Origin of the sequence: Gluconobacter sp. P5E10 (genome assembly GCF_018812145.1) — a bacterium.
Taxonomy (GTDB): domain Bacteria; phylum Pseudomonadota; class Alphaproteobacteria; order Acetobacterales; family Acetobacteraceae; genus Gluconobacter; species Gluconobacter cerinus.
Genome location: NZ_JACRVZ010000004.1, coordinates 230,685 through 346,027 on the forward strand (window position 1 = coordinate 230,685; position 115,343 = coordinate 346,027).

Annotated in this window: 94 protein-coding genes and 3 riboswitches (2 of these 97 cut by a window edge); of the genes, 44 read left to right on the plus strand and 50 right to left on the minus strand. The window is 55.6% G+C overall.

Going from position 1 to position 115,343, the window contains the following annotated elements; all coding sequences use genetic code 11:
- The 3 genes from KP707_RS09815 to KP707_RS09825 form a co-directional block, all read right to left on the minus strand.
- Positions 1–869: the beginning of a phosphocholine-specific phospholipase C gene (locus KP707_RS09815; protein WP_211503030.1), read on the minus strand. The gene continues 1,159 nt to the left of window position 1, outside the view; the window shows 869 of its 2,028 coding nt (coding positions 1–869); it begins with the start codon at positions 867–869; its stop codon lies off the left edge, out of view.
- Positions 870–881: 12 nt separating this feature from the next.
- Positions 882–3,251: a TonB-dependent receptor gene (locus KP707_RS09820; protein ID WP_211503029.1), complete on the minus strand. Its 2,370-nt coding sequence runs from the start codon at positions 3,249–3,251 to the stop codon at positions 882–884.
- A 190-nt stretch (positions 3,252–3,441) separates the two neighbouring features.
- The gene (locus tag KP707_RS09825; RefSeq protein WP_064274565.1) at positions 3,442–4,794 is read right to left on the minus strand and encodes an inorganic phosphate transporter; all 1,353 of its coding nucleotides are present in this window, start codon (positions 4,792–4,794) and stop codon (positions 3,442–3,444) included.
- Between the two features lie 204 nt (positions 4,795–4,998).
- Here KP707_RS09825 and KP707_RS09830 point away from each other — a divergent pair, with 204 nt between their 5' ends.
- The 3 genes from KP707_RS09830 to KP707_RS09840 all read left to right on the plus strand — a co-directional run bounded on the left by KP707_RS09830 (position 4,999) and on the right by KP707_RS09840 (position 8,165).
- Positions 4,999–5,166, plus strand: coding sequence for a hypothetical protein (locus tag KP707_RS09830; RefSeq protein WP_157091186.1), 168 nt, complete (start codon positions 4,999–5,001; stop codon positions 5,164–5,166).
- Between the two features lie 12 nt (positions 5,167–5,178).
- The gene (locus KP707_RS09835; protein ID WP_211503028.1) at positions 5,179–6,831 is read left to right on the plus strand and encodes a phospholipase C; all 1,653 of its coding nucleotides are present in this window, start codon (positions 5,179–5,181) and stop codon (positions 6,829–6,831) included.
- Between the two features lie 161 nt (positions 6,832–6,992).
- Positions 6,993–8,165, plus strand: a complete 1,173-nt coding sequence (locus tag KP707_RS09840; protein WP_211503177.1) for a cytochrome c peroxidase — start codon at positions 6,993–6,995, stop codon at positions 8,163–8,165.
- Positions 8,166–8,169: 4 nt separating this feature from the next.
- Here the strand turns inward: KP707_RS09840 and KP707_RS09845 are convergent, their stop codons facing one another.
- The 4 genes from KP707_RS09845 to KP707_RS09860 all read right to left on the minus strand — a co-directional run bounded on the left by KP707_RS09845 (position 8,170) and on the right by KP707_RS09860 (position 12,472).
- On the minus strand, positions 8,170–10,299 hold the full coding sequence (locus KP707_RS09845; RefSeq protein ID WP_211503027.1) for a M3 family metallopeptidase: 2,130 nt from the start codon (positions 10,297–10,299) through the stop codon (positions 8,170–8,172).
- A 74-nt stretch (positions 10,300–10,373) separates the two neighbouring features.
- Positions 10,374–10,931, minus strand: coding sequence for a DsbA family protein (locus KP707_RS09850; protein WP_211503026.1), 558 nt, complete (start codon positions 10,929–10,931; stop codon positions 10,374–10,376).
- 16 nt (positions 10,932–10,947) lie between these two features.
- Positions 10,948–11,370 (minus strand): alternative ribosome rescue aminoacyl-tRNA hydrolase ArfB, encoded by a 423-nt coding sequence (gene arfB, locus KP707_RS09855; RefSeq protein ID WP_211503025.1) that lies wholly within the window; start codon positions 11,368–11,370, stop codon positions 10,948–10,950.
- 43 nt (positions 11,371–11,413) lie between these two features.
- Entirely contained in the window at positions 11,414–12,472 is a 1,059-nt protein-coding gene (locus KP707_RS09860) for an AraC family transcriptional regulator (RefSeq protein ID WP_211503024.1), read from the minus strand.
- 184 nt (positions 12,473–12,656) lie between these two features.
- On the opposite strand from KP707_RS09860, the gene KP707_RS09865 reads away from it, so the two are divergent.
- The 6 genes from KP707_RS09865 (at position 12,657) to KP707_RS09890 (ending at position 19,778) form a co-directional block, all read left to right on the plus strand.
- Positions 12,657–14,039 carry an ethanolamine ammonia-lyase subunit EutB gene (locus KP707_RS09865; protein ID WP_211503023.1) on the plus strand — a complete coding sequence of 461 codons (1,383 nt, stop codon included), beginning with the start codon at positions 12,657–12,659 and terminating at the stop codon, positions 14,037–14,039.
- Between the two features lie 2 nt (positions 14,040–14,041).
- Entirely contained in the window at positions 14,042–14,839 is a 798-nt protein-coding gene (gene eutC, locus KP707_RS09870; RefSeq protein WP_211503022.1) for an ethanolamine ammonia-lyase subunit EutC, read from the plus strand.
- Positions 14,836–16,200, plus strand: coding sequence for an ethanolamine permease (eat, locus tag KP707_RS09875; RefSeq protein WP_046901892.1), 1,365 nt, complete (start codon positions 14,836–14,838; stop codon positions 16,198–16,200). Before eutC ends, eat begins: the two co-directional genes overlap by 4 nt.
- Before the next feature lie 67 nt (positions 16,201–16,267).
- Complete coding sequence (locus tag KP707_RS09880) at positions 16,268–17,695, plus strand: outer membrane beta-barrel protein (protein WP_249202941.1); 1,428 nt, start codon at positions 16,268–16,270, stop codon at positions 17,693–17,695.
- Positions 17,696–17,830: 135 nt separating this feature from the next.
- Positions 17,831–18,568, plus strand: coding sequence for a DeoR/GlpR family DNA-binding transcription regulator (locus KP707_RS09885; RefSeq protein WP_346343896.1), 738 nt, complete (start codon positions 17,831–17,833; stop codon positions 18,566–18,568).
- Positions 18,561–19,778 carry a Bcr/CflA family efflux MFS transporter gene (locus KP707_RS09890; RefSeq protein WP_211503020.1) on the plus strand — a complete coding sequence of 406 codons (1,218 nt, stop codon included), beginning with the start codon at positions 18,561–18,563 and terminating at the stop codon, positions 19,776–19,778. Before KP707_RS09885 ends, KP707_RS09890 begins: the two co-directional genes overlap by 8 nt.
- A 16-nt stretch (positions 19,779–19,794) precedes the next feature.
- Here the strand turns inward: KP707_RS09890 and KP707_RS09895 are convergent, their stop codons facing one another.
- Together KP707_RS09895 and KP707_RS16800 are read right to left on the minus strand one after the other, a co-directional pair.
- Entirely contained in the window at positions 19,795–21,390 is a 1,596-nt protein-coding gene (locus tag KP707_RS09895) for an alkaline phosphatase (RefSeq protein WP_211503019.1), read from the minus strand.
- 98 nt (positions 21,391–21,488) lie between these two features.
- On the minus strand, positions 21,489–21,656 hold the full coding sequence (locus KP707_RS16800; RefSeq protein ID WP_249202955.1) for a hypothetical protein: 168 nt from the start codon (positions 21,654–21,656) through the stop codon (positions 21,489–21,491).
- On the opposite strand from KP707_RS16800, the gene KP707_RS09900 reads away from it, so the two are divergent.
- The 3 genes from KP707_RS09900 to KP707_RS09910 all read left to right on the plus strand — a co-directional run bounded on the left by KP707_RS09900 (position 21,657) and on the right by KP707_RS09910 (position 25,781).
- Positions 21,657–22,052: an RNA polymerase sigma factor gene (locus KP707_RS09900; protein WP_249210232.1), complete on the plus strand. Its 396-nt coding sequence runs from the start codon at positions 21,657–21,659 to the stop codon at positions 22,050–22,052.
- Entirely contained in the window at positions 22,052–22,990 is a 939-nt protein-coding gene (locus KP707_RS09905; RefSeq protein ID WP_215751589.1) for a DUF4880 domain-containing protein, read from the plus strand. Before KP707_RS09900 ends, KP707_RS09905 begins: the two co-directional genes overlap by 1 nt.
- 100 nt (positions 22,991–23,090) lie before the next feature.
- On the plus strand, positions 23,091–25,781 hold the full coding sequence (locus KP707_RS09910) for a TonB-dependent receptor (protein ID WP_215751590.1): 2,691 nt from the start codon (positions 23,091–23,093) through the stop codon (positions 25,779–25,781).
- Between the two features lie 42 nt (positions 25,782–25,823).
- On the opposite strand, the gene KP707_RS09915 is transcribed toward KP707_RS09910, so the two are convergent.
- Complete coding sequence (locus KP707_RS09915) at positions 25,824–28,181, minus strand: TonB-dependent receptor (RefSeq protein ID WP_215751591.1); 2,358 nt, start codon at positions 28,179–28,181, stop codon at positions 25,824–25,826.
- 153 nt (positions 28,182–28,334) lie between these two features.
- Here KP707_RS09915 and KP707_RS09920 point away from each other — a divergent pair, with 153 nt between their 5' ends.
- Genes KP707_RS09920 through KP707_RS09960 form a run of 9 tightly spaced genes read left to right on the plus strand, consistent with a single transcriptional unit; the run spans position 28,335 to position 37,623 of the window.
- Positions 28,335–29,663: an LLM class flavin-dependent oxidoreductase gene (locus KP707_RS09920; protein WP_211503016.1), complete on the plus strand. Its 1,329-nt coding sequence runs from the start codon at positions 28,335–28,337 to the stop codon at positions 29,661–29,663.
- The gene (locus KP707_RS09925; RefSeq protein ID WP_211506726.1) at positions 29,660–31,138 is read left to right on the plus strand and encodes an ABC transporter substrate-binding protein; all 1,479 of its coding nucleotides are present in this window, start codon (positions 29,660–29,662) and stop codon (positions 31,136–31,138) included. Before KP707_RS09920 ends, KP707_RS09925 begins: the two co-directional genes overlap by 4 nt.
- The gene (locus KP707_RS09930) at positions 31,135–32,085 is read left to right on the plus strand and encodes an ABC transporter permease (RefSeq protein ID WP_249202907.1); all 951 of its coding nucleotides are present in this window, start codon (positions 31,135–31,137) and stop codon (positions 32,083–32,085) included. Before KP707_RS09925 ends, KP707_RS09930 begins: the two co-directional genes overlap by 4 nt.
- Positions 32,082–32,915, plus strand: a complete 834-nt coding sequence (locus KP707_RS09935; protein WP_211503014.1) for an ABC transporter permease — start codon at positions 32,082–32,084, stop codon at positions 32,913–32,915. Before KP707_RS09930 ends, KP707_RS09935 begins: the two co-directional genes overlap by 4 nt.
- Positions 32,912–33,745: an ABC transporter ATP-binding protein gene (locus KP707_RS09940; protein WP_211503013.1), complete on the plus strand. Its 834-nt coding sequence runs from the start codon at positions 32,912–32,914 to the stop codon at positions 33,743–33,745. Before KP707_RS09935 ends, KP707_RS09940 begins: the two co-directional genes overlap by 4 nt.
- Positions 33,742–34,518 carry an ATP-binding cassette domain-containing protein gene (locus tag KP707_RS09945; protein ID WP_215751592.1) on the plus strand — a complete coding sequence of 259 codons (777 nt, stop codon included), beginning with the start codon at positions 33,742–33,744 and terminating at the stop codon, positions 34,516–34,518. The genes KP707_RS09940 and KP707_RS09945 overlap by 4 nt, the downstream gene beginning before the upstream one ends.
- A 12-nt stretch (positions 34,519–34,530) precedes the next feature.
- Entirely contained in the window at positions 34,531–35,559 is a 1,029-nt protein-coding gene (locus KP707_RS09950) for a P1 family peptidase (RefSeq protein ID WP_211503011.1), read from the plus strand.
- Positions 35,552–36,415 (plus strand): alpha/beta fold hydrolase, encoded by an 864-nt coding sequence (locus KP707_RS09955; protein ID WP_215751593.1) that lies wholly within the window; start codon positions 35,552–35,554, stop codon positions 36,413–36,415. Before KP707_RS09950 ends, KP707_RS09955 begins: the two co-directional genes overlap by 8 nt.
- Positions 36,412–37,623 carry a tetratricopeptide repeat protein gene (locus KP707_RS09960; RefSeq protein ID WP_211503009.1) on the plus strand — a complete coding sequence of 404 codons (1,212 nt, stop codon included), beginning with the start codon at positions 36,412–36,414 and terminating at the stop codon, positions 37,621–37,623. The genes KP707_RS09955 and KP707_RS09960 overlap by 4 nt, the downstream gene beginning before the upstream one ends.
- Here KP707_RS09960 and KP707_RS09965 read toward each other — a convergent pair whose 3' ends face one another.
- Positions 37,624–38,622 (minus strand): LLM class flavin-dependent oxidoreductase, encoded by a 999-nt coding sequence (locus KP707_RS09965; RefSeq protein WP_211503008.1) that lies wholly within the window; start codon positions 38,620–38,622, stop codon positions 37,624–37,626.
- A 399-nt stretch (positions 38,623–39,021) separates the two neighbouring features.
- Between KP707_RS09965 and KP707_RS09970 the strand changes: the two genes are divergently transcribed.
- Both KP707_RS09970 and KP707_RS09975 read left to right on the plus strand, forming a co-directional pair.
- A complete protein-coding gene (locus KP707_RS09970) occupies positions 39,022–40,362 on the plus strand; it encodes a gluconate:H+ symporter (protein WP_046901908.1) in 1,341 nt (446 codons plus the stop codon).
- Between the two features lie 46 nt (positions 40,363–40,408).
- Positions 40,409–41,164: an SDR family oxidoreductase gene (locus KP707_RS09975; RefSeq protein WP_215751594.1), complete on the plus strand. Its 756-nt coding sequence runs from the start codon at positions 40,409–40,411 to the stop codon at positions 41,162–41,164.
- Positions 41,165–41,185: 21 nt separating this feature from the next.
- Here the strand turns inward: KP707_RS09975 and KP707_RS09980 are convergent, their stop codons facing one another.
- Genes KP707_RS09980 through KP707_RS09995 form a run of 4 tightly spaced genes read right to left on the minus strand, consistent with a single transcriptional unit; the run spans position 41,186 to position 46,114 of the window.
- Entirely contained in the window at positions 41,186–42,178 is a 993-nt protein-coding gene (locus KP707_RS09980) for an iron ABC transporter permease (protein ID WP_211503005.1), read from the minus strand.
- On the minus strand, positions 42,178–43,131 hold the full coding sequence (locus tag KP707_RS09985) for an ABC transporter substrate-binding protein (protein ID WP_211503004.1): 954 nt from the start codon (positions 43,129–43,131) through the stop codon (positions 42,178–42,180). The genes KP707_RS09980 and KP707_RS09985 overlap by 1 nt, the downstream gene beginning before the upstream one ends.
- Complete coding sequence (locus tag KP707_RS09990) at positions 43,128–43,886, minus strand: ABC transporter ATP-binding protein (RefSeq protein ID WP_211503003.1); 759 nt, start codon at positions 43,884–43,886, stop codon at positions 43,128–43,130. Before KP707_RS09990 ends, KP707_RS09985 begins: the two co-directional genes overlap by 4 nt.
- A 2-nt stretch (positions 43,887–43,888) precedes the next feature.
- The gene (locus KP707_RS09995) at positions 43,889–46,114 is read right to left on the minus strand and encodes a TonB-dependent siderophore receptor (protein ID WP_211503002.1); all 2,226 of its coding nucleotides are present in this window, start codon (positions 46,112–46,114) and stop codon (positions 43,889–43,891) included.
- A gap of 91 nt (positions 46,115–46,205) precedes the next feature.
- Positions 46,206–46,408: riboswitch (cobalamin riboswitch) on the minus strand.
- A gap of 153 nt (positions 46,409–46,561) precedes the next feature.
- Between KP707_RS09995 and KP707_RS10000 the strand changes: the two genes are divergently transcribed.
- Positions 46,562–47,407 carry a fumarylacetoacetate hydrolase family protein gene (locus KP707_RS10000; RefSeq protein ID WP_211503001.1) on the plus strand — a complete coding sequence of 282 codons (846 nt, stop codon included), beginning with the start codon at positions 46,562–46,564 and terminating at the stop codon, positions 47,405–47,407.
- A gap of 302 nt (positions 47,408–47,709) precedes the next feature.
- Positions 47,710–49,974, plus strand: coding sequence for a TonB-dependent siderophore receptor (locus tag KP707_RS10005; protein WP_249202906.1), 2,265 nt, complete (start codon positions 47,710–47,712; stop codon positions 49,972–49,974).
- 8 nt (positions 49,975–49,982) lie between these two features.
- Here the strand turns inward: KP707_RS10005 and KP707_RS10010 are convergent, their stop codons facing one another.
- Together KP707_RS10010 and KP707_RS10015 are read right to left on the minus strand one after the other, a co-directional pair.
- Complete coding sequence (locus tag KP707_RS10010; RefSeq protein ID WP_211502999.1) at positions 49,983–50,183, minus strand: hypothetical protein; 201 nt, start codon at positions 50,181–50,183, stop codon at positions 49,983–49,985.
- Between the two features lie 101 nt (positions 50,184–50,284).
- Positions 50,285–51,538 (minus strand): CHAD domain-containing protein, encoded by a 1,254-nt coding sequence (locus KP707_RS10015; protein WP_249202905.1) that lies wholly within the window; start codon positions 51,536–51,538, stop codon positions 50,285–50,287.
- 116 nt (positions 51,539–51,654) lie between these two features.
- On the opposite strand from KP707_RS10015, the gene KP707_RS16805 reads away from it, so the two are divergent.
- A complete protein-coding gene (locus tag KP707_RS16805) occupies positions 51,655–51,816 on the plus strand; it encodes a hypothetical protein (RefSeq protein ID WP_249202904.1) in 162 nt (53 codons plus the stop codon).
- Positions 51,817–51,834: 18 nt separating this feature from the next.
- On the opposite strand, the gene glgP is transcribed toward KP707_RS16805, so the two are convergent.
- On the minus strand, positions 51,835–54,342 hold the full coding sequence (gene glgP, locus KP707_RS10020) for an alpha-glucan family phosphorylase (protein ID WP_211502998.1): 2,508 nt from the start codon (positions 54,340–54,342) through the stop codon (positions 51,835–51,837).
- A gap of 273 nt (positions 54,343–54,615) precedes the next feature.
- Between glgP and KP707_RS10025 the strand changes: the two genes are divergently transcribed.
- On the plus strand, positions 54,616–55,731 hold the full coding sequence (locus KP707_RS10025; protein WP_211502997.1) for a sorbosone dehydrogenase family protein: 1,116 nt from the start codon (positions 54,616–54,618) through the stop codon (positions 55,729–55,731).
- Positions 55,732–56,061: 330 nt separating this feature from the next.
- Here the strand turns inward: KP707_RS10025 and KP707_RS10030 are convergent, their stop codons facing one another.
- Together KP707_RS10030 and cobD are read right to left on the minus strand one after the other, a co-directional pair.
- A complete protein-coding gene (locus tag KP707_RS10030; RefSeq protein WP_211502996.1) occupies positions 56,062–56,562 on the minus strand; it encodes a histidine phosphatase family protein in 501 nt (166 codons plus the stop codon).
- 77 nt (positions 56,563–56,639) lie between these two features.
- Entirely contained in the window at positions 56,640–57,677 is a 1,038-nt protein-coding gene (gene cobD, locus KP707_RS10035) for a threonine-phosphate decarboxylase CobD (protein WP_215751595.1), read from the minus strand.
- Positions 57,678–57,713: 36 nt separating this feature from the next.
- Between cobD and cbiB the strand changes: the two genes are divergently transcribed.
- Positions 57,714–58,706, plus strand: a complete 993-nt coding sequence (cbiB, locus tag KP707_RS10040) for an adenosylcobinamide-phosphate synthase CbiB (protein ID WP_211502994.1) — start codon at positions 57,714–57,716, stop codon at positions 58,704–58,706.
- A gap of 4 nt (positions 58,707–58,710) precedes the next feature.
- Here cbiB and KP707_RS10045 read toward each other — a convergent pair whose 3' ends face one another.
- The 3 genes from KP707_RS10045 to KP707_RS10055 are packed head-to-tail and all read right to left on the minus strand — an operon-like array spanning position 58,711 to position 62,110.
- The gene (locus KP707_RS10045) at positions 58,711–60,153 is read right to left on the minus strand and encodes a cobyric acid synthase (RefSeq protein WP_211503173.1); all 1,443 of its coding nucleotides are present in this window, start codon (positions 60,151–60,153) and stop codon (positions 58,711–58,713) included.
- 29 nt (positions 60,154–60,182) lie between these two features.
- Positions 60,183–60,791 carry a cob(I)yrinic acid a,c-diamide adenosyltransferase gene (gene cobO, locus KP707_RS10050; protein ID WP_211502993.1) on the minus strand — a complete coding sequence of 203 codons (609 nt, stop codon included), beginning with the start codon at positions 60,789–60,791 and terminating at the stop codon, positions 60,183–60,185.
- A gap of 2 nt (positions 60,792–60,793) precedes the next feature.
- Positions 60,794–62,110 (minus strand): cobyrinate a,c-diamide synthase, encoded by a 1,317-nt coding sequence (locus KP707_RS10055; RefSeq protein ID WP_211502992.1) that lies wholly within the window; start codon positions 62,108–62,110, stop codon positions 60,794–60,796.
- 62 nt (positions 62,111–62,172) lie between these two features.
- Between KP707_RS10055 and KP707_RS10060 the strand changes: the two genes are divergently transcribed.
- Positions 62,173–63,261, plus strand: a complete 1,089-nt coding sequence (locus tag KP707_RS10060) for a cobalt-precorrin-5B (C(1))-methyltransferase (RefSeq protein WP_211503172.1) — start codon at positions 62,173–62,175, stop codon at positions 63,259–63,261.
- On the opposite strand, the gene cobM is transcribed toward KP707_RS10060, so the two are convergent.
- Genes cobM through cbiE form a run of 3 tightly spaced genes read right to left on the minus strand, consistent with a single transcriptional unit; the run spans position 63,225 to position 65,591 of the window.
- Positions 63,225–63,992, minus strand: a complete 768-nt coding sequence (cobM, locus tag KP707_RS10065) for a precorrin-4 C(11)-methyltransferase (protein WP_211502991.1) — start codon at positions 63,990–63,992, stop codon at positions 63,225–63,227. The two genes, KP707_RS10060 and cobM, sit on opposite strands and share 37 nt — an antisense overlap.
- A gap of 13 nt (positions 63,993–64,005) precedes the next feature.
- Positions 64,006–64,374 (minus strand): cobalamin biosynthesis protein, encoded by a 369-nt coding sequence (locus KP707_RS10070; protein ID WP_202207937.1) that lies wholly within the window; start codon positions 64,372–64,374, stop codon positions 64,006–64,008.
- A complete protein-coding gene (gene cbiE, locus KP707_RS10075) occupies positions 64,371–65,591 on the minus strand; it encodes a precorrin-6y C5,15-methyltransferase (decarboxylating) subunit CbiE (RefSeq protein ID WP_211502990.1) in 1,221 nt (406 codons plus the stop codon). The genes KP707_RS10070 and cbiE overlap by 4 nt, the downstream gene beginning before the upstream one ends.
- 29 nt (positions 65,592–65,620) lie before the next feature.
- Here cbiE and KP707_RS10080 point away from each other — a divergent pair, with 29 nt between their 5' ends.
- Positions 65,621–66,382: a cobalt-precorrin-6A reductase gene (locus tag KP707_RS10080; RefSeq protein ID WP_211502989.1), complete on the plus strand. Its 762-nt coding sequence runs from the start codon at positions 65,621–65,623 to the stop codon at positions 66,380–66,382.
- Here the strand turns inward: KP707_RS10080 and cobJ are convergent.
- From cobJ to cobU, 8 genes are all read right to left on the minus strand, one after another.
- Positions 66,355–67,107: a precorrin-3B C(17)-methyltransferase gene (gene cobJ, locus KP707_RS10085; protein WP_211502988.1), complete on the minus strand. Its 753-nt coding sequence runs from the start codon at positions 67,105–67,107 to the stop codon at positions 66,355–66,357. The two genes, KP707_RS10080 and cobJ, sit on opposite strands and share 28 nt — an antisense overlap.
- Positions 67,104–67,829 carry a precorrin-2 C(20)-methyltransferase gene (locus KP707_RS10090; protein ID WP_211502987.1) on the minus strand — a complete coding sequence of 242 codons (726 nt, stop codon included), beginning with the start codon at positions 67,827–67,829 and terminating at the stop codon, positions 67,104–67,106. Before KP707_RS10090 ends, cobJ begins: the two co-directional genes overlap by 4 nt.
- Positions 67,826–68,467, minus strand: coding sequence for a precorrin-8X methylmutase (locus tag KP707_RS10095; protein WP_211502986.1), 642 nt, complete (start codon positions 68,465–68,467; stop codon positions 67,826–67,828). Before KP707_RS10095 ends, KP707_RS10090 begins: the two co-directional genes overlap by 4 nt.
- The gene (gene cobG, locus KP707_RS10100) at positions 68,464–69,648 is read right to left on the minus strand and encodes a precorrin-3B synthase (RefSeq protein ID WP_211502985.1); all 1,185 of its coding nucleotides are present in this window, start codon (positions 69,646–69,648) and stop codon (positions 68,464–68,466) included. The genes KP707_RS10095 and cobG overlap by 4 nt, the downstream gene beginning before the upstream one ends.
- Positions 69,645–73,013, minus strand: a complete 3,369-nt coding sequence (gene cobN / locus KP707_RS10105; protein WP_211502984.1) for a cobaltochelatase subunit CobN — start codon at positions 73,011–73,013, stop codon at positions 69,645–69,647. Before cobN ends, cobG begins: the two co-directional genes overlap by 4 nt.
- A 4-nt stretch (positions 73,014–73,017) precedes the next feature.
- Entirely contained in the window at positions 73,018–74,070 is a 1,053-nt protein-coding gene (gene cobW / locus KP707_RS10110) for a cobalamin biosynthesis protein CobW (protein WP_211502983.1), read from the minus strand.
- Positions 74,067–74,480 carry a DUF1636 domain-containing protein gene (locus KP707_RS10115; RefSeq protein ID WP_211502982.1) on the minus strand — a complete coding sequence of 138 codons (414 nt, stop codon included), beginning with the start codon at positions 74,478–74,480 and terminating at the stop codon, positions 74,067–74,069. Before KP707_RS10115 ends, cobW begins: the two co-directional genes overlap by 4 nt.
- A 120-nt stretch (positions 74,481–74,600) precedes the next feature.
- Positions 74,601–74,839, minus strand: a riboswitch (cobalamin riboswitch).
- Positions 74,840–74,876: 37 nt separating this feature from the next.
- Positions 74,877–75,437 carry a bifunctional adenosylcobinamide kinase/adenosylcobinamide-phosphate guanylyltransferase gene (gene cobU, locus KP707_RS10120; RefSeq protein ID WP_211502981.1) on the minus strand — a complete coding sequence of 187 codons (561 nt, stop codon included), beginning with the start codon at positions 75,435–75,437 and terminating at the stop codon, positions 74,877–74,879.
- Positions 75,438–75,482: 45 nt separating this feature from the next.
- Between cobU and cobT the strand changes: the two genes are divergently transcribed.
- The 5 genes from cobT (at position 75,483) to bluB (ending at position 79,076) form a co-directional block, all read left to right on the plus strand.
- The gene (gene cobT / locus KP707_RS10125) at positions 75,483–76,526 is read left to right on the plus strand and encodes a nicotinate-nucleotide--dimethylbenzimidazole phosphoribosyltransferase (RefSeq protein WP_211503171.1); all 1,044 of its coding nucleotides are present in this window, start codon (positions 75,483–75,485) and stop codon (positions 76,524–76,526) included.
- Complete coding sequence (gene cobS / locus KP707_RS10130; protein ID WP_215751596.1) at positions 76,523–77,290, plus strand: adenosylcobinamide-GDP ribazoletransferase; 768 nt, start codon at positions 76,523–76,525, stop codon at positions 77,288–77,290. The genes cobT and cobS overlap by 4 nt, the downstream gene beginning before the upstream one ends.
- Positions 77,287–77,428: riboswitch (cobalamin riboswitch) on the plus strand. Its footprint overlaps the gene before it by 4 nt.
- Before the next feature lie 28 nt (positions 77,429–77,456).
- Positions 77,457–77,681 (plus strand): CbtB-domain containing protein, encoded by a 225-nt coding sequence (locus tag KP707_RS10135; RefSeq protein ID WP_211502979.1) that lies wholly within the window; start codon positions 77,457–77,459, stop codon positions 77,679–77,681.
- Between the two features lie 15 nt (positions 77,682–77,696).
- Positions 77,697–78,434 (plus strand): CbtA family protein, encoded by a 738-nt coding sequence (locus KP707_RS10140; protein WP_211502978.1) that lies wholly within the window; start codon positions 77,697–77,699, stop codon positions 78,432–78,434.
- Positions 78,435–78,437: 3 nt separating this feature from the next.
- Positions 78,438–79,076 (plus strand): 5,6-dimethylbenzimidazole synthase, encoded by a 639-nt coding sequence (bluB, locus tag KP707_RS10145; protein WP_211502977.1) that lies wholly within the window; start codon positions 78,438–78,440, stop codon positions 79,074–79,076.
- Here bluB and KP707_RS10150 read toward each other — a convergent pair.
- Positions 79,066–79,617 (minus strand): histidine phosphatase family protein, encoded by a 552-nt coding sequence (locus tag KP707_RS10150; protein WP_211502976.1) that lies wholly within the window; start codon positions 79,615–79,617, stop codon positions 79,066–79,068. The two genes, bluB and KP707_RS10150, sit on opposite strands and share 11 nt — an antisense overlap.
- 139 nt (positions 79,618–79,756) lie before the next feature.
- Between KP707_RS10150 and KP707_RS10155 the strand changes: the two genes are divergently transcribed.
- Together KP707_RS10155 and KP707_RS10160 are read left to right on the plus strand one after the other, a co-directional pair.
- The gene (locus tag KP707_RS10155) at positions 79,757–81,475 is read left to right on the plus strand and encodes a M20/M25/M40 family metallo-hydrolase (RefSeq protein WP_211503170.1); all 1,719 of its coding nucleotides are present in this window, start codon (positions 79,757–79,759) and stop codon (positions 81,473–81,475) included.
- Between the two features lie 209 nt (positions 81,476–81,684).
- Entirely contained in the window at positions 81,685–82,590 is a 906-nt protein-coding gene (locus KP707_RS10160; RefSeq protein WP_211502975.1) for a LysR family transcriptional regulator, read from the plus strand.
- Here KP707_RS10160 and KP707_RS10165 read toward each other — a convergent pair.
- Both KP707_RS10165 and KP707_RS10170 read right to left on the minus strand, forming a co-directional pair.
- Positions 82,577–83,506 carry a bile acid:sodium symporter family protein gene (locus tag KP707_RS10165; protein ID WP_211502974.1) on the minus strand — a complete coding sequence of 310 codons (930 nt, stop codon included), beginning with the start codon at positions 83,504–83,506 and terminating at the stop codon, positions 82,577–82,579. The genes KP707_RS10160 and KP707_RS10165 overlap by 14 nt on opposite strands.
- A gap of 85 nt (positions 83,507–83,591) precedes the next feature.
- Positions 83,592–84,044 (minus strand): Lrp/AsnC ligand binding domain-containing protein, encoded by a 453-nt coding sequence (locus KP707_RS10170; protein WP_046901941.1) that lies wholly within the window; start codon positions 84,042–84,044, stop codon positions 83,592–83,594.
- Between the two features lie 136 nt (positions 84,045–84,180).
- On the opposite strand from KP707_RS10170, the gene putA reads away from it, so the two are divergent.
- Complete coding sequence (putA, locus tag KP707_RS10175) at positions 84,181–87,750, plus strand: bifunctional proline dehydrogenase/L-glutamate gamma-semialdehyde dehydrogenase PutA (protein ID WP_211506731.1); 3,570 nt, start codon at positions 84,181–84,183, stop codon at positions 87,748–87,750.
- A gap of 199 nt (positions 87,751–87,949) precedes the next feature.
- Positions 87,950–90,583 carry a M1 family metallopeptidase gene (locus KP707_RS10180; protein ID WP_211506732.1) on the plus strand — a complete coding sequence of 878 codons (2,634 nt, stop codon included), beginning with the start codon at positions 87,950–87,952 and terminating at the stop codon, positions 90,581–90,583.
- Between the two features lie 56 nt (positions 90,584–90,639).
- Here the strand turns inward: KP707_RS10180 and KP707_RS10185 are convergent, their stop codons facing one another.
- The 8 genes from KP707_RS10185 to KP707_RS10220 form a co-directional block, all read right to left on the minus strand.
- Positions 90,640–91,857, minus strand: a complete 1,218-nt coding sequence (locus tag KP707_RS10185; protein ID WP_211502971.1) for a cation:proton antiporter — start codon at positions 91,855–91,857, stop codon at positions 90,640–90,642.
- A gap of 111 nt (positions 91,858–91,968) precedes the next feature.
- Positions 91,969–92,904 carry an ABC transporter permease gene (locus KP707_RS10190; RefSeq protein WP_211496187.1) on the minus strand — a complete coding sequence of 312 codons (936 nt, stop codon included), beginning with the start codon at positions 92,902–92,904 and terminating at the stop codon, positions 91,969–91,971.
- Between the two features lie 2 nt (positions 92,905–92,906).
- On the minus strand, positions 92,907–93,953 hold the full coding sequence (locus KP707_RS10195; protein ID WP_211502970.1) for an ABC transporter permease: 1,047 nt from the start codon (positions 93,951–93,953) through the stop codon (positions 92,907–92,909).
- A complete protein-coding gene (locus KP707_RS10200) occupies positions 93,950–95,536 on the minus strand; it encodes an ABC transporter ATP-binding protein (protein WP_211502969.1) in 1,587 nt (528 codons plus the stop codon). Before KP707_RS10200 ends, KP707_RS10195 begins: the two co-directional genes overlap by 4 nt.
- Entirely contained in the window at positions 95,529–96,632 is a 1,104-nt protein-coding gene (locus tag KP707_RS10205; RefSeq protein WP_086634647.1) for a BMP family ABC transporter substrate-binding protein, read from the minus strand. Before KP707_RS10205 ends, KP707_RS10200 begins: the two co-directional genes overlap by 8 nt.
- On the minus strand, positions 96,623–97,174 hold the full coding sequence (locus tag KP707_RS10210) for a glutathione S-transferase family protein (protein WP_211502968.1): 552 nt from the start codon (positions 97,172–97,174) through the stop codon (positions 96,623–96,625). The genes KP707_RS10205 and KP707_RS10210 overlap by 10 nt, the downstream gene beginning before the upstream one ends.
- A complete protein-coding gene (locus KP707_RS10215) occupies positions 97,171–97,782 on the minus strand; it encodes a Rieske (2Fe-2S) protein (protein ID WP_211502967.1) in 612 nt (203 codons plus the stop codon). The genes KP707_RS10210 and KP707_RS10215 overlap by 4 nt, the downstream gene beginning before the upstream one ends.
- Complete coding sequence (locus KP707_RS10220; RefSeq protein WP_203548766.1) at positions 97,779–98,006, minus strand: hypothetical protein; 228 nt, start codon at positions 98,004–98,006, stop codon at positions 97,779–97,781. Before KP707_RS10220 ends, KP707_RS10215 begins: the two co-directional genes overlap by 4 nt.
- Positions 98,007–98,134: 128 nt before the next feature.
- Between KP707_RS10220 and KP707_RS10225 the strand changes: the two genes are divergently transcribed.
- The 5 genes from KP707_RS10225 to KP707_RS10245 all read left to right on the plus strand — a co-directional run bounded on the left by KP707_RS10225 (position 98,135) and on the right by KP707_RS10245 (position 104,190).
- A complete protein-coding gene (locus KP707_RS10225; protein WP_211502966.1) occupies positions 98,135–98,974 on the plus strand; it encodes an aromatic ring-hydroxylating dioxygenase subunit alpha in 840 nt (279 codons plus the stop codon).
- Positions 98,971–100,302 carry an amidohydrolase family protein gene (locus tag KP707_RS10230; RefSeq protein ID WP_211502965.1) on the plus strand — a complete coding sequence of 444 codons (1,332 nt, stop codon included), beginning with the start codon at positions 98,971–98,973 and terminating at the stop codon, positions 100,300–100,302. The genes KP707_RS10225 and KP707_RS10230 overlap by 4 nt, the downstream gene beginning before the upstream one ends.
- A 12-nt stretch (positions 100,303–100,314) precedes the next feature.
- The gene (locus KP707_RS10235; RefSeq protein WP_211502964.1) at positions 100,315–100,809 is read left to right on the plus strand and encodes a nucleoside deaminase; all 495 of its coding nucleotides are present in this window, start codon (positions 100,315–100,317) and stop codon (positions 100,807–100,809) included.
- A gap of 152 nt (positions 100,810–100,961) precedes the next feature.
- Positions 100,962–102,323, plus strand: coding sequence for an 8-oxoguanine deaminase (locus KP707_RS10240; RefSeq protein WP_211502963.1), 1,362 nt, complete (start codon positions 100,962–100,964; stop codon positions 102,321–102,323).
- 232 nt (positions 102,324–102,555) lie between these two features.
- Positions 102,556–104,190, plus strand: a complete 1,635-nt coding sequence (locus KP707_RS10245) for a S10 family peptidase (protein ID WP_211502962.1) — start codon at positions 102,556–102,558, stop codon at positions 104,188–104,190.
- 75 nt (positions 104,191–104,265) lie between these two features.
- Here the strand turns inward: KP707_RS10245 and KP707_RS10250 are convergent, their stop codons facing one another.
- The 5 genes from KP707_RS10250 to KP707_RS10270 all read right to left on the minus strand — a co-directional run.
- On the minus strand, positions 104,266–105,444 hold the full coding sequence (locus KP707_RS10250; protein ID WP_211506734.1) for a serine hydrolase: 1,179 nt from the start codon (positions 105,442–105,444) through the stop codon (positions 104,266–104,268).
- A 147-nt stretch (positions 105,445–105,591) separates the two neighbouring features.
- The gene (locus tag KP707_RS10255; RefSeq protein WP_215751597.1) at positions 105,592–106,938 is read right to left on the minus strand and encodes an autotransporter strand-loop-strand O-heptosyltransferase; all 1,347 of its coding nucleotides are present in this window, start codon (positions 106,936–106,938) and stop codon (positions 105,592–105,594) included.
- A complete protein-coding gene (locus KP707_RS10260; protein WP_211502959.1) occupies positions 106,935–108,119 on the minus strand; it encodes an autotransporter strand-loop-strand O-heptosyltransferase in 1,185 nt (394 codons plus the stop codon). Before KP707_RS10260 ends, KP707_RS10255 begins: the two co-directional genes overlap by 4 nt.
- Positions 108,120–108,121: 2 nt before the next feature.
- Positions 108,122–109,933, minus strand: a complete 1,812-nt coding sequence (locus tag KP707_RS10265) for a fatty acyl-AMP ligase (protein WP_215751598.1) — start codon at positions 109,931–109,933, stop codon at positions 108,122–108,124.
- On the minus strand, positions 109,930–115,343 hold the 3' portion of the coding sequence (locus KP707_RS10270) for a type I polyketide synthase (protein WP_215751599.1). It continues 940 nt past the right edge of the window; the window shows 5,414 of its 6,354 coding nt (coding positions 941–6,354); the start codon falls outside the window, past its right edge; the stop codon is at positions 109,930–109,932. The genes KP707_RS10265 and KP707_RS10270 overlap by 4 nt, the downstream gene beginning before the upstream one ends.

Sequence of the window (115,343 nt, forward strand, 5' to 3'; positions counted from 1 at the left end):
TCTACAAGGAATTGTCCTTCAGATGTCGCAGCATTCCCGGCTGTTGAGCCTTCAACAATCGCCCGACCTCGCTGATACTGCCATGAGGTCTCTGACAGCCCACGAAATGCGCTAAATCCAGCGAGGGCATTGTCACCGAAATTATCGTACTCTTGATATACTTTCCACGAGACGCCCGCCTTCTGCAGTTCTTCTGCATAAGTCGTCCATTGGAAGGCCTGAAACTTCGGATTGTCATGCCGCATATCAGCCGACGTGTTACCGTCATCGACATTTTCAATGGCCTGCCTGCCGTCATGCCCGACACTCAGACCATTCGTACCTGAGAACAAAAACAGGCGGTTGGGGTTGGTCGGACCGAAAATCGAACAGTGATAGGCATCGCAGATCGTAAATGCGTCCGCCAGAGCATAGTAGTAAGGGATGTCACGGCGGGTGAAATGCCCCATCGTCATAGCGGTTTTGTGAGGGACCCAGCAGTCCCACTCATTCCAGGTTTTCTGACTGCCTTTCCAGCTATGATCCAGACTGGCAATGCAGGCACTCGAGGTGTGAACTGTGTTCATGCGGAAGGGCATAACCGTAGCCTCATCCGCAGCTTTCTGTGCGAAAACTGACGTTCCATCCGGTTGATGCGGTGCACGCGGGTCTCCATACCCTCGAACACCCTGCAAGCAGCCGAAATAGTGATCGAAAGAGCGGTTTTCCTGCATCAGGATCACCACATGCTCGACGTCCTGAATTGTGCCGGTTTTCCGGTTGGCCGGAACCGCAAGGGCCTGTCGCAGATTACCTGGCAGTGACCCTGCAGCAGCAAAAGCTGCTCCCAGTTCAAGAAATCTGCGTCGGCTGGAAAGCGGTCCGGTCATGATGTCGTCCGATCAGTCGAAATGCTTGCGAATTGTAAAGAAGACCATACGCGGAGCACCAGCCTGTAGTGTCTGGAAGGTCCCCGACGGGTCGGAATTGACGAAGCCATTGCTTCCGACTGTTGCCACATAACGCTTGTTGAACAGATTGGTGACGTTGATCTGAGCATCCATGCCACGCAGGAACCAGTTCTGGCTCTGGAAACGATAGCCAACGTTCAAGTTAAAGATCGCATTTGCCGGCACAGAAGCATCGTTGGTGTAGGTATAGTAGCGCTTATCCTGAAACTGCATCAGAACATTGCCCCAGATCGCGCCATCATCATATCCGAGTTCCACATTGGCGAGATTGGACGGCATCCCGACTGTGTGCTTGCCCTTGATGCGCGCAGAGACCACGCCGTCTGCGTAAACGTTGTTATCATACAGGGAGTTGTTGAACGCGTAGGATGCAAAGAGCGACCAGTTCCGGGCAAATTTCCAGTTCGCGGCAACGTCCACGCCGCGCGCTGTTACACCACCAACATTGCTCAGAACCGACGCATTGCCCTGAATACCAACACCCTGCGTCACTGCCAGAAGCCGGTTTTGGAACTCGACATAGTAGCCGGTGACAGAAGCCTGGAATGTATGGTTATGGAAGCGATATCCCAACTCTTCAGTATTGGACATTTCCGGCTTCAGCTTCTTTTGAAGCACTTCGAAGCCAGCCGTCGTTGTAGAGAACGGACCTGATGTCTGCGCGCTATCGAAAGCTGCCATGTTGCGAGCAAAATCAGCAAAGATTTCGTTATGCTGGTTAATGCAGTAGTTCGCACCAATCTGTGGCAGAAAGCCATTCGAGGCACTCAGCGAGCCCGACGGATAGGTCGTGCCGGTTGGCGTACCCATCAGGTTGCCACTCAGGGCGCGAGCAGAGTTGTCCACGATCAGGGACTTGAACCCGTAAGTCAGCTTCAGCGCGGGCATGATCTGCCAAGTATCGCCCAGATGGACCTGATAAGTCTTGGTATTAAATGTGCTCTGCCACTGGGTGTAGAAGGAATTGCCCTGATACCAGTGGATGGATGATGGAGATCCGCTGTCCTGAAGCGGGTAGAAACGCCGCGCCTGCTCAAAATTGTTATTTTCAAACCAGAAGCCCCAGTCAATCGTGTGGTTAGCAATCTTGTAGCTCAGACCACCGATAAAGCCTGCACGATGAATGTCATATTCCGTAGTACGGGTCGTAAGCGGTGAGCCACCAAGAGCCGCGGGGGTGGCGAGATAAGGCGTGACCCATGCGCCCTCACCCGTATTGGTGTGGCCATATCCCGTCACGAAGCCTTTAAGGCGGCTCGTAATGTCAAAATCCAGACGGCCATATCCCATCGCATCTTCACGCAGGCCTGCTGCGTTGTAGTAGACAGTGTCCTGATCCTGAACGCTCGAGGGGAAAGCTGTGCCTGTCTGGTAAGCCGTAGCAATTTGCTTGGCGAGAGCATAATTCCCCGTAATATTGTCGAGATTATACCCATACTTGCTGATCTGAGCGAGGGAGAGATCCTGGTAATCGTTTTCCTTACGCTTGGACCAGTCTCCATAAACCGTAAGTTTTACATGCTCGCCAAGCGGCTGAATGTACTTGGCATTCGCCTGGTCCTGCACCTGAACGCCATCACCCTTCCACTTGTTGGCATCCTGATGGTTATAGGACACGTAGAAGCGGCCGCCGCCCTTCAGTTCTCCGCTATTAATGCGGGCAAATGTGCGCCAGGTCGAAGCAGAGCCAATCGTTCCCGCAACATCGACGCCAAATTTCTTTGTGGGATCAACAGACGTGAACTGAAGAGCACCACCCAGATCGTTGGATGCTGCCACACCAAGAGCACCAGCGCCCTGTGTCAGGGTTGATGGCCCGTTATTTTCAGTTTCAAGGGCCCGACCGATCGAAAGGCCGTTATCATTACCATAAGCAAGATTGCCGAGCGGAATACCGTCCATTGTGAAGCCAAGACGGCTCTGGTCAAAGCCTCGGATAACAATCTGCTGGGACCATTCGTAAGATCCCAAGGGATCAGACGACGTGAACATGACGCCCGGCAGTTTGGAGAGTGTCTTGAACGGGCTGGTTCCCGGCGTCATCTCCTGAATGGCACGGCGCGACACGGTCTGTGTTTCGCGAGCGGCACCAGCTCCGAGGACGACAACAGATTCCGACGTTGTTGCTTCTACAGGCTGTGCAACCGTCTTTTTTGCTGATGCTTTCTTAACCTGCACACCCGACGGAGCGGCCTTGCGGGCAGATTGTGACGGGCTCAGATCATCTGCAAAGGCAGACTGTACACCGGAGAAGACGAAAACGCCGCTCAGGCAAGTCGTCAGTGCAAGCATCAGCTTCATCAATGTATTCCTGCAAAGGGCACGGCACTGCCCGTGAATTCGCGGGAACGTTATGCAGACGGTTCATTTGTGTCTTGTGATCGTTTCAAGACATTGCCACACCACTTTAACAATTTGCAGTTCACCTACAAAAAAGGACCTGCCTCACGGCAGATCCTTCCTGAATACTGTCTTATTGTGAAATTGACGATCAGGCGAGAATATAGAAAAGGATCGCCGAGACAGTGATTGTCACGGGCAGTGTAAACAGCCAAGCCAGAGCAATCTTGGTCAACATGTGCATGTTGATCCCGGAGCCTGAGGCAACCATGGTTCCAGCCACACCTGATGTAATGATGTGCGTGGTGGAGACCGGAAGGCCAGTGTAGCCAGCCGTCATGATCAGGCCTGCCCCAACAACTTCGGAAGCAGCACCCTGTGCAGGCGTAAGGTGTGCCTTGCCAATGCCCTCACCCAGTGTCTGAACAATCCGGCGATAACCGATCATTGTTCCCACGCCCAGGCAAAGTGCACTCAGCAGTCGAACCCAGAAAGGCGCATATTCTACTGTCGGACGAAGCTTCTTGGCCAGAGATCCGGCTTCTTTCTTCTGCTCGTTGGATGCAGCAGGGTTGGACGCTACGGAACGCAGGCCAGACAGAACCTGATAGATGTCCCCGCGTGTTTCAGCCGGGCTGGCATGAATTTCCGCGCCCTTTTCCAGTCGATCAATGGATGCAAGGGCATCCGATTTGAACGAATAACGATCAAACTCAGCAACAAGCGGGCGAGCAGCCTGCACGTCCTGACGAATGATATCGTACTGCACCGGCACCTGAGGGTTCAGGGCAAACGTCGCTGGCATCAGACCGATGATCGTCAACATGATCAGGCCAATGCTCTTCTGCCCATCATTGTTACCATGCGAAAAGCTGACCAGCGTACAGGTGGTGACCAACAGAGCACGAACAACCGGGTTCGGCTTGTGATGCGGCTCAGGGCGCTGATAAAGGGCCGGAAGATGCACGAATTTCCGGATGATCAGGAACAGAATGCCTGCCCCAATAAAGCCGAGCGGCGGAGACACGGCCAGCGTCGTCAGGACCTTCCAGATCTGGTTCCAGTCCACGCTGTGCCCCAGGTCGCGGGCATGCAGGAAGGAATCACCAATGGCGATACCGACCAGGGAGCCAATCACACAGTGAGAGGAAGAGTTCGGAATACCGAACCACCATGTAAGAAGGTTCCAGGCGAGAGCTGTGCCAAACAGGGCGACCAGCATTGGAACTGCCGGATTTCCATTCGGCGGAGACAAAACATCCGGCGGCAGCAACTCTACGAGCGTGTAAGCAACGGCAATACCGCCGAGCAACACACCCAGAAGGTTCATCAGGCCGGACCAGACAACCGCAACCTTCGGTTTGAGGGAATTCGTGTAAATGACTGTCGCAACAGCATTTGCGGTATCATGGAAGCCATTGGCAAATTCAAATACGCAGACCAGCAGGAAGCAGATCCCAAGCGCAATGATTGACCATGTTGACTCTGGGGCGAAGTGCAGCATTCCGGATGCCATCTCCAAATAAAGGTATGTCTAATCTGGTAGCTGTTTCGGTAATTTTACTAAAGATCCCGGGAACTTCTTTCATGAAAGTTTCATCACACCCTGAAACTGGTTTTTATTTAACCGAACCATAATATTTCCCCGTTCATTCATCCGTTATGGTGCCATTGGCTCTGTCGCCTGCTTCACCCAGAAGGCTTTCCAATGAACCAGCCCACGAAAAAGCAGCCTCACGAACTCTGGCGGGAAACACTCATGACCGCCTGGAACGACCGGATCGGACAGGACAAAAGTTCTGGCCTCCACCTCCTGTTTGCCAGTACAGAACAGGCTGACAAACGCCGTACTTCCCAGTCTCACCAGAGAAGCTAGATTTCTGCCTGCATGACTTTACGTTCAGCTCTCCTCCTCACGACGTTCATTCCGTTCCTGCTTGCTCCGGCTCAAGCCGCGGAAACGCAGGCTCCGGAGCCTGCAACGCCAATTCGCCATCTTGTTGTGATCTATCAGGAGAACGTCTCCTTTGATCATTACTTCGGAACATATCCGTCCGCAGCGAACCCTGCCGGAGAGCCCGCTTTTCATGCGGCGGCAGAAACCCCAAAGGCCAATACGCTCATCGCGGCTGACCTTTTGTTGAAAAACCCCAATACGCGCGCCGAAAACGGCCGGGATGCGGCTCTGCCCTTCCGTCTGGACAGAACACAAGCCAGCACCGCCGATCAGAACCACGCCTATACTGCTGAGCAACAGGCTTATCATCATGGCCTAGCAGATCTGTTCCCTCTTCACACCGGTCGCGGCGCACCGGGTGGCGTCGGAGCATTTTCAACACGCGGCCAGGTGATGGGTTATTTTGACGGTAACACTGTCACAGCCCTATGGAATTACGCTCAGAATTTCTCCATGAGCGACGCCGCCTATACGGATACATACGGTCCTTCCACTCCGGGTGCTTTGGAAGTGGTTTCCGGACAAACCAACGGCATGAAGATCGTCAAAAGCGCTCAAGGCCGGTCAACCCTGACAGTCCAGTCTCCGTTCATTCCAGACGGACAAGGGGGCTGGACGATGGTCAACGATATCGACCCTGCTGGAGATGTCTGCTCCGTCCCGACCGAACAGGTCATGATGACCAGCAAAAACATCGGTGACCTGTTGAACGACAAGCACCTGACCTGGGGCGGCTTCATGGGCGGGTTCGATCTGACTGCTCGCAACCCTGACGGCACGACAGGCTGCAACCGTCAAACCTACTCCTCGGTCGTGGCCCAAAATGTGGTTGACTATATCCCTCACCACAACTGGTTTCAGTATTACGCCAGCACATCAAATCCGACACATGCGAGACCATCCTCTCTCGCCGTCATTGGCCGTACTTTTCAGCGGGACGGTATCCACCGGGACCCGGCCAACCATCAATATGACCTAAAAGACTTCTACAAAATTGTCGCTGCAGGAAACTTTCCTGCTGTTTCATTCCTGAAAATGCCAGCTTTTCAGGATGGTCATGCCGGTTACTCGGATCCACTGGACGAGCAGCATGGCGTGGTAGAGGCCATCAATCTTATTCAGCACAGCCCGCAATGGCACGATACAGCCATCATCATCGCCTATGATGATTCCGACGGCTGGTACGATCATGCCTATGTCACGCCGTCGCATGGCTCCTACGATAATCCGGCAGATCAGCTCAACGGCCCTGGCCGCTGCGGCACAGCCCCTGCTCCGAACGGAGTTTTGGGTCAGCCTGTAAACGGCCGTTGTGGCCCAGGAACAAGAACACCGCTGATCGTTCTATCTCCATGGGCCAAGCCTAACTACGTCAGCCATATCCAGATTACCCAGAGTTCCATCACGCGCTTTATCGAAGATAACTGGCTTCAGAGTCAGCGCCTTGGGCAGGGATCATTTGACGCAGATGCTACCGATCTGTCTGATCTGTTCGACTTCAAGCAAACCCCGCATCTTACACCCGTTTTCCTGAACCCTGAGACAGGCGAACCTGTTAAGCAGGCTCCTGCTACACCGCTTTGACCGTCTCACTCCGTTCTTTCACAGTCGTATTAGCTGGCGGCCTAATGTCCGCCATGTTGGCCAATCAAGCCGTCGCTTCGGATCAATGTTTGCCAACCCGGGACGGCAGCAATCCATGTCCGGTCGAATTACATCGGCCGGCTCATGCACCTCTTTCCGAGATGGCGAAGATCGGGCGTGAAATCTTTTACGACCCCTTGCTCTCAGGGTCAGGACGTCTGTCCTGTGCATCCTGTCATAGCCCAAGACATCATTACGGGCCTGCCGGTGCTGCTTCCGTGTTTCTGGGAGGCCCAACACTGGCAAGCCATGGCCGCAGAGCCATTCCGTCCCTGACATATCTGGAGCATGTGCCAAATTTCAGCATTGGCCCGGATAATCCAGAAAGTGAGACTGCTCCCGTTCTGGCTTCGGCAGCCCCCGATGCTACCCGCTCACCGAAGAATGCAGCCGCGTCCCCAACGATCAGTATGGTGCCTCAAGGAGGAATGTTCTGGGACGGTCGGGCCGATACGCTCCAGCAGCAGGCTTCCGGTCCCCTTTATGATCCGGCTGAAATGGCCTCTACCCCGGAGATTGCGCTTCATCGGCTTGAAAATGCCAAGTACATCCAACGGCTGAAGGCTCTAGGCGGTCCTGCGACTGACGCATCCCCTGACCTGCTGCTGTCTGAAGCCTTGTTTGCTCTAGCGCGCTACCAGATCGAAGATCCGTCTTTTCATGCCTATGACAGCAAGTTCGACGCCTGGCTTGAAGGGAAAGCCCGTTTCACACCGGAAGAGAGTACTGGATATCGGCTCTTCAACGATCCGACAAAAGGCAACTGCGCAGCCTGTCATCTGGATCGTCCGCTTCCCGGTAATCTCCCACCACTTTTCACGGATCGCCAGTACGAAGCACTGGGCGCCCCGCGCAATCAGGCTTTGATGGGGCCGTACGACACAGGGCATTTCGATCTGGGATTGTGTGAAGTCATGCCGGGAGGCGCCGAAACGTCATCGGCCTATTGCGGTATGTTCGCCACGCCAACTCTCCGCAATGTGGCAGAACGCAAGGTATTCTTCCACAATGGCGTGTTTCATGACCTTCATCAGGTTCTGGATTTCTACGTCCTGCGCGACATCCACCCAGAACGCTTCTACAGCCGTGACACACACGGCCATCTTCAGGTTCCGGACGATATCCCGCCCCAGTATCGCTCCAACCTTGATCGCACTGACGCACCGATGGATCGAAAACCAGATGACCTGCCTGCCCTGACGCCTCAGGAGCGCAGTCAAATTATCCAGTTTCTAAAGACACTTACGGACGGATGGTCTCCCACCCGTCCGTAACATCTTACTTCTGGCTATCAGCCGTCAGGCCACGATGCGCCAGCATCGGCTCAATGTCCGGGTCTTTCCCGTAAAATGCACTGAACATCGGGCCGTAATCCATCGTGTGCCCTTTGGACAGGATCATGTCGCGGAAACGCTGACCATTCTCACGCGTCAAGCCACCATGCTGCGTGAACCAGGCAAAGGCATCCTGATCCAGCATTTCGGTCCACAGATACGCATAATAGCCGGCAGAATAGCCATTGGACCAGATATGCAGGAAGTAGCTCGAACGGTAACGCGGTGGCACGTTGGCCACGTCCAGTCCCATGCTGTTCAGGGCGTCAGCTTCAAACTTGTCCACATCCTGACGTGGTGCTGAGGCCGGGAGAGCATGCCATTTCATGTCCAGCTCTGCTGCAGCGACGATCTCACCCAGGGCATAGCCCTGATTGAAACGGGCAGCCTTCTTGATCTTGGCGACCAGTTCCTGCGGCATCGGAGCGCCAGTCTTGTAGTGCCGAGCGTAATGGGAGAGCACTTTCGGATCGAGCGCCCAGTTCTCGTTGAACTGAGACGGGAACTCAACGAAATCCCGTGCGACACTGGTCCCTGAAATCGAAGGATATGTCTGGCTGGCAAAAAGTCCATGCAAGGCATGCCCAAACTCATGGAACATGGTTGTCACGTCGTCAGACGTGATGAGCTGCGGCTGACCTGGCGCGGCCTTTGTAAAATTGGCTACGTTGTAGATGACCGGCTTCGTGCCCAGCAGGGTGGACTGACCAACGAAGTTGGACATCCATGCGCCGCCGGATTTCGTATCACGCTTGAAGTAATCGAAATACATCAGGCCAAGCTGTGAACCATCCTTATCAAAAACCTCAAACACCATGACATCAGGGTTATAAACCGGGATGTCAGTGCGCTGTTTGAAGGTCACTCCGTAAAGCTGGTTGGCGGCAAAGAAAACACCGTCTGTCAGAACGGTCTTCAGTTCGAAATATGGCTTCACTTCATCCTGGTTGAGCGCATACTTCTCGTGACGTACCTGCTCCGCGTAACGGCTCCAGTCCCAGGGCTTTAGTGTGAAGTTCTCACCATCCCGATGGATGGCGTCCTGCAACACACCAGCTTCCCGCTTCTGTTCAGCTGCAACCGCAGGAACAAGCTGCTTCATGAAATTTTCGGCCGCTTCCGGCGTCTTGGCCATCTGATCATACAGCGTGTAGGCCGCAAAGCTCGGGTAACCGAACAGAGCCGCCTTCTGCGCGCGAAGCTGGGCGAGTTCTGCGATTGTGGATCGCGTATCGTTCTTGTCGCCCTTCTCCGCACGGTTCCAGCTCTGATCGAACAAGGCCTGACGCGTCTCGCGCTTGCTCAGGTTTTCCAGCGCTGGCTGCTGCGTTGTGTTTTGGAGCGGCAGAACCCACTTACCGGAAAGCTTGCGACTTTCAGCGTCTTTCTGCGCGGAGGCGATCGTCCCGTCATCCAGTCCTGCAAGCGCCTCCTTGCTATCAACGACCAGAGCGCCATTTTTTGCAGCGGCAATCAGCTTCTGCTGATAGGCAGATTCAAGATTAGCAAGTTTCGTGTTGATGGCCCTCAGCTTGACCTTGTCCGCTTTGGAAAGCTGGGCGCCCGCATGAACGAACTGCTGGTAATAAACATCCAGAAGCTGCGCCTGCTCTGCATTCAGATTGAGGCTTGCGCGAGCATCGTAGATTGCCTTTACGCGCGCAAACAGGCGCTCATTCAGATAGACTTCATCTTCATGCTGAGACAGACGCGGCGCTTCACGGCTTTCAACCTTGTCCAGTTCGGCATCACTGTTGGCTTGATAAACACCAAAGAACGTCTCCTGCACACGATCCAGCAGACGACCAGACTTCTCCATGACAACAATCGTGTTCTCGAATGTCGGAGCGGCCTTGTTGTTGGCAATCGCTGTAATCTCACGCAGATGATCTGCCATACCGCGCTCAAAAGCGGGCGCGTAATCACTGTCCTTGATCAGGTCAAAGCGGGGAGCCTGATAGGGGAGCGTGCTGGCGCTGAAGAACGGATTTTCTGCGGCAGCATGTGCTTCAGTGCCAACGAGCGCGGCAAACGAGAGTGCAAAAGCCGCTCTGGTCCAGAGGTTGGAAGTCATTGAAAAGTCCTGACTGCTAAACGTTATGGCGACTGTATTGAAGAAGCCGCATAACGTCCAATCTCTCTGTCTCGTCAGTCCTTTTCGGGAAACAGCTTGGCTCCCCACTCGTCCACACTGTCGCCACTACTGAAGGCTGGATCAATCAGACCATCCACCATGAAGGTTGGCGAGACATGAATGCCATTCTGGCGACCGTAACGAGCGTGCCATTTGACTGCTGCCGTCACATCGGGGCGAACAAAGGCCTCAGCAAGCGGGACGCCGCTATAAACCTCGATACGCCGTAGAATGTCTGCCGGTGTAGCGTCCATATTCGGTCCACGGCAGTGATCGGTAAATTCGAACTCTTCCCGATGATCTGCAACAGCCGTCATGACGGCTAACGCAGCGTCCCGGCCCTCATCCAGCGAAGACGCAGCCAGAATGGCCCGTACAATGACGCCGGAGAACATATGCCACGGTTGGGACTGAAGCCGCACGCGAACCGTCAGACGGTCTTGCCCCACAAGTTGAAGGAGATCTGGTATTTTGCGTAGGGTCTTGACGGAAAATGGGCAGGTCGGTTCCAGAAAGACTTCAAGAACCTTGGGTCCTGCGCCCCATTCCAGGGCAGAAAGCTGGAACGTCATGTGTCTGTTCTCCCTCTCAATCATCAAGCCGGATGCGACGATTGCGTTTGATCCCGGCCCTATGGGCTTTTCCATCCAGTCGACGCTGCCGCGCTCCTTTTCCGGGGCGTGTCGGCACCCGGTAGGCCTGTCGATGCGCGGCTTCACGGATCATTTCTGCCAAACGCTCGATAACATCTTCCCGATTGCGTAACTGCGTCCGAAACCGCCGCCCGGTCAAAACGATCTCCCCATCCCGGGTCGCACGACTTCCCGCAATTTCCAAAAGGCGGGTTCGTATCCGCTCTGAAAGAACAGCAGAACCGGAGACATCGAAACGCAACTGGGCGGCAGTTGCAACCTTGTTGACGTTCTGACCACCTGGGCCAGACGCCAGAATATAGGTAACTCTTAGATCCTCTTCCCGCAGGGACAGACCGGGCATGACTTCAACACTCATTCCTCTGCCATACCACACAGACGGCTAAACGTGCGACCATCAGTTAGATCGCTGGAACGCTGTTCTGCTGTCTCCAGACCCGCGGAGACACTCCGAACCATCGTCTGAATGCACGGCTGAAAGCACTGGTTTCAGTATATCCAAGGAGAGACGCAATCTCACTAACATCTTTGTTCGGCTCTGCCAGATATCGCAACGCATCGATCTGACGTGTCTCATCCAGAAGCCCGGAATATGAAAGGCCGAGTTGGGCAAGTCTGCGTTGAAGGGTCCAGGGCGAAAGGGACAGTTTTTCCGCCACGTCAGAGAATTCAGAGCCGCCCTGCCGCATCGACTTGCGAACCTGAACCATAACTTGTTCTTTGAGGCTTTGCCCTGAATCAGGCACCGTGTGCCCTGCCCCTCGTGCCAAAGTCACAAGTGAAGATTTCATCACCTGCAGCAGGGCAGCATCGGCGTCTGGCATCGGCTTTTTCAGCCCCTCTTTCCGGAACATTAAAGCATTCATCCCGGCGGAAAAGCGTATATCGGCCTGAAACGCTTCTCGATGTTCAGAAGCCTGTTCCGGTTGCTCGTGAGCAAAAAGAACGGCCTGCGGGCACCAGTCTGCACCAAGACCAGCCCTTAAAATATTGGCAAACATGCCCATCGTCAGCTCGGCATCATGACGTTTGTCCGGAATGGCCGTGTCTGCGATCATATATTCGAGCCGGACATGATCATCCGCTTCAACAAACCGTGTAATGGTCTGGGCCTGATGGTACCCGAAATAAGTCGCCAGATTCTGCGCCGCCTGCCCCACTGTTTCTGAACAAAGCGCGATGTAACCAATCAGCCCGAGTTGCCTCGGTCTGAACTGTTGCCCGAAATGCAGACCGATGTTTCCGTCGTGCGTATCTGTTTCGGCTTCGGAAAACAGACGGCAGTACGCACCCAGATTCAATGCATCTGTTGGCATAGCGAATTGATGCGTTGAAAGACCCGACCGCCCCGCGATCCGGTCCATGTCTCCGCCTTGCTCCGTAAGGAATTTTTCCACACCGGCAGCGGCGGCCGCCAGGACATAGACGTCTGATCCGGAAGACTTGGGAAAGGATGACATGGTGTCTTCCTGTTGCTGCTCACTTGACACGAGTGTTGGGCGCATTGTCGTCAAATGTCAAAACGTTGTTGTTTCGGGTCAAGTCAAACTCGGTCCGAAAGAGATATAATTGCGATAACGGACAAAACCTTGATTCGCCCAAAAATACGACTTTTGGGAAGAGCAAAGGCAGAGGACTCTGGCCATGGCTTACAGATGCACCCTGCGAGGGGAACAGTACACCTTTGATGATTTGAAAACGCTGCTGGCCAAAGCGTCTCCTGCCCGCTCTGGTGATGAACTCGCGGGCCTGTCTGCCTCTTCTGATGCTCAACGCGTGGCTGCCCGTTACGCTCTCGCAGACCTTCCCCTGGACACATTCCTGAAATCAGAACTCATCCCTTACGAAACGGATGACGTGACGCGCCTGATTTTGGATACACATGACCAGAACGCCTTCTCCCGGCTCTCATCGTTGACTGTTGCTGACTTCCGGGACTGGCTGCTGTCCGAAGACGCCACGACAGAAGCACTGGCAGCCGCAGCTCCAGGCATCACACCGGAAATGGCTGCTGCCGTCAGTAAGATCATGAGAAATCAGGATCTTATGACAGTGTCGCGCAAGATCCGCGTCCTCACAAAATTTCGCAATACCATCGGCCTCGAAGGTTGTCTGTCCACACGACTGCAACCCAACCATCCTACAGATGATCTGAGGGGTATTGCCGCTTCTACGCTTGATGGTCTTTTGCGCGGCATGGGCGATGCCGTCATTGGCATCAACCCGGCAACAGACAGCGTCTCCAATGGTCTTGCCCTGCTGGAGATGCTGGACCATGCCCGCCAGCGCTATGACATTCCCACACAGACATGCGTTCTGACGCACGTCACCAACACGCTCGAAATCATGAACCGTGGCGGCGCGGTTGATCTCGTGTTTCAGTCCATCGCAGGCACCCAGAAAGCCAATGAAGGTTTCGGAGTCAGCCTCTCAATTCTGAAGGAGGCCCATGAGGCCGCCCGAGCGCTGAACCGCGGTACGATTGGCAACAATGTCATGTATTTCGAGACGGGTCAGGGAGCTGCACTGTCCGCCGATGCCCATCACGGCGTTGATCAGCAGACTGTAGAAGCCCGAGCCTATGCTGTTGCCCGCGCCTATGACCCCCTTCTTGTCAATACCGTCGTCGGGTTCATCGGGCCGGAGTATCTGTATGATGGAAAGCAGATCATCCGTGCGGCGCTTGAGGATCATTTCTGTGCGAAATTGCTGGGCGTCCCGATGGGATGTGACGCCTGCTACACCAATCATGCTGAAGCGGATCAGGATGATATGGACAACCTGATGGTTCTTCTTGGAGCTGCCGGGATCACCTTTCTGATCGGGGTGCCAGGAGCTGATGACATCATGCTCAATTACCAGAGCCTGTCGTTCCACGACCTTCTGAGCCTTCGGAAGCTTCTCGGTCTCAAGCCTGCTCCAGAATTTGCAGGCTGGCTGGAAAAAATGGGCCTCTATGACCCGCATACGGAGCGCATGCTGGATATTCCACCCGGCCAGACCCTTCTTGGTGAAATGGCGCGCTGACCATGACGGATGATCGCAACGCGCCCTCCGTTCCACCGCACACAGCAGACCTCTGGCAGGATTTACGCCGTCTGACCCGTGCCCGGATCGGCCTGGGTCGCGCAGGAAACGCGTTGAAAACCGAGGATGTACTCGATTTTCAGGCATCTCACGCCCAGGCCCGCGACGCGGTTCACACACCTTTGGACGTTTCAGCCCTGACAGCGACTTTAGGGCCTGAGCCCTATCTGATCGTCCATAGCCGCGCATCAGACCGGTCCACTTATTTGCGTCGCCCCGATCTTGGCCGCCGGCTGGCCCCAGAAACGCTCGGCACTCTCACAAAAGGAGACTGGGACGTGGTGTTCGTCGCGGGCGATGGCCTGTCTTCTTTTGCCACCCAGCAAAACGCCATCCCGCTCTTTTGGGCCATGAAGAGCCGCCTTCCGGATTGGAAAATCGCCCCGCTGGTTATTGCGACACAGGCACGCGTCGCTCTGGGGGACGACATTGCCGTCACTCTCGGAGCGAGAATGGTTGTAATGATGATTGGCGAGCGACCCGGTCTTAGCGTCGCGGATAGTCTGGGCGTGTACCTGACATATGCGCCTTTTGTAGGCTGCCCGGATTCAGCACGGAACTGCCTCTCCAACATTCATGCTCATGGCATGACCATCCCAGCCGCTGCGACAAAGCTGGCTTGGCTCATGCGTGAAGCGCGCCATCTGAAACTCACTGGCGTCGGCCTCAAAGACGCGGCGCCAGATGCCCCTCTGATTGAAAACACCACTCCCACCCTGGAAAAGGACAATGACCAATGAGCAGTGCTCCGACGCATCTCAACAAGTCCCTTAGTGCGTTTCATCTTTGGGGAATTGCGGTTGGTCTCGTCATTTCGGGTGAATATTTTGGATGGAGCTACGGCTGGGCAACAGCGGGGACGTTAGGATTCCTGATTGCCACAGTCTTTGTCGCGCTCGTTTATACCAGTTTCATTTTCAGCTTTACGGAACTGACATGTGCCATCCCGCAGGCAGGCGGCCCGTTCGCTTACAGCCAGCGTGCGCTTGGCCGCTGGGGTGGTTTGATTGCCGGTCTGGCTACACTGGTTGAATTCATTTTCGCACCACCAGCCATCGCGCTTGCCATCGGAGCCTATCTGAACGTTCAGTTTCCTCATCTGAACCCAAAGGTGGCAGCACTGGGCGCCTATATCGTCTTCATGGCGCTCAATATCGTGGGGGTCCATATTGCCGCCACGTTCGAACTGTTCATAACAATCGCCGCAATCATTGAGCTACTGGTATTCATGGGCGTCGTTGCTCCCGCATTTTCATGGGACAATTTCCTGCACGACGGATGGGGCGTTGCACCTCATTTCGGACTGGAGGCCATGGGTGGCATCTTCGCGGCTATTCCTTTTGCCATCTGGTTCTTCCTGGCGATCGAAGGCGTCGCCATGGCGGCGGAAGAAGCCAGCAATCCCCGCCGATCCATCCCCATCGCTTACGTTGCGGGTGTTCTAACGCTGGTCGCACTGGCTTTCGGCGTCATGGTATTCGCTGGTGGTGCGGGAGATTGGCATGCTTTAGCCAACCTGAATGATCCCCTGCCTCAAGCGATGAAGCATGTTGTCGGCGCACATAGTGGCTGGTTGCATATGCTGGTCTGGCTGGGTCTGTTTGGACTTGTCGCATCTCTGCACGGAATCATCATGGGATATGCACGCCAGATTTTCGCAATGGCGCGGGCAGGCTTTCTGCCCGCTGTTCTCGGCAAGGTGCATCCACGCTTCCACACTCCCTACACCGCGACCATTGCCGGTGGCGTTATTGGCATTGCTGCCATTTTCTCAGATGACGTCATTTCGATCCACGGTCAGTCTTTGACGGCAACGCTTGTCACCATGGCCGTCTTCGGGTCCCTGACGATGTACATTCTCAGCATGGTAAGCCTGTTTCGCCTACGCCAGACGGAACCAGATCTTGCGCGCAGTTATCGTGCCCCGCTCTACCCCGTTCTTCCGGGCGTTGCCTTGGCAGGCGCTGTGATCCTTCTGGTCGCCGTCACGTATTACAACCCAGAAGTCTGCCTGATTTACGTGGCCTTCATGACGATACTGAGCCTCTTCTTCATGCGGAAATACCAGAACGGGCAGAAGCAGGCAGCGTCAGAAATCTGATCCGTTTTTCCTCACGACCCTTCCGAAACCTTCAGGAACGGAATTTCGCGTGTCAAAAAAACACGTCATGGCAGTCTTTTGTCTGCTGGCTGGAACCGCCCTGCCGTCTTTCGCCTATGCGCAGGCGGCGGCCTCTTCAAACACGACTATCACGCCAAACGGCACGCCCAATCCCAATCACCCTACACCACCGCCAACAGCATCCCATACGAACGATGCCGGAGATCCTGATCTTCCAGCGCTAAAAGCCGGAAATCTTTTCTCTCCCAAAGCAGGACGTCCCCTTACCTATTGGGATGGGCTGGTCGGACATCTCACGGTCGAAGCTGGTATTAGCGGGAACCCGTGGACGAGATCTGGACGCAATTTCGGGCAGTTTTATCTGGATCGCGCGAATACCGTGACCCTTAACCAGATCATGGGCTCTCTGTCGCATCCCGTCACCTCCATCGGAAACGGTTACGGGATCGGGTTTGTCGTAGAGATGATGTATGGATCTGACTCACGTTTCGACCCAACGATCGGAATGGGCGACGGCACGATTAGCGGCTTGTACCAGTGGGCACCCACACAGGCCCATATCGACATCCACACGCCATGGATTTTCCATCACGGCATCGATTTCCAGGCCGGTCAAATGTATGGCCTGATGGGCGCTGAAGGCACACCAGCCCTCGCCCGTCCGTTCTATTCTTTCAATTACGCCGCCGACTATATCGTTCCCTTCGAGACGGTCGGCGTCGTGGCCACGATGCATTTGAGCCATCACATGGACTGGATCCTTGGCATTGATGCAGGCAATTCTACAACCTTCGGAGGCGCTGGAAACAATAGTCGCCCCAAAGGCTACTTTGGCTTTGCCTGGAATAATCTGATGGGCGGCAAGCTGAATGTCCATGCCATTGGCCATTTCGGCCCGCAGGCAAATAATGGTCGCACGATCGTCTCACCCGCCGGGTGGAATAGTGCGGGCATCGGGCGATCCGCCAACGATCTCATGCAGTATAACGCGGACCTTCTCGCCACTTATCACGTGACAGATGCCCTGTCCGTCATGGCAGAAGCCCTCTATCTGCACGACGATGCGTCGCGCGACGATGCGTATGGCGTTTCTTCATATCTGTCGTGGGACATCCGGCCATCCCTCACACTTAACGTCCGAGGTGAAATTTTCCGAGACAACACTGGCGGCATCATCAACCAGTATTCCAGCGACATGTCCTACACAAACTCGCTGAGAAACCGCCCGTTCGAGTATTATAACGCCCTGCCGACCACATACGGAGACCTGACAGTTGGGGTGGCGTACCGGCCCAGCTTCATCAACCGACATCTGGGTCCAGCCAGCCTGACCGTCCGACCTGAAATCCGTCTGGACAAATCCCTGAATGGAACACACCCCTTCAATCAATCCGGCACAGTCTCTTCCAGAACGGTGAATAACGGGACGAACAATATGCTTTGGTTCAATCTGGATGCTGTCCTGAGTTTCTGATCTGCCACACCTTCCCTTTCAAAACAGAGGGACATGCAAAACTTCTTGACAGGTTATGCGCGTTTATGACGGTTTGCGCGTGTTTTAACCCGTTTCGGAGAAAGTCCCATTCTCAAGGACGAACGTCTCAGCCACATTCGCGCCCGTCTGCGAAGCCACGGCCGTGTTGTCGCAGCTGATCTGGCCACGGAATGGACCGTCCCGGTCGATATGATCCGGCGCGATTTGCGTGAGCTCTCTGAAGCAGGAGAATGTCGCCGCGTTTATGGCGGTGCACTGCGGCTACAGCCCAATGCGTCTCATATCCGGGCGAGAATGGGCGAAAAAGTTCCGCTGAAGAACGCTCTCGCACGGCGGGCCGCAACGCTTTTCAAGCCACGGCAGGTTGTCTTCATCGACACAGGTTCAACCAATATTGCTCTGGCTGGATCGCTCCCCCGCGATACACCTTTGACTGTGGTCACCTCCAGTCCCGCGGTTGCTGTTGCCCTGAGCGACGCAGACCAGATTGAAACCATTATGATTGGCGGGCGTCTGGAAGGAACAACGGGTGGCGTAACAGGTTCAGTCGCCGTCCAGTCTCTTCAGCACTACCGTTTTGATCTTTGCTCTCTGGGCGTCTGGGCTATTTCCGCCGAAGGACCAAGTGTCTGGGATCATGAAGAAGCCGCCTTCAAACGTGAGGTTCTGAGCCGGAGCGAAAGCGTGGTGATCATGGCCGAAGCAAGCAAGATCGGGTCCGGGGGGCGCTTCCCTGTTGCCCCTCTTGAAACTGTCCAGACCCTGATCGTTACCGATGATGCCCCAACAGACGAACTCACCCGCATGACTGCCTCTGGCGTCACCATTATCAAGGTTCCAGTCCATGACTGATCCCACTACCGAGACATCACGTCCCGCCCAACGGGATCTTATCCTCATCCTCGGACTGCTGACCTGTCTCGGTCCGCTTAACATCGACATGTACCTGCCGGGTTTCCCCAGTATCGGGCATGATTTCCACGCTGGAGAGACTGCGGTTCAGTTCAGCCTGACCAGCACCCTGGTCGGGCTGGCTCTGGGACAGCTCATGGTGGGACCGTTCAGCGATTCACGCGGCCGGAAAGGGCCGTTGCTGGCAGCGATGGCGCTTTTTGCGCTGTCATCCCTGTTCTGCGCCATTTCATCCAGCATCACAGCGTTCATCGTTGCCCGCTTTCTTCAAGGCCTCACAGCATCAGCCGGACTGGTTCTGTCCCGGGCGGTGGTGCGAGACGTGTTTAATGGACCGGAACTCGCCCGCTTCTTTTCCCGACTCATGATCATCAATGCTGTCGCCCCTATGGTGGCACCAATGATGGGTGGAGCCATTCTGGCGCTGCCATCAGCAACATGGCGCACCATGTTCTGGTTCCTGACAGGCTTTGGCGTCGTGGCGCTAGGTCTGGTTGGCGGCCGTCTGAATGAAACGCTTGAATTACACCGCCGCCTCCCCAATTCAGCACGCTCGACGCTAGAGACATTTCATAGTCTGCTGACCGACCGGGAATTCATTGGGCATGCGTTGACTGTGGGGCTGATCCATGGCGGCAGCTTTGCCTATGTGGCCGGCACGCCCTTTGTCTATCAGGACATCTACGGCGTCTCGCCCCAGACATTCAGTCTTCTGTTTGGAATCAATGGTCTGGCACTCGTCGGTGGGAGCTGGCTGATTGGCCGTGCGGGCAGCATGGCGCGCACCAATACAATGCTTCGGGCATCCGTGATCTGCATTACAACCGCAGCCGCACTGATCACGCTTATCGCGACACTGAAAGGACCGCTCTTTCTGTTGGTGGCAGCCATCTTCCTTTACATGACGTGCATCGGCATGATTTTGACGGCCACATTTGTTCTCGCCATTGCCAAGCAGGGCCACCGTGCAGGCAGTGCGAGTGCCATCCTCGGCTCTCTCAACCTCCTGGTTGGCGGCGTTGCTGCTCCTCTCGTCGGGCTGAGCAAAACCAGTGCCTTACCGATGGGACTAGTTCTGTTCTTTACCTCTCTCGCAGGCTTGCTGACCTGCTTTCGCATGACTTCAAACCATCAGGACGAAACGCCCTGATGGTCGACATATCCGCTCAGGCCTTTTGAAGGCCTGGGTTGCCACGCTCAACTGCAAAACTGGCGTAGGTTGAGAGCTGTCCGTCGTGATTGCTCACCTGATCCAGAGTTTTAAGATCTGCTCGCCAGACATCCCGGCCAACATCACACAACACATAGCCACGCTTATCTGTCGTCGCCTTGAGATGCGGGTTTTCACGCCGAACCGACTTGCTATGGGCATCATTATCCCCGACGCCATCACCGCCTGACGAAATGGACGTCGCCAGAAATTCCACCGACACTGGCTTCTGCTTGGCGGGATCAATCACGAGATTGCCCGCATAATGCCGATGTGCATCCCCCGTCACGTTGACCACGTTTCCGGGGCAGTGCTCTCCGATGAACTGAAGCAGTCGGTTACGGCTATGCATATAACCGGACCACTGATCCATACTGTAAAGCAGCTCCGAATGGGCTGACTTACGGTGGGCAAGATCCATAACCATGACCTGGTGCGCCAGCAGGTTCCACCGCGTGTCAGACTGTCCCAGCCCGTTGAAAAGCCAGGTCTCCTGCTGTTGTCCCATCATTGTGCGTTCGGGTGACCAGACATCCGGTCCCTGCGGAACGTCTTTATCACCATAAGCCTGATCGCTCCGGTACTGACGGGTATCCAAGACGAACGTATTCATCAGATCACCAAAGCGGAAGCTTCGGTACATCTGCATGTGACTGCCATCCGGAAGAGAGCTGATGCGAAGAGGCATATGTTCGTAATAGGCCTGCATGGCCGATGCCCGACGCAGACGGAAAATATCCGCCGGAGTACCGTCCTGATCGGTATCCCCTGCCCAGTTATTATCAACTTCATGATCATCAAAGCTGACCAGCCAGGGCGCAGCGGCATGAGCAGCCTGTAGATCCGGGTCAATTTTGTACTGCGCGTAACGGCGGCGATATTCGTCGAGGGAATAGATTTCTGGCCCGATGTGTCGACGCACCGCCGTAAATGGCTTTCCATAAACGGTGTGTACACCTGCGCCGATATCGGCTCCTTCGTAAATATAGTCCCCGTAGTGGAAAACAAAATCGACGTTCTCGTTCGCGATAGCCCGCCAGGCACTGTAATATCCAAATTCGTAGTGCTGACACCCTGCGGCGGCGAACCTTACACGCTGCACGCTTGCACCGGGCAACGGCAAAGTACGGGCACGACCTATCGGGCTTTCATGTCCGGCAATATGGAAACGATACCAGTAAGGCCGATCTGGTTGGAGCCCATCAACTTCAACATGAACGGAATGAGCGAGTTCTGGGTGAGCAATGGTCTGCCCTGACCGCAGGCGCGTTGAAAAACGCTCATCCTCGCTAATTTCCCAGTCCACCAGAACAGGCTTCAGGCGCTTCATTCCGCCCGCCTCTTCCAGCGGGTGTGGCGCAAGGCGTGTCCATATTACGAAACCGTCTGGTGCCGGATCTCCGGATGCTACACCCAACTGAAAGGGCGATGCATCAAACTCAGGAGTCTTGTCCAGATTATGCGGGGCGGCAGCAGACAACTGCTTCAGACGATAGGAAAACAGGAGCCCTGCTCCCAGACCTGTCAGTACCCGTCGGCGGTTTAAAAGCATGATGGAAAATCTTTCGCTGAAATCGAGCGGTCGCACTCTTTCCAAGACAGCGAATGAGAGCGTTTGCCCATGCCCTTCAGCCTCTTTTCATGAAACTGTCACAGACCCACCCCGCCAAAATCCGTAATGGAGCGCTTCAGGCAGTCCATCTTTAAAACAGGATGATAGAACCTTTGGCGGAAAACTGGTTTCCCTGTCAGCAGGAATGGCTGCGCCTTTGCCGCCGCATCAAAAGCCTGACACATCGCGACGATGCGGAAGATCATCTGCAGACTGCGCTGGCGAATTATTATGAACGCGCCAAAGACGACGTGACGCATCCGGAGGCATACATCACCAGAAGTGCGCTCAACCTGCATCTCAATGATTTGAAAAAAGCCTCATCGCGCCTACAATCTTTCAGCGATGATCGGGATATTACATTAGAAATAGAAGATCCTGGGCCATCCCAGGAAGACGTTTATGCGTCAGGCCAAAGAATGGATCGCTTCCACGAGGGTTGCAGGCAACTTCCCGAAAAGACAAGGCAGGCCTTTCTTCTCAATCGTGTTGAAAAAATGAAGTATCGGGAGATTGCTTTAACGCTGGGAATGAGCGAAAGCAGCGTGGAAAAGCATATTGCAAAAGCTCTTGTCTTCCTTGCTTCCTGGATGGACCATTAATGCCTTCCGAAAAGCAGTTCGCAGTTCGGGAACAGGCCGCCCTCTGGATTGCGCGCCTGCACGCTGATGATTGTAACGACACGGACCGTGCCCGCTTTGTACAGTGGATGCGTGAGGACACCTGTCACGCCAATACTTTTGAACTCCTGACGGATTACTGGGAGCTTGGCGGCGGGGTTCCAACACAAAGCATTCCTGCAACGCCCGCAAAACGCTTAGATACGCATGGTTTTTCGTTAGGGCGTAGAAGTGCACTGGCCCTTGCCTCAGCTGCGCTCATCGCACTTGTGCCGATGAACAAGACTGCCCGGGCATCGCGTGTTCTGCAGGCATCGACTGGGCATACTCTGCGCATTGCATTGCCTGATTACGGCACATGTCTTCTGGATTCAGGAAGCCGAATGACGCTGTCTGAAGATGGGCACCGCGCGAGACTGGAGCACGGACAAGTGCTGCTTTCCCCTGAAAGCCCGTCAGATTTTCACCTCTCAGTTCGAAACGTCACAGTTCGGCTCTCACGACAGACCTCAGCGAATGTCCGCATGGAACAGAACTGCACAGACATCACGGCGCTTCGGGGCAGGATATTGCTCCGAAGCGGAACAACTGCCGCGCGTGATATCTGGATCCGAACGGGGCAGCGCTTTCGCATTGCCCAGAATGGTGCGGTGAGCATCGATTATCCCAACATCGAAGCGCTTCTTTCCTGGCAGACCGGACGTCTGATTTTTCGCAATACGCCTCTGGAGGAGGCTGTTTCAGAAATCCGACGGTATAGCCAACGTCAGATTATCCTGGCGTCGCCAACTGTTTCAAATATGCGGTTAAGCGGGGTTTATTTTGTGTCGCAGGGCGAGATGTTTTTGCGGATGCTTCCGCGCCTTCTTCCCTTGACCCTTCAGGAACAGGGAAACGTTTTCATCTTTCGTGCTTTATGACGGTTTCATGAAAACCGTTGAACAATGCTGAGGTTTTTCAGTTTTCATTTGTCTTCCTGTTGAGACCGCCTTCTGCGATCACCAACAGGATAGAGAATACATGGCCGTCAACGTCCGGTGCCCCCTTCGCGCAGTTCTGCTTCTGACTGTAGGGACGACCATTCTGACCCATTCTGCTCTGGCTACACCGTCAGCCACAGCGAATATTCACATTAACCGTCAGCCAATGGCACAGGCACTGGAATCCCTGAGCCAACAAACCGGACAGAGTGTCATTTTTTCTCCTGAACTGGTGGACCACCTTGAGGCTCCGTCCGTTAATGGCGCCCTGTCAGCTGACGCAGCCGTAGCGCGGTTGCTCAATGGGAGCGGTCTGGTTGCCGAGGTTGCTCCAGGCGGCGGAATGGTCATTCGACGTGGTGCCGCTACAAAACGCCTCCCAAAGCGCATACGCGCATCGCGGACCCGGGATGAGCGCGACATTGAGCAGATTGTTGCAACAGGCCATCGAACGCGGTCTGTGCTGAGCATCAGCGGCGACCAGATGCAGGAAATGATGCCGGGTCAGAACCCGATGCAGGCACTGGATCTCTTGCCGGGCGTGACGTTCACCAATGTTGATCCGTGGGGCAACAACGAGCAGAACTCAAGCATTTACGTTCACGGTTTCTCCAACAGTCAGCTTGGCTACACCCTTGATGGTGTGCCGCTCGGTGCAGGCGCTTACGGCAATTATAATGGCCTTTCCCCGCAGCGCGCCGCCATCAGCGAAAATATCGGCCAAACGTCCCTGTCCTCTGGGGCGGGCGCACTCGGAACAGCGTCCACCAGTAACCTGGGCGGAACAATTGAGTTCAATACGCGGGACCCGAAAGCAAAAGCCGGCGCAACAATCCGGCAGACTTTCGGCAGCTATTCCACGTTTCGCACCTATGCCCGTCTAGACACCGGTAATTTTGGGAACGGAAACGCAGCCTACGTCTCTTTTTCACGGCAGGATGCCAGACCCTGGAATCTTGGTGCAGGAAACAATCAGGGTGGCTATCAGGTAAACGGCAAATTTGTTCATAAAGGTGAAAAAACTACCATCACGGCGTATTTTGACTGGCAGGACAAGGCAGAGCCCAACACACAAGGCCTGACAGCGCCGACAGACCTCTATGCTCGCGGTGCGTTTTTCCCTGATTTGAACGCTGCCATGGCCAACTACCCTGCCATGACCTCCAAATCCGCTGCCCCAGGAACGCCCAATAATAAATACTATTACTCAGCAGCGCAGCGAACCGATTACCTCACCTATCTGAAAATCTCTCACAAATTTTCCCCAAATCTGACGTGGGATAACCAGCTTTACTTTCACTATGACGATGGCGCGGGCGTGGTCGCGACGTCCATTCGCACCAACGCTATCCTGACGATCCTTGGGAGCTACCTAGACCCGACTGGATCCAAATACATCAAGAATGGTCAGTTCACGTATAGCAATGCCGGAATTGACCCAAAGGTCTGGAATGCAACCGGCGGAACGGGTTTTGCTGTTCGTACGACCGAGTATAAAGACTATCGCGGAGGCCTGACCAGCACTCTGCACTATCATCTGGGCCACCATAATATTGAGGTGGGCGGATGGTACGAACGCAACAACAATACACAGGGACGTCTTTGGTATCCGCTCACTGCAACAGACACGCTGACGCCGTATAAGCGCGCGACCAATCCTCTTTTTACTCAGTGGATGAATGCGTTTTACACGAACACGTTTGTCACACACCTGCAGGATAGCTGGCGCGTAACGCCCCATCTGACCCTGACAGCAGGCTTCAAGTCCGAGATGGTTTATACCAACGGCACGTTGCCCGTCGCTGCTTTGCCGCAGTCACTTGCATCATCGGTTAAAGGTGCGAAAACGATTGTTGATACCAGCACCCACACAGTGGCTGGCGGAACGATCCCGTCTTACAAACCCTTTCTTCCTGCTTTTGGTGCCTTGTGGAGCTTTACGCCCCATGAGCAGCTATTTGCCAACATTCAGGAAAACATGAATTCGTTTGCCCAGACCGGATATGGCAGCACGTCACCTTGGGCCGTGACCAGCCAGGAAGCGTTCGAAGACTTCAAGAAAACAGGAAAACCCGAAACGTCCTGGACCTATGAGACAGGCATCCGAACCAATCGGCCGCTGTTTCTCGGCCCACTCACGGGCATTAGTGGTCAGCTTGAATATTACCATGTCGATTTCTTCAATCGTCTTGGCTCGATCAAGCCGCCTAATCAGGGAATTTCCGGCGTGGGTGGCACTGTAGCCAACCTGGGCAGCGTTTCGACAAATGGTATGGATCTGTCCTTCACACTCCGGTTCGGGCAGCACTTCTCGATTTATGATGCCGTTTCCTATGTCAGCAGCATTTACGGCAGCGATTTCATGGACGGCACCACGCTTTACGCAACAAAAGGCGAGAAAGTCCCGGCTATTCCTGTCTGGTCTGACAAGTTCGCCATCAACTACAATCAGGCTGGCTTCAACGCTCAGCTCTTCGGAACCTATATGGGCGTACGTCCCGGTACAATCACGAATACCGTCATGGTGCCACCAAGGTTCCAGCTTGGCTTCAGCTCCGGTTATACGTTCAAGCACATCCCACACATGCAGAGCCTCAAGCTCCAGTTCAACGTCAGCAACCTGACGAACACGCGCTCCTGGTCCACCATCACTGCGGGAGACGGCTCAACGTATGTGGGTTATCCTACCCCTCCACGCATGTTCTTTGGCACGGTGGCGGCCTCGTTCTGAAAAACGTCAGAGGGATGGCAAAAAACGCCATCCCTCGCCTTCTTAGAAGTCTGCGCGAACGCGGACTTCCCAGGTTGCTGGCCGGCCAGCAACTGCAATGTTGTCTCCACCCACAAAATAGCCGCGTGTCACGTCATAGTGCTTGTCGGTGATGTTGCGACCAATACCTTCGATTTTCCAATGGCCCTTATGGGGCGCGAACGAAATATACCCGCCCCATAATGTATAGCCCGGAATGGTATTGGCTGAGTTCAGAGCCGTACTCGTGGTGCGCAGGCTGTAATCCACACCTGAAACGAGATCATATTTTCCAACGCGCCACGTATAATCGACGGATCCATTGGCCGTAAAATGAGGCACCTCGATCCCACGTCCAGACACATCCTGCGTGACACCGACCCAAACACCATTGACCTGCTTTGAGCTCGTAACAGCACTGAATTTGTCGTAAGCACCTTCGACATAGGCCCCAGACTGCGCCACATGCAGCCCCGGGATCGGGGACCATTCGACTTCGTATTCACCACCAAACATATGGGAGCGCGGCGCATTTACGAACAGACCAATAGCGGAGCCGGTCGTTGGGCTATAGGCGATAGACTGAACCTGACGGTCGAAATAATCATAGTAAAAGAAGTCAGCATTTACCCGCAGGTTATACCTCGGCAGAATTAGCTTGTTTCCCACCTCGAAAGAATAAAGCTGCTCGGGCTTGAACGGATTGGTCATCTGCGTGACGTCAGATGAGTTGTACACCGTGAATCCACCGGATTTCACACCCTTGCTGAAGGTGAAATACGTCATGTCATGGCTGAACGGATGATACTGAATGCTGAATTTTGCAGACGGCAACGTATAGGATTGCGACTGCTGGGCGACAGCGTTCTGCGGGTTCGTCACCACCCCGCCGACGAGGTAATGAGCATAGACGTTATCAAGGGTGCGCTTCTCGTGCTCGACGCGAATGCCACCAACCAATTGCAGCTTTGGCGTAAGGTCATAAGTCACCTGACCAAAACCGCTGATTGTATTGACCGTCTGCGAATAACGGACGTCTCCATCCGTATTGTAAAGAGCCTCAAACCCCGACTGGTAACGGTCATTCAGCCACTGATGACCGTAGTAAATGCCTCCAATCCAGTGAAGCCGACCAGATGTATTGGATGAGAAACGCAGTTCATCGGCCACGACATTAGCCCGCGTATTGAACTTCACGTCTGCCAGAGACAGTGAGGAATCATCGAAATTGTCGTATTCGTCACGCTGCATGTAATCGTAGCTGGCGAGGTTCGTGATCGTGAAATCACGGAGATGCTTCTCAACCCGCAGACTGCTGCCACCTGTATCGATATGGCTATATGGCTTTTGATCCGGCGTCAGACCAGTTTCTTTAGCAAACTGCTCTGAAGTCCCCCAGCGAGTATTATAACGACTGGTGGACGCAGGCATTGGATTGGTGGAACTGAGGCTGGTGATAGGCTCCCACGCATAGACGCCCGTTCCATCAGAACGATCCCGGCTACCATGCAGGTTCCACTCCACCTTCCAGCTCTCTGACGGAGTATAATCCACCAAAAGGCGAGCCGCGCCACGATTGACGTTCCCGAGATGGGCCTGAGCCTCAGGATTGTACTGCCATGCCCCGCCCTGCTGTGTTTCGCCAGACAGGCGAAACTTCAGCTTGTCGTTGATTGGACCGGAAATATATCCGTCGATCTTGGCGCTGTCGAAACGGCCATACTGGGCACTCACGCCTCCCGCCAGCTTATCAGTCGGTTTGTTCGTGATATAGTTGATCGCACCGCCTGTCGTATTCCGACCGTACAGCGTGCCCTGCGGCCCGCGCAGAACTTCCACGCGCTGCATATCAAACATCATTCCGTTGATACCGAACGGGACCGGGTTCGCCACCTCATCGATATAGATACCCACAGTCGGGGAGTTGTTGCTGGAGTAATTGCTAAATCCGACGCCGCGGATCGTATAAGTGAACTGACCACTGCCGTAGGACGGCTGGATCTGAAGTGATGGCGTAGCGTACTGGAGATCGAACACATTGTTGATGTTCCGATTTTCCAGCATCTTTGCGGAAACGACGCTGATTGATGTACCGATGTTTTGTGGGCTGTCTGCCTTGCGCTCCGACGTCACGACAACGTTTTCCACCCGGGAGGCTTCAGATGCGTGAACTTCAGGCGCAGCCGATGCATGAGCAGCTTTTGCAGAAAGCGCGCTGCCCTTTCGTGACGTAGCCTGAGCAGGCTTCTTCGTCTGGGCATTCTCTTCCGCAGCCGCAGCAACATTCCAGAGCGGCAGAAATGCAACGCTGGAAATCAGTGCAATACGCCCACGAACAAGGAGGGCATTCCTGCGGTACGGAGCAGTAAGTACGTCGTGCATCGGTTCCGCCTAATAACTAAGTTTTTTGGTTGTTAATGGAAACAACTATTTAATTGCGTTTAAGGGATAGAAAAACGATTCACAACAGGTTATGTTGTGGATGCAACAATTTTTTGTGTTTCTGACCGCGACATAAGCAAGAGATCAAGATCCATGGCTCCCCAGATGAAACTCGCCGCATTTCTTCTCCCGACCGGCCATCATGCGGCAGCCTGGCGCCACTCAGGATCCGCCCCTGACGCAGGAAGCAATTTCAAACGCCAGCTTGAACAGGCACGCCTCGCTGAACGGGGGCTGTTTGATGCCGTGTTTATCGCTGATTTTACAAGCTCCATTGACGAAGCGACAATCGATGGCTTCCGCAGGATGACATATGCGGCGTCTTTCGAACCTCTGACGCTCCTTTCCGCACTGGCTGCCACAACAGATAAGATCGGCCTGATTGGTACTGTCAGCACCACCTATTCGGTGCCTTATCACCTCGCCCGGCAGTTCCTCTCGCTTGACCAGATCAGCGGCGGCCGCGCTGGATGGAACCTTGTCACAACGGCCAACGTCAAGGAGTCCATTCATTACGGGCGTCCAAGCCATGTCCCTCATGCAGACCGTTACCGTCAGGCCCGCGAATTTGCACAGATTGTAGAGAATTTCTGGGATAGCTGGACCGATGATGCATTCCTAAGAGATACAGAAAGCGGAGCATTCTTCGCGCCTGAAGGCCGGCGTCCATTTGATTTCAAAGGCGAGTTTCTCTCTGCGGCGGGTCAGATCGATATTCCCCGCTCGCCGCAGGGCAGACCTGTTCTCGTGCAGGCGGGCTCTTCCGATCCGGGGCGTCAACTGGCTGCGGAAACTGCCGAAATGGTCTTCACCGCCCAGCAAAACCTTGAGGAAGCAAAAGCTTTCCGCCTCGATCTCCACCGCCGCATGAAAGAAATCGGTCGGGACCCTGCATCTCTGAAAGTTATGCCAGGCGTATACCCGCTCGTTGGTCGCACGCAGATGGAAGCGGAAGATTTGAAGGCTGAACTTGATGAACTTACTCACCCTGACGTCGGTCTGTTCCTATTAGGAGGCATGACGGGCACAGATCTACGTGGCCTCCCCCTTGATGCGCCCCTTCCAGAAGCCCCTGCGGACTTCAACGGAAACCGCAGCCGCCAGACACTGCTCGTAGAAATGGCCAAGAAGCGCAACATGACCCTGCGAGACCTGTATCTCGAAGTCAGCGGCGCGCGCGGACACTGGTCCATCTATGGCGGTCCCAAGGAGATTGCAGATCAGCTTGAAGAGTGGTTTGTGGAAGGTGCGGCAGACGGGTTTAACGTCATGCCTCCCATTCTGCCGCAGAGCCTTGAAACGTTTGTGGATCATGTGGTGCCAGAACTTCAGAGACGCGGCCTGTTTCGTACAGCCTATGAGGGCTCCACCCTGCGCGAGCATCTTGGCCTCAAGCGTCCGGCTCCCGGCGAGACCCCATGAAGTCATCTTTCGCTCTTTTAACCATGGCTGGTCTGAGTCTGGGCACGTCCGCACTGGCTCAGACGCGCGATACAATGAGTATTGGTGTCTCCATTGAGCCGCCTGGCCTGGACCCGACCCGCAGCCCAAGCGAGGCCATCGGCACAATCACATACAACAACGTCTATGAGGGCCTGACGCGACTGGACCGTGACGGGCACGTCCAACCCCTGCTTGCACGGGCTTGGACTGTCTCAGACGAGGGCCGCGTTTATCACTTTACTCTGCAAGAGAGCGTCCATTTCCATGATGGAACTCTCCTCACCTGTGAAAATGTGCGGTTTTCACTTTTACGTGCGGGGGCGACGTCCAGCACAAACCCTGACCGTACATTCTTTACAAACATCGCAGGTGTGAGCTGCCCCGACACCACCCACGCAGATATCACACTCAAAAAAGCCCATGGCAGCTTCACCTATGAGCTTGCGTGGAATGATGCCTCCATCCTGTCACCCTCATCAGCAGACAAAAACGCCAGCCATCCCATAGGGACAGGACCGTTCCTCTTCCAAGCTTGGCAAAGAGGCGATCACGTCACGCTGTCCCGTAATCCCGATTATTGGGGAAAAGCGCCAGAACTGAAGGCTGTCACATTCCGGTTCATGCCTGATCCGCTTGCTGCCAGCAATGCGCTTCTGGCGGGAGAACTGGATGCTTATCCATCATTCCCTGCCCCTGAAATTCTCGGCCGTTTTGCAGGAAACCCGAACCTCAAGGTCGTGCGTGGAACCTTTCCGTTCAAAGCCATTCTGGCACTGAACAATGCTCGCAGGCCATTCAATGACCTGCGCGTACGTCAGGCTCTTGCCTACGCCATCGATCGAAAGGCCCTCATTCAAGCTGGGGCCGATGGAGACGGAACGGTCCTGCAATCTCACATGGCTCCCAATGACCCAGACTATGCTGCACTCCCCGATCGGTTTCCATACAATCCGGAGCGCGCACGGGAGCTTCTCAAAGAGGCTGGCATCAAACCGGGAACGCAGCTGACGCTCTCTTACCCGCCCATCACCTATGCTCGCGATACGAGCGAAATCGTTGCCGCCTATCTCGAGCAGGTTGGCCTGATCGTCACGTTACAGCCCTTGGAATGGCCATCATGGCTGGGTCGTGTTTTTGGGCAGGGCTCTTTTGACATGACAGTCATCGCCCATACAGAGCCGCATGACATCGGAATCTACGATCGGGGTAACATCTACTTTCATTACAAAAATCCGCAGTTTCATGAGCTATTCGAACAGTACGAAGCCAGCGACAACGCGGAGGATCGGCATCGGCTTTCCGTCGCCCTGCAAGATCGCCTCGCGCAGGACGAGCCCAATGTCTTTCTGTATTCCCGCCCTCGGGACACAGTTCTGAACCGGCGTATCTCCGGCTTATGGATTAACCAGCAGATCGCAGCCTGCCCTATGGCAGATGTGACGTGGCAACCATGATGACCAATCTTGCCTCTGCCATTTCAGGAAGACTGCTGGTTCTCGCAGTCGCCAGTGTGATCGTGTTCGCTTTGTTGAACCTTCTTCCGGGAGATCCGGCCACAGTGATGCTTGGGCTGGATGCAAGCCCGGACAGCATTGCGGCTCTCCATCACCAGCTAGGCCTCGATGCTTCCCCCGCAACACGGTATCTACGCTGGATTTCTGGCCTGCTGCATGGAGAGGCTGGAACGAGTTACGCCTATGATGTCCCCGTTCGTGGGCTGATCCTTGAGCGCTTCCAGAGCACCCTCCCTCTGATCCTGCTGGCTACGGGCCTCGCTCTTCTCATTGGGTTACCCACGGGAGCCATCGCAGCCACTCATCGTGGTAAAGGTCCTGATCTTGCCGTCATGGCAACGTTGCAGTTCCTCAAATCCATTCCGGATTTCTGGCTGGCCATGATGATGACGCTGCTGTTCTCCCTGACGCTGCACTGGTTTCCGGCAGGAGGATTTACGGGCTGGAACGCAGGATTTTTCACCGGAATGCGAGCTCTTTTCCTGCCCACAGTCGCCTTGGCCATCCCGCAGGCAGCCATCACAGCACGCTTCATGCGCTCCTCTCTCATCGATGTTCTGAACCAGGACTTTATCCGAACAGCACGTGCTCAGGGCTACAGCCGCAAGGGCGTTCTCTGGAAAGTCGCCATTCCAAACGCATTGATCCCAGTTTTGACACTGATCGGCATTCAGCTTCCCGTTCTGGTGACTGGGGCAATCATTGTCGAAAGCGTGTTTAATATTCCCGGCTGCGGAAAACTGCTTCTGGAAGCCGTGAACCAGCGTGACATTCCGGTCGTACAAAACCTTGTCATGCTGATTGTCGCGGGTGTCCTGCTGCTCAATCTGGTACTTTCCATCGTTGTTCGCTGGCTGGACCCGCGCCTTACAGGAGAAAGTGCGTGACCCGGCTTCGCACGAACAGGAGCCTGATTGCTGGAAGTGCCCTTCTTCTGGCGTGCCTTGCTCCAGCAACCCTTACGTGGATCTGGCGGGGTGGACGCTCTCCTCTGATTGATATCGCGCATCGTTACGCTCCGATTTCTTTCTCTCACCCACTGGGGACGGACCCGTTCGGACGTGACATTGCGAGTTATGTCCTGACAGGGGCTTTCAACAGCACGGTAATCGCCGTAATTGCGGTGACACTCGCGACAGTCATTGGGACAGCCTTGGGGCTCGTCGCGGCTTACGGCGGTGTGCGCGGCAAAGCCGTGATGAGCACAGCAGATCTGGGACTGGCTTTTCCACCCATTCTGATCGCCGCCATGCTCGTCACAGCGCAAGGCGCCTCTGCCACGGGCGAAATTCTCGCTATTGCCCTTTTCGGCATCCCAGCCCAGATCCGGATTACACGCCAGGCTGCGCACTCCATTCTTGTACTCGATTACATTGCCGCCGCCCGCATGGCAGGACTGAACTCAATCGATATGATCCTTCGCCATGTTCTTCCGAACATCGCGCCTATCCTGATCGTTCATACCTCGACGTCTTTAGCGTTGGCCATTCTCTCAGAAGCCGGCCTATCGTACTTGGGGCTTGGGGCACCGCCCCCTCAGCCGGATCTGGGACGAACGCTCGCGTCTTATCAAATCCATATTTTTGACCATCCGCTGCTTGTTGCAATTCCAGGTGTGACCGTGATGGTTCTGGTGCTCGGGTTTAATCTGCTTGGCGATGGCCTGCGTGACCTTCTGGAGCGCCCTTTCAATCGACTGAAAGGACAGCCGTCATGAGCCGCCTTCTGTCCGTTCAAAATTTGTCAGTCCGCGCTGGCTCCACAGCCATTTTGCATCCTTTGTCCTTCACCATGAACGCTGGTGAAACCATCGCTGTCACAGGAGAGTCTGGGTCGGGAAAATCCACGCTTGCCCGTACGCTTATGGGATTGCTCCCCGATGGCTTTGAAACGTCAGGTCAGGCTCTGTTTGAAGAGCAGAACCTTATTTCTCTTCCGGAGCACCAGTTTCGAAGCCTGCGCGGTCAGAAGATTGCCATGGTTTTTCAGGAGCCCATGACCGCGCTTAACCCAATCCGTCGGATTGGTCAGCAAATCGGGGATACGTTCCGACTGCACACCGCCATGACAGGTCGCGAAATCAAAGAGGCCGTTCATCAGCTTCTGGATCGTGTTGGCCTCAGTCGCGCAGGGGTTTCAGCAAACGACTACCCTCACACGCTGTCAGGCGGTCAGCGACAGCGTGTGCTCTTGGCTATCGCAATCGCGTGCAAACCAGCACTGCTGATTGCTGACGAGTTCACAACCGCACTGGATAGCCAAACCCAAGCCGAGGTCATGGACCTGGTCCAGGATCTGGCATCTGAAAATCAGATGGCCATTCTGATGATTTCCCATGATCTGGGCCTGATCCGCCATAAAGCCAGTCATGTTCTGGTTCTTCAACACGGGACACTCGTGGAAAGTGCAAAGACGGAAACACTTTTTTCAGCACCTCAGCACCCATACACCCGTGCTTTACTGAGCATGTCCCTACACGGAGTGAACCATCCGCTGCTGACACGCCTGCCAGTGCCAGAAAATCTGGCTTCTGGGGTGGAGCCATGAGCCATCTTCTGGAAGCCAGACATATCCAGTACGATGTTGCAGGCCGGGGAACATCGCTGCTTCGCTCGCGGAAACCGAAGACCATTCTACAAGATGTCTCGCTTCACGTAGATAAGGGCGAAACACTGGGGCTCGTTGGGTCCTCAGGGAGCGGAAAATCTACGTTGGCTCGTATCCTCACGGGTTTAGTCGGTGCGAAAAGTGGTCAAATTTTCTTTGAAGAACAGGATATTACGTCCATCACCGGCGTTGCCCGACACCGCTTCAGACCCCACATCCAGATGATTTTCCAAGACCCACAAGGAGCTCTGGACCCTCGGCAGACCGTTGAAAAAATCGTCGCAGAACCTCTTTATCAGACCGGTTTGAATGCTGAAGAGAAGAAGCGTCGTGTTCTTGACGTACTGGCGGACGTGGCTCTGCCGCAAGACGCCATCAGCCGCTATCCGAGGGAATTTTCCGGAGGCCAGAGACAGCGTATCGCAATTGCTCGCGCGCTTGTAACCCGCCCCGATGTTATCGTGGCCGACGAGGCTGTTTCGGCGCTGGACGTCTCCACTCAGGCCGTCGTTCTGAACCTTCTGCTGGATCTGCAGGAGCGTCATGGGTTGTCATATATTTTTGTCAGCCATGACTTGGCTGTAATCCGACACATTTCACATCGTATTGCTGTTTTAGATGGTGGGAGAATTGTCGAAACGGGGCCTACAGCGGACGTTTTGACGCACCCTCACCACCCAACAACCCGCGCCCTCATCAACGCCAGCCTCTGAAATCACACCACCATGACTTCCAGAACTCGCCATAATCTCATCACGGACATTCCGGGCATTCGCGTCGGAAATGTGCGCAATGTTCAACAAAGAACTGGCGTGACGGCGCTTGTGTTCGACCGACCCGTTGTCGCCTCTGGCAGCTTCCTTGGCGGAGCCCCTGCCCTTCGGGAAAACGCGCTTCTGGAGCCAGAAATGCTGGTGGATGGCATTCACGCCATCGTGCTCTCCGGTGGATCGACGTATGGTCTGGATGCAACCGCCGGCGTGCAGGCATGGCTGAGAGAAGAGTTTGACGCTCTTCCCACGCCAGACGGGCAGGTCCGCGTGCCTATTGTGGTGCAGGCCAGTCTTTTTGACCTTGTAAACGGCGGCGATAAGGACTGGGGGCGATACTCGCCTTATGCGGAACTGGGCTATCAGGCCGCACAAACAGCATCTCACGGTCCCTTCAAACTAGGGACCGAAGGCGCCGGAACTGGCGCAACCACTGCGACCGTAAGAGGGGGGCTTGGATCAGCCAGCGCCATAACCGCCAGCGGGCACACGGTCGCAGCGCTTATGGTCGTCAATGCTGTCGGGACGGCCACGATTGGAGACGGACCGCACTTCTGGAGCGCGCCTTTCGAACAGAACGCGGAATTCGGAGGGCACGGTTTCCCGCCTCATTTGACAGCAGATGACCTCAAACTCCGCATGAAGCCGAATTACGTCGCTGGAACCACAATCGGCGTTATTGCAACTGATGCCACCCTGACGAAAGCGCAAGCCAAACGGCTGGCCATTCTGGCGCAGGATGGCGTCGCACGTGGCGTTTTCCCCGCGCATCTTCCGCAGGACGGAGACGCAGTGTTCGGCATCGCTACAGGCGAGGCACCCGCGCCCGCTTCCATTGAGGAGTGGACCGAAATTCTGCATACGGCCACGCAGGTCACAGCCCGAGCGATCGCGCGCGGCGTTTATGAGGCATCGCCCTTGCCAGGCGAGCCCACTCGCCCCACGTGGCATGAACGTTTTGGGAGGAATACCAGCCATGACTGAGACACTTCCACCAGCAGAAACATTCTTCCGCGTTCCAGGCCGCAGGCTTGCCGTCTCTTCAAAACAGGCTGGAAGTGACACAACGCTCTTTTTTGTGCACGGATTGGGCGGGAACCGTCAGCAGTGGCGGCTACAGTGGGACCGATTTTCCAAAGAGCCTGTCAATCTCGTCGCATGGGATGCGCTTGGACATGGCGAGAGTGCGCGCTCCAAGCACGAACAGGTTTTTGCCAGTCGGTTTTCGGTACAAGACCTTGCCGCTGTTCTGGCAGCGTTCCCCTCGCGCAAACGCATCATCGTCGCTCATTCTTTTGGGTGTCGCATCACGCTGGAATGGATTTCCGGATTACTTGCTGCTGGAGAGGACATACCCGTTGATGGCCTCATTCTGTTGGGGCCAGCATCTCTTGCCCCGTCCCTGAAGGGGCCGATGTTTGGAAACTGGATGGACCGTCTGCCCTTCTGGATCGCCTCGTTTGCAAGACCGGCTTTACAGGCGCATTTCGAGAAGCTGGCATGGGCTCCAGACGTAGATCCAGAGATACTCAAAACCGAGCGTAAGGCGACGAAGCGCAACAGCCTGTTCATGATCAATGCTGTTCGTTCCGGCGCGGCCCCGGTCAATACGGAAATCCTGCGCCATTTTGACAAGCCTGTGTACATTCTTGCGGGTCAGAACGATGGCATCGTCCCTCTGACGGAAGTCAGAAAAGTGCATGATTTTCTCCCCACCAGCACTTTGGATATCCTGCCAGACTGTGGTCATCAGATCATGCTGGAACAGCCTGTTATCGTAAACCAGTACATTGAAAGAGAACTTCAGCGACTTTCCTCCTCTCCCGGAGAGGCACCATGACTCAGGACGTTTTAAACAACGATATTTCTGCCAACCAAGAGTTCACGATCGCTGGCATCAATGATTTTATCCTCGGTTACCTTGGATACGACCTGCGTCTTGTCAAAATTCTCGAAGTTGCAGACCAGTCCGAAGACTGCCTGGCGAACACCTATGCCGGGCTGCTCTGGATGCTGTCTGAAACAGGTGATGTTCCGTCGGAAGCGCGCCGATATCATGAACGCGCAGCTCAATCCGTTACCAATGCCCTTCCGCGTGAAAAGCTTCTGTTTTCAGTTCTGGAGGCCTCTATTGCGGACGATCCGGAGGCTATTATTCGCCTGACAGATCGTATACTCGCCCAATGGCCACGCGATCTGGTGACTTTGAAGCTCCGCCAGTATCACGATTTCATCCGAGGCCGCTTTGAGGACATGCTGGCCGTTGCGTTACGCAGCGAAGATGCCGCCGGAGACGTTGCCGCCCTGCACGGTATGCTGGCTTTTGCCTATGAGCAGTGCCACGATTTACCTGCTGCTGAGCGTTCTGCCCGCACAGCCCTTGCCATGGATGCATCGGAGCCGTGGGCCCAACATGCCCTTGCTCATGTTTTTCTGACGCAGGGACGCATTGATGAAGGTACCGCGTTTCTTGAAGAGCGGTCTGCTGGCTGGAAAACGCTGACCTCCTTCATGGACACGCATCTATGGTGGCATCTGGCTCTCTTTTACCTTGCACGCAATCGGGTAAGCGACGCTGTCTCCGTTTATGACCAGCATTGCTGGACCAGAGAACGCAGCTTCTCACAGGATCAGGTTGGCGCAGTATCCCTTCTGGTCCGTCTGGAGCTTGCGGGAGCTGATGTCGAGGACCGATGGCCGGACCTTGCGAACTGGCTCACTTCACGACAGGACGATGTCAGTCAGCCCTTTCTGACCCTGCAATATCTTTACGGATTACTCCGTGCCCATCGTCCGGAAGGGCAGCATCTGCTGCAACGTATTGAGGGTCTCTCCGGGCAAAACCTGCCAGATCAGCGAGCGTGGGATCTGGTAGGCATTCCTTTAGCCCGGGGGCTGAACGCCTATCTTCACAATGCAAACGCTTCAGCCCTGCTCTCTTTCAACACTGCGCTTCCTCACTTGCAGGACATTGGTGGCAGCCACGCCCAGAGAGACCTGTTCATTCAAATCCATCAGGACCTGCGCCGGCGCATGTTAGAGGCTTGATCAAGCCCCCACGTCTGCCTTGATCCTGGCTGTAATTTCAAGCGAGCGCTTGCGGTTGTCCTGATCATGAATCGGGACTGCCACCATCAGCTCGTCAGGTTTGTGGCGTTCCAGGAAGTGTCTCAGTTGTCCCGTCACACTCTCTCTGGACCCAGCAAACGTATAAGCCAGTGTCTGCTCAAGCAGCGCCTGCTCCTCTGCCGACCACAACGACAGGATATCATTGACAGGCGGCGGGAACGCGATAGGCCGCCCGCGGCGCAAAGCCATGAAATACTGGTATAGTGACGTCGCCAGGCGCTTGCCGTCCGCTTCCTCATCCGCTGCAATGACATTGACTGTCAGCATCACATGAGGCCGAGCACATCTCTCGGACGGCTCGAACCGCGACCGATAGAGGGCAATGGCCTCTTCCATCTGCGCTGGCGCGAAGTGAGATGCAAAGGCGTACGGTAGCCCCAACTGGGCGGCCAGAACGGCCGAAAACAGAGACGACCCCAAAATCCAGACCGGAACGCGCAGGCCCATTCCGGGAATGGCACGGATCAAATGCGTATCTTCCGCCGCCATGGGCTCGAAGTAATGCAGAAGCTCAACAACATCTTCCGGAAACCTGTCAGGCGCCGACGGATCGCGCCGCAGAGCACGGGCTGTTCTCTGATCAGCCCCTGGTGCCCGGCCCAGGCCCAGATCTATGCGGCCAGGAAAGAGCGTCTCCAATGTTCCGAACTGCTCTGCGACAACAAGGGGCGAGTGATTTGGGAGCATGATTCCGCCAGAGCCCACCCGAATACGGGTCGTTGCCCCAGCCACCTGACCGATCAGAATGGCCGTTGCCGCGGACGCAATTCCCGGCATGGAATGGTGCTCAGCCAGCCAGTACCGATGAAACCCCAGATTTTCCGCTAGCTTGGCAAAATCGATTGTATTCCTGAACGCCTCACGAGGGCCTGCGCCCCGTGTGATGATTGAGAGATCAAGAACAGAAAACGGGATCATTGTGTGGTCCTTGAGGTCAATGCGTTCAGACGTACGGCATCGTAGCACGAACCAACAAAGCCGTAGCCATTGTCACCGTACAGACTCCTGACGCGGCACTTCACTGATGCGTTGCGTTCAAGTTCCCGTCATTCAGGCGCTTCATTACTGTCGGGTCAGGACCGAAAAATGCAGGAATAATTTAAAAATTCACAGCTTCCATATTCTTCAACGCACGCATTTGAGCGATGGTGAAAGCCTTCTGCCGAGATCATGACGCAGACTTTACATCCGTTCTTTGAGGCAATCGGCGTATGGGTCTGAGAAAGTTTCAGTTCTCTGCAGGAGCCTCTCACGTAACGGTTTTTTCTGGTTTCCGCTTCTGAACTGTTTCCTCGTTCTGACAGGGCTGCGTTCCATATGACAACAACCTTTGCCATTCTGCTGGCAACAGCCGCAATCATTGCAGTCGTCGTACTCATTGCGCGTTTTCGTTTGAACCCTTTCATCGTTCTCTTCAGCGTTTCTATTCTACTGGCTCTTTGCGCGGGTATGCCTGCGGACAAGGTTGTCGCATCTTTCGAAGCTGGTGCCGGACACGTCCTCGGGCACGTTGGCACGATCATTGCGCTCGGCACCATGCTTGGCAAAATGCTGGCTGAGTCTGGGGGCGCTGACCGGATTGCCCTGACAATTTCAGAGCGCGCGGGTCGTCAACGGATTGACTGGGCCATGATGGTGATAGGCCTGCTTGTGGGGCTGCCAGTCTTCTTCGAAGTTGGCGTTGTCCTTCTCTTCCCGCTCGCTTTCGTTCTTGCAGCTCGAACGGAAACATCGCTGCTGCGAGTAGCTCTCCCCATGGGTGCGGCGCTTTCCGTTACGCACGCCATGATCCCGCCTCACCCGGCAACGCTCCTTGCCCTCTCGGCCTATCACGCCAACACGGGAACAACGATCTTCTGGGGCGTTCTGCTGGGGACACCAATAGCGGCCATCTCAGGCCCGCTATTCGCGCGCTTCATCAGCCCCCGTGTTCTCATCACAGAAAAAAATGCGTTGGCAGAACAGTTTGTACGGCGTGAAATCCCGACAAACCTCCCAGGCTTTACGGTTACCGTCCTGACCATCACATGCCCCGTCATCCTGATGCTGATCGGCTCTTCCGCGGACATGTTTACGACTCCGCGAAGCGCACCAAACATGTTCCTGCACTTCATCGGCAACACGGACATTGCGCTGCTTCTGGCGACCGTCATGTCGTTTTACGTGCTGGGGCTGGCTCGTGGATTTTCGCGAGAAACCATTCTTCGCTTCACCAATGAGTGTCTTGGCCCAACCGCTCTGATCATGCTTCTGGTGGGTGCGGGCGGGGGCTTTGGTCGTGAACTCATTGATAGCGGCGTCTCGAAAGCCATCACGGACGCGGCCGTCAGCGCGCACGTTCCACTTCTCGTGCTGGCGTGGCTTCTGGCCGCGATCGTCCGCGTCGCTTGCGGATCTTCTACCGTTGCCATGAGTACGGCCTCCGGCATCGCGGGTCCGATCCTCGCGCACTCGCAGGGCGTATCGCCAGAACTCATGGTGATTGCCACCGGCGCAGGGTCCGTGGCTTTCGGCCCCATGAACGACGCTGGCTTCTGGCAGATGAAAGAATATCTTGGCTTGACCGTTCCGCAGACAATCAAGACCTGGTCAGTTCTGGAGACGATCATTGCCGTTCTGGGACTGGTCTTCTGCGTTGGTATTTCAATGTTCATCTGATCCGCGTTTGCAGAGCGCTGACACAGCAAAGGAAGAAGGATTTTCCATGAGTGTATCTCTTTTTGACCTGACGGGACGTCGCGCTCTAATTACGGGATCGTCTCAAGGTATCGGCTTCAGTCTGGCCAAAGGCCTTCAAGCCGCCGGGGCTGAAGTCGTTCTGAATGGGCGGGATGCTTCCAAACTCTCGGTCGCAGCCGAGGAACTGGGAGGTGTCGAGACACTTGTTTTTGACGTGACCGACCATGCAGCTGTTCGAACTGCAGTCGATCGCTTCGAAGAAGATACCGGGCCCATTGATATTCTGGTCAACAACGCAGGAATGCAGCACCGCGCGCCCTTGGAAGACTTCCCACCAGAAATGTTTCAGAAGGTTCTTCAAACAAACCTGACCTCCATTTTCAATGTTGGACAGGCTGTTGCGAGACATATGCTAGGCCGTAGGCAGGGTAAGATCATCAATATTGCCAGCGTCCAGACGGCCCTCGCCCGCCCGAATATCTCCCCCTACACGGCCACCAAGGGTGCCGTAGGGAATCTGACCAAGGGGATGGCGACCGAGTGGGCAAGACACGGCCTTCAGTGCAATGCCATTGCACCGGGTTACTTCGACACGCCTCTCAACGCTGCACTCGTAAATGATGCAGAATTTTCAACGTGGTTGGAGAAGCGCACACCGGCGGGTCGATGGGGACAGCTTGATGAGCTGACGGGTGCCTGTATTTTCCTTGCGTCCGCAGCATCCTCGTTTGTGAATGGCCATGTTTTGTATGTGGACGGCGGTATCACTGTGTCTCTTTGAGGCAAACATGCCAAAGACACATCAGCGCCGTGTCAGAAGCCCCATCAGGAAACAAGCACCTATCGCAGAAATGACTATCCCAACTGGCAGCTCCTGAGACGGCAAAAGACAGCGGCTGAGAAGATCTGAAAGGATTGTCAGCATCCCCCCCGCGACCATAGCGGGGATAAGGATATTTCGAACAGACCGTCCCCAGATGGGCCTTATGAGATGCGGCACAATCAGCCCTACGAAGCCGATCGGCCCACACAAAGCCACTGTCGTTGCACAGCTAAACGCGCAGAGGGCGAGCACACAGAGCCGTAGCCTTCTTGTCTGCACACCGAGAGACGCTGCGGTTTCCTCTCCGGCCATCAAAGCATCCAGATCAGCTCCAAAAGCCCATTTACCGAAGATCACGGGCAAAAGCCCCAACACGACAAGTGGCAGCGCCGACCAGCGAGCGGCGGAAAAACTGCCCATCGTCCAGAACAGGACGGATTGCGCCGTATTACGGTCACCCCAGAAAATCAGCAGATTTGTCAGAGTAGAGAAGACAAAGGAAATCGCCAGACCAGACAGCAGCATCCGTTCCGTTGAAACCCGTGCGCCAGACCGGGATCTAAATGAGACCAGCAATAAAAGCGCAGAAGTTGCCAGAAATGCCCCACCGACTGCACCGAAAGCGATCGTCCAGACGCCGAAAACGTCCCCCAACAATACGATGACAGCAACAGCCCCTGTTGCTGAGCCTGAAGACAACCCGAAGAGAAACGGATCTGCCAAGGGGTTGCGGGTTACTGCCTGAAGAAGTGCTCCTGCACCGGCAAGAATTGCTCCGGTCAAGAAAGCCAGAACCAGCCTTGGCATCCGCAGGGACCAGATGATCCGGGCGGCAATATCATGACTGGCTGGACCGGCCAAAAGTCCCGCTTGCAACGAATGCCAGGGAAGAGAAGCACTTCCGAGCGTAACTTCCAAAAATGCCAGCACACTCAGAGCCGGCAAAGCGCTGATGCTAAGAACGCGCTTCATCAAGGTGCTGCGTCCGGGTGGAGAAAGGCTGCAATCTTTTCGATCACATCGATATTCGCTGGAGACGGCGTCATTTCATCATAGCGCACAACCAGAAAACGGTTTGTCTTCTGGGCGGTACTCTCCGTCAGCAATGGCTGGCTTCGCAGAAATTTCAGACTGTCTGAAACACCCGCCCCGTAATCCATCACCAAAATAGCTTCAGGATCACGCAAACCCGCGTTTTCCCACGAAGCAGCGCCCCAGTTTGTTGGTAAATCACGAAAAATATTTTCGCCCCCGCCCAGCCGGATCAGCTCTGTCGCGAGGGAATATTGGCCAGCTGTAAATGGCCGGTCGCGTCCACTGTCATAGAGAAAAACACGTAACGGGTGATGGCCCTTGAGACGATCCTGAATGTGCTGAACGCGCCTCTGCCAACCTTCAACCAGTTGCCGAGCCTGCTGCTTCCGGTCAAAAACCTGTCCGAGTTTTTCTTCGTCGCCATACAGAAGGTCTAACGTCGGAAGAGCTGTAGACTGCCCGGCCCTGAAGCAGCTTTCAGACAGAACAAGCGTCGGGATACCCTGAATTGCCAAGGTCTCGGGTGTCACATCCCCACCGACATGCATCCCATAATTCCAGCCGGCAAAGAAAAAATCTGTTCCGGCATCAAGCAATTGTTCAAGACTGGGATAATGGGTCGCGATTTCCGGGATATCACCTTGCTGAGCTTTGAAACCCGGTGTGTATTTGTTCCAGCCTGATATCCCGGTCAAACCACGAATATAGGGCTGCAAATGTAGAGCAAAGGCCATTTCCGCCATATTAACGTCGTGGATGACAGCATGCTCTGGCTGATGCGTGATCGTTACGGGCTTCCCGCAGCTCTGCACGGTAACCGGGTAGGCGAAGGCCGTTTGCACGGCAAAGCCACAAAACCCCAGAAACAGCATAAAGGCAGCCGCTTTCATGCGCCTCGCGGCCTAAAAACGAACGTCGTGCTGTCATCATCCAGTTGAACGGGATAAACATTCAAGCCGAACGCATGCCCTAGTTCCGACGAGAGCAAAACGTCAGAGGACGCCCCATCCAGAATGATTTTTCCGTCCCTCATCAAGAGAGTTCGCGGCGCAAAGTCAGGAACGAAAGACAGGTCATGTAGGACGGCCACGATTGTCAGAGGGAGGTCACGGAGCAGATTTAGAAGCTCTGCTCTGGCCGCAAGATCCAGATGATTGGTGGGCTCATCCAGCAACAGTATTTTGGGAGTCTGGGCCAGACATCGCGCCAGCATCACACGCTGACGCTCGCCACCAGAAAGACTGCCAATCGACCGTTTTAAAAAGGGTTCGACACGGAAATACTGGATTGCCGTTTGCCGAGCCACCGTGTCCTGCTGCGCCTGAGGAGTGCCTCGAAACGGGAGACGACCAAGAGCGATATAATCCTCAACGATGAATTCAGGAGTTACATCATCGGTCTGGGAAAGCCACGCAATCTTGCGGGCTGCCGCAGGTCTGGAAAGGGCGCAGAGCAGCGTTCCTTCCAGGACTATCTCACCTTCCGTGGGTGAAATTAATCCAGCGAGGAGCCTCAGAAGCGTGCTTTTCCCTGCACCATTGGGGCCAATAAGTGCAACATGCTCACCCTCCCTGACGGAGAGATCCGTCAAAGAGAGTATGCAGTCATACCCGGCACCATGCGTCTGAAGCACAACCTCAGGCACGATCAGAAACCGGCCTGAACACTGATCGAGAAGGACCGCGGCGCCCCCAACATCACTTCACTCGGATAACTGGTATCAGCCCACTGAATGAAGTGCTTGTTTCCCACATTGTCTACCCGGCCATAAACCGTCACGCCACGATAGGCGTGCCATGCCGCGAAAAGATTGACGAGCGCATAGTCTTTCAGACTCAGGGTGTTGGCGTAATCGCCCTTGCGGGCAGATACGTAACGCATACCAGCCCCCAGATCGACCGGCAGATCTGCAACCCGGGACCAGACCCCCCACAGGTTAGCCGTTACAGCCGGAACGTTTGGAACCTCGTTCCCGGAGGCATTCACTGACGCTGAAGGATGGAATGATCCATAACGAGACCACGTATAGGCAACATTTCCCGACAGGCTCCAGTGTTTGCCCAGCCTGAGGTCTCCCTGCCATTCCACACCCCGTGACTTTTGAACGCCCGCCGTTGCCACGCTGTCCACACCGGTAGCAACGAGAACTCGGGTACGGCGGATATCGTACAGAGACAGCGTAGAGGACAGGCGCCCTTTCCAGAAAGAGCCCTTGGCGCCGATTTCTCCCTGCCTGGACTGACTCAGGCGTGAAAACTGCCCTTTATTAACCAGGAAGATATTGGAGCCCGGCGGATCTTCAGCCGTTGTGTACACGCCGTAGAGGCTGATGTTATCTGTCAGATCATAAACAGGGCCAATCCTGAAGTTGGCAGGATTGTAGTTCCCCTTGAAGCTGGTCGCAGGATTGAACGCACCGGACTGGCTATAATTCTGACGGTCCAGTTTCAGCCAGTCATAGCGAAATCCACCCACTACACGCAGATCGTCCCGCACCGTCAGGACGTCTTCCATGAAGATACCTGCGTCCACCATGGTTGTGGGAGATTTCGTATACGGATATTCCCCCGCAAAACTCCCCACGGCCGTGCTCTCAGGACTACTCAGAGAAACACTGTCCGCATATGTCGCGTCCGGAAAACCACGGTTCCGGATGAGCCGCACATAATACGCGTCTCCACCGACAACCAGACGGTTCTTCATTCCGAAAACATGAAAATCAAACTGACCATCCAGCGTGTCACCCACCTGATGCTGGTTCATATAAACATAGAACCGATCCCGGCCGACCCGACCGGGTGCAATGGCATTTCCCGCTGCGTCCGTCTGCCCGGCTGAACCGATATAGCTATAGGATTCAGCGTTATTCCAGTTGCGCTTGGCGTAAAGGACATAGGTTTTATTGTGGAACGTCATGTTCTCCGTTGGCTGCCACGTCAGATGAAGCGTCGGGGTCACATTAACCGAGCCAGCTTTTGCATCCTTGGCATTGTAATACCGCCAGAGCGATGATCGACTTACGCCTAATCCCTTGGAAGACGATAGCAGGCCGCCCACACCATCATGGACCTGAGCCAGCGGGACCAAAGGGGTTCCATAGTACGTCGACAAGCGATCTGTCAGATAGTCGACGCCAAAGCGGGCTGTAAATTTCTTCGAAGGGTGCCAGAGCAACGTTGTCGTGAAATCGTTGCTGTGTGGGTCTGCGCCAGCAACGTATCCATCAGACGAGGTACGACTGAAATCACTTCGAATGGCCAAAGTGTCAGTAATGGGAACCGAACCGCCAACACCAGCATTCCATGTATTGAAACTGCCATAAGATACCAGAGCATTAGCATGCGGCCCATCAAACGCAGGGTCACGCGTTCGCATGTCCACCGTGCCGCCAACAGCGCCCTGCCCGTACAGAACAGACGACGGCCCCTTGAGAACCTGAACGCTCTCAAGATTAAAGCTGTTGAGCGGACGGTTCACCATCGTGGTCGGGCCGTAATAAATGCCATCTCGCAGGATCAGAACCTGATTCCCGCTGAAGCCGCGCATCATCATCTGCGCCGGACTTCCTGGAGATCCACCGGAAGAAACACCCGGTGCACTGTCTGCGGAGTCTTCAGCGTGCGCATAACCGCGCTGTTCCATCACGCTGCGCTGAATCACATTGATTGTCGCAGGATTATGTTGAACCGTCAGCCCAAGTCTGCCCCCGATAACAGCACTATCCTTCAGCGGCTGCGCCCGACCGTGCGCCGTAATGTGTTCTTCTTTCGCTTTGGCTGCCGCCTTCCTGACGTCTTCTGCCTGGGCGAACGCAGGCTGAAAAACGGTCAATGCCGCGACGGGCAACACACCGACAAAACTGATTTTCCTCATGGATAACGCAAACTTCACTCAACAATGCGTCACTACGATGAGCAGGATGAACCATCCTGCTGCGTCCGGTGCACCCCGCCCTTTCGCTTCGTCCATGACCATTTTCGATGGCAGGTCTCCTGGCTTGCGGATCATCGGCAGATCGCGAGCCTTCCCAAGGCTGACGCCCCAGTGGCCGGGTTCCCGGAACCCATCGTGATCAGCCTCACCGCTTACAGTTGCGGGGGCAGCCGCAGCATTTCACTGCGTTCCCTTTTCATCCCCTTCCGGGGAACCATCATTGAGCAGGGGCATAACCGAAACTCCCATATAGTCAAACACGTATGTTATAACATATCAATAACTGAAGTTATCAATTTGAACAATGGAGGCGCCTCGATCCTTGGAAGAGAAACCAAAACATGCCTAACCTCATGCTTCCCCACTCTGGACAGAAAGTGTCGCAGGATGAAGCTCTGTCGTTTTGGTCCCTTGGATCAGGAAACACCTGGACTCATTGATGACACTGGCATCCTGAGAAGCCTCGCAGGGGTTCTACCTGATATTACGGCTGCCGATCTCTCTCCGGATAAGCTGGACGCCTTACGGGCCATTAATCCGAACACTCTTCCTGTCGTTTCAGAAGCACCACGCTACGGTATTCCGTTCTCAGGTGCCGGAAAGTACATCTGCATTGGCCTGAACTATCGGGATCATGCCGAGGAAGCAGGCCTTCCCCTCCCCTCAGAGCCAATCGTCTTCATGAAAGCCATCTCTGCCCTGACGGGTCCGAGCGATGGTATTCTGGTCCCCCAACATGCCACCAAATTGGACTGGGAAGTCGAACTCGCAGTCATTATTGGCACCAAAGCGTCCTACGTCTCCCCGGAGAAGGCCTTGGAGCATGTTGCGGGATATTGTGTCGCCAATGATGTCTCTGAACGCTCATTTCAGATGCAGACAAGCCAATGGGACAAAGGCAAAGGCTGCGACACATTCGGGCCTTTGGGACCATGGCTTGTGACGACCGATGAAATCGCCGATCCGCAAGCACTCTCCATGCGGTTAGATGTCAACGGACACCGTCGGCAGGCCGGGCATACCTCCAACATGATCTTTGACGTCCGCAGCATCATTTCACATGTCAGCCATTACATGACCCTGATGCCGGGCGATATCATTGCCACAGGAACACCTGCCGGCGTCGGAATGGGCATCAAGCCTCACCCAGTCTATCTCGAACCAGGAGATGTCGTAGAGCTGGAAATCGAAGGGCTTGGAATTCAAAGGCAGACCGTGAAGGCCAGTTCTTAGCTGATTCGACAGGAAAAGGTCTCTTACGAAGCGATTCTTAAAAAAAACACTCATTTTCATAATTATTTTTTTGTAGGAACCACTTGCCCGCTCAACATCGCAGGAATGCTGCCTACAATGTAACAACTGCGAAGGTGCGTGAATTAAAGATTGAAGTTTCTGAGAATGAATATCATTTGTAACTTTAGAAATACGGGAAAGTCAGCTGAAATTCTCGTGAAAATTCATTTTCCAGGAGGCAGTTAGCCCTTTCCATGAGACTTCCAGCGTCGAACGTTCCTCAACGTACACATCTAGGCCCAATGCTTTTTACAGCACTTTTGCTGTCAGGTACGTGGAATGGCGCCTTTGCCGCGACCACTGATGACGTATCTCCAGAAGTTCGTAAGAAATCAGCTTCAACGACCGGTCTTAAAGAGGAACGTTCCGCTTCACCAAAATCGCAGAGCACGCAACAGAAACACGCGTCACAAGAAGATGAGACCCCCGGCAGCATTGAGCAGCTTCTGGTGCAGGGTCATCGCCGCAACGCCTCTACGGATGGTACCGGCACTTATACGGTCTCTGCGGTCTCTACGACGAAAATGCTCCTCAAACCGCTGGACGTTCCACAATCCATCTCGGTCCTCAGCAGCCAGCAAATGAAAGACCAGAACCTCAATACGGTTGATGCTGCGCTCAAACAGGTCGCGGGCGTGAACGTCAATATGTATGGCGACGGAACGGGCGGATACACTGCCCGCGGCTTCTCGTTACAGGCCCAGTATGACGGTGTCCCGTCCATGAGTGGGCTGACTTTAAGCCAGCAGTATGATCTGGCCATCTACGATCGTATTGAAGTCCTGCGTGGACCAGACGGCATGCTTCAGGGCTCCAGCACACCCGGCGGGAGTGTCAATTTCGTCCATAAGCGCCCGACCGATGACTTTCAGGGCAATGCGTCGTTCTCGGCTGGCTCATGGAACAATTACCATGCCACCCTTGATGTCGGCGGCCCTCTCGCGCACTCGAAAATTGTCTCAGCACGACTTGTCGTCGCAGGCACCGACCGCAACCAGTTCTACAACAATGCCTATGATCGTCGCTGGACGATTTATGGCGTCACAGATGTGCACTTAACGCGGCATGACACCCTGACAGTCTCCGTGACGTCTCAAAGTAACGATACAACCCGTTATATGGGGCTTCCCCGTGCCAGTAATGGCGCGGATCTGAATCTGCCGACGAGCACGTTGGTGGGGGCCAACTGGGGCAAATCCGAAGTCCCGATGACTGAAGTTGAAGCACAACTGGAGCATCTTTTCTCTCATGGCTGGCGCGGGCGCCTCAACTACCGTCACCGAACCGCAGCCACCACACTCCAATACGCTTATCTCAACGCGTATAACGCGTCCGCAAAGACTGGCAATTTCGTCGCAGCCAATACACGGTATGACGAGACGAATGATGGCCTGGACGCCTACGTCACCGGGCCGCTTCATCTTTTTGGACAGAAACACGTTCTGATGGTGGGAGCGAACTACGATCGCTATCTTTATGAAGGCGGCGGTGCCAGTGCAAACTCCCGGACCTACACGGCGCTCGCCGGTATCCCAATCAATGCGAACAATGCCATTCCGTCTCTGGCTCTCCCTACCATTACCAACCGCTACTGGGAGCCATCCACGCAGTGGGGCGTGTATGGTCAGGCACAGATCAAGCCTGTTTCACGCTTTTCCATCCTGATTGGTGGCCGGGTGAGCGGGTATGTCAGCAAAACACGTCGTATTTCCCCAACTGTTGGTGCCACCAGCACCGATATCGACCAGCAAGGCATCCTGACCCCTTACATCGGCGGCGTTCTGCACCTGTGGCCGAATGTCACGGCTTATGTCAGCTACGTTTCGACTTTCTCGCCTCAGTCTGCGTTTGATACCACCGGCCGTCTCGCACCTGTCCGAGGCAATCAGCTCGAAGGTGGTATCAAAGGGGAGTTCTTCCACGGGCACCTGGGCATGACCCTGTCCGGCTACAAAATCATCCAGAAAAACGAAGCCATCTATAACGGCACCATCGGCGCCATCTGTGGGCCCGGCGGCGTGGATGACTGCTACGTCGCGACAGGCAAAACACGCAGCCAGGGAGCCGAAGCAGAGCTGATTGGCCGTCCTCTGGAGGGCTGGGACATCAATGCCAGCTATACTTATAACGACAACCGGATCGTCAATAATGGTAGCGCCACGCAGGCTGGCCTGACCTATGCTGGCAACTCGCCCAAGCATCTGTGGAAGCTCTGGACACACTACCGGTTCGAGCCATATCGCGGGGCACAAAAAAATGTCTGGAGCATCGGCGGCGGCTTCAATGCTCAAACGAGTACATTCGGCACAAATCGCACCGTGACGCAGGGCGGATACATTATTGGCTCCATCCAGGCTGGATACCAATGGAACAAGTATCTTTCCCTCTCCGCAACACTGAACAATATCGCCAACAAACGATATTATCAGCGACTGGGAAATCTGTATTACTACAACTACTACGGAGAGCCGCGGAACTTCATGTTTACGCTCCGTTCTAATTTCTGAAGCAAATCTCAGCTGGCTTCAGAAACTCTTTGATTGTGCGCGGGGCTCCATAGATATGGATGTGCCGCGTTCAAAGCTTGGGGGGCCGTCTTCTCCGTATGCGTGTCCGGGCCAATCGTGCCCGGGTCGGTCTGTCTCGCCCACAGCAGTATCATGATAAGCCCGGCGATCAGGATAATGATTGTCAGAAGAACCCAGCGTTTTTCCATGATTTTTGCTCCCTGCGGCAATCAGTCACGCTTTTTGGTTGCCCGTTTGGATCATAAATCAGAGCTGGACCCAAGGTTTCCGCTACACACAAGGAAATAACTCACTGACACCAGAACGGGACGTCCTTCGAAAAAATCTTCCATTGCTTGGGAAGTATTTTCAGGATCTTTTTCCGCTCCCGATGCGCCATGTGAACAATCGCATTTCCTGCTTCTGCGAGGTCAGGCCTTTCTTTTATCACCTGCCTGACCAGAGCCTCCGCCGTTGCTGCATCGTTGAAACGACCAAACAGGTCCTGCAAATCCTTGCAATGGCCCATATAGGTTTCAACGCGGCTCCCCTTATACAGAGGAAGAATGCTCTCAATACTATAGCGCAGCCCCTTCAGAGATCTACGGACGTCATGCAACTGGCGGTCTGACAGGTGCCCGATGTGATGACCCCGATGCTGGACTTTACGCGCCATTCGATCGAGCAGAACAGGCGCATGATCTTCCAAAAGCGCATCAGCAGTCTCGGCTCCGAAAAGAGCTGCCGGGTCTTCCGTGCTTTGTCCAAGAGAAAGTAGCGTAGACGTTATGCTCGGATCAGTCAGTTTCTGTCGCATCTCCGCCAGTGCAGACACTCGCTTTTCTTTGGCTAACTGAACGAATTCACTCGCAATATCCCCGCTCACATGAGCCGGTAGAATTTCGGTCTGAAAAACATCCCAGTCTCGAACATTGCCGAGAAACCGCCCAGTTTGCTGAAAAACTGACATCTCATTCCCTAACGCTCCTTTAGGGAACAGAGGGCGAAAAGCTTTCAGGATCGTTCGAAGCCGCCTGACGGCGACGCGCATCTCATGCACAGCATCGACGCTCCCGTGTTCGGCAGCAGGCTGCGCGGCAAGAAATACCGTCAGAAAAGCACGAACAGACTGGCTCCACCCTTTCCCAACCGTCATGTCCCCTGCGAAAGGCAGCGCCGATTGAACTGTGACATCCTCATCATACTGTCCAAGCGCCAGCCGCACTCCCCTCATGGGAAGCGTTTCGCCCGTCAGCCATATGGGAAGATCACTTAAAGTTTGCGCAAACGCATACAGATCTCGCGCTTCACCGCTCAGGAGCGTCAGATCCAGTGCACAAACAGCTTCCGCCTGTTCTCCAGCCTGAACTGATCCGCGAGACAGAGACACCTTGAGGCTAGTGGCACCAACCGCCGCCTTCCCTTGTAACTGCCAAAAATCTGTGCGGTATATTGGAAGAACTATGCCTGAAAAATCGAGTTTTGCAGCTTCAGTCCCTTCAAGCAGCTTGATATCTGGACGTAATCCTCTCCGGGACCAGACCCATTGTTCAGGCCGCGTCATGTTAGGTAACCCGGCCCAGGAAACAGGCTCAAGCACCTGAACTGACGCACGGCCTTCTCGCGCGGTGGAGAGTGCCCAATCGTGGCGAGACAGTATGCCGGATGCGGTATCGTAAAATGTCCGGATCCGATGCCTCGGTCGCACGCTTTTCAAAGCGGGTGCTATGCCTGTGTGGTGACGAACGAGAGGCCATGCTTCTGGTAGAAAGCGAAATGTCAGACGTTGCGGCAAAAGGCTTCGGATCATTATTCTTTCCCCTCCAGCATGACGACCCATGAAGCGTAAGCCTTCATGCCCTACCGTTGCCAGAGGATAAAAGGCGCTTCGAGCGGAACACTGAGGATCTCCGCAGCTGGAATGATCCGCAGTGTACACTCTGCCGCGGGGGCAGGAAGCTCAGTCTCAAGAGTATAGGCAATCCAGCCATCCTGAAGATGTTCTCCCTGTGTCAGGGATTTGATGCGCGGGTGCCCATCCTGAGCGTCAGCGTAGAGTTCAACACGCAGCAACGCAGGATCGAGCGTTCCGGGATGAATGAAGGCATGCGCTTGCTGATCCCCACCGTTCTCGGGAATGATAACTTCCCCGATCCTTAGGCTATTCCAGCCAGCAGAGAGAGCCTTTTGCCTGTCGATAACCGTCCCAGCGCTCACCCCATGGTCAGACAGGCGACGCCTGTAGCGCTGCGCACCCGTCAGATAGAACTGTTCGGTGTAATCGCGAACTGTACGGTTTGCGGAAAACTGAGGCGTCAGACGCGCCATGCTTTCGCGCATCTTCGCGACCCACGCCCTAGGTATTCCGCCAGCATCGCGTTCGTAGAACTCAGGAAGAACGTGCTCTTCCAAGAGCCTGTAAAGTTCCTGTGCATCAGAATGGTCGTAGGCCGGATCTCCCGCGTGCTCCAGTCCGTCCCCTAACGCCCAGCCGACTTCCGGCGCATAGGCCTCGGCCCACCATCCATCGAGTTCTGACAGGTTGAGCCCACCATTTACCAGGACCTTCATTCCGCTGGTCCCGCTGGCCTCCCAGGGACGTCGCGGTGTGTTCAGCCACAGATCGACCCCCTGAACCATTTTCTGGGCCAAAGCCATGTCGTAGTCCGCAAGGAATACCACTTTTCCCACGATATCCTGACGCTGACAGAACTGGACCCAGCGCGTGATCATCGCCTGCCCTTCCAGATCCTGCGGATGAGCCTTGCCGGACAGAACGATCTGGACCGGCCTATGAACGTCCCGCAACAGCCGGACAAGCCGTTCTTCGTCGTACAACAGGAGGTCTGGACGCTTGTAGGTGGCAAACCGGCGCGCAAATCCGATTGTCAGCGCCTCCGGGTTCAACGACGGCGCAGGCAGGCACCACAACCCATCTTCGCCAACGATGCATTGTCTCGCAGAGAGCTCCTGCCCCAGCGCATGAACAAATTCGGCCCGGGAGTTGCACCTGCTGCGCCAGAGAGTGTCGTCATCAAGATGACGAACGGCATCGCCCAGCCCTTCGAGATCTCCTTCCCACCTGCTTCTCCCCCCCACCTGGGTCCAGAGTTCATCGGCAGATGCTGAATCCCACGTCGGGGTGTGGACGCCGTTCGTCACATGAGAGATCGGGACTTCATTTTGCGGCCAACGCGGGAAAAGTGGCGTGAACAAGGACCGGCTCACAGCCCCATGCAACTGGCTCACGCCGTTAACGGCTCCGCTGCACCGAACGGCGAGATAAGCCATGTTGAAAAATTCATCTTTATTTGCCGAATCAAGACGCCCTAGCGCGAGAAAGTCCTGAATTGGCATGCCCAGACGGTCTTCGGCATAGAACGTGAGATGGCTCTCAATCAGCTTAGGCGGAAAACGATCAAACCCAGCCGGGACAGCTGTATGTGTCGTGAAGACCGTTCCCGCGCGGGCAATGACCTGCGCCTGCGCGAAAGGAATACCTTCTTCTTCGGAAAGACACCGAGCTCGTTCCAGAGCTGCAAAAGCCGCATGCCCCTCATTCAGGTGGCAGATATCCGGCCGGTGCCCTAGAGCATGCAACAGCCTCCACCCCCCGATCCCGAGAACCATTTCCTGCCTCAGCCGAAGTTCTGCATCTCCGCCGTAGAGCTGGGTCGTGATGCAGCGAACAGCGGGTGGATTGGAGGGATCGTTTGTATCCAGAAGGTAAAGAGTTGTCCGACCTACGACGGCTTTCCAGGCTCGAAGCCAGATTTCTCCGGTTGCTGTTTGGACAGAGAGCCGGAACCAGTCCCCATCCGGCGTGAGGACGGGCTGTATCGGAAGCTGGTCAGGGTCATTGAATGGGTAGAGCGCCCGTTGTTCACCTGCCGGAGTAATAACCTGGCGAAAATAACCCTGCGCATAGAGAAGTCCGACCGCAACAACGGGAACACCCAGATCACTTGCGGCTTTCAGCTGGTCTGCAGCAACATTCCCGAGCCCGCCAGAATAGATGGGAAGTGCCTCGCTCAGCATATACTCCATGCTGAAATAGGCGACTTCAGACAGCCCCGCGTCCGCATATTTCTCCGCAAACCAGGTGGAACGCTCCAACTCATATTTCCGGCGCTCCATACTGGCCTTCAAGAGATTGCGGACATCCGGGTTCTGTAGAGCTTCCCACAGTTGGGCTTTAGGTGTTCGGGTCAGGGTTATCCAGGGATTACAGGTTCGGGACCAAAGATCCGGATTGATCGTCTGCCACAGCAGATCCGCCTCGTGGTTCCATGTCCAATGCAGATCAATTGCCAGCATGCGCAGTGCGGCTTCGGCTGCGCGCGGCTTACGGGGGGAAGTGTCAACCATAGACCTGGAAACTCCCATGACTGTTCACGCTCGCTCTCTAACATGGTGCACATGTTCAGAGAGACGGACAGAATGCGTTCATTAAGGCAGCAACTGGACCTCTAACGCGTCAGAACCGAGGAAGTATCAGGGCCTTGGAGCGCCAGACATCCTTCGTGACATCACATTTTCAAATGGAGGAATAGCCGAACACCTGAAAACCTCTGAGCCATTCGTCCGTTGCGGTTACCAGCGCTGTCTTTCAAGCCTTGCTCCACATTGGTGAGGTGCGTCATGCTCCGGCAATTTCTGCTATTCTCAGTGATAGGCTCGTGCCTGAGCCTATCTGCATGGGGCGCTCCTTCGTTTGAAGGCCTGTCTGTCGCGCCCGGGTTTCATTTGGACGTTATATCGGCACAGGTCCGTGGAGCACGTGAGATCGCTCTTGGAGACACAGGAACTGTTTTCCTTGGCTCCATGGGGCCGGGAAAGGTTTATGCCGTCTCTGGAGTGGGTGATGCAGGCAGTCCCGTTCAGGTCAGGACACTTGCCAGCGGCCTCGAAACCCCTTCAGGCGTGGCATACCATGATGGAGATCTCTACATCGCGGAACCCGAACGCATTCTAGTTCTACGAGATATCGAAGACCACCTAGACAATCCGCCCGAACCGGAAGTCATTACGGATCACCTGCCTTTCAAAGATGGCGACCATTTCTGGAAGTTTATCGCTTTCGGGCCGGATGGCAGGCTGTATGTGACCATTGGCGCACCTTGCAACGTTTGCGACGTGGGCCACGATCTCGGAAAAATCATTAGCATGACTCCCGACGGCACGGACAGGCAGGACGTTGCTTACGGCATTCGCAATTCAGTTGGTCTCGCATGGCGGCGAACAGGAAAAGACCTGTGGTTTACGGATAACGGCCGGGACATGATGGGTGATGACGTCCCTTCAGACGAACTGAACACCCTTACCCAACCCCGGCAGTCTTTCGGCTATCCCTATTGCCATCAGGGAGACGTCCCGGACCCTCATTACGGAAAAGGCCACTCGTGCGGTGAGTTTACTCCGCCTGCCCTGAAGCTTGGAGCCCATGTCGCAGCATTAGGGCTGCGATTTTACGATGGCCCCGCCGCAGCGCGCTTTTTGACAGGTGCATTGCTGATTGCGGAGCATGGATCATGGAACAGAAGTGTTCCATCAGGGTATCAGGTCGTGTCCGTCAAATTTGATAGTGCTGGCCATCCACAGCAGTCAGAGCCGCTAATCTGGGGATTTCGGCGCAATGGGCGCACCGTTGGCCGCCCAGTGGATGTTCAGCCGATGCCCGACGGCAGTATCCTCGTTAGCGACGATTTTTCCGGGTCGCTCTACAGATTGACCTATACCCCTGCCGTACGGAAATAAGTGTCATAAAGTTGGAAGAGCCCGAACAGGTGACGAGACACGCGGAACCGTCTGAACGGAGGCTATCCGCAGCCAGAAGCGGGTGACGACAGCCCCGAGTAGAATCATAAGAAAATAACGCATATCGTTCCCCTTTTCAGAGGTTATTGTGAAGCATAAACTTGGCGAATATGCGCATGAACTATGGCAAACGTGCTTCAGATCGTAACAGTTTTCATCCTGAATAAGGAAAAAAGAAAATGTCTTTCGGTATTATTATTTTAGTAGCCCTTGCAGCGGTACTTTTTATTCTCGGTCCCATCCTTGTGGCCGTGGGCGCCGCAGCCTGGATTAACGATCGCTTTCTGAGCCGAAAATAATTTCAGACGTTATTCTGTTGGCTGGAACCGAAAGGGCCTGCACCCTCCACGTCCTGTGAAAAGACAGGACGTTCCAGCTCTGCGGGAGAATATCAAGCTTACCTGCCGCTTCTGCATTCAAGCCCATCGCTAGCAGAACAAGTCCCCGCACAACATCAGCATCCACACCCAGGATCACAGACTTTTCCGCGTCACGGATATCCGACAGCCACTCTGCAAGACGGACATACATCCCCTTTTGGCTTTCACCGGAAGGCGGCGAAAAATCGGGGTCTGTCATCCACTCTGACAGACTTCCAGGCGATAAGGCTTTGAGGCTCTGCCCGCACCAGTCACCGTAATCACGGCCGCGAAGCCGTTCATCCACGGTCACGACGCACTCGGAATACGCCTCAAGCCACGCAACGTCTGCCGCACACCCTGTTAGGATCGGTAGAGATTTTGGCCAGAGCGCAGGTTCCGTACTTGCCATGTCACGCAGTTCCCCTTTCGGAGGAAAGATGCTTCGCTTCGAAGACGGGAGCGATGGAAGGGCAAAGCAGAACAGCTTCACTTTGCGATCTCTGACCAATCATGAAGCGCGCGTTCCAGGCGATCCCAACCCGCGCTATCCCGCGGCAAACCAAACCTCAGCTCCGTTGGCCGCTCAGGGAACGCACGGGTCACGATCCCGCGTTCACAGAGGAAGGTCCACAGCGAAGCAGCCTCATCCAAAATCACCAGGCAGAACAGAAGGGTGTTTCCTTTAACGACGAGACCCGATCCCTTCAGTAGGTTTACAAGGCGCTTGGCATCCCGCTCCAATCGACGTTTGATGCTGTTCAACCACTCCTGATCCGACAGTGCTTGCCGTCCCGCGGACAGAGCCAGAGCGCTTACCGCCCAATCCCCCATCATGGACCGAAGTCGATCCGCTATGCCGTCAGAGGCGATTAAAAAACCAAGGCGGACACCGGGTAACCCGTAGGTTTTCCCAAAAGACCGCAAAACCAAGAGCCCTGCCCGGGGAAAAGACGCAGCAGCACTTTCATGATCGAAATCCGCATACGCCTCATCGACGACTAACCAGCCACCGGATGCCGCGCAACGATCCGAGAGTTCTAAAAGTGTCTCGACCGGCAGGCGTCGTCCGTCTGGATTATTTGGATTACAGACGACACAGACAGTCCCCGCTCGTCCTGCAGCAGCCCTGAATGCCTGAAGATCCGTCACGATCGACACGCCCACTCCCGCATTTCTCCACGCCTGCTCATGCCCGGAGTAAGTGGGACCAAAAATGACGACTTTTCGCGCTTGCAGAACCGACGGAAGCAACGCAATCAGCAGCTGTGTGCCAGGGCCCGCGACAATCATGCCTGCATTCGGTACGCCGTAGGCTGTCGTAGCGGCCGCTAAAAGCGCTTCCTCGTCGGCTGCTTCTGGCAGCCTAGTGAGAACCGCGACATCCAAGGGAGCAAGAGGGTACTCGTACGGGCTGATACCCGTGGAGAGATCGATGAAAGGCTTTGGAGCGTGAGGAAACCGCTCCATAACCTGCCGCACCTGACCACCATGAATAGGCATGTTTTCCAGCACCGTGGGCATCATGCTAGATCACGGCATCTGGATGAAACACGCAGGCCCATGACTTTCTCTCCCCTGTCCCACACACTGTCTGTCGCCTGTCTGGCCTGTGCAATTGAAGCCGCTTTCGGTTACCCGAACTGGCTTTTTCGCAGAATTGGCCATCCAGTCATGTGGATTGGTGCCCTTATCGCGCGACTGGATCGTTCACTCAACCGCCCACAGGATAGCGCTTTCCGGCAACGTCTATGCGGCATTGTAAGCTTGGCCATTCTTATCGGTCTTCCCGCTCTGATTATCTACACGGCCATTCAGGCCCTGGACCTTCTCTTTCCTCCTCTCGTTGCCTGGGGGATCGAAGGCGCTGTGGGCAGCACTCTGATTGCCCAGCGCTCCCTGTGGGAGCATGTCAGGGCAGTTCACACGGGCTTGCAGGAAAGCGGTGTGGCGGCGGGCAGGAAAGCAGTTTCCATGATTGTTGGCCGCGACCCGGAACAGCTTGATGAAGCTGGCGTCGTACGGGCCGCCATTGAAAGTCTGGCCGAGAATTTTTCAGATGGCATTGTTGCGCCGCTTTTCTGGACTGCCCTCTTTGGCCTGCCAGGCACAACCGCTTACAAGTCAATCAACACGGCAGACAGCATGATCGGCCACCTTACCCCCCGGCATAAAGCCTTCGGATGGGCCTCTGCGAAGCTGGATGATCTGGTCAATCTCCCAGCCTCCCGCCTCTCCGCTCTCTGCATCTTTCTGGCGGCATTCACGATCCCCGGTGCCAACTCAACGAGGGCATTTCGCGCCGTCCAACGTGATGCAAGCAATCATCGCTCCCCCAACGCCGGATGGCCAGAAGCTGCTATGGCAGGAGCCTTAGGACTAAAATTGGCTGGCCCCAGAGTTTATGACGGTATTCTAGTCAATGATTCATGGATGGGCGACGGACGGGCCACCGCGACTGCTGATGATCTTTGGCGTGCGCTTCAACTCTACCGTCGGGCGTGCATTTTTCAGGGCGTGGCTCTAGCCGTTCTTTCTGGCCTATTCTGGCTTTGAAGGATCAGACAGGTCGAGCCAATGCAAGAAGCGCATCCAGGTCAATGCAGGCTTCAAGATGGTCCGCCCAGGCATCCAGCGCAGCCTCAACCCGCTCATCATGATCCTGAAGGTCAGGCCCGGCGGGCCCTACGCGTGAAAGAAGAGCTTTCCGCGCGTTTCCACCAGACAGAACCCCATGCAGATAAGTTCCCCAAACACGGCCGTCAGGCGAAACGGCACCTTCAGGCTCACCGTCTATCATTGCAAATGGCCTCTGAGTAGCCGGACCAGACGTTCGCCCGACATGAATTTCATAGCCCGTGAGCGGGACGCCTTCCGGCACCAGTAATCCCCTTACCTCGGTCAAACGCTTGTCATTCGTCAGGACTGTCTGCACGTCTAGTACGCTCAAGCCCTCAACGAGACCCGGGGGGCCTTCGATCCCTTCATTATCCTCAATGGATTTTCCAAGCATTTGATACCCACCACAAATGCCAAGAACACGACCGCCGCGCCGGGTATGCGCCTTCAGGTCTATGTCCCATCCTTGTTTCTTGAAAAATGCCAGATCAGAAATAGTCGCCTTCGAGCCTGGTATGATCACAAGGTCACAAACTGGAAGGGGTAGACCGGGTGCCACGATCTCCAGAGTGACGCCCAGATCAGATCGCAAAGGGTCTAAATCATCGAAATTGGCGATCGTGGGTAGATGCGGCACGACAACCCGTAAGCCGTCGCCTACTGGCGTTTCGTTCACAAGATCAGATGCGTCTTCAGCGGGAAGGTCACCAACATGCGCACAGTGTGTGACAAGACCGAGCTTTTTCCATCCCGTCTGACGTGAAATAATGTTCATGCCGTCGGTAAACAGCGAGGCGTCTCCACGCATTTTGTTTACGATAAACCCTTTGATGCGCCCTGCATCCGGATCTGACAGCACCATTTTGGTTCCGACAAGGCTGGCAATCACGCCCCCCCGGTCGATATCACCAATGAGCACGACGTCCACATCAGCGGCTTCGGCAAAACCCATATTGGCAATGTCATTTTCCCGCAGATTGACCTCTGAAGCCGATCCGGCCCCTTCAATCAAAACGATATCAGCTTCTGCCGCCAAAGCGCGAAACGCGGACAACACATCCGGCATAAGAGTTGTCTTGACGTCCTGATAAGCGCGGGCCCGCACGGTTCCTCGCAATTTCCCCCGAACCACAAGCTGGGATCCTGTCTCGCTCTGCGGCTTCAACAGCACAGGATTCATGTCCACGGTGGGAGGAACCCCGCAGGCGCGAGCCTGAAGCGCCTGGGCACGCCCAATTTCGCCTCCGTCTCTGGTCACGGCGGCGTTGTTCGACATGTTCTGAGGCTTGAACGGACGCACTGTAAGGCCACGTCGTGTCAGGGCTCGGGCAATCCCTGCAACGAGCACAGATTTCCCAACGCTGGAGCCCGTTCCCTGAAACATGAGAGCCCTGGGGCCCTTCCGCTGCGTCATCAGAATTCGAACCCGGCCTGAGCTTTCACACCTGCACTGAAATGATGTTTTACCAGTGTCATTTCCGTTACCAGATCCGCAGCGTCCACAAGGGCTGGTTTGGCATTGCGCCCGGTTATGACGACATGCTGCATTTCAGGACGCGCTTTCAGGTCCTCCAGAACCTGCTCCAAGGGCAGATAGTCGTATCGCAGGGCGATATTCAGTTCATCGAGAACCACAAGAGCGACATCGTCGCGTTTCAGGGCCGCTTGCGCCACCTCCCACGCCCGGGCGCAGGCAGCAATATCCTTTGAGCGATCCTGCGTTTCCCAAGTGAACCCCTCGCCCATCGTGTGCCACTCTACCAGATCGTCAAAGCGTTCCAACGCAGCACGCTCTCCAGTCACCCAGGCGCCCTTGATAAACTGCACGACAACAACCCGCTTTCCATGGCCCAGCGCACGAAGCGCAAGGCCAAACGCTGCGGTAGATTTACCTTTACCCGGACCTGTGTGGACCGCCAGAACGCCCTTTTCGACAGTCTTTGACGCGACTTCCTTGTCCTGCACGTCTTTGCGTTTCTGCATTTTCTCCCGGTGCCGGGTCGCATCATCCGTGGTGTTCATGCTCACTTCCTGTCTCTACGTGCCATCACGTGAAAAAATGATCCGGACACCAGCCCACGACAGCCTCCAGCCATCCCAAGATCATTGCCGTAGCCGTCTCTCAAGGTTGCGAGAGGCTCGTCCGTTCCGGCCTGGATCACGCGGGCATAATGAAATTCGTGTCCCCGAAAGATACTGCCTTTTGACCCCAGCGCGCAGTCTGTTGCCAGTATCGCCTCACGATATCCCAGATTCATTTTACGCTTCGCAAAACTGGTTCCGTGCCCCAGAAGGCCCAGCATCTTATGCGTCATACCGTTTGCATCTTCCAGAAACTCTCCCAGCGCCATGAAGCCTCCGCATTCTCCGTGGACTGGTCGTGTCTCGGAGAACTTCACCAGATGGGATTGAAAGTGACGGGATGCCGCCAGTTGTTCAGCATGTAACTCCGGATATCCTCCGGGAAGCCAGCAGACATCACAGTCTTCATCCGGCCCTTGATCTGCCAGCGGAGAAAATGGAACAAGTTCGGCTCCTGCATTCCTCCAACTCTGCGCCACATGCCCATAAAGGAACGAAAACGCGGCATCATCGGCAACCGCGATCCTTTGCCCCGGAGGGCTTATGGCAACACAGCCATGATCCTCAATAGTAAGAGGTGCTGCCGCGGCCATGATGGCATCGAGGTCAAGCGAACCTTCCGTCCTCTCCCGCAGGCTAGCAAGAAGATCTTTCAGTGTGTCCTGTTCCCGTGCCTGCACGAGGCCAAGATGTCGCTCCGGAAGTTTCAGGGTGGTGTCCCGCATGTATGCACCCAGAACGGGGATGCCTGCGGCCAGAATGGCCTCACGGGCCATAGCCAGATGTCGTTGGGACGCAACCTGATTGAGGATGACACCAGCAACATGCAGAGCGGGATCGAGCGTGGCGAAACCGTGTGCAATGGCCGCAGCAGACTGGCCCTGCCCTGATACATCCAGCACAAGAATAACTGGAATACTGAAACGAGCCGCAATATCGGACGGTGCACCTCGCGCGTCAGCAGGCCCCAGCAAGCCGTCGAACAGCCCCATGGCAGATTCAACGACCAGAAGATCTGCACCTTCAGCCGCACGCGCTAACATGCTCTCGAGAAGCTCAGGCGTCATCACCCAGCTATCAAGGTTCAAGCTGGAACGCCCGGTTACAACCTCATGAAACGCTGGATCAATATAATCCGGGCCTGTCTTGGCGGCCTGAATTTCGATATTTCTGGCCCTCAGAGCTGACAGAATACCAAGCGTGGCGGTCGTTTTACCCCCCCCTGAGCGAGGCGCAGCAATCATGATCGCGCGGGTCATATCAGCGATCCTTTCTGATGGCATGTCTCGCTTTCAGCATGAAATATCGTATCCTGTCTCCGATGACTGCCCAAGGCTCCTCTCTGCGATATGGCTGGACGACCGGAAGCTGCGCGACCGCGGCGGCCAAAGCTGCATGGATAGCGCTCCAGACTGGAACATTTCCTGATCCCGTGTCCATCACGCTGCCCGGAGGCAAACAGGCGGCGTTTGCGCTGGCTGCCCATGGGATGGACAAAACGGGCGCCTGGGCAGCAGTCGTCAAGGATGCCGGAGACGACCCCGATGTTACGCATGGCGCCCTTATCCGGGCAGATGTGCGCCCATTGCCTGAGGGGCAAGATATTATTTTTCGCGCGGGCGATGGTGTTGGAACAATTACGCGCCCCGGCCTCCCCCTGCCGCCGGGTGAACCGGCCATTAACCCTGTCCCCCGCCAGATGATCCGTCTCGCACTTCAGGGTGCCTCCGCTGAGATCACAATCAGCGTTGAAAATGGCGTTACGCTGGCCAGGAAAACCCTGAATAGTCGGCTGGGCATTGTCGGCGGGTTGTCCATTCTGGGCACAACGGGAATTGTCGTGCCCTTCTCCTGTTCGGCCTGGATTGACAGCATTCATCGTGGGATCGACGTCGCGCGGGCGCTGAGCCTGCCACATCTGGCCGCGACCACCGGAGATGTTTCCGAACGCGCTGTTCAGACGTTCTACGGGTTGCCTGAAACAGCGCTGATCGAAATGGGTGACTTTGCAGGTGGCGTCCTGAAATATATTCGTCGACACCCGGTCCCTCGCCTTACAATCGGCGGAGGCATCGCCAAGATGACCAAGCTGGCTCAGGGCCGGATGGATCTGCATTCCAAGCGAGGGGCCGCAGATATGCCAGCTCTGGCGGCCTTGGCAACGCAGGCAGGCGCGAGCGCGGAATTGGCCGATGCTATTGCAGTTTCCCCTACGGTCGCAGAAGCATTTCTTCTTGCTTCCGCGCAGGATATTCCACTGGGTAATCACATCGCCCGTGCTGCGTACCAGTTTGCCAGCAGCGTTCTGGAAGACAACAGTATCGCTCTGGACGTTATGGTTTTTGACCGACAAGGCAACTGCGTAGGACGCAGTCATCCGGCTGATGATCCAGACCTGAACCGGCGCTGATAATCCGGATCATAGAGCGCACTCTCCCGAAATTCATCGACCGCAAGCGCGGGACCAACCAAAACAAGAGCGGTGCGCTCTACTGGGTTAGCTGCAGCTTTTTTAAGAAGAGTTCCAAGCGTGGCGCGAATGGTGATCTGATCCGGCCAGCTTGCACGTGCCACCACCGCCACAGGGCACTCTGGCCCATAATGTGGCAGCAACTCCGTAACGATACGGTCCAGCGCATGCACTGCCAGATGGATGGCCAGTGTAGCACCGGTCGCAGCATAGGCTGAGAGTGTTTCACGCGCTGGCATGGAAGACGCTCGGCCACTGACGCGGGTCAGCACGACGGTCTGCGCAACTTCAGGGACAGTAAGTTCCCGGCCCAAGACAGATGCCGCTGCCGCAAATGCAGGCACTCCCGGCGTCATTGTCCAGGGAATATCAAGCCTATCCAGGCGGCGCGTCTGTTCGGCAACCGCGCTGTAGATAGACAGATCCCCAGAATGAAGACGCGCGACGTCCTGCCCTTCAGCGTGTGCCCGGATGTATTCCTGCTCGATCTGGTCCAGCGATAACGGCGCCGTGTTCACCTTTCGGGCATCTGGCGGGCAGTGCTCCAGCATTTCCGCCGGGACGATAGACCCCGCATATAGACAGACTTTACATGAAGCCAGAAGATCGCGGCCTCGCAGCGTCAGAAGATCAGCGGCGCCCGGTCCTGCACCAATAAAATGAACCGTCATCCGTTCTCTTTCCTCATGTCTCAACTGACTGCGCAAGGGCACAGGTCACGTCTTTTCCACTCTGTCGCATAACGATCAAACGGCTTTTTGGCCCGGCACCTGCCAGCGCGCAAGCCTCCGCCACAGAGCTGAATCCTGTCTTTTCAAAAGCAATTGCGGAATGGGTCTCGCACTCTACCTGACGCTCTGTCAGGCTTTCCGTATCAATCCACACAAGCTCAACATTCAAACGTTTTGCCAGCTCTGGAATAGCTGGTTCCGCTTTTCTAAACTCCGGAGCAGCAAGCCGATCGAACCTGCGGCCAGACGTCACCTGCATGATGAGGTCCAGCAGGGATTGTTCGTCCACTTTTGGTCGACAGCCGATACCCGCGACGATCATAACCTGCCCTCAGAAATCACTGTCGCATATTGCGTCACGCGCATGGCGGGTCGGAAAGCATGCAGCCCACCGACAGCATCAAGCCGTTCAATGCCGATCCGTGTCAGCGTGCCGCCATAGCGCGTATATTGAGCGGATAGAACCGCTTCACCTTCCAGCGTTACGGCGTTGGCAACAAGACGTCCGCCAACGGGAAGTGCGGCTCTCGCCTGCGTGAAAATATCCACCTGTGCCAACCCTCCGCCTATGAAAACGACGTCTGGTCTTTCAAGTTCAGGCAAAGCATCAGGCGCAGTGCCTTCCACAATCTTTAGTCCTGGCACACCCAGTTTCAGGGCATTTCTCGCTATTCTCGCCGCCCGTAGTGGATTTTTCTCAATGACGATGGCCCGATTGGCGGGATGATGAAGCATCCATTCAATGGCGACAGACCCGGCCCCTCCACCAATGTCCCAGAGGAGTTCTCCGGGATGCGGGGCTAATGTTGAAAGCGTGACAGCGCGAATTTCGCGCTTGGTGATCTGCCCGTCATGCTCAAACAGATCGTCCTCTAAACCACAGGAAAGGGGGATCATCTTCGCCCCTGGAGCCGCCTCGATTTCAATTCCCATAAGGTTTAGAGGATCGACATCTTCGAGCCCGTCCGAAGCCACGATTACACGCGACTGCTCATTAAAGCCGCCTACCCGTTCCATGACATGAATGCGAGAGGGCCCAAAGCCTCGCCCAGTCAAAAACTGACTGACTTTTCTCGGCGTGCTACCGTCTTCTGACAAAACAATCAGCCGCATAGTCCGATGAAGGTGCGGAACCAATGTCTCAATTGGGCGCCCACAGAGCGACACGACACGCACGTCCTGTTCAGCCCATCCAAGGCGCCCGCAGGCCCAGGATATGGAAGACGGCGCGGGCACACAGAGCATTTCCTCTGGCGGAATATGGCGTGCCAACGTGCTTCCCACACCGAAGCAGAATGGATCTCCGGATGCGAGGACGGTGACGGGCTGTCCGCGCCGTTCAAGAACACGACGTACTCCACTCGAAAACGGGGAGCCCCAAGGTTCAGCTTGTCCTGAGATCAGACTGGCAGCCAGTTCAAGATGCCTTTCACCGCCCATCACAAACTCGGCCTGACGAACGATCTGACGTGCGAGAGACGAAAGCCCCTCGACACCATCCTCGCCAATTCCGATAACGCTCAGCCATGGGGTCTTCATCGGCCTGCTCCGGCAAAGGAACCAAATCCATGCGCGTTCTGATCCTTGGCGGCACGACACAGGCCAACCAACTGGCGCAACATCTCGCGGAAAGAAAGGATTTCGAGCCAGTCTTTTCTCTCGCTGGCGTGACGAAGAATCCAGTTCTTCCCGGAATCCCTGTGCGCATTGGCGGATTTGGCGGCATTTCGGGGCTGGAAACGTTCTTGGCCACAGAGAACATTGGTGCGGTGGTGGACGCGACCCATCCGTTCGCCGCACAAATGAGCCGACACGCCGTGACGGCATGCGAGCGAATGGGCCTTCCTCTGCTGCGGATAGACCGCCCGAGCTGGGAAGCCCAATCTGACGACCAATGGACGTTCGTTCCCAGTATTAATGCCGCCGTAGAAGCGCTGGGGACCGCCGAACGGACAGTCTTTCTGACGACGGGCCGCAAGGACCTGCTGCCGTTCCAGAAGGCTCCGCATCATCATTACGTGCTGCGCAGTATCGACCAGCCTGATCCCTTGTCCCTGCCGTCTAACGTCACGCTTCTGCTCGCCCGCCCTCCGTTCACGGTGGACAGAGAAATCGCGCTTATGAGAGACCATGCTGTGCAGGTTCTCGTCACCAAGAATGCTGGAGCCGATGCGACGGCCGCCAAGCTGATTGCCGCCAGAGCGTTGAAATTGCCCGTTATCATGATTGACCGCCCGACGCTGCCGCGGACGGAGACTGTCACGAGCGTCGAAGACGCGCTGAACTGGTTGGAGCGCCATTATCACGCGGGCACAGACCGGGACGTGTAAAGCCATGCCTGCCCATCCGGCCGCTCGATACGATGTGTCAGAGTGGTCCCGATCAGGACAAGTGTACTCATATCCACCAGTTCGGGATCAGCATGGCTCAGATCGGTTAGGTGCAGCCTTTCATCGGTCCTTCCAATAGCCCTTGCGAAGGCAACAGGCACAGTTCCAGACAACTCCTGACGCAGCACTTCGAAAGCCTCGCCCAACTGCCAGGGACGTGCCTTTGAACGGGGGTTGTAGAGCGCAATCACGAAGCCCGCCTGCGCGGCCAAAGTCAGACGTCGGCAGACTGTCTCCCAGGGCTTGAGATTATCTGACAGGGACATGACGCAGAAATCTCCCCCGAGAGGCGCGCCAATACGGGCTGCGGCCGCCAGAACAGCGGAAACACCGGGAATGACCGTGACATTCACCCCACTCCATCGATCCGGTTCGTGATCGATGGCTTCAAACAGGGCGCTTGCCATGCCAAACACGCCCGCATCCCCGCCTGACACGATCGCCACACAACGCTTCTGCTCCGCAAGTTCGAGGGCATGGCGAGCGCGATCCAGTTCGACACGATTATCCGATGGATGGCGAGTGATATGCGCTGGCAGATCCACACGATCCACGTATGGACCATATCCTATGACGTCTGTTGCCTGAGCAAGTGCCTCTTCAGCCTCAGGGGTTCTCTGGCTGGGCTTTCCCGGCCCGAGACCAATGACGAAGATCTGGCTCACCGGACACCCCGGCGCCCTGGCAACAACGCCAGAGAGAAATAAGGAGCCGCACCGTTCATGTCATTCAGTGGCAGAACACGGGCATCTTCCTGGGTTCCCCGCTCCACATAAACGGCATCCTGCAATCGACCTGCACGTTCCAGCGCTGTGCGCAGCTTTGGAAGATTGCGTCCCAGTTTCATCACAACGGCTGCATCAGCCTGCTTCAGCCACTGAGCCAGATCATCTTCCGACATAGTGGCAGGCAAGACGCACAAGACATCATCACCATGCGTCATGGGGAGTGCCGCCTGCGTCCAGCATCCGCTCATTCCGGTGATTCCGGGAATGACTTCACAAGGTCCGACAGGCTCAAGCCGATCAAACACATACATGGCGGAGCCATACAAAAACGGGTCACCCTCACAAAGAAGAGCAACGCTTCGGCCAGCTTCTATTTCGACCGCAATCTGCTTCGCACACTCATCGTAAAACAACGACATATCAGGATGATAGGACGGGTCATTAACGAGGCGCTCCGTCGTAAAGGGATACGCAAAACGCAGCTCTTTCGTGCCCAGCGTAATATGCGTGTCAGCGATTTTCCGCGCATGACCCATTTTGTCATGACGGCAGAAATAGGCGATGACGGGAGCTGTTGAAATGACCCGCGCTGCCTTGAGCGTCATAAGTTCCGGATCACCCGGCCCTACGCCGACGACGTAAACTGTAGCAGCTGTCATTCTGCCTCGCTGGCAAGGGCGTTCAGGGCAGCAGCAGCCATGGCGCTTCCGCCCAGTCGGCCGCGTACGATGACATGCGCAAGGTCACGCCGAGCAGCCAGTGCATCCTTGGACTCTGCGGCACCTACAAAGCCAACAGGCATCCCGATAATTGCTGCGGGGCGCGGGCCACCTGCATCAATAAGCTCAAGGAGATGAAAAAGCGCTGTCGGGGCGTTGCCAATCGCTACAACAGCCCCTTCAATCTGATCACCCCAAAGATCAAGGGCTGCGGCAGAGCGCGTATTGCCAATTTGTCTCGCAAGATCTGGCGTCCGTTCATCGCGCAACGTGCAAATAACGGCATTATTGGCTGGCAACCGGGCGCGCGTAACACCATGGGCGACCATCTCGGAATCACACAGGATTGGCTTACCCGCCTGCAACGCTGCACGCGCTTTGCTAACAAGATCAGACGTCATGGCGACTGATGCTGCGACCTCCACCATTCCGCATGCATGGATAATGCGCACTGCAATTTTGGACTGTTCAGGCGTAAAACCCGACAGATCGGCCTCTGCACGGATCGTTGCAAAGGACCGGGCATAAATGGCCGCGCCATCCCGAATATAGTCGTAGGAAGAGGGTCCGGCGCTCAAACCTGTGTCTCCTTCAATTCATGACGCAACAAGGCCCGTATCTGCGGAATATCCCTGCCGTGCCATGATGGCGTATCTGTTGTGCGCCCATTGCGCACAACCTCATAATGCCCGTCATCAGCAACAAGCGTCATATCTGCCGCACGGGGATGCGCACACCCCTTTATGCAGCCTGAAACATGCAGCACACAGCCGGGCGGCACATCAGATGCCAGAGCCAAGGCTGTCTCGACAACATCTGCGGTGGCTTTCGCACATCCGGCACGGCCAATACAGGCTTCCACTCTCAACAATGGATCTACCGAACTGGTGATGAAGCCGGGCCATGTTCCGTCCTGCTGCGGCAGGAGAACACTACGCCACGGTGTAACCCGCAGCCGTGATGTCCCGGTAAGTTCGGCAAGAACCTCCAAGTCTTTGGCATGGCATCGACCAAATGGCAGGCCAACACCCATGACCTTCCCCGGCAGGGGCCCTATGAGAGACACCGGACGAGTACCCTGCCGTTTGCACGGAATGCCCTCTAGCCCGGCCTTCGCGTGGACGAATGCTGCTGTATCGGTGTCTCGCGATGGTCGGCCAAGGTCAGAATTTTCTGCACAAATCCGGGACATCACCACGGCTGCTCTGACAGCCCGAGCGTTATCCAGCACTCCGGTTTCCATAGCACCACAGACAACTGACCATCCATCCGCGCGGGACTGAAGGGCAATATCCGCTGATAACGTGCCTTCTGGAACATACCCGCCACCATCAACGGCCCAACCGAACTTGCCGCTCAGCGCCGACAATGCATTTTCTTCAAGAAGTGCCGTCTGAAGCGACTGGGCGACGCCTAACGTTTCCGGGTCGCATTCAGGGTCCAAGCCCGCAAGGGGTGAAACCAGAATGGCCCTTCGGCGCTCTTTTGCTGGATCAGGATCTACGAGCCCTTCTGCCAGTGCGCTTTCTAACGCGAGTTTTGCACTCGTCGAAGAAAATCCTCGCAACTGCACGTTGCCACGATTGGTCAGTTCAACAACGCCGTTTCCGAAACGTCGTGCCAGCTCTGCAATAGCCAGTACTTGTGGCCCGTTAAAACCACCGAGCGGGGAACGGATACGGACCAGATATCCGTCTCGTGCTTCCATCGGCGCGAACATATCCGGACACCAGCCGCGAACAAGGGGGGGAACTGTCATTCGCTCCCACTCTCCAACATCGCAGAGACGCTATTCAGGCGCGGGTGCCAGAGGCCTCGACGGATCATATCCTGGAACCGCGTGCGCATTGCCTGACGTGCCTGAGGGTTAGCGCTTTTCAGGAAAGCATCACAGGTGTCATCGCCAAGCGTTGCGGCAAATACCAAGTCAAACTGTTGGTCAAACCGAACAGAAAGGGTCGAGGCAAAAGCGCAGAGCGCGTCCAGTCCCCGTGCAATTTCGGCGCCTCCCCGATAATCATGCCGCTGCATCCCTGCCAGCCAATGGGGATTGGCCAGACGCCCTCGAACGATGCGCTTCACTTCGTTTTCAACTCTCCGAAGACGGGGCGCGTCCGCACGGGACGTATCGCCATGCCAAAGGACGGGATCGGCCCCTAGCAAAGCCGCCGCTGCTGCAAGCCCACCTTCATGAGCAGCAAAATCCGGGCTTTCGAGAATATCCGTCTCTGCATGGTCCTGCACATGCAGGATTGCATCTGCCCGTGCCAGATTTTGGGCCAATGCTGCGCTGCTACGTGTCCCGTCACGACCGCCACCATACATCCAGTCGTTGTCGGCCAGATAGGACTGGCCGAGCTCAGACCGGTCTTCCCAGTTACTCCGCGTGAGAGCATCTTCAATGCCTGTCCCGTACGTACCGGGCGCTGCACCAAAAATCCGCGCTCCAGCAATTTTTCGAGCATCACCTTCCAGATTTCTCACACGGGCAGACAACGGGTTCCATTCCTCGCCTTCCTCCAAACAGGAAACAGCTTCAACCACCTGATCGAAAAGAGAAATCTGTGCTGGGAAGGCATCCCGGAACAATCCTGAAATTCGAAGTGTTACATCGACACGCGGACGATCGAGAACAGCCAGCGGTGTAATTTCAAATCCTGATACCCGACCGCTCGACGCATCCCACGTGGGGTCAACTCCCATCAGGATCAGAGCCAGTGCCAGATCCTCTCCTCCCGTGCGCAGGGTGGAAGAACCCCATAGATCTATAACGATGCTTTGAAGCGGCTCGCCCTCGTTCTGCAAATGACACAGCAGAATCTGCTTTGCCTGCGTCCGGGCAAGCTCTACCGCAGAAGACGTCGGAACAGCTCTCGGATCAAGCGTGAAAAGATTGCGGCCGGTCGGCAGAACATCCACTCGCCCACGTGTCGGAGCACCAGACGGCCCGGGTTGAATGAACCGTCCTTCCAGCCCGGCCAGAAGTGCCTTCATTTCCGCATCTGCGCTGGCTTCGATCAGAGTAGCAACCATTTGCTGGGGCATCTGTGCGACAGAAGACACCATTTCGGCCAGTTTCTCGGCATGTGGTGCTACTTGACCGAAAACATGCAGACCATCACGGATCTGAAGGTCCTTCACATCACATAGATAAGCATCCAGCCGCGCCAGAGCCTCTGCTTCGTCACCTTCCCCCGCTTTGACGCCACTTTCGCTCAAAAGCCCCATGCGCGTGGCTCGGTCCAGAATATCACGCTTCAGAATGGCGCCACGACGCCTGTCCAGACCATCCGCCTCTGCAAACTCATCGATCAGTTGTTCCAGCTCTGCCATGTCCGGATCAAGTCCGGCCTTCATAACAGGCGGTGTCATATGTCCGATGGTGACTGCGCCGAGACGACGTTTCGCCGAGGCTGCTTCTCCCGGATTATTGACGATAAAGGGATACAGAACCGGCAAAGCGCCACGAAGAACGGCGGGAGCACACTGGTTGGAAAGCGCTACAGCTTTGCCGGGCAGCCATTCGAGTGTGCCATGCGTTCCAAGATGAACCATGACATCTGTCTGGCAGACATGACGTAGCCAGAGGTGGAACGCGATATAGGCATGTCCAGGGGGTGTATCAGGGTCGTGATACTGGGCTTTACGATCCTGCGCGCTGCCACGATCGGGCTGGACAGCGACTACGATGTTACCCAGCGCCACAAATTTAAGGCAAAATGAATCGTCCTGAACAACGGGGTCTTCAGCAGAGGTGCCCCAACTCTGTGTCACAGCGTCCCGGAAGGGAGCGGGCAAGCGCGCAAAGAGTTCGTTATAATCGTTCAGAGACAAACAGGGCTGTGGCAGGTCTTCACACAAAGCTCCCACCAACGCCCTGCTGACGGGTATTTTCGCAGCTCCACAGTCATACCCTGCCTGTTTCAAGGCCTGCAGGATGGATTCAAGGCTGGCAAAAGTATCTAACCCGACGGCATGTGCAGTCTGTCCATCCGCACCGGGATAATCAGAAAGGACAATCGCAAGACGCTTCTCGCGCGAAGGTGTTTTCTTGAGCCTCGCCCATGCGAGAGCTTGCTCTGCAGCAGCGGCAATACCCGGTTGAAAGGGCGCATGCCTTGCCGCATCCCCCGGGACTGTTTCGGATTTGAAGGAGATCGGAGACGAAGAAATCCGCCCATCAAGTTCTGGCAAAACGACCTGCATCGCGAGGTCGGATTGCGATAAACCGCGCCCGCTTTCAGCCCAGGCCGAGACTGTCACACCAGGCTGCAAAACCTGAAGAACCGGAACAGCAGCAACATCAAGAGGAGATGCCCCCTCTTTTCCGCGCGCAGAAAAGAAGGTCGCGTTCAGAATAATGTCTGGCTGAGTTTCAATCAGGCGGGTTTGAATCCACTCGGCAACATCCGGGTTCTTCAGCGATGCGACATATAGAACATCTGTCGCGACCCCGGACTTTTCCAGTTCATCGGCAAGACTGTCAATCGCTGCTGTATCGGCAGCCAGAAGGTGAACGCGGTAGAAAACGATTGTGGCTCTTAAAGGAAAATCCGCAGTCGTCTGGCGATAAATTCCAGCCGGGGGGAGCGCCGCGGGTTGCCCTGAAACGTCATCTCCATATCCGGCCAGATGAGCCATGAGCAAAAGGGCGCGACGCGCATTCTCAGGACCACCTTCCCTCAGAAACCCCGTAAGTCTGGAATGGTTTTCTGCTTCGACGCTGGTCCACTCTTCAAGCCGTGCATCCTGACGGGCATCTCCGGGCAACAGAGCCAGTGGAATGCTGTTCCTGCTACAAAAATTCCGGAGTTCTTCCGCCCCATATCGCCAGTAATCCACGCCACCCAGAAGCCGTGCGATGACGCATCGGGACGATGCTATGGTCTGCTCAACGTATAAATCGACCGACATGGGGTGTCTGAGGCGAGCAAGACTGACCAGTCGCAGCGAAAAACCTGCGCCGGTCGGGGCCTGCTCATTCAAACGGGAATAGGCCCGCTCAAGCGCCAGAAGATCGCTATCCGAGAAGGACAGAAACACGACGTCAGCAGGCGCATGACCGAGATCCTCGGCCACGTCCTGATCGTCTATTCCGTGTCGTTCCCGGACAAGCAGATGCATCAGGTCAGTCCGCCAGCAATGCGGCTTCGATGGCTGCGCGATCCAGGCCTGTCTGGCCAATTACGACAAGGCGCCCGTCGCGACCGGCATCTGCGAGAGGTACATCAAATTCATGACGGAAACGGGTCCCGACACCCTGCACGGCCAACCGCAATTTTTTACCCTGCACCGCTGCAAAGCCTTTCATGCGGAGGATATCGAATTGCCCCGCAACCTCGCTCAGGCGTTTGAGCAACGCTTCAGCACTCTTCTGCTCCGGAAGGACTACGACGAAACTCTCGAAGTCATCATGTTCGTGATCATCTGCGCCATCATGGTTGGACGGGCGCGCCTGAAGGTCGTCTTCGGCACCGGCACCAATTCCCAGCAGAACAGCGGGGTCCAGTCGTCCCTCTACTGCGCGCAGCGTAATAACTTTCCGCGGCACGGCCTCGTTAATGCCCTTTTCAACCGCATCAATCCCGGCTTCATCCAGAAGATCAGTCTTGTTCAGAACAATCAGATCTGCCGCATTCAACTGATCTTCATAGACTTCAGCCAACGGATTATCATGATCCAGAGAAGGGTCAGCAGCCTGCTGTGCAGCAACAGCTTCCGGATCGTCGGCAAAGCGACCCGCGGCGACAGCAGGTGCGTCCACAAGCGTAATCACACCATCAACGGTCATGCGGGTACGGATCCCGGGCCAGCTGAATGCCTTGAGAAGAGGCTTGGGCAGCGCAAGGCCAGATGTCTCGATCACGATGTGCTCTGGCGGATCAGGGCGATCAATCAGAGCCTCCATGGTTGGAATGAAGTCGTCTGCAACCGTGCAGCAGAGGCATCCGTTGGTGAGTTCGACGATATCCTCGTCAGCACATCCTTCGATCCCGCAGGACCGCAGGATTTCACCGTCGATCCCAAGCGAACCGAACTCGTTCACGACGATTGCAATACGGCGCCCATCAGCCTGTGCGAGAAGATTTCGCAGAAGGGTTGTTTTCCCTGCCCCCAGAAAACCTGTGATGATCGTAACCGGAATCTTGCGACCGGAGCCTGAAACAGTCTGGGACATCATGAAAGTTCCTGTGAAGCAGACAATGAAGATGGAAGACGGGCGATAACCATATCAGAAAGCGATGCAGGTCGCTTTGACGGCATCACTGTTCCGGTTTTCGATGCCCGGTAAAGCTTAAGGTAAGCCAGCAGGTCCGACAGCTTTTCCGGACCAAGTTCACCTAGAACAAAAGTCCATTTTTCCGGCATGGAAAGCGTGGCAATACAGCCTCGGCTACAGGCTGCCATACATTCAACGGGCTGGACGCTGAAATCACCTTCAGCAGCCTGGTCAAGCAAGGCATCGTAGAGCTGTCGCCCCCGAACAGGGTCATTCCCAACCGGTAGACCGCGACGACACGTCACACAGACGTGGAAAACTGGCGAAACGGATGATTGGCCCGTTTCAGGATAAGGCAGGGTATCTGCCATGGTTTCGTCTCTCTTGCAGCCACAACGGCATAACAAAAGGCGCGATGAAAGGCCTTCGCAATCGCGAAAGTGACACGCACATGATGGCGCGCCCTCACACTCCGGGCACCCCGCCGGATCATGACACTTGGCTCAGATGGCAGGTCTCCTGACTCACGGCTGAGGCGCCATTAGCACCTCCTCTCCCACCGGGCCTTCCCAGATCGAAATCCAGTGGCTGCCTTTCCTGAAAGAAAGACTGGCAGGACAGAAAACCGTCCACAGTTGCGGGGGCAGTGCCGGGTTTGACCTAATTCTAAGGCCGCACCAGCTTCCCTTTTCATCCTCCTCTCAGAGGAACCATCAAACCCTCTCCTATCTCTGGGATGAAAGCGTGTCAAAGCCCGGGAAATGGGCTCATTTCATTTTCAAAGACAAACCCGCCGCCACAAACAGCACTTCTCCGGCGACTGCGGCGATCTTCTGATGAAGAAGGCCCGCTTCATCGCGGAAACGACGAGCCAGGGCATTGTCCGGGACAATTCCGAGCCCTACCTCGTTACCCACAAGAACGGTCCGGCCTTTCCGTGTTTGCAACGCCTCGAGAAGATCTTTCGTCGCGGCGTGTACATTACGATCTTCCAGAATGAGATTTGTCAGCCACAAAGTCAGGCAATCAACCAGAACCGGCGCACCCTGCTCGACCTGTAAAACACCAGCGATATCAAACGGCTCTTCAACTGTACGCCAGCCTTTGTTCCCACGGGTGGTACGGTGCAAATCTATCCTGGCCTGCATTTCTTCATCAAAAGCCCGACCGGTCGCGAGGTAAACCCAAGGGGCCGGAAGGGCAGTGATGAGTGCCTCAGCGATCCCGCTTTTTCCTGACCTGGCGCCCCCGAGGACCAGTGACACATCCGGTAGTCCTGTTTGCGTGATGGTCTGTGCCACAATGTCTCCTGCGCCTTCTTCTTGCATGGTCCCTGATAACAGCACAAAAGACCTGTCATGCCACCGCACATCATGCCCTCGTCCTGTCAGCCCCCTTTCGCCAGCATGGCAGAACTTCGCACTGCCTGCCTGTCACTTCCAGACCCCGACCCAAAAGTCGCCGCCCTGATAGCGGAGCGAGACGCAACTCTGACCAAACCTCCCGGCAGCCTCGGGCGGTTGGAAGAGCTGTCCATTTGGCTCGGTGAATGGCAAGGCCATCAGAAACCAACGCTAGAACACGTTCAGATAACGATTTTTGCAGGAAATCATGGTGTGGTCCGCCGGGGGGTATCTCCGTGGCCTTCGGATGTTACGGCCCAAATGGTGTCGAATTTCCAGCGTGGCGGCGCAGCAATCAATCAGCTTGCCCGGAATGCTGGTGCGAACCTTACTGTTGTGCCCGTCCGAAATCTAATGGCCACAGCAGATTTTACCGCGACCCCAGCTATGGGCGAAGACGAATTCCTTGATGCGGTCTCGGTCGGATACACCGCCGTATCCCCCGCGCTGGATCTGTTTTGCCCAGGCGAAATGGGTATTGGCAACACAACCCCCTCCGCCGCACTTTGCGCAGCGCTTCTGGGGGGCACAGGCGCGGACTGGGCAGGACGTGGAACGGGTCTCGATCAGGCGGGCGTCAACCTCAAGGCTTCTGTTATTGATGAGGCCCTGTGTCTGCACGCGGCGTCACTTAACGACCCCTTGCATGCCGCACGTTGTCTGGGTGGTTACGAACTGGCCGCCATACTGGGAAGTGTTCTGGCCGCCAGACACCATCGTATCCCGGTTCTGCTTGACGGCTTCGTCTGTACCGCAGCCGTGCTGCCATTGATCAAACTGACTGCCTCAGCACTCGACCACACACAGCTCTCGCATTGTTCCGCTGAGGCTGGTCACCGAAAGCTGGCAGATGCCCTCAGGCTGAAACCAATACTGGACCTAGGCTTGCGCCTTGGAGAGGGATCTGGGTCTGCCGTTGCCATTCCCGTCCTCAGAGCGGCATTGGCCTGCCACAACGGTATGGCGACGTTCGCTGAGGCTGCTGTTTCCCAATCAGACGTCTCCATTCAATGAGGCTTTGGCGCACCATTCGAGAAGACATTGCCTGTGGTGCGGGCCTGCTGACCCGCCTTCCCTTGGGATGGCTGCGCGTCAGCGGACAGGACTGGTCTCTGGCGCGGTCTGTCTGGTGCTGGCCCCTGGTTGGCGCGCTTATCGGTATTCTCAGCGCATCAGTGTTCTTGCTGCTGAGTGCCTTGAGTGTTCCCCCTCTGGTAGCGGCAGCCTGGAGCGTCGGCCTACAAGTTCTCTTAACCGGAGGCCTGCACGAAGACGGACTGGCGGATATGGCGGACGGATGTGGTGGTGGCCATACTCCTGAGAAGCGCCTGACCATCATGCGCGATAGTCGTATCGGCAGCTATGGGGGGTTAGCTTTGGGCATCAGCTTAATCGGCCGCGTTACGACGTTAGCAGCGCTGCCTCCTTCAATGATCTTGCCGGCAATGGCTGCAACGGGAGCGCTATCCCGCGCAGTACTCCCTCTCCTGGCGTTCCTCACCAAGCCTGCTCGTGACAACGGGCTGGCAAAACAGCTGTCCAATCTGACACGGGATCAGTTGCTGGGCGCCTTGTTTTCCGGCTTTTGCATGACGGTAATTTGCCTCCCCGCACAACTGGGCTTCCAGACTATTCTTGCCGCCCTGTGCACGATGCTTGGAGTTCGCGCCGTAGCCCGAAAAATGCTTGGCGGCTATACCGGAGACGTACTCGGAGCAACGGCCAGTCTCGCTGAGTGCGTTCTCCTGACAGTGCTGGCCTCAGCATGGAAAAGTTGACACTCCCGCATGAAAGGTTACATCCTTCCTGTTAGCGAAAGCAGGGAGAAGCCGGTGCAAATCCGGTGCGGTCGCGCCACTGTAATGCTCGTGAAATCACGTTGCGAAGCCAGACCTCCTTTACCAATTTTCAACCGCAGAACGCGCTTTTCCAGCGGAGCCTATTATGAGCCAGAGCCTTTCCCCGTCCCACCTGCCCGCCAGCATCGCCGCACCGGTTGCGCTGCCGATCCGCACGCTCCTTCCATGGGCTGCCTTTACGGTCGTGCTCAGCCTTATGCTGCTTTATTTTGTTGGTGCAGAACAAGGTGCGACGTCTTTGATTTCAGGGCACGCAGTTCATGAATTTGTTCATGATGGGCGCCATCTTCTCGGTTTCCCCTGCCACTAAACGCAGCATAGTTTCATGACAGGTCGTCTTTTGAGCCGCGGCATGATTGCCGGGATTGCTGCCGCATTGCTTGCGTTCGTGTTTGCACGTTTTTTTGGAGAGCCGCAGGTCAATCTTGCGATTGCATTCGAGAGCGCGAAAGACCTCGCTGCTGGCGAGCCGCCTGAACCGGAAATTATCAGCCGAGGCGTACAGGCGTCTTTCGGGCTTCTCACCGCTGCCGTTATGTATGGCGCGGCTTACGGCGGCATCTTCGCGACTATTTTTGCTTTTGCATACGGTCGCGTAGGCCGCTTTTCGCCGCGAGCCTTATCTGCACTTCTGGCAGCCGCAGCATTTGTTGTGTTCGTGCTGGTGCCAGACCTGAAATATGCTCCCAATCCCCCTGCCGTTGGCCTTCCATCCACCATCGGCCTACGAACCGGCGCCTATTTCGGTATGATCGCTCTGTCGCTTTGCGCGGCAGCGGCATCCTATATGGTCAGCCGACCACTCATCGGGCGCCTGGGTCATTGGAACGGAGTGCTAGCCTCCCTCGGAGTCTTCATCATTCTGGTGGCCGCCGGACAAGCCGGTATGCCTGATATCAACGAAGTTCCATCAGATTTCCCGGCAACAGTGCTCTGGCGATTCCGGGAGGCAGCCTTGGGGATGCAGATCGTTCTATGGGCTACGATCGGACTGCTCTTCGGCCCTCTGGCATCCCGTGTCCTGACGGCAGGCGCTGACAAACCTTTTGCACGCAACGGATAAACCATGACGGCACCAGCCTTTTCAGACGATTTCAGAAAAGATCTGGAGCGCCTTTTCACATGGCGTCGCGATGCGCGACATTTCCAACGTGATCCTCTGCCCACATCGGTGCTGGATCATCTCCTGCATGCATCGACTTTGGCGCCTTCCGTTGGTTTGAGTGAGCCCTGGCGCTTCGTGCTCGTTGAAAACCAGGAGCGAAAAGCAGCCGTTCGGAAAAGCTTTGAAACCTGTAACCGGGAAGCCCTTCAGGGATATGAAGGCGCACAAGCAGCATCCTATGCGACGCTCAAACTGGCCGGATTAGATGATGCCCCGCATCATGTCGCCGTCTTCTGCGAAACATTCCCGGATCAAGGACATGGTCTCGGACGTGCGACCATGCCGGAAACAACGACGTGGTCCGCTGTGATGGCCATCCATACGTTCTGGCTGGCCGCAACGGCGGCTGGTGTTGGGCTGGGCTGGGTCTCCATTCTTGAGCCTGAGCACGTGTCAGACCTTCTCGATGCCGAGCCGGGATGGAACCTTATCGCGTATCTTTGCATCGGATATCCGGCAGCACATGCCAAAACGCCAGAACTGGAGCGCATGGGATGGGAAACAAGAAACCCGGACCGACGTCAGTGGATCAAACGATGACGTAATGGAGCCTGCTGCTGCCCTGCGGCATTGAAGGTGCTAGCAGGTTCGCCCTTTCTCCTTTGGCAAGCCCATCAAGGAGACGAAGTGGGCCGCCGTGCGAAATGACTAATGCGGCCTCTCCAGCCTGAACGAGGTCTGCCCAGAAAGACTGCACACGTTCCTGTAGCGCTCGCCCACTTTCACCACGCGGCGGAGAAAACCCTTCAGGATCTTCGGCCCAGCTATCGAGAGCCACACGCGGCACAACATTCCAGGATAGCCCTTCCCACTGGCCAAAATTTAGCTCCAGTAACCGGTCATCCAAACGCAGCGGCCACCCGGTCTGTGCCTCAAGTCTTCGCGCGACAGACAGACACCGGGCCGATGGTGACGTGTAGATGACTGAACAACCGGCGCCCTTTGCAAGGGTCAGCAGACCAGCGGCCTGAGCCTCCCACCCCGCTCTGAGTTCCATCTCCTGTCGCCCATAACAAAGGCCTTCACTCCCCTCAACGGGAGGATGGCGGGACAGGAGAACCGGAATGGTAAGAGTGGTCATTAATCGTAGATGGGGGTGCGACGCGTTTTCCGTCAACCAGCCAGTCCGATGATTTTATGCCATTTCCTGATCAGCAATCCGATGTGTAAGGTATGCCTCATCTCGTCAGACACGCGTTATGACAAAGACTGAGGACATGATGCACAAATCTTCCCTTCGAAACCGCCTGAAATTGGCTACCGCTCTTGCCGCTTTCGCGATAGCTCCGCTCGCAATCGGCGTTTCCGGGGCCCATGCAGCGTCTGACGCAGGCGCCTCCGGCCCTATCGACCCGGCTCGAATGTCGGAGACAATGCGGGTTCTGGCTTCGGACGCATTTGAAGGACGCGCCCCTGGCACCCCAGGTGAGGCCGTCACGGTCAAGTGGCTGATTGATCAGTACCAGAAGCTTGGACTGGAACCTGGCGGCGAAAATGGCGGATGGACGCAGAATGTCCCCATGATCCGCACCCGCCCTGATCCGAAAGCAATCGCGACGATCAAGACACGGGGTCAGGCTGCTCTGCCGCTTCATCAGCTGACAGATATCGTCATGTCAACGCTCCAGCCGATCGAGCGCCTTCAGCTGTCAAACGTCCCTCTGGTCTTCGTGGGCTATGGTGTGACGGCGCCGGAACGTCGCTGGAATGACTTCAAGCAGGTTGATCTACACGGCAAGATTGCGGTCTTCCTGGTGAATGATCCTGATTTCGATGCTGGACCAGAGGAGCCTGTTGCTGGGCGCTTTGGTGGCAAGACCATGACGTATTACGGCCGCTGGACCTACAAGTTCGAGGAAGCAGCCCGTCGCGGTGCAGCCGGAGCGCTGATCATTCATGATACTCCGGGCGCGTCCTATCCCTGGAGCACCGTCGTCGCACCTCAGGGTGAAGAATATGACATTCTTCACGACGATAAGGACCTGAAGTCCGTACCGATGATCGGCTGGATCGAAGGCAATGCAGCCAAAACATTGTTTGCGCGCGCCGGGCTGGATCTGAACCGTCTGCGTCGTCAGGCGCGTTCGCCGGATTTCCATCCGGTCAACATTCATGACACGACGCTTTCAGTGGACATGCCGGTCAAGGTCGATCACCTCCAGAGCCAGAACGTCATCGGCAAGATCACCGGTACGGATTATCCCGACGAAACCGTAATGTTCGGCGCGCACTGGGATGCGTTTGGTAAAAGCACCGACGCCGCGGGCAAGACCGTTATTCGGCGCGGAGCGATTGACGACGGCTCTGGTATTGCAGCCGTTCTGGAAATCGCACGGGCTTTCAAGAACGGGCCAAAGCCAAAACGGACTGTCAGTTTTGCATCCTGGACCGGGGAAGAGCGTGGCCTTCTGGGATCGAGCTGGTATGTCGCCCATCCGCTGGCGCCCCTGGACAAGACTGCGGCTAACCTGACCATGGATGTGCTTCAGATGGCAGGCCCAGCTCATAATGCCTTCATTATCGGCGCTGGACAGGACACTCTGCAGGACGACTTCGCAGCCGCGGCTCTCAAGCAGGGCCGTACAACCCAGCCGGAAGCCATGCCGGAGCGCGGAGCCTTCTACCGTGCGGACCATCTGCCCTTCGCTCGCGCTGGCGTGCCCGTTCTCGCAGTTATGGATATGGCTGGCCCGTTCGATCTTCTTCAGGGTGGAACAGCCGCAGGCAGCAAATGGCTGACGGCATATATGGCCTGCTATCATCAGGCCTGCGATGCCTGGAGCCCTGACTGGGACGTCAGAGGTGCGGCGCAGGACGTCGATGTTGTCCGCCAGGTCGGATATAATGCGGCCTTCTCGCATGATTGGCCGACGTGGAAAGGTGGCTCCGAGTTCCGGGCCATCCGTGAAAAGAGCAACGACGTTCGTTCGGCTCACTAAACTTCAGGTTCAGGCGGCTCGGAGAAAGAGCCGCCTGAATTTTGATTTTAAACGATATATTCTGGAAATTTCTTAATCCGTTTCGTAGCGAAGAACATTTCCAGCGGCCTTGTTCAAGCAGGTGGCAATCCACGCTTGACATCATGCGCGCCTTAAAATTTGCGCGCTTTGAACAAAGTTCCTGCAACCCGTTCATAGATGAGATCGAGATGGACAATCGCGTTGGCGAAATGCAGGTTTTTCTGCGGGTAGTCGAAAGCGGCAGTTTCTCGGAAGCCGCCCGGCTGCTGGTCATGACGCCATCAACCGTCAGCAAGCTCATCGCCAGAATTGAAGCCCGTCTGGGTGTCCGCCTGATCGAACGCTCGACCCGCCGCCTTTCCGTAACGGAGGAGGGACAGACCTATTATACGCGCGCTGTCAGCCTGATAGCTGATCTCGATGATATTGAACGCAGCCTCACAACGGGAACCATGCAGCCCAGAGGGACGGTCCGGGTCAATGCATCCGTTGCGTTCGGCACCCTTGGACTGGAGCCATTCCTCCCCGCGTTCTGGAATGCCTATCCAGAAATCCTGATTGATCTCTCACTTTCCGACGACGTAACAGACCTTTACCTTGACCGGACAGACGTCGCCTTCCGTGTCGGCCGACTGCAGGATTCAGGCCTTACAGTCCGTCATTTGGGGGCTGTACCACGCAGGATTGTAGCCTCACCCAACTATCTTGAACGCCACGGAACACCTCAGACCGTTGCGGATTTAGACAGCCATCAATGCCTTGGGTTCAACTTCCAGCGCACAACCCCTGTCTGGCCGTTTCAGGAAAAAGGGCGGCTGATTGACCGCCGCGTGCACGGTCCCCTTCTAGCGAATAATGGTGAAACGGTAAGGCGTATGGCCCTGCAAGGCGTCGGGCTGGCACGGCTTGGGGAGTATCATGTCCGTGAAGACCTGAAGACTGGCCGCTTGGTTGAAGTTCTGAGTGATGCCACGATACAGGACGAAGAAGACATTCATGCCCTCTTCCCTGCAGGACATCAGAGCCCACCGCGAGTGCGTGCCTTTCTTGATTTCATGGTTCCGCGAATACAGGATTATCTCAAGGCGCCTTGATCCGTGACGTGCCCTTACTGAGAGGCCGCGCCGCCCAGTATGCCGCCAGAACGGAGCCGGACACATTGTGCCAGACGGAAAAAACTGCTCCTGGCAGCGCTGCAATGGGTGAGAAGTAAAGACGGCCCAGCGTTGCGGCGAGCGCCGAGTTCTGCATCCCGACTTCAAGCGCAAGCGTTCGGCAGACAGACTCATCGAAGCCCAGAAGCCTGCCGCCCCAGTATCCCCCCAATAAGCCAATCGCGTTATGCAGAATAACGCCCAGGATCAAAAGGGGGCCAGCTTGAGCCAAGGAGGGACCGGCGCCAGCGACGACGCAACCAATGATCAGCAAAATGGACACCATGGCCACGGGCGGCAAGGCGTTCTCAATCCGCTGGATGGTCCGATGCCACAGCGTATTGACGATCACACCGGCAAAAACCGGTAACGCAACCATGGTAATGATGCTTCGGAACAACCCCCAGCTATCAACAGAGACACCCGCAGACACATACAGCCGTGTCAGTAATGGTGTTGCAAAAATTCCCACCAAAGTAGACAGCGCACTAATACTGACGGACAGCGCAACATCTCCCTTGGAAAGAAAAATCATCACATTGGAGGCTGTGCCGCTAGAGACACAGCCCACAAGAACCATACCTGTCGCCAGACCGGGAGGCATACCGAGCAGATGTGCAATCCCCCATGCCGCCAAAGGCATGACGAGATAATGCAATCCTACCCCCGCCAGAACAGGATAAGGGCGCCGGGCAATGCGGGAAAAATCCTGCACTGTCAGAGACACACCCATTGTAAACATGATGAACGCGAGCAGCGGTGTGATGACCGGCAACAGTTTCAGGAACGGCGCGGGAAGCACGATGGCTGCCAGCGAGACCAGAATGGCCCAGACCGGGAAAAGGCGCGTCATCATCTGGCGGAGCGTCTCCATTATTAGAACACGAGTAAGGTAACGTTCCTCATACCGTCATCCTGTCCGCTTGGGAAAATGATAGCCGTCAGATCGGCAATTCGGGATCGGCCTTGACCTCTTCCATGACGGTGTAAGTGTGCGTCTGGCGTACTCCCGGGAGCCGGGTCAGGGTTTTCCCCAGAAAATTACGATACGCGGTCATATCCTTGACCCGCGCCTTCACCAGATAGTCGAACCCGCCCGCAACCATATAGCACTCACTGACCTGAGGAATGGTTTTAAGTGCTTTGGAGAAGGCCTCAAAAATATCCGGACTGGTCCGATCCAGCGTGACCTGAATGAAAACAAGCAGCCCAAGATTGACGGTTTCAGGGTCAAGACGGGCCATATAACCGCGGATTACCCCGCTTTGCTCCAGCTTTTTAACGCGCTCCAGCGTAGCGGCAGGGCTCAGATGAATCTGCCGTGACAAATCAATGTTCGTGATGCGGCCATCCTTCTGAAGAAACCTCAGAATTCTGCGATCTATGTCATCCACTTCGTACCACCTGCTAAATATAATTTTCCATAAATTCGATAAACCGAATTTAATTCGTCGTCTCCCTTAAAATACCAGCACCTGTTTCGCAAACGTTTCAATATCTGTGAGAGACCATCAGAACAGCGGTATCCTCATGACCTCACCTTTCGCGTCCCTTGCAGCCATCGTTCCGCCGCGGTCTCCGCTCCGTCAGGCCATCACCGACCACACCCGTGTAGCGGAAGCCCCGCGGGTGACGGAACTTTCGCGTGAGGCTCGCCTTGAGGACGATCAGGCTGCCCTCGCCCGTCAGACAGCGAGGCGTTTGGTCGAAGCTCTTCGTCAAGGCCGCAGTAGCGGCATCGTTCAGGATCTGGTGCAGGAATACGATCTCTCCTCTCAGGAAGGTGTCGCCCTGATGTGCCTGGCGGAGGCCCTGCTTCGTATCCCTGACCTTCCCACGCGTGACGCCCTCATTCGCGACAAGATTGGGAACGGTCAGTGGCATGAGCACATCAGTCGAAAGTCTTCCCTGTTCGTAAACGCAGCGACCTGGGGACTGGTCGTCTCAGGCAAGGTCCTGTCGACGGAAGAGACGAAAGCGCTGCCGGGAAGCCTCAAACGCCTGATCGGACGGTGCGGTGAGCCTGTGATCCGCAAGGGCGTCGATATGGCAATGCGCATGATGGGTGAGCAGTTTGTAACCGGCCAAACCATCGCGAACGCGCTCGAAAACAGCAAGCCCCTTGTCGCAAAGGGATTCCGTTACTCCTACGACATGCTGGGAGAAGCTGCCACGACCATGGCGGACGCTGATCGGTATTACCGTGATTATGAAACAGCCATTCACGCCATTGGCCAAGCATCAGCAGGCGCTGGCGCGTATCAAGGCCCAGGTATTTCAGTCAAGCTGTCTGCCCTTCATCCGCGCTATAGTCGCCTCCAGAGGGAACGCGTTCTCGCCGAGTTGGGCCCTCGCCTGACAGCACTTGCGCGCCTCGCCTGTCACTATGACATCGGCTTCAACATTGACGCTGAAGAGACGGACCGGCTGGAGCTCTCTCTGGACCTGCTGGAAACGCTTTGTTTCGACCCAGCCCTGAAAGACTGGAAGGGCATTGGCTTCGTTGTTCAGGCTTATCAGAAGCGTGCACCATTCGTACTCGACTGGGTGATTGATCTGGCCCGTCGCACAAATCACCGCCTGATGGTCCGGCTGGTTAAGGGTGCCTATTGGGATAGTGAAATCAAACGTGCCCAGGTCGATGGGATGGAGAATTTTCCGCTCTTCACGCAGAAGATCCATACCGACATTTCCTACATTGCCTGCGCCAAGAAGCTTCTGGCTGCTCCAGACGCCATTTTCCCGCAGTTTGCAACGCATAACGCGCAGACACTGGCCAGCATTCACGCCTTGGCAGGACCGAATTTCACGACTGAGTCCTATGAATTTCAATGCCTGCACGGCATGGGAGAAACGCTGTACAAGGAAGTTGTTGGTCCGGAAAAGCTGAATCGGCCTGTCCGCGTCTATGCTCCCGTGGGCACGCATGAAACGCTCTTGGCCTATCTCGTACGCCGCCTACTGGAAAATGGCGCGAATTCGTCCTTTGTGAACCGAATTCAGGATCCTGCAGTTTCAGTGGAAGAGCTGATTACCGACCCCGTCACGCTCTCCGCCCATGCCCTCCCCAGCACCCTGCGCCTACCAAGCGACCTTTTCCAGCCTGAGCGTGAAAACTCGCATGGGCTGGATCTTGCAGACGAAAACACTCTGAAAACACTTGGTGTTGCCCTGAGTAAGGAGGCCTCATTTGGTGAAACGGCGGGCGAAGATGTTGTTAATCCTGCCGACAAGTCAGATGTCATTGGGTGTATCAAACCCACGGCTGTCGAAAGCGTAGGGGCTGTCATCAGCAAAGCCGCAACGGGTTTTGATGTCTGGAAGAACACACCAGTCTCCGAACGCGCTACATGTCTGGAGAAGGCCGCTCAGAGCCTCGAAGACGACATGCCCAGACTGATGGGACTGATTATCCGGGAAGCAGGAAAGACCCTTGCCAATGCGGTGTCTGAAATCCGCGAGGCTGTAGACTTCCTACGCTATTATGCTGCCCAGATCCGCCGCGACTTTACTGCTGACAATGCTGCCCCACTGGGCCCCGTCGTCTGCATTAGCCCCTGGAACTTCCCTCTCGCCATTTTTCTGGGGCAGGTTTCTGCTTCCCTGGCAGCCGGGAACAGCGTTCTCGCCAAACCTGCGGAAGAAACGCCTCTCATTGCGCAAGAAGCTATCCGCATTCTTCATAATGCCGGAGTGCCAGCAGAAGCCTTACAACTTGTACCAGGTGGCGGCGAAATCGGAGCGGCGCTCGTCGCCGATCCCCGCATAACTGGCGTTCTGTTCACGGGTTCGACGGAAGTCGCAAGGCTGATCCAAAAGCAGCTCGCCGGGCGCCTGAATGCAGATGGCACACCTATTCCTCTGATTGCCGAAACGGGCGGCCAGAATGCACTTGTTGTGGACAGCTCAGCTCTGTCCGAACAGGTCGTCGGGGATGTACTATCTTCCGCCTTTGACAGTGCTGGGCAGCGATGCAGCGCACTCCGGGTACTGTGCCTGCAAAACGATAGCGCAGATCGTGTTCTGACGATGCTCAAAGGGGCTATGGCAGAACTGCGTACGGGAGATCCAGCTCTTACGCAGACAGATGTCGGGCCAGTCATCACAGAAGAGGCTCAGAGCGGAATTCTCCGCCATATTGAAGACATGCGCGCTCGTGGTTTTTCGATCCATCAATCTGCAATTTCTGAAGAGTGCGCAAACGGGACCTTTGTGCCGCCGACCCTGATTGAAATCGACAATTTGTCAGCTCTGCGCCGAGAGGTTTTTGGGCCGGTTCTGCATGTTGTCAGGTATCGCCGCGAAGAACGCGCGCAGTTGATGGCTGCCATCAACAACACCGGATATGCCCTGACCTTCGGCGTTCACTCACGCATCGACAGTACGATTGAAGACCTTAAAGCCATCTCAGATGCGGGAAATATCTACGTCAACCGTAACCTTGTGGGTGCCGTCGTAGGGTCTCAGCCGTTTGGGGGGCATGGCCTTTCCGGAACCGGCCCGAAGGCAGGTGGCCCGCTTTACCTGCGTCGCCTTCTGTCCCGACGCCCTGAACTAGGTGCTCTGGCGCACCATGACCTGCCAGTTGTTCTGAATTTTGCCGGGCAGTGGTTAAGGGCCATAGCACCAGACTTCAGAGCCGTTGTGCCTGCCGGAACGCCTTTGGGAACAACCCTTTCCCTCCCCGGCCCTGTCGGAGAAGACAACGTTTACACTTTGACAGCACGAGGCACAGTGCTGTGTGCAGGGCCTAGACTTGAGGATCTGTGTCAGCAAGTCACAGATGCCCTGTCCACTGGGAATGCCTGTGCGATCCCTGCGGAAATCTGGCGCCGTTTGCCCCCACCGCCTGCGGCCTTGGGAGCCTCTATCCTCCCACTATCAACAGACGTTCAGGTGGATGTGGCGCTGTGCAATGGCGATGCAACAGACCGCAAGCAGGTCTTGGCAGCACTGGAACGTAAAGACGGACCGGTAGTCTGCCTGCACACACCAGACGCAGACGGACGTTACCCACTGGAATGGCTGGTTCAGGAGCGGGCCTGCAGCACCAATACGACGGCTGCTGGCGGAAATGCAGCTCTTATGGCGACGGTTTAGTATTCACGCCCTAACACGAGACACACTTCCATCGTGGTCATACAGGCTGCGGTGGGAGGCCTTGGCTCAAAGAGACAGACGCATCAAACCTGCCTCCCACTTTCATGTCAGGACCGAGTGTGCGACCCTTGCGCCACCATTGAAACAAAGCGTTACGCTGTTTCTTCAATATTCTGACTGATTAAGGATACGCATCGTTATGCGCCGCCTTCTGGCTTTCAGCACCCTTCTTGCCGGTCTTCCCTTTGCCATGGTGGCGCATGCCGAAGGAACGTTTTCCTTCCAACAGACACCAGGCCAACTTCCCAAAACCGTTGTTCCGGCCTCCTATGCCATCGATCTCGAAACAGACCCGGAGCATCTGACCCTCAAGGGCCAGGAAACCATCGACGTCACGGTTCTAACAGATACGCAGGACATTGTTCTCAATCAGGCCGGACTGAAGCTGTCTGGTGCCCTTCTGGATGGGACGCAGCATGCGACCATCACACAGGATGACGCTGCAGAAACTGCCACGCTGCATTTTTCACAGCCGGTTCCCAAGGGCCCCCACACTCTTTCCATCAATTACACAGGCCCAATCCTCAAGACGCCAAATGGCCTCTACATCAACGATTATACGTCAGCCACCGGCCAGGCACGCCGCATGCTGGTGACGCAGTTCGAAGTTGCTGATGCCCGCCGCATGTTCCCCGGATGGGATGAACCCGCATTCAAGGCCAGCTTCCAGCTGAATGTGACGTTGCCTTTCGATGATGTTGCTGTCAGCAATATGCCCATTATCGGCACCACGCAGCAGGACACGAAGACCAAGCGCGTTTCCTTTGCCCCAACACCTCGCATGTCCAGCTACCTGCTGGCACTTGTTGCCGGTGACATGGGAGCCGTTCATGGAGAGGCTGATGGCACGCCCCTGAGTGTTTATGCCCCAGCCGGTCTTGAGGAACAGGGTCGGTATGCTCTTGAATCAGCCCAGCGCATTCTGCCGTATTACAACAGCTATTTCGGGGTAAAATATCCTCTCCCGAAGATGGATATGCTGGCTATCCCCGGGAATTATCAGGCCGGTGCGATGGAGAACTGGGGCGCTCTCACATACATCGACAATGTGCTTCTGTTTGACCCAAAAAACAGCACACCCAAAACACGCGAGCTGATTCACGAAGTCGTTGCGCATGAGATGGCGCATCAGTGGTCTGGCGATCTTGTGACGATGGGCTGGTGGAACAACATCTGGCTCAACGAGGGCTTTGCGTCCTGGATGGAAATCAAGGTCACGGACAAGCTGAACCCACAGTGGGACATCTGGCCACGCCAGCATGAGACCCGCGAAGAAACGATGGGCATTGATGCCCTTTCAACGACCCATCCGATCCAGCAGACCATTCACAACGTCAGTGAAGCAAATTCAGCGTTTGACAGCATCAGCTATGGCAAAGGCGAGCTGGTCATTCGGATGCTGGAAGGCTGGCTGGGTGAAGACAAATTCCGTGATGGCATGCGGGCCTACATGAAAGCACACGCGTTCGGCAATGCTACCAGTCAGGATCTGTGGAATGCCCTTTCGTCCACGTCTGGCGAAGACGTGGCTAAGGTGGCGCGCAGCTTTACGGAGCAGCCAGGTATCCCGCAGGTTAATGTCACATCGTTCTGTCAGAATGATCAGGCCACCTACACACTCACCCAGAGCCGCTTCACAATCCATGATCCACAGGCTCAGCCTCTGACATGGAGCGTTCCAGTTGTGGCTGGCGGCCCCGGACTTCCGACAAAAACCCTTGTTCTGGGCACTGAACCCGTCACTATCACAGCACCCCGTTGCGATACGGCCTTCAAACTCAATCTTGGCGAGAGCGGCTATTATCGTGTTTCTTATGACAAGAACGCGCTCAGCGCCCTTGCAACATCTCTCAGCAAATTTGCTCCCGTTGATCGCGCCAACCTGCTTGGGGACCAGTATGCCCTTTTCCGGTCAGGACAGGCCAAACTTGGGTCTTATCTGGATCTGGTCGATAGCCTGACTACAGCGCATGAGAGCGACATTGCGGTTCTGGAAGAGATCATCAGCCGCCTTGAAACGATTGATCAGTACGAAATCGGCAATGCCGATCGTGATGACTTCCAGACATATGCTCGCAGCCGTCTGGCACCGGTTCTGGCGCGTCTGGGGTGGGACGAAAAACCGCACGAGAACGTTCTCGACACGATGCTGCGGCCATCGGTGATCAGCGCACTCGGGACATTCAACGATCCGCAGGTTATTGCGGAAGCCAAGCGTCGCTTTGCACTTTGGAAGGAAAACCCAGCCTCTCTCCGCCCCGATCTTGTCGGTGCTGTTACGACCATTGCCATGAAGACGGCGGATGGCCAGACATATGACTTCATGGCTGAGAAAGTTCGTACCACCCAGGCGACAGAACTCAAACTGCGCTACTTCGCCGCTCTTGCCAGCGCAACCAACCCGGATCTGATCCGCAAGAACGTGGCCCTCGCCTATAGCGGAGCCATTCCGAACGGACGGATTGCACGCTCACTGGCCGTCATTGCAGCGTCGAGCGAAAATCCTGATCTGGTGTGGCAGCTGGTGAAGGAGCATGAGGCAGATATTCGCACGCATCTGGCTCCGTGGTCACAGGATGACTTCCTGGCCTCAATCGCCGCACACTCCAATAACCCACAGGTTCTTGAAGCACTTCAGAACGATCCGTGGTCCACGAAAACAACAGGTGCAAAAATCGCGACAGCAAAAGCGGTTAATACGATTAATGCCCGTCAGGATGCTATTAAAGCCACTCAGGAACAGATCCACGATTGGCTGGCAACGCATCACTGATTATTTTGAAGGATGATTATGAAGAGGGGATTAATTCCCCTCTCCACTTCAAGCCCTTAAGGGGCCGCAGAAGATCGGGGCGCGACCAACTTGAACATGGGCCCTGTCAGAACCGTGGAAATAACGGCAAGAACCATCAGAGATGCGAAGGCAAACTCTGAAATCATGCCCTGGGCGTGGAAAATCGTTGCAGCAACAATTTCCATAAGCCCCTTGCACTGCAACAGAACACCGACGCTCAACGCCTGACGCCTGCTCAGGCCGGATGCAGGCGGGTAAATATAGACCGCCAAAATCTTCGTCACGATCGAGATTGCAACGAGTGACAGCGAGGCGATTACGGATGGCCATGTCAGAGCATCACCATCGATATTCAGGCCACTATGACCAAAGAACATCGGGGCGAGCCAGATGAGTGAGAACGTTCCCACCTTCTCAACGGGCAACCGCCGAACCCACGACGGCGGCATGATCGCGCCAGCAAAGTAAGCGCCAATCAGTTCGTGCAGACCGAGTTGCATGCTGGCCCACGAACCGGCAGCAAGGTAAATCGGCACCGCAATCCAGATAACAGCGGAAGGCGGGTTCCTGAAATGGCGGGAAGCCCAGTTTCCGGCAAATGCCAGTCCCACCAGCAGCGCAATCGCGAGGACTTCGAGGCCCGTCCATCCATGGAGGGCAGCCGTCCCACGCTCGGCAACCTGAAGCATTGCCAGACCAATCCAGAGAGCAGCATCGTCGACAACGGCCAGCTTAAGCGCCAGCTGACCCAACGGACGTTGAGACGGATTAAGCTCACGCACCACGCCAATCAGAACCGGCAAAGCACTGACGGCAATGCACAGGCCAATAGACGCTGCGGCGACCCAAGGCTGTGCATGTGGCGGATGCCATCCGGGAAGTGGCAGAAAAAATTCATAGGCGAGTATGGATCCCACCAAAAGCGGACCACCCAGCGCAACGGCCGCCCCCGTTAGCAAACGCCCTAACGTCGGCGCTGGCAGGGCATGATCGTCCGCCACGCTTCCAGGGGACTGCCACATTTCAAGGCCGGCAGTAAACGCCAGAACCAGAACGGCAACCCAGCCAATATCGCTTCCATAAACCGATGGAATACCAAGTGATTTTACAGGAATATGCCAGACAGAAATCAATATACCGACAAGTATTGGCAGAACCACAATCGGTATTGTTTTCTTCAGTATCCTCCACGCAACCCATGGAAGAAAAACAAAAACTGCGGCGTCTGCAATAAGTGCCGTAATGTTTGTCATCAGCCTCCCCTCTATGCCTAAATGAAGAGACAGAGTACGCGATTATGGGGAAAAGGTGCAAACCAAAGTGTTTGGGACGCTTGCTGGCGCCCCACTCCACACCCGGTTCGCTTATCTTCCACTTCGATAATAGGGCGTCCCGAGCGCCGCGGGAGCCGCCATGGCAGAGCGCAGTTTTGCAAAGGCCAGCATCGGCACAATAATGCAGGCAACCGTCCCGAGATATGGCAGCGTATTCAGGATTGCGGGGGCAACAGGCCAGCCTCTGGCCTGCCCCATGAACCCCACTGCTGTTACAAGCCCGAATAGTAGCCCGGACAGAACGGCAACAATTGGGCGGTATCCAGCAAAGATCACCAGCGCCACGGCAATCCAGCCACGTCCAGCGATCATCCCGTCTGACCAGACAGGCACGACGGCGAGCGTCAGATCAGCGCCAGCCACGCCTGCCAGAACACCACCAATAATCACGGCCAGAGCCCTGTACTTCATGACAGGCACCCCAACCGCGTCTGCCGCTGCCGGATTTTCGCCCACGGCCCGCAGATCCAAACCCGAACGCGTCCGAAACAGCCAGAAATGCGCCATGACAGGAAAGACGAGATAGATCAGGTAAACGAGAATATTCTGGCTAAAGAAGGCAGGTCCGATAACAGGAATGGCAGACAGAACCGGAATGGAGACTGGTTCGAACACAGCAGAGACCGGAACACCGGCAACGGACCGCCCGATTACAGAACTAAGACCCAGCCCCAGAAAGGTGATCGCCACGCCACACAGAACCTGATTGGCACGAAGTACAACGCTGGAGAGCGCAAGCACACTTGCTCCCAGCCCACCAACCAGTCCTGCTGCAAGCAGGCCCAGCCATGGATGAGGCGTCGCGTTCACAGTCATGACTGCAACGACGGCCCCGAGGGACATCAGCCCCTCCACCCCGAGATTCAGAACACCTGCACGTTCGGCAATCACCTCGCCGAGGGCACCAAGCGCCAGAACACCGCCTGACAGAACGGCATGACCGAGAAGGTCGCTGAGAAGTGCCATGATCAGCTCCTGTTCACACGGACATAGGCTGCCATTTCGTCTCCGGCCGCAATCGCAAGGACCAGCAGACCTGTAATGGCAAGAACGGCGGAAGAACTGATCTGGGTTGTCTGGAGAACAATCCCCGTATCCAGAATCAGTGCCATCAGAAGCGCTGCTGGAATAAGGGCAAAGCACGACCCACGAGCCAGAAGCGCCACGACGATGCCCAGATATCCATAATTATTGGCAAGGCCACCCTGAAGCCGGTGAACGGTTCCCGCGACTTCAAACACACCTGCCAGCCCGGCTAAAGCGCCTGACAACAGCAACACAGCCAGAATACGGGGAGAGACCTTAATCCCAGCATAGTGCGCAGCCTGCGGATTAGAGCCGCACACAGCCGTTTCATAACCAAACCGGCTTTTCGCGAGCCCTACTCCCAAGCCAACAACAATCCCCAATGCGAGCAGGAACCCCAGATGAACCGCTCCCCAGAGTTCCGGAAGTGCCACATGCAGGCGTTCAGTCGAGGCTAGAGCACCAGTCACGCGATCAGCCCACGGTCCGGTTGCCAGATAATAGACAAGCAGGGAGGCCACGAAGTTCAGAAGAAGAGAGGTAACAATTTCACTGACGCCAAGCCAAGCCCGGGCCGCAGCGGGAATAAAAATCCATGCGGCTCCCGCCAGAGCGCCAGCTACAACCATCGCCGGAAGTGCGACAATCGCGGGCCAATGCGTGAACAAACCAACAGCCGTCGCTGCCGTCGCACCTGCATAAAGCTGCCCTTCCGCCCCGATATTCCAGAGATTGACACGGATCCCGACCCAAACTGCCGCCCCTGTAAGCATCAGAGGCGTCATGAAGAGTGCGAGGTCCTCAATGCCAAAGCGCGACCCGACGGTCGATCGAACGACGAGCCCGGCGAGTTCGATCGGAGATCGTCCCATCGCGGCGAGCGTGATTGCTACAATGCCCAGAGCCGCAAGGATGGAGAGCCCGCGCCCAACGGCAATACGATGAGACGGAACAACCGTAAGACGCGTGCGAGGGGATACGGCGCTCATGCTGCCTCCGACAGATTACGGCCACTCATGAGCGCGCCTATGCTTTCCCGATCTGCGTCTGCACGATCCATGACCCCCATGAGGCGCCCTGCATACAGAACAGCAATACGATCACTCAGGGCAAAGATTTCATCCAGATCTTCTGACATCAGAACCACGGCAACACCTGCGTCGCGCGCACGGGCGAGCATATCCCTCATGGCTGAGATAGCCCCGATGTCCAGACCACGGCTGGGATAACTGGCCACCAGAACATGACTGGCAATCCGGATTTCACGTTCCAGAACCAGCCTCTGCTGATTGCCGCCGGATAACCCGCGAATTTGCACCTGTGTTCCCGGAAGCTTCACCCCTGCCCTGTCTGCGAGCATCTGGGCAAACTTGCGGGCCTGCGCCATGGAGAAGCTGAACCGGCCGCCAATCGGCGGACGGTCATACTCCCGAAGTGCCATGTTTTCCGCAACGCTCAGCCCCGGCATTAGGGCACGTTTCAGCCGGTCTTCCGGTACGTGACCCACGCCCGCATGCGCAAACATTGCCGGGTCTGCACGATTGGCAGCCTTGCCATTCAAATAGACCGTTCCGCTCTCAGCCGCCTTCAATCCGGTCAGGACTTCTGCCAGCTCAGGCTGGCCATTCCCCGTCACCCCTGCAATCCCCAGAACTTCCCCCGGACGAAGCGCGAGACTGACATCATCCAGACGGACTACGCCTGCGGCATCCCGCACCGTCACCTGTTTCAGAGACAGAGGTTCAGCCCCACCGCCTGCCGGAGCAGGAGACTGCCGTGGATAAGAGGTTGCAAGCGTAACAGGTCGCCCGATCATCTCTGTTACGAGACTGTCAGGCGTTACATCTGACGTCTGATGCGTCCCCACCAATCGCCCCTGCCGCAGAACGGAAACCCGGTCTGCAAGCGCCATGATCTCATCAAGCTTGTGGCTGATGATAACAACTGCCCCTCCCTCGGAGCGAAACCGACGAAGAGCGGAAAACAGTTCGCCGACTTCAACGGGGCTGAGAACAGCCGTTGGTTCATCAAGGATAAGAAGTCGAGCGCCCCGAGACAGAACACGAAGGATTTCAACACGCTGCTGCTCGCCCGCAGACAAAGAAGACACAACGGCCGAGGGCGTAATCGGGAGGCCAAACTTCTTGGAAAGTGCGGAGGCACGCTCTTCAATGTCTTTTCCCGCAAGGCGGCGGGGTGTTTCAGACCAGCCCAGATGGAGGTTTTCAGCGACGGTAAAACGGGGAACCAGACGAAAATGCTGGTGAACCATGCCAATCCCGGCAGCGATGGCTGCGTCAGGGGCCGGAAACGTGGTCCCATATCCATCAATGATGATCTCCCCGGCATCGGGCTGATAGAGGCCCGTCACCACGTTCATCAGTGTGGACTTCCCTGCACCATTTTCCCCTAACAGGGCGTGAATTTCACCCGGGAACACATTCAGGGAAACATTTTCGTTCGCAATGACGCCTGGAAAGTACTTCGCAATATTCACCAGCTCCAGAATGGGCGGTGTTCCTGCTGCAAGATGAGCGGGAGGCGCGTTGGACGCATGAGTGACATCAGCCAAGACCAGACACTCCCTGAACCTGCCACGACCAGTTATACATCTCCATGTCAGTCATGACATGGCCTGCTGGAACCCGCAGCGTTCCCTCAGAATCATAGATCGGCCCCTGAAAAGGCGACCATCCAGCCAGCATCCGGTCCCGCGCAGCGTCAGCTTCTTTCTGTACAGCTTCAGGAACGTTCTGCCCCCAGCGATCCCGATCGACGCCTTTGGCCAATGTGAGAAAACGTCCCTCCGGCGCCCATTCTCCCCGGATCCGGGCACCAACCTGCTGGATATAATAGTCAGCAAAATCCAGCACGACAGAGCTGACATATGCATTGGGCCCGAACTCACGCATGTCGGTGTTCCACATCGCAGCCCAGACGCCGCGTTTCTCCGCGACACGCAGATAGCCCGGATCGTCCATAATCCCGCACAGGAAGTCACAGCCACTGTCTACCAGAGCAGCCCCTGCTTCCGTTGCAGCCTGCGGGTCAAACCACGAATTGATGGAAATGACGCGCATCGTGGCCTGTGGATTGACCGAGCGCGCCCCCAAAAGCACGGCGTTCGCACTGGCATAGACGGAAGGAACCGGGAAAGAGGCCACGTAGCCAAGCTTGCCGGTTTTGCTCAGACGGGCTGCGGCGATACCAATGACATAACTGGCGTACCAGTGCGTGATATAATACCAGCCAAGGTTATTGCTGACAGCATGGCCATCACACTCCATGAACGCAACGTCCGGAGCACGATCCGCAACATCGCGAATGAAGTCTCCATAGTTGGACGTGGAAATCACCATCTGCGCGCCTTCCGCCACAAACTGGCGAAAAATGCGGGTTGCATCTGCGGAGTAAGGCACGCTCTCGACAAAGAGGGTTTTGACGGCTGGATAGGCACGTTTAACGGCTTGAACCGCCAGATCGTGAGCGTGGCTCCATCCGCCATCGGTGATGGGGCTGGTGTGCCCAAAGCCAATCAGAAGATCCTCTTCCCGAATGGGCGCAAAACGACGTGACGCCGCCTTCAGAGCCGACGGCATCACAAGCGAGCTGCCCAGAGCAGCCAGTACGGAACGCCGCGGGAGCATCAGAGGATTTTTCAGTGACATTCCGGCACTCCCGGCATCGTTATGAACCCAGGCAGCGCCTTGAAGTGCCTTATGAAGTTCCGAGCTACCGGATAAAGATCCAAAGGAACTTCAAGGTCCTGGCTCAAGGCAACAACTGGAAACAGCATGATGTCGGCAACTCCTGGATGATCTCTTGACACCAAGCATCGACCGTCCAAGCGGTTCTCTGCAAGCCGATCTTCAATCTCGCCCATCAATGGCATCATGAGCTGTGCGGGATTTTCAACAAGAAGAGACGCCAGCATGACCGTCCTGCGCATGATGGAAAAGCGGTCCAAGGCATTCGCTGCCCACGTCATCTCGTCCGTTCCGGAATTCCATTCCTGCAGGACGTCTGGAAGCGTTACGAGCCGTTTCAGGATCTCTAACGGGCCATGAAGAACATCGTCGACGAGTTCAAGGGCCGGGCCACTTTCCAGGGCGCTATCATCCGTGACCGTAGGCAGCTTCACTCCCATCAGGGACGCTCCCAGCCGAACTGCATAGCATCTGTCATCAAGCGCCCAGTCTCGTAACCTCATGCTAAAACGGTCTCCTTGATAGCTTCCAGACGGTCCCGTAACTGCACAGCTTGTCGCGCAGCCTCCCGCTGTCCGGCGACAGTCCAAGACGCAACATGCAACATGGTCAGGCCAACTGCTGGTTCATGCACGGCAAAAAGACAGTTATCCTGCTGCTTCCAGTTCGAAACTTCCATATTGAGAGACGTCCGCGCAGTTTGCAAAGGCACCTGAACCAGCAAGCTCCGAACGCCTGACGCCTCGCCCTCTGGCAGGTGCGAAAGTGACGGCTTTTCATCGAGGCTCACCCAAATCATTCCGCATCGCTCCTGCACCTGATAAGCTGTCGCGCGAATGGTGCCCGGCACACGGAGTTCAGGATGAGCTGGAATGTGGCGACACGTTGAATCTGCTCCAAACTGCCAGCCGTGATAGAGACAAGCCAGATTTCCGTTCCGCACGAAACCGAAACTCAGCCGCATTCCTCTGTGTGGGCAGCGATCTTCCCAGGCATGGATCTCACCATCCGCGCCACGCCAAAGAGCAATTTCTTTACCAGACAAGCGTGCCGGAGCTGCTGTTCCAGCGGGAACATCCATACTGAGAGCAACTGGAAACCATCCCGTCATCCGAGGCTCTCCGTGCCTGTCACGATACAGCCTGTTGGCCCGAGAAGACATGCCATCTCGAACATTCCGAGAAGTGCTTCCTCACCCACCAGCCGAACTGAAAAACAATGATCTGAAACAGACATGTCTGTAATCTCCACGGCCAGTAGGCGCGCCCGGGCAATGGCAAAATCCCGGAACAGCTCGGGATCAAAGCGCCCTTCGAAACGAATCTCCCGAACCACTGGATCATGCCTTTCTTATCTCATTTCACAATAAGAATTTTCCGGTTTATCAATATTCTGTATTCCATCAATGCCGGGGAGCATGATTAACTCTTCCCATCCGTCACCAGCAGCAGGTTGCCCGTGCCATGACCAGCCCCGATCCAGAGACGTTATCACACTGGTATCCTGTGGCTATGGTCGGGGATCTGACACATGCGACTTTCCAGACCATGCTGCTCGACCGGATGATTGAGATCTCCCGCGACGAAAACAATGCGTTTCAGGCGCTCTGCGGCAATCGCCCCCTCCCCGTGCAGGAACGCTACGGTTATCTCTGGACGTCTCTTGGAGAGCCCGTCCGGGATATCCCCGCCATTCCCGAGGCCGCTGAGCCAGACCGCCGGCTGGTATGTTGTGGGTCTATTGCCGTACATTCGTCAGGCCTAAGGGTCGTCGAAAACTTCCTCGATATGGCCCACTTCCCCTTTGTTCATACCAATATCCTCGGGGCAGAGCCTGAAACCGAAGTTCGGCGATATCAGATCGAAACGCGTGAAGACGGTGCAGAAATCTGGGCAACCGACTGTACATTCTTCCAGCCTCAGGCGGCACTCTCTGCGTCCGGCGGGATTTTAACTGACTATACCTATCGAGTTGCCGCGCCGTTCTCGACGCTTCTTTATAAAACCTGCCCGGCCTCTCCCGAAAGACAGGACGTCATCGCTCTGTTCGTCCAACCGATGACCGCAACCCGTTCCCGGGCGCACCCAGTGATGTTCCTGATCGACGACAGTTCCTCACTGGGCGGACTGGTTGAATTCCAGCAATTCATTTTTCTTCAGGACAGGATCATTCTTGAAAACCAGCGCCCTCGCCTGATGCCATTGGACGGAAAATATGAAATTCCGACCATGGCAGATCGTTCGTCCGTGGCTTACCGGCGCTGGCTTAAAGGAAAAGGCGTGACGTATGGTGCGCTGTCGTGAGTGCATTTGTCGTCACCGGCCGGACGCTGGCATCCCGAACGCCGAAGGAAACCGTTCTGGAAAATGTGGCTCTGCTGGTTGCCGACGACGGGATCATTCAGCGTCGCGCAATCTGCGGCACACAGGCCTATCAAGACCTGCAAAGCAGTGAAACGCTTGTTCACCTGCCAGACGACACTCTCCTAGTTCCCGGCCTGGCAGATCTACACATTCATGCGCCTCAATGGCCTCAAGCTGGCACGGCTCTGGATCGTCCGCTGGAAGAGTGGCTTGGCACATACACCTTCCCTCTAGAGGCCCGCTATTCGGACGCAGCCTTCGCAGCCACGGTTTATGAGGACCTGGTTCAAACCCTTCTGCGAAATGGCACAACCACCGCGCTCTATTTTGCCACGATCCACGAAGAAGCCAGTCTTGTTCTTGCCCGCACCTGCCTCAAATGCGGGCAACGCGGGTTCGTTGGACTGGTGGCAATGGATCATCCGGACCTGTGTCCGCCAGACTATCGTCAGGCCAGCGCTCAGGATGCTCTCGATGCAACCCGACGCTTCATTCATGCCGTTCGAGCCTTGCCAGGCAACGAGGCCGGTCTGGTCCAGCCCGTTATTACGCCTCGCTTCATTCCTGCCTGCTCCGACGCACTGTTAAATGGTCTTGGCGCACTTGCCGCAGAAATGAATATCAAAGTGCAGACCCATGCGTCAGAAAGCGACTGGGAGCATCATCATGTTCTGAAGAGAACAGGCCAGACAGACACGTCTGCACTGGATACTTTTGGTCTCCTACGAGACCATACCATCCTGGCGCACGCAGGGTTCCTAAACCAGAATGACCGGACACTGGTCAAAGAGCGCAACGCCGGACTTGCCCACTGCCCGATTTCTAACGCCTTTTTTGCAGGAGCAGCCCTTCCCGTTCGCGACGTTCTCGATGAGCACGTTCACTGTGGGCTGGGAACAGACCTTTCTGGCGGGTATTCTCCGTCCATCTTTGAAAATGCGCGGCAGGCCGTTCTGGCGTCCCGGATGCTGGAAAGCGGGACAAACCCGGAAATTCCGCCGACAAAACGTGGCCTCCCTAACCACAGGATAGATTTTCAGGAAGCGTTCTGGCTTGCAACACGAGGCGGCGCGGAGGCTCTCGGGGTGCCAAGTGGACAACTCCTGCCCGGACAGGCGTTCGATGCGCTGGAGCTTCGCTGCACGTCAGGCAGTCTGCGATTATCGTCGCAAGACAGTGCGGCCAGCTGTGCCCAGAAAATTGTCTGTTATGCTTCGCCTGAGACGATTGATCGTGTCTGGATAAACGGCCGTCTGGTCAAGAAATAAGGAACTGATTGCATGATTACAGAAACAGACGATCTGCGTTTCCTCCGTATGGCGTTCGATGTTGCCAGGAAAGCACGTGACGGCGGGGATCATCCGTTCGGATCTATTCTCGTGGACGAGACAGGCGCTGTTCTGATGGAACAGGGTAATGGCTACAGCGCAGAAGGATGCGACATGACAGCCCATGCCGAGCGTCTCCTCGCCAGCCGGGCCAGCAAAGCTTATGGGACAGAACGCCTGCGCCAGTGCACGCTCTACAGTTCTGCAGAACCCTGCGCGATGTGCTCAGGTGCCATCTACTGGTCCGGGATCGGACGCGTGGTTTACGGCCAGTCCGAAAAGGACCTGAAAGACATGACCGGCAATCACGCGGAAAATCCCACACTGGATCTCCCATGCAGGACCGTCTTCGCTGCTGGCCAGCAGCCGGTGGCCGTCGTAGGGCCCCTGCTGGAACAGGAAGCCGCCGCATTGCAGGCAGAATTCTGGGCGGCACATGGCTCGTGACAGCAGGACGAACCTGATGCTACGATAAGCCTTTCTCGCCCGCTCAAAGCAAGTTTGATGACGATCCGGACTTCGCATCTCCGGAACAGGGCCTTCTGCGAAAGCCATGAGTGATCATGGCTTGCTGATGGTTATTGGGAAAGGATGCCGCAATGACGGTCAACCTCCTCATCACAAATGCTTCTCTGTACATTGATCGGAATTGGGAAATCCCAAATGGATGGATCGCCATCAAAGACGGGCGCGTTCATTCCACAGGTCACTCCGGAGAAGCTGCTCCACAAGCAGAAAAAATCATATCGGCTAATGGAAAGCTGGTAACGCCGGGCCTGATCAATGCCCACCATCACATGTATCAGAATCTCACACGCTCCTATGCCCCCGTAACCAACGGGACGTTGTTCGAGTGGCTTCAGGGATTGTATCCGCTCTGGGCCGGACTGGACGAAGAGTCTGTTTACCTCTCAACAGCGGTTGCAATGATTGAGCTGCTGATGGGGGGCTGCACGACATCCATGGATCACATGTATGTCCATCCCAAGCCCTTTCTGATCGACGCCCAGTTTCGTGCGGCCAAGGATATAGGCTTTCGTTTCCACGCCACTCGCGGCTCCATGACGCGATCCGTAGAGGATGGAGGACTTCCACCCGCATCTGTCGTGCAGGACGAAGAGACCATTCTGGCAGACAGCGAAAGGCTGGTAAAAACCTATCATGATGCCTCTCCAGGCGCGATGGCTCGAGTGGCTCTGGCGCCCTGTTCTCTGTTCAGCGTCTCCGAAAGGATCATGACAGAATCTGCCGCCATGGCAGACACATATGACCTCAGGTTACACACCCATCTGGCAGAAGATCACGATGAGGACCGCTATTGTGCGGAGGTCTATGGCTGCACACCGACAGAATATTTCGAACGCGTAGGTTGGGCTAGCCCTCGCTCTTGGGTGGCACACTACATTTACCCCTCCTCTGACGAAATCGACCGTCTGGCGCATGCTGGCGTCTGCACAGCGCAGTGTCCCTGCTCCAACATGATGATTGGAGGCGGCTCTGCGGATGCCATGGATATGCGGCGTCGTGGGATGCGTGTGGGGCTTGGTTGTGATGGTTCAGCTTCGACAGACCATGCATCGCTCTGGCTGGAGACCCGTATGGCGCTGCTTCTGGGTCGTTTCCGCAATGGGCCACATTCCATGACGGCCCGAGACGCTTTGGATATGGCCACACGCGGTGGAGCGGCCTGCCTGGGCTGGGATGATGAGATCGGGCATCTCCGTCCCGGGGCGTGTGCGGATCTGGTTATCTGGCAGATGTCGGACATTTCCCTTGCAGGAGCTTTGACGGACCCCGTGGAGGCGTGGCTTCGCTGCGCCCCGGCGACTGCCGGAACCACCATCATCAACGGCAAAATTCTGGTTGAGAACGGGCAGCCTGTGCTGAAAAATCTGGGGGATATTCTTGGGGCTCATCGCAAGGAGGCCATGCGCATCCAGCGTTTGACGCCCGCGGCCTGAAACAGAGCTGAACGATGATCTGGAAATCCGTCTGGATCATCATTCCGCTGTAGGAAAACGATCGTTCTGAAGATTGCGAAAATATTATTTTCAACGAAAAGAGTGCGGTATGCCCGTGTTTCGTCAGACAGAACGTGACAGTTCAGAGGTGCCGCATTTCCCTCACCAGATCCTGAACTTGTAACGGTTCCGTATTCCTTACAAAATCATTTTAATCTGTAAGGAGTTACCCATGCGTTCAGGCATCCTGACCCGTTCTTTTCTTGCTGTCAGCCTGCTGGCAGCCACCTGTCTCACAGCTCACGCGGAAGCCCCCCTCTCTGACAACGTCAAACAGGCTGAAACGGCATCGCAGTTTCTGACAACACCCCAGAAGGTTGTATCAGACGGGGCTGTAACCATTCGTGGTCAGCACATTCCTTATCAGGCCGTCACCGGCACGCTGATTGTGCATGCCCAAGGGTGGGATGATTCCGATATCGGCCCCAGCGATTCAAAAGCTGAAAAGAAAAACCCGGACGCCGTCGCTTCCATTTTCTATGTGGCCTATTTCAAGAAGGGCGCGCATGCAGAGAACCGCCCGATTACGTTTGTTTATAATGGTGGTCCCGGTTCTTCGAGTGTCTGGATGCATATGGGTGCTTTTGGCCCACATCGTATCGTCACCGCAGATGACAGCCACACCGCAGCGGCCCCGTACAAACTGATTGATAACAATGACAGCCCGTTGGATGCCACGGATCTTGTCTTTATTGATGCGCCAGGTACTGGTTTTGGGCGCCTTGTCGGAAAAGACAAGGAAAAAGCCTTCTACGGTACAGATCCGGACGCCGCAGCCTTCACGGACTTCATTGCTCAGTTTCTGACCCGTTTCGGACGGTATAACTCTCCCAAATACCTGTTCGGAGAAAGCTACGGCACGACGCGCTCAGCAATCGTCGCCAACCAGTTGGCCTCTGAAAAAGGCATCGATCTGAATGGCGTTATGCTGTTGTCGCAGATTCTAGATTACGACAATTCGATCGACAACGTGAAATCAAACCCCAGTGTTGATCAGCCCTATGTTCTCGCCCTGCCTAGCTTCGCTGCCACCGCCTGGTATCATCATAAGTTGCCAACGCAGCCCAAAGACCTGAAAACGTTCCTCAGCGAAGTCGAACATTTTGCGCTTACGGACTATACCAGCGCCCTTCAGGACGGCACCGCCATCTCAGACGAAAAGCTGGAACAAACGGCCCAGAAGCTGCACCAATATACGGGCCTTCCCGTCGACTACCTGAAGAAAGCTGACCTACGCGTCAGTGGTGGCGAATTTGCCAAAACCCTGCTCGGCGATGACGGAATGGATACAGGCCGTCTGGACAGTCGCTTCTCCGGGCCTGCCATTGATCCACTGGCGCAGACCCCTGACTATGACCCCCAGTTTGCCGCGATGCAGTCAGCCTATGTATCCGCCTTCAACGATTATGCGCGCAATACGCTTCATTACGGCACAAACCCGGCTTTCAATGACGGCTACGAAGAATACAAGGTCAGCGCCCATTCAATCGGCAAATGGGCCTTCGTGCACAAGCAGCCAGGAGCCGGTCGGCCAGCCAAGGGCGCGCCAAACGTCCTGCCGGATCTTGCAAGCGCCATGAAACAGAACCCGAGCCTGAAGATTATGCTCAATCAGGGATACTACGATCTTGGGACGCCCTTCTTCGAAGGTATCTACGAGATGCAGCATCTCCCGATCCCTCACAAGCTGGCCTCAAACATCGAAATTCATCAGTATGAGTCCGGTCACATGGTCTATGCCCACGCACCAGCCCTCACTGAACTCCATGATAATGTTGTCAACTTCATCAACAAGACGCATGGCTAACACCATTCCGTCTTGACGATTAGGCGACGCTAAAAGGCAGACCTATCTTTGACAGGTCTGCCATTCAGAACATGATCAGGTGTGTGCTGCTACGCCCAGTGCCCGAGCAGCGTCTGTGGCAATATCATGCCGGAGTTTCACGACACTGTGGCCCCCGGACGGATGAACCCGATTGGTCAGAATGAGCACATAACTGTCACTCTCAGGGTCAATCCAGAGCGACGTCCCCGTAAAGCCGGTATGGCCGAATGATCTCGCCGAAAATAGATCCCCTCTTGGGGAGGAATAGTGCGTGGCGATATCCCATCCCAGTCCTCGCAGATCAGTTTTCCCAGCGGGCTGTTGTGGGGTTGTCATCAACTCCAATGTACTTCTTTGAAGCGGAAACGTGCTGGGACGACCAGCGAGACGATCCAGTAACGCCTGTGCATACAGGCACATGTCCTGCGCATTCGAGAAAAGCCCCGCATGCCCTGCAACGCCCCCCATGCGGCGGGCAGTCGGATCATGCACGACACCACGCAACATGTGATGCTGATCATCATACTGCGTAGGCGCAATATCAGGCTGTAAGGAAGCGTCCGGCTGGTAACCGGAGTGCGACATTCCCAAAGGCGTTAGAATATTGTCAGCGACATACTGGTTCAGAGGCTGACCTGTAACCTTTTCCACGATCAGACCCAGCGTAATGTAATTGATGTCGCTATAGACGAACTTTGCCCCCGGCGGATTAGCAAGCGGCGATGTCATGGCAAGACGGACAGCCTCCGCTTTTCCACTCCATGGGCTATCAAGCGGCACATCCGGGGGGAGACCCGAATAATGGGTCAGCAGAAGCCGCAGGGTGACAGCCGATTTTTTGTTGGCTGCGAACTCTGGAAGATAACGCACGACCGGATCGTCAATATTGATTTTTCCGTGTTCCACCAACTGCATGACAGCCAGAGCCGTCATTGTTGGCTTGGTCAGCGACGCCATATCGAACCGGGTTTCCCAAGTCATGGGCTCACGAGTAGGAACCAGAGCCCGGCTTCCATACACATAACGATGTGCAACCTCGCCATTATGACCAACAGCAAGAACAACGCCGGGAGTCTCTTTGTCTTTCACGGCCTGTCGCGCCAGGGCGTCTACTTTGGAGAACCTTCCCTCACTGGAAGAGGCACATCCCACCAGAGCGCTACAGGATAGCGCTGCACCGCCGATCAGAAACTGACGCCGACTGCTGCGCTCTTTGGTCAATGAATAAAGCAATCTGGCCTCCTGCTTCCCGGTTCTTCCGGATACGTAAGAACCGGAACAGTAACGCGGTTCAGGGAGAGCGCAAGCGAGACAGCTTCAGGGGATAGGTTAAAAAGGACTCCCCGAGCTGCCCCTTGCGCGGGAAGAGCGTTTTATAATTCACTCTGAAGGACGATGCGCACTCTCTCGCGGGTGTTCACGCATCACTGCTTTGATAGTCCGGATGACCTGACCAGATGTGATATTCCGCGTACATTCAAACTGACGACTGGTGCCCGCATGACGGGGGCAGAAAAGAAAGTCACTATGGATGAACGGATGCCGAATATCGTGCCAGCAACTGTTGCAGGTGTTGGGATTAAAAACCCGGTACGGTGTCTGAAATTCGTTTATCGGATGTGTAAATCCGGAAATCATGACAATGGGTATGTCAGCCGCCCAGGCGAGCCAGGAGAGACCGCTCGACAGGCCCACAAAAAACTCTGCGTGCTTCAGCCACTGAAGACGTTCGCGAAGAGGCCGGGCGCCAGTCTCATCTTCCGCGTTATGCGGGATCTGGTTCCAATGAAGGCCCTGCCCATACTTTATTTCTCGGTCGATGCAGATAACGCGGTACCCTGACCGCTTGAGAAACTCCACGACATCGTACCAACCCGTCGGGTTATTCCAGTATTTGCACTGGGCACTGGCCTGACTGGCGATGACAACATAAGGTTCTGCAATCGGTCTTTCGTCAGGAATATCCAGATGTAGAGGCTCTTCCTCGGGAGAAACCCCGAGAATATAGCCTGCGGTTCTGTGCAATCCAACAATCCGGAAGTCAGCAGGTTGCCAGGTGTTATCTTCATCCCCGAAGAACAAACCGATGTAATATGTGGCGTAAAACTCGTCTTTTAACGTGCTGAACTCCTGCTTTTCAACAAATCTGATATCTGGGTATGACGTGGAAAGTAGTTCTTTCATCTGCTCCGATACCATCACTGTGAGTTCGCATGAATGGTCTCGTGCAAAACGCACAGCATATGGCACCCAACCAGCTGTATCGCCGATCGTACTGCCTGCCATAAGAATGGCTATTTTTTTACCCTGAGCGTCATAGTCGTGAGAGAAAACGAGCATCCCTGCTTGGAAGACTTCGATTCTTGCGTTCAGGTAATGCTTTTTTCGGCTTTGAAAGGTCGCATCACTCCCCTCACCGTCAAAAATAACCGTGTCCGTATCAAGATCAGTAAGCCGAACGCGCCATATCCCTTTGGGAACCGTAACACGGACCCCTTGGTTAAAATCATAACGAATACCCGCAGGCCCTTCCTGCGTTGCTACGTTTGAAGGGCTCGGAAATGTCGCGGTCTCGATTGATGACGCAGAAACGGCAGCCGCATCTAATTTCGAGACACTGTCAGTCTCATTAGACGGATCTACGGCAGGCGGCGTCGCAACAGGCTTACTGGAATGTCCCGCAAGCATGATTGACTGGAAAATGTCATTCGCTTTTGCAGTCGTCATTCTGACACTCCCCCAAAATCGGGAATTTTCATGATTGTGTCGATTACCTGCTGCGAAGAAATCAGTCGGGTACATTCGAACTGTTTGTCAGTGCCACTCTGCCGCGGACACCAGAGATAATCGGCTGGATCAAGCTGGCAGCGAATATCATTGGAACACCCATTGCAGGCATTCCAGTTAATCACGCGGTAGGGTGTTTCAAACTCATTGTCAGGCCGCGTGAAGCCGCTGATCAGTACAATAGGCGTACCGACCGCCCACGCAAGCCAGCTTAAACCGCTGGAAAGCCCAATAAAAAACTCCGCATGTCGCAGCCATCTCGCACGTTCAGCAAGAGGCAGCGCGCCTGTGAAATCTTCCGCCCCATACGGGATATTATTCCAGATCGTGCCGACGCCGTTGACCCGGCTCCTGTCGATACAGATGACTCGATAGCCATGCTTTTTCAGGAAACGGATTGTCTCCAGCCAACCGAACGGATTGTTCCAGTATTTGTTCTGGGATGTCGCCTGGGTCGCAATGCAGACATATCGTTCCGCAAGAGGCCTCCCTCCTTCCATGACGTCAACATCGGGTGGGCGTGATGTCCTCGAAAGGCCCAGAATAAGAGCCGCATTATTTTCCAGGCCTGCTTCACGATAATCTACCGGACTATGGTTGCGGGCAACGTCATTATAAAAAATCAGAACTTTATAAGAGGCGTAATAGTCTTTTCCTGCCTCTTCTTCATTCGATACAAGCCGAATGTGAGGATACACCGGGATGAGCAGAGTGGCGATGTCCGGGCGCACCATACATGTCAGCTGACATTCGTGTTTGCGGGCAAACTCTGCCACCTGCCCGAACCAAGCGAGATGATCACCGATGCCACCTTCCCGCATTCGGACGAGAACGGGTTGATCCTTCAGGTCCATTTCATACGCAAAGAAGGGTTCGCCGTCTTTTGTAATCTCGATCTGATAGCGCAGGTAATATCTTTTTATGCTCTGTACGATCCCCTGAGACACGTCCTCAGAAAATAAAACCGTGTGCGTATCCAGATCTTTCAGGACAACATGCCAATTACCAGCAGGCAGAAGAACGCGGCATCCATCGTTAAAATCGAAGCGAATACCTCCCGGCCCTTCCTGCGTCGGCACAATGGAAGCGGGTTGAACTGGAGGCAGTGAGGGGCTGCTCATGCTCACATTTTCCCCTCTGCAATTTTCAGAATACGCACTTGGCCAGACCCGGCTGGACTATGAGTATATTCGCCAAGGATCGGAATATTGCCCTGAAGAAGCTCCTTCTTGGTTTCCGCCACTCTGATTTTTCCGCTTGGCGTTTTCAGGATCGCACTGGCACGCAGGAAAACGACACGGCAACGCCGCGTCGGAAAATGTGTGCAGATCGCCTCGCCGATAGCTTTACCCAGTTGCGTCAGGTCACCATCCGATCCCGATGCCAGTTCTGTCACAAGAACAAGCGACGTTTTGTCTTCAATGGTCTCATCAAAGACTGCCGTTGAGAATAGCCGAATATCGGCCTCGAACGCTCCCAGACAAGCAATAATATCTTCCGGATCGAGAACACTGTCACCGAGTTTGATCCGATTATCCTGGCGGCCAGTGACATAAAGCGTTCCATCCAACAGAAAACCGCGATCTCCCGTTCTCAGAAAAGTCCCCTCTTCGCCCGCAACATGTCCTTCGAAAACTCGACTGTTTTCTACAGGTCGGCTCACATACCCCGTTGCGACGCCAGGACTATGAATACGAATTTCCCCAACGTCTCCATCTGGAAGCGCTGTTTCAGTATCCCCATCGGCAATTCGTACGATAATGTCAGCTGGTGGCCTGCCGCAGCCTGCTAAAAGGCGCCTGTCGAGGATATCGCGCGGCGGGAGAGCATAACCATGTGCAAGACCGTTACGGGAAAACTCCCGAAACGACACGCCTTGCCCACGCTCACTGGCCGTGACCAGCAAGGTCGCTTCTGCAAGGCCATAACATGCAAAAAACGCACGTTCATCAAACCCGGATGACGCAAAACGTTCTGTAAATGACTGCATCGTCTCTGCGCGGATATATTCTGCCCCGTTGAACGCTACTTCCCAGCAGGACAGATCCAGCGACGCAACGTCTTCGGGAGCGATAGATCGCACGCACATTCCGTATGCGAAATTCGGGCCGCCGGAGAGCGTCGCCCTGTAACGACTGATAGCCCGCAACCACCGTATCGGTTTTTCAGCAACAACTTCTGGCGGCAACAGAATACAACGCCCTCCAGTTGCCAGTGTCATGAGGGCGCCCCCGATCAATCCCATGTCATGAGAGAGAGGAAGCCAGTTAACGCCGCAATCGCCCTGCCGATACCCAAAAGCCTCTGCCTGACGGAACAGGTTATGCGCGATATTGCGATGCGTGAGCAGAACACCCCGTGGTGTCCGTGTAGAGCCCGACGTGTACTGAATAAGCGCAACATCCGTTGGTAAAGGATGTACCACACTCTCGTGCTTTGCAGACGGGCGGATTTTGTCTGTCGGGATCCACAGAAACCGCGAACCATCGACCTTGTCGGGGCAAACTTTCTGAAATTCGGTGAGAATGCTGCGGTTGCCGATAACCGCCGCAGCCTCAACATCATCTCTCAGCGCGACAAACCGGTCCCGCGCGCCAAACGCTTTGGGATACACGCCTGAAACCGGTACCAGCCCCGCGCACAGACACCCGAGAAGCCCCCGAATATAATCAAGGCTGCTTTCATACAGCAAAAGCACCCGAGCACCGGGCTCAAGCATTCGCTTCAGCCATACAGCCAACGCCGTAGCCTGCGCAGCAAGCTCAGACGCCGTTACAGTATCCGTTTCATTTTCGCCGTCTCCCAGCAAAGTATAGACTTTGAGGTCCGGCGTTCTGGCGGCATGAAAGAACAGCGCATCAACGATCGTGCTCCGCTGCCAATCCAGTATTTCCTGTCCATCAGCGTCAAGAACCGTGGCAAAGGACTGTGTCATGGGAGTTGCGCCGTCTGGCCGATCTTGACCCTGTTCAAAAGAAACTGGGACATTTTCCGGATACTTTCATCACGTGCGAGAACAAGGATGGAGACTTCGACACCAAACTCTACCCGCAGAGCCGTTTGAAGTTCAACGCCGGCCAAAGAGTCGATCCCAAGTTCGGACAAGCGTGCACGGTCATCAATGCTTGTCGGCTCCAGATGCAATGTCTGGGCAATCAGAACCTTCACCTGCTCTACAACATAAGGAAGACGTTCATCTTCCGGCAATGCCGAGAGTGTGGCGAGCCGCTCACTGGTCGCTCCATTACTGGTATCCGCCAGGCGAACAAGTGAAAAGCGGGCCAGCGCGTTTGCCCCGGGAACAATCTGCGCCCATTTCTTCCAGTCAATCTCAACACAGGCAACTTCGGGCAACTCTAGCGCAAGCATTTCCGGCAAGTGGGCCAACGCATCATGAGCCGGCATTCCCTTAAGACCGGCGGCCTCTAAAGCCCGGGCTGCAGTCTCGTTCCGGCTTAGCATGCCCACATCTGCAATCGCTCCCCAATCAACCGCGAGAGCTGCCTCTCCATCCTTCCAGCGATTGGCCGCTACCGCACCCAGAACGGCATTGGCGGCGATATAAGCGCTCTGGCCGACGTTCCCCAGCACTGTAGTGACAGACGAAAACAGCACGAAATAATCCAGGTCCATGCCTTGAACCAAACGGTCAAGGATGATTGCGCCCTGGGCTTTTGCCTCAAGAACCCGGCCAATCCGCTCTTCGTCCAGATTTTGGACAAGCGCGTCGTCCAAAATCCCAGCACAATGAAAAATGCCACGAATTGGCGGGAGATTACTCGTAAAGGCAATTTCCTCGAAGACATCCTGCATAGCCTCTTCGTGCGAGACATCGACCTGGATGGTATGAATGTGCACGCCTGCGGCACGCTGGATTGCCAATTGCTCGCTCACCCCGGTTTCCTCCGGTGTTCTGCGACCCAGCAGAACCAAGTTACGAGCGCCCTGTTCAATCAGCCATTCAGCGGTTGCCCAGCCAAAGCCACTCAGGCCGCCTGTAATAAGATATGTTTTTCCATCCGACACCTGTGGCTGTGGCCTCGGCAAGGGCGAGGCTTTGAGGTCGTCCAGATCAGAGTAATCAATAACAACCTTGCCCATGTGCTTGGCAGACGCCAGCAGGCGGAATGCTCCGGCGGCATCGCGCGCAGGAAAGCTTTCCAAAGGCAAAGGTTGCACGTCTCCGCTTTTGGATAGCGCAGCCACATCTGACAGAAGGGACCGCATCAGCGCGGGCCGCTCCAGCATCATCCGATCAAGGTCGAGTGAGAAGAAAGATAGGTTTTCATTGAACGGAGCGAGGGGCAATCCGCGTTTTTCAATGATGTCCTTTTTTCCGATTTCGACAAATCGGCCATAGGGAGCCACGATCGACAAACTGTGCGTCTGCCCCTCTCCGGGCAAGGAGTTCAGAACGACATCAACACCGCGCCCCTGCGTGACGTCTCGGATCCCTTCTGCAAATTCCAGCGAACGGGAATCCCAAACGCCCTCACATCCGAGTTCTTTAAGATACTGCCGTTTCTCCGGGCTTCCCGCAGTTGCAAAAATCCGGGCTCCCACCCGTTTCGCCAACTGGATTGCCGCCAGACCAACGCCACCAGTCCCGGAATGGATCAGGACTGTTTCACCCTTTTCAAGATGCGCGAGACGGCACAGACCATAATACGCCGTAATGAACGCCACAGGCAGCGTGGCGGCCTCAAGTGGCGACCCAAGCCCTTCAATGGGAAGCGCAAAAATGCTTTCTGCGTCAGCAGTGAAATGAGACGCAAAACACCCCGGCCAGGAGACGAGATATCGTTCGCCCGGCGCAAAATCCGTTACGCCCTCGCCGATAGCAATCACCTCAGCAGAGGCTTCCATGCCAAGGCTTTCGCCATGGAACGTATCATCCACAACACTTTGCGGAATAAGGCCGGTCGCTTTCAGAATGTCCTTGAAATTCAGTGCTGCAGCGAGCGTTCGAAACAGGACCTGACCTGGTTGCAAAGGATCTGCGACAAACCGCTCATGATGCAGCCTATCCAGCGAACCATTCGATGCACTCACAAGACGGACCCCTACAAGCCGTCCATCCGCCGTTTCGTTGGGATGATAAAGCGTCGGCACAGGTTCAGGCTTCGTTTCCGATGGGGTCAGTCGCCCGACAGCCCGCAGACCAGGGCGGAGGACGATATCGTCCTCCGCATCCTGCTGAACAATTTCCGCACAGAGCTGCTGCAACGTAGCGTCGTCAACCATTCGACCGATATCGACAAGGCGAAGCGCAAGATCCGGCCGCTCTGATGCGACCCCTCGTGCAAAACCCCGGATAGCGGCCTGCCCTGTATCCAGATCATCACTTTGAATCGCTTCCGCAGAAACCGCCCCGCGCGTGACGATCAGGCATTTCGGCGCAGCTTCACCGTCTTCCGAAACCCTGATCGCCCTGACGAGCCGCAAGATCTCTGCAATGCCCTGTTTTCCGGTTGCGTCTTCGATAGGTGAGCACAGATAAAGGATTGCATCATTCGTTTGAGCCAGCGCCTCTGCCAGGGCCGCCTGATCCACATCATCGATCTTCAGGGTATCAACCATAATCCCCTGGCCAGCAGAAACGTGACTGAACTGCTCCAGCAGAGGTCCATCACGCCCCAAAACCAGTGCTGTTAGAGGCTCCGCAAAATGCGGAAGCAACTCCGTCTGAACCCACGCCGGGCGATAGAAACGACGGACATTCTCCGCCCCCATACCTGCAGCGACCAGCTTTCGAATAGCCCGCGCCTTGAAGCCGAGGATTTCGGCAACAGGCTCACCCGCTTCTGTAAAGAGCCGGATATCGCCCTCAATGCCGGTTTCGGAACGACGTTTTAGAGCGGCATGAGCCAGAAGGACTTTATGGTGTCCTCCACGATATACGACCTGTCGCGCGCCTGTCGGAACGAAAACTCTTTCTTCCGCAGCGCTGTATCCAGCACCGATCAATGCCTGGAAAGCACCATCAAGCAGTGCCGGATGAAGAAAATACTCTGCGATGCTCTCAGCATCTGCCAACTCCAGACGCGCGAAGGCAATACCTTCACCGGCCTTCAGCTCTTTGATCGTCTGAAAAGCCGGGCCATACGAGAAGCCATGCTCTGCAAGTCTCGCGTAGAACGTTTCTGGTAGAATTTCGTGTTTGAGATCGGCTTGTAAGCTCTCAGGAGCCACTGGGCCTGCTGCCCATGGCACACTCGTCAAAACACGGAGCTTAGCGTGCTGAATCCACTCTTCTTCACCATCGTCGCCATGAGACGATGATACCGTCAGAACGCGCGTTTCTTCATCAAATGCCCATTCGACAACAGGCGGCGTCAGGCTATCCAGAAGGAGGGCCTGACCGATTTCCAGATCTTCCAGAATTGCGGCATCAGAGCGTTCGATCTGACGATGTAAAGCCAAGCCGCCTTCAATATAGCCCGCAGCTGGAAACAGGCAGATCCCGTCCACCTTATGATCGGGCAACCACGGCATGTAGTTGCGATTGATGTCCGCAAGCCAACCCGGCCGGGATGCGCTGACTGGAATACCGAGAACCGGATGAACGGTTCCATCCAGCCGATCCTTGCGCGAAACCTCAGTTTCAGACCAGAACCGGCTTCGAGACCACGCATAATGAGGAAGGTCCGTCCGATGCCCTCCCGTCAGCAGAGACCAGTCCAACGGCACGGCGGCCATGTAGAGTTTGGCGATACTGCGCGCTATGGCTGTATCTTCCGCGTCTTTGCGGCTCAGGCTGGCAATGACGGCAACGTCCCCGTCAACCTGCTGCGCTGTTTCCCTTATCAAACCGCCAAGCACCGGGTGTGCACCAATCTCAAGGAAAACCCGGTGCCCATCACCCATTAAGTTCTGAATAGCATCATGGAACAGGACGGGCTGCCGTGCATTTCCGTACCAGTATTCCGCATCATGAAGAGCATCGTCAGCCCAGCGCGTACCCGTTACTGTTGAATAGAGCGGAATGTTCGGGTTTATCGGAGCGAGCGCGGCAAGCGGGTTCAGAAGATCATCACGGATCTCTTCCATCAGGATGCTGTGATAGGGGACTTCAACTCTGAGAAGGCGATTGAACGTGCCGTCCTGATCACATCGCGCAGCAAGCTCTTTAAGTGCGGCCTCTTCACCCGCAAGCGTCGCAGACTTCGCGCTATTAAGAGCGGCGACCGACACCCGGTCTTCATAGCCTGGAAGTAATTTTTCGGCAGCCTGCCTGCCAGACATCCCAATCGCGAGCATCGCGCCGCGTCCGGCCAGACGCGCCTGTTGCTGGCTCCGATGAAAGATAACAGTTACAGCATCTTCAAGAGACAGGGCGCCAGCGATGTAACTCGCAGCAACCTCACCCACGCTATGGCCGACGATCGCCGCGGGTGCCACGCCATGAAAACGGAAGAGCTCGGCAAGAACAACCTGAACCATAAAGATGGCCGGCTGGGCGACAACCGTTTCATCAATGCGGGAATGTTCCGCAGGCTTCAGGATTTCATCCAGAATGGACCATCCTGCAAGCGCAGAAAACAGGCTATCGATTTGCTGAATAGTGCTGGAAACAGGTTCAGGGGCCTGCCTGAGAATATGCTGCCCCATGCCCTTCCATTGGGAGCCCATTCCTGAAAACACAAAGACAGGGTGCTGCATCTCACCATTTCGACGCCGCCCCACCGTGACCGCTGGTGAAGATTGCCCCTCAGAGAGCGCTTTCAAGCCTGCAATCAGCTCTTCCCGATCCCGGCCGGACACGACGGCCTGCATTGGGAGGCGCGTCCGGTAGGTTGCTGCAGAAAAACAGACATTGGCTACGGACGGAGACGCAGAAGATGCCAGAAGACTTGCATAAGAGCGCGCAAGTGTTTTCAAAGATGCGTCTACGAGCGCATTCACAGGCAGCAGGAAACACCCAGATGGCATCCTAACGATCTCTGCCAGCCTTTTCTGAGGCTGGTCAGCTTCCGTCGGTGCCCTGAGAAGCGCAACTGCGTTTGTTCCGCCATACCCAAACGAATTGACGCCTGCATAGACCATTCCGGCCTCAGCCTTCAGCGGGGTGAGAGTGTCTTGAGCGACTTTCAAATGAAGATCCGCGAACGGGATTGCAGGATTAACCTGTGTGAGGTTCGCCTGCGGCGGAATAGCACCATGTTTCAGGCAAAGGAGCGCCTTTATAAGCCCGGTAACACCGGCCGCGGCTTCCAGATGTCCTAGATTGGCTTTGATGGACCCAACAATTAGGGGACTGTCTGAGGCACGCTTGTGACCAATTGCCGTTCCCAACGCACGCGCTTCAATAGGGTCGCCAACTGGTGTGCCGGTACCATGTGCTT

What these genes read in the sequence shown, in the direction of transcription:
- KP707_RS09975 (WP_215751594.1), top strand. Translation starts at nt 40,409, where the DNA reads ATGAGTGTATCTCTTTTTGACCTGACGGGACGTCGCGCTCTAATTACG.
- KP707_RS10225 (WP_211502966.1), top strand. Translation starts at nt 98,135, where the DNA reads ATGACCAGCCCCGATCCAGAGACGTTATCACACTGGTATCCTGTGGCT.
- KP707_RS10265 (WP_215751598.1), bottom strand. Translation starts at nt 109,933, where the DNA reads ATGACACAGTCCTTTGCCACGGTTCTTGACGCTGATGGACAGGAAATA.
- KP707_RS10055 (WP_211502992.1), bottom strand. Translation starts at nt 62,110, where the DNA reads ATGACCCGCGCGATCATGATTGCTGCGCCTCGCTCAGGGGGGGGTAAA.
- KP707_RS10090 (WP_211502987.1), bottom strand. Translation starts at nt 67,829, where the DNA reads ATGACAGCTGCTACAGTTTACGTCGTCGGCGTAGGGCCGGGTGATCCG.
- KP707_RS10210 (WP_211502968.1), bottom strand. Translation starts at nt 97,174, where the DNA reads ATGAGGTTACGAGACTGGGCGCTTGATGACAGATGCTATGCAGTTCGG.
- KP707_RS10245 (WP_211502962.1), top strand. Translation starts at nt 102,556, where the DNA reads ATGCGTTCAGGCATCCTGACCCGTTCTTTTCTTGCTGTCAGCCTGCTG.
- KP707_RS10060 (WP_211503172.1), top strand. Translation starts at nt 62,173, where the DNA reads ATGACTGCCCAAGGCTCCTCTCTGCGATATGGCTGGACGACCGGAAGC.
- KP707_RS10190 (WP_211496187.1), bottom strand. Translation starts at nt 92,904, where the DNA reads ATGGCACTTCTCAGCGACCTTCTCGGTCATGCCGTTCTGTCAGGCGGT.
- KP707_RS09925 (WP_211506726.1), top strand. Translation starts at nt 29,660, where the DNA reads ATGAAGTCATCTTTCGCTCTTTTAACCATGGCTGGTCTGAGTCTGGGC.
- bluB (WP_211502977.1), top strand. Translation starts at nt 78,438, where the DNA reads ATGACGGCACCAGCCTTTTCAGACGATTTCAGAAAAGATCTGGAGCGC.
- cobN (WP_211502984.1), bottom strand. Translation starts at nt 73,013, where the DNA reads ATGCATCTGCTTGTCCGGGAACGACACGGAATAGACGATCAGGACGTG.
- KP707_RS09840 (WP_211503177.1), top strand. Translation starts at nt 6,993, where the DNA reads ATGGCGAAGATCGGGCGTGAAATCTTTTACGACCCCTTGCTCTCAGGG.
- KP707_RS10185 (WP_211502971.1), bottom strand. Translation starts at nt 91,857, where the DNA reads ATGACAAACATTACGGCACTTATTGCAGACGCCGCAGTTTTTGTTTTT.
- KP707_RS09860 (WP_211503024.1), bottom strand. Translation starts at nt 12,472, where the DNA reads ATGTCATCCTTTCCCAAGTCTTCCGGATCAGACGTCTATGTCCTGGCG.
- KP707_RS10150 (WP_211502976.1), bottom strand. Translation starts at nt 79,617, where the DNA reads ATGACCACTCTTACCATTCCGGTTCTCCTGTCCCGCCATCCTCCCGTT.
- KP707_RS09910 (WP_215751590.1), top strand. Translation starts at nt 23,091, where the DNA reads ATGGCCGTCAACGTCCGGTGCCCCCTTCGCGCAGTTCTGCTTCTGACT.
- KP707_RS09940 (WP_211503013.1), top strand. Translation starts at nt 32,912, where the DNA reads ATGAGCCGCCTTCTGTCCGTTCAAAATTTGTCAGTCCGCGCTGGCTCC.
- KP707_RS09835 (WP_211503028.1), top strand. Translation starts at nt 5,179, where the DNA reads ATGACTTTACGTTCAGCTCTCCTCCTCACGACGTTCATTCCGTTCCTG.
- cobW (WP_211502983.1), bottom strand. Translation starts at nt 74,070, where the DNA reads ATGATGTCCCAGACTGTTTCAGGCTCCGGTCGCAAGATTCCGGTTACG.
- cobT (WP_211503171.1), top strand. Translation starts at nt 75,483, where the DNA reads ATGCCCTCGTCCTGTCAGCCCCCTTTCGCCAGCATGGCAGAACTTCGC.
- KP707_RS10080 (WP_211502989.1), top strand. Translation starts at nt 65,621, where the DNA reads ATGCGCGTTCTGATCCTTGGCGGCACGACACAGGCCAACCAACTGGCG.
- eat (WP_046901892.1), top strand. Translation starts at nt 14,836, where the DNA reads ATGAGCAGTGCTCCGACGCATCTCAACAAGTCCCTTAGTGCGTTTCAT.
- KP707_RS10240 (WP_211502963.1), top strand. Translation starts at nt 100,962, where the DNA reads ATGACGGTCAACCTCCTCATCACAAATGCTTCTCTGTACATTGATCGG.
- KP707_RS10045 (WP_211503173.1), bottom strand. Translation starts at nt 60,153, where the DNA reads ATGTTTCAGGGAACGGGCTCCAGCGTTGGGAAATCTGTGCTCGTTGCA.
- KP707_RS09905 (WP_215751589.1), top strand. Translation starts at nt 22,052, where the DNA reads ATGCCTTCCGAAAAGCAGTTCGCAGTTCGGGAACAGGCCGCCCTCTGG.
- KP707_RS10205 (WP_086634647.1), bottom strand. Translation starts at nt 96,632, where the DNA reads ATGTCACTGAAAAATCCTCTGATGCTCCCGCGGCGTTCCGTACTGGCT.
- cbiB (WP_211502994.1), top strand. Translation starts at nt 57,714, where the DNA reads ATGACTTTCTCTCCCCTGTCCCACACACTGTCTGTCGCCTGTCTGGCC.
- cobG (WP_211502985.1), bottom strand. Translation starts at nt 69,648, where the DNA reads ATGACAGTTCCCCCCCTTGTTCGCGGCTGGTGTCCGGATATGTTCGCG.
- KP707_RS16805 (WP_249202904.1), top strand. Translation starts at nt 51,655, where the DNA reads ATGTCCGGATCCGATGCCTCGGTCGCACGCTTTTCAAAGCGGGTGCTA.
- KP707_RS09915 (WP_215751591.1), bottom strand. Translation starts at nt 28,181, where the DNA reads ATGCACGACGTACTTACTGCTCCGTACCGCAGGAATGCCCTCCTTGTT.
- KP707_RS10195 (WP_211502970.1), bottom strand. Translation starts at nt 93,953, where the DNA reads ATGAGCGCCGTATCCCCTCGCACGCGTCTTACGGTTGTTCCGTCTCAT.
- KP707_RS09965 (WP_211503008.1), bottom strand. Translation starts at nt 38,622, where the DNA reads ATGATCCCGTTTTCTGTTCTTGATCTCTCAATCATCACACGGGGCGCA.
- KP707_RS10000 (WP_211503001.1), top strand. Translation starts at nt 46,562, where the DNA reads ATGAAGCTCTGTCGTTTTGGTCCCTTGGATCAGGAAACACCTGGACTC.
- KP707_RS10160 (WP_211502975.1), top strand. Translation starts at nt 81,685, where the DNA reads ATGGACAATCGCGTTGGCGAAATGCAGGTTTTTCTGCGGGTAGTCGAA.
- cobU (WP_211502981.1), bottom strand. Translation starts at nt 75,437, where the DNA reads ATGCAAGAAGAAGGCGCAGGAGACATTGTGGCACAGACCATCACGCAA.
- KP707_RS10215 (WP_211502967.1), bottom strand. Translation starts at nt 97,782, where the DNA reads ATGACGGGATGGTTTCCAGTTGCTCTCAGTATGGATGTTCCCGCTGGA.
- KP707_RS10235 (WP_211502964.1), top strand. Translation starts at nt 100,315, where the DNA reads ATGATTACAGAAACAGACGATCTGCGTTTCCTCCGTATGGCGTTCGAT.
- KP707_RS10025 (WP_211502997.1), top strand. Translation starts at nt 54,616, where the DNA reads ATGCTCCGGCAATTTCTGCTATTCTCAGTGATAGGCTCGTGCCTGAGC.
- arfB (WP_211503025.1), bottom strand. Translation starts at nt 11,370, where the DNA reads ATGAGTGTTGAAGTCATGCCCGGTCTGTCCCTGCGGGAAGAGGATCTA.
- cobM (WP_211502991.1), bottom strand. Translation starts at nt 63,992, where the DNA reads ATGACGGTTCATTTTATTGGTGCAGGACCGGGCGCCGCTGATCTTCTG.
- KP707_RS09930 (WP_249202907.1), top strand. Translation starts at nt 31,135, where the DNA reads ATGATGACCAATCTTGCCTCTGCCATTTCAGGAAGACTGCTGGTTCTC.
- KP707_RS10135 (WP_211502979.1), top strand. Translation starts at nt 77,457, where the DNA reads ATGAGCCAGAGCCTTTCCCCGTCCCACCTGCCCGCCAGCATCGCCGCA.
- cbiE (WP_211502990.1), bottom strand. Translation starts at nt 65,591, where the DNA reads ATGAAGACCCCATGGCTGAGCGTTATCGGAATTGGCGAGGATGGTGTC.
- KP707_RS10015 (WP_249202905.1), bottom strand. Translation starts at nt 51,538, where the DNA reads ATGACGCGGCCTGAACAATGGGTCTGGTCCCGGAGAGGATTACGTCCA.
- KP707_RS09955 (WP_215751593.1), top strand. Translation starts at nt 35,552, where the DNA reads ATGACTGAGACACTTCCACCAGCAGAAACATTCTTCCGCGTTCCAGGC.
- KP707_RS09820 (WP_211503029.1), bottom strand. Translation starts at nt 3,251, where the DNA reads ATGAAGCTGATGCTTGCACTGACGACTTGCCTGAGCGGCGTTTTCGTC.
- KP707_RS10180 (WP_211506732.1), top strand. Translation starts at nt 87,950, where the DNA reads ATGCGCCGCCTTCTGGCTTTCAGCACCCTTCTTGCCGGTCTTCCCTTT.
- eutC (WP_211503022.1), top strand. Translation starts at nt 14,042, where the DNA reads ATGACGGATGATCGCAACGCGCCCTCCGTTCCACCGCACACAGCAGAC.
- KP707_RS09980 (WP_211503005.1), bottom strand. Translation starts at nt 42,178, where the DNA reads ATGAAGCGCGTTCTTAGCATCAGCGCTTTGCCGGCTCTGAGTGTGCTG.
- KP707_RS09865 (WP_211503023.1), top strand. Translation starts at nt 12,657, where the DNA reads ATGGCTTACAGATGCACCCTGCGAGGGGAACAGTACACCTTTGATGAT.
- KP707_RS09945 (WP_215751592.1), top strand. Translation starts at nt 33,742, where the DNA reads ATGAGCCATCTTCTGGAAGCCAGACATATCCAGTACGATGTTGCAGGC.
- KP707_RS09995 (WP_211503002.1), bottom strand. Translation starts at nt 46,114, where the DNA reads ATGAGGAAAATCAGTTTTGTCGGTGTGTTGCCCGTCGCGGCATTGACC.
- glgP (WP_211502998.1), bottom strand. Translation starts at nt 54,342, where the DNA reads ATGGTTGACACTTCCCCCCGTAAGCCGCGCGCAGCCGAAGCCGCACTG.
- KP707_RS10030 (WP_211502996.1), bottom strand. Translation starts at nt 56,562, where the DNA reads ATGGCAAGTACGGAACCTGCGCTCTGGCCAAAATCTCTACCGATCCTA.
- KP707_RS09825 (WP_064274565.1), bottom strand. Translation starts at nt 4,794, where the DNA reads ATGCTGCACTTCGCCCCAGAGTCAACATGGTCAATCATTGCGCTTGGG.
- cobO (WP_211502993.1), bottom strand. Translation starts at nt 60,791, where the DNA reads ATGAACACCACGGATGATGCGACCCGGCACCGGGAGAAAATGCAGAAA.
- KP707_RS10070 (WP_202207937.1), bottom strand. Translation starts at nt 64,374, where the DNA reads ATGATCGTCGCGGGTATCGGCTGTCGACCAAAAGTGGACGAACAATCC.
- KP707_RS09950 (WP_211503011.1), top strand. Translation starts at nt 34,531, where the DNA reads ATGACTTCCAGAACTCGCCATAATCTCATCACGGACATTCCGGGCATT.
- cobS (WP_215751596.1), top strand. Translation starts at nt 76,523, where the DNA reads ATGAGGCTTTGGCGCACCATTCGAGAAGACATTGCCTGTGGTGCGGGC.
- cobD (WP_215751595.1), bottom strand. Translation starts at nt 57,677, where the DNA reads ATGATGCCCACGGTGCTGGAAAACATGCCTATTCATGGTGGTCAGGTG.
- KP707_RS10165 (WP_211502974.1), bottom strand. Translation starts at nt 83,506, where the DNA reads ATGATGACGCGCCTTTTCCCGGTCTGGGCCATTCTGGTCTCGCTGGCA.
- KP707_RS09845 (WP_211503027.1), bottom strand. Translation starts at nt 10,299, where the DNA reads ATGACTTCCAACCTCTGGACCAGAGCGGCTTTTGCACTCTCGTTTGCC.
- KP707_RS09890 (WP_211503020.1), top strand. Translation starts at nt 18,561, where the DNA reads ATGACTGATCCCACTACCGAGACATCACGTCCCGCCCAACGGGATCTT.
- KP707_RS10255 (WP_215751597.1), bottom strand. Translation starts at nt 106,938, where the DNA reads ATGACGACTGCAAAAGCGAATGACATTTTCCAGTCAATCATGCTTGCG.
- KP707_RS09960 (WP_211503009.1), top strand. Translation starts at nt 36,412, where the DNA reads ATGACTCAGGACGTTTTAAACAACGATATTTCTGCCAACCAAGAGTTC.
- KP707_RS09920 (WP_211503016.1), top strand. Translation starts at nt 28,335, where the DNA reads ATGGCTCCCCAGATGAAACTCGCCGCATTTCTTCTCCCGACCGGCCAT.
- KP707_RS10155 (WP_211503170.1), top strand. Translation starts at nt 79,757, where the DNA reads ATGCACAAATCTTCCCTTCGAAACCGCCTGAAATTGGCTACCGCTCTT.
- KP707_RS16800 (WP_249202955.1), bottom strand. Translation starts at nt 21,656, where the DNA reads ATGATCTTCCGCATCGTCGCGATGTGTCAGGCTTTTGATGCGGCGGCA.
- KP707_RS09830 (WP_157091186.1), top strand. Translation starts at nt 4,999, where the DNA reads ATGAACCAGCCCACGAAAAAGCAGCCTCACGAACTCTGGCGGGAAACA.
- KP707_RS10260 (WP_211502959.1), bottom strand. Translation starts at nt 108,119, where the DNA reads ATGAGCAGCCCCTCACTGCCTCCAGTTCAACCCGCTTCCATTGTGCCG.
- KP707_RS09850 (WP_211503026.1), bottom strand. Translation starts at nt 10,931, where the DNA reads ATGACGTTCCAGCTTTCTGCCCTGGAATGGGGCGCAGGACCCAAGGTT.
- KP707_RS10140 (WP_211502978.1), top strand. Translation starts at nt 77,697, where the DNA reads ATGACAGGTCGTCTTTTGAGCCGCGGCATGATTGCCGGGATTGCTGCC.
- KP707_RS10115 (WP_211502982.1), bottom strand. Translation starts at nt 74,480, where the DNA reads ATGGCAGATACCCTGCCTTATCCTGAAACGGGCCAATCATCCGTTTCG.
- KP707_RS09970 (WP_046901908.1), top strand. Translation starts at nt 39,022, where the DNA reads ATGACAACAACCTTTGCCATTCTGCTGGCAACAGCCGCAATCATTGCA.
- KP707_RS09895 (WP_211503019.1), bottom strand. Translation starts at nt 21,390, where the DNA reads ATGCTTTTAAACCGCCGACGGGTACTGACAGGTCTGGGAGCAGGGCTC.
- KP707_RS09985 (WP_211503004.1), bottom strand. Translation starts at nt 43,131, where the DNA reads ATGAAAGCGGCTGCCTTTATGCTGTTTCTGGGGTTTTGTGGCTTTGCC.
- KP707_RS09880 (WP_249202941.1), top strand. Translation starts at nt 16,268, where the DNA reads ATGGCAGTCTTTTGTCTGCTGGCTGGAACCGCCCTGCCGTCTTTCGCC.
- putA (WP_211506731.1), top strand. Translation starts at nt 84,181, where the DNA reads ATGACCTCACCTTTCGCGTCCCTTGCAGCCATCGTTCCGCCGCGGTCT.
- KP707_RS10010 (WP_211502999.1), bottom strand. Translation starts at nt 50,183, where the DNA reads ATGGAAAAACGCTGGGTTCTTCTGACAATCATTATCCTGATCGCCGGG.
- KP707_RS10005 (WP_249202906.1), top strand. Translation starts at nt 47,710, where the DNA reads ATGCTTTTTACAGCACTTTTGCTGTCAGGTACGTGGAATGGCGCCTTT.